The sequence below is a fragment of the Paenibacillus gorillae genome, from assembly GCF_000513275.1.
In the GTDB taxonomy this organism is placed as follows: Bacteria; Bacillota; Bacilli; order Paenibacillales; family Paenibacillaceae; genus Pristimantibacillus; species Pristimantibacillus gorillae.
The window spans coordinates 1-106,960 of record NZ_CBVJ010000014.1 but is presented as its reverse complement, the minus strand read 5'-3'; the positions used below and the strand labels follow the sequence as shown (position 1 = coordinate 106,960).

General features: G+C 49.1%; 97 protein-coding genes, 3 tRNA genes, 2 pseudogenes and 1 other annotated feature. Of the genes and pseudogenes, 13 read left to right on the top strand and 89 right to left on the bottom strand.

From position 1 onward, the window contains the following. Nucleotides 1-33: 33 nt before the first annotated feature. From TY10_RS32420 to TY10_RS01645, 3 genes and pseudogenes are all read right to left on the bottom strand, one after another. Nucleotides 34-126 carry an excalibur calcium-binding domain-containing protein gene (locus tag TY10_RS32420; RefSeq protein WP_238327400.1) on the bottom strand — a complete coding sequence of 31 codons (93 nt, stop codon included), beginning with the start codon at nt 124-126 and terminating at the stop codon, nt 34-36. A gap of 93 nt (nt 127-219) precedes the next feature. Continuing rightward, nucleotides 220-538: pseudogene (locus TY10_RS32415) on the bottom strand (NucA/NucB deoxyribonuclease domain-containing protein); the annotation flags it as partial. 198 nt (nt 539-736) lie between these two features. Then, nucleotides 737-1,216 (bottom strand): DUF5348 domain-containing protein, encoded by a 480-nt coding sequence (locus TY10_RS01645; RefSeq protein ID WP_052350284.1) that lies wholly within the window; start codon nt 1,214-1,216, stop codon nt 737-739. A 151-nt stretch (nt 1,217-1,367) separates the two neighbouring features. Here TY10_RS01645 and TY10_RS01640 point away from each other — a divergent pair, with 151 nt between their 5' ends. From TY10_RS01640 to TY10_RS01620, 5 genes are all read left to right on the top strand, one after another. Continuing rightward, nucleotides 1,368-1,565 carry a hypothetical protein gene (locus TY10_RS01640; RefSeq protein ID WP_042159898.1) on the top strand — a complete coding sequence of 66 codons (198 nt, stop codon included), beginning with the start codon at nt 1,368-1,370 and terminating at the stop codon, nt 1,563-1,565. Between the two features lie 822 nt (nt 1,566-2,387). Beyond that, entirely contained in the window at nt 2,388-3,617 is a 1,230-nt protein-coding gene (locus tag TY10_RS01635; protein WP_042159893.1) for a Kelch repeat-containing protein, read from the top strand. A gap of 113 nt (nt 3,618-3,730) precedes the next feature. Beyond that, nucleotides 3,731-3,889: a hypothetical protein gene (locus TY10_RS01630; RefSeq protein WP_042159891.1), complete on the top strand. Its 159-nt coding sequence runs from the start codon at nt 3,731-3,733 to the stop codon at nt 3,887-3,889. A 173-nt stretch (nt 3,890-4,062) separates the two neighbouring features. After that, nucleotides 4,063-4,353, top strand: coding sequence for a hypothetical protein (locus TY10_RS01625; RefSeq protein WP_042159890.1), 291 nt, complete (start codon nt 4,063-4,065; stop codon nt 4,351-4,353). A gap of 232 nt (nt 4,354-4,585) precedes the next feature. Continuing rightward, on the top strand, nt 4,586-5,536 hold the full coding sequence (locus tag TY10_RS01620; protein ID WP_063510416.1) for an S-layer homology domain-containing protein: 951 nt from the start codon (nt 4,586-4,588) through the stop codon (nt 5,534-5,536). Nucleotides 5,537-5,608: 72 nt separating this feature from the next. On the opposite strand, the pseudogene TY10_RS01615 reads toward TY10_RS01620, so the two are convergent. The 4 genes and pseudogenes from TY10_RS01615 to TY10_RS01600 all read right to left on the bottom strand — a co-directional run bounded on the left by TY10_RS01615 (nt 5,609) and on the right by TY10_RS01600 (nt 8,332). Continuing rightward, nucleotides 5,609-6,275, bottom strand: a pseudogene (locus tag TY10_RS01615) (uracil-DNA glycosylase). Between the two features lie 12 nt (nt 6,276-6,287). Further along, entirely contained in the window at nt 6,288-6,980 is a 693-nt protein-coding gene (gene rnhA / locus TY10_RS01610) for a ribonuclease H (RefSeq protein ID WP_042159887.1), read from the bottom strand. A 141-nt stretch (nt 6,981-7,121) separates the two neighbouring features. Continuing rightward, nucleotides 7,122-7,733, bottom strand: a complete 612-nt coding sequence (locus TY10_RS01605) for a histidine phosphatase family protein (protein WP_042159885.1) — start codon at nt 7,731-7,733, stop codon at nt 7,122-7,124. A gap of 47 nt (nt 7,734-7,780) precedes the next feature. After that, nucleotides 7,781-8,332, bottom strand: coding sequence for a methylated-DNA--[protein]-cysteine S-methyltransferase (locus tag TY10_RS01600; protein ID WP_042159883.1), 552 nt, complete (start codon nt 8,330-8,332; stop codon nt 7,781-7,783). Between the two features lie 296 nt (nt 8,333-8,628). On the opposite strand from TY10_RS01600, the gene TY10_RS01595 reads away from it, so the two are divergent. Then, on the top strand, nt 8,629-9,945 hold the full coding sequence (locus TY10_RS01595; protein ID WP_042159882.1) for a GHKL domain-containing protein: 1,317 nt from the start codon (nt 8,629-8,631) through the stop codon (nt 9,943-9,945). A gap of 59 nt (nt 9,946-10,004) precedes the next feature. On the opposite strand, the gene TY10_RS01590 is transcribed toward TY10_RS01595, so the two are convergent. From TY10_RS01590 to TY10_RS01565, 6 genes are all read right to left on the bottom strand, one after another. Beyond that, nucleotides 10,005-10,307: a hypothetical protein gene (locus TY10_RS01590; RefSeq protein ID WP_052350283.1), complete on the bottom strand. Its 303-nt coding sequence runs from the start codon at nt 10,305-10,307 to the stop codon at nt 10,005-10,007. A 2-nt stretch (nt 10,308-10,309) separates the two neighbouring features. Then, the gene (locus tag TY10_RS01585; protein WP_042159923.1) at nt 10,310-10,513 is read right to left on the bottom strand and encodes a helix-turn-helix transcriptional regulator; all 204 of its coding nucleotides are present in this window, start codon (nt 10,511-10,513) and stop codon (nt 10,310-10,312) included. Between the two features lie 674 nt (nt 10,514-11,187). Beyond that, nucleotides 11,188-12,171, bottom strand: coding sequence for a restriction endonuclease (locus tag TY10_RS01580; protein ID WP_042159880.1), 984 nt, complete (start codon nt 12,169-12,171; stop codon nt 11,188-11,190). Nucleotides 12,172-12,188: 17 nt separating this feature from the next. Next, nucleotides 12,189-14,129 carry a hypothetical protein gene (locus TY10_RS01575; RefSeq protein ID WP_042159878.1) on the bottom strand — a complete coding sequence of 647 codons (1,941 nt, stop codon included), beginning with the start codon at nt 14,127-14,129 and terminating at the stop codon, nt 12,189-12,191. Further along, nucleotides 14,126-14,929 carry a PP2C family serine/threonine-protein phosphatase gene (locus TY10_RS01570; RefSeq protein ID WP_042159876.1) on the bottom strand — a complete coding sequence of 268 codons (804 nt, stop codon included), beginning with the start codon at nt 14,927-14,929 and terminating at the stop codon, nt 14,126-14,128. Before TY10_RS01570 ends, TY10_RS01575 begins: the two co-directional genes overlap by 4 nt. Beyond that, nucleotides 14,930-15,601, bottom strand: a complete 672-nt coding sequence (locus TY10_RS01565) for a vWA domain-containing protein (RefSeq protein WP_042159874.1) — start codon at nt 15,599-15,601, stop codon at nt 14,930-14,932. It lies immediately after the preceding gene. Between the two features lie 435 nt (nt 15,602-16,036). On the opposite strand from TY10_RS01565, the gene TY10_RS01560 reads away from it, so the two are divergent. After that, nucleotides 16,037-16,378 (top strand): YkvA family protein, encoded by a 342-nt coding sequence (locus TY10_RS01560; RefSeq protein ID WP_337588321.1) that lies wholly within the window; start codon nt 16,037-16,039, stop codon nt 16,376-16,378. A gap of 467 nt (nt 16,379-16,845) precedes the next feature. Here the strand turns inward: TY10_RS01560 and TY10_RS01555 are convergent. From TY10_RS01555 to TY10_RS30915, 4 genes are all read right to left on the bottom strand, one after another. Next, a tRNA-Leu gene (locus TY10_RS01555) sits at nt 16,846-16,931 on the bottom strand. A 17-nt stretch (nt 16,932-16,948) separates the two neighbouring features. Next, a tRNA-Ile gene (locus TY10_RS01550) sits at nt 16,949-17,025 on the bottom strand. A gap of 35 nt (nt 17,026-17,060) precedes the next feature. Beyond that, nucleotides 17,061-17,137, bottom strand: a tRNA-Met gene (locus tag TY10_RS01545). A 123-nt stretch (nt 17,138-17,260) separates the two neighbouring features. After that, nucleotides 17,261-17,425, bottom strand: coding sequence for a hypothetical protein (locus tag TY10_RS30915; RefSeq protein ID WP_202903125.1), 165 nt, complete (start codon nt 17,423-17,425; stop codon nt 17,261-17,263). 82 nt (nt 17,426-17,507) lie between these two features. Here TY10_RS30915 and TY10_RS01540 point away from each other — a divergent pair, with 82 nt between their 5' ends. After that, entirely contained in the window at nt 17,508-18,026 is a 519-nt protein-coding gene (locus TY10_RS01540; RefSeq protein WP_238327399.1) for a 2'-5' RNA ligase family protein, read from the top strand. A gap of 94 nt (nt 18,027-18,120) precedes the next feature. Here the strand turns inward: TY10_RS01540 and TY10_RS01535 are convergent, their stop codons facing one another. The 16 genes from TY10_RS01535 to lspA all read right to left on the bottom strand — a co-directional run bounded on the left by TY10_RS01535 (nt 18,121) and on the right by lspA (nt 40,714). Continuing rightward, complete coding sequence (locus TY10_RS01535) at nt 18,121-19,665, bottom strand: ABC transporter substrate-binding protein (RefSeq protein WP_042159872.1); 1,545 nt, start codon at nt 19,663-19,665, stop codon at nt 18,121-18,123. Between the two features lie 6 nt (nt 19,666-19,671). Beyond that, nucleotides 19,672-20,556, bottom strand: coding sequence for an ABC transporter ATP-binding protein (locus tag TY10_RS01530; protein WP_042159870.1), 885 nt, complete (start codon nt 20,554-20,556; stop codon nt 19,672-19,674). A gap of 6 nt (nt 20,557-20,562) precedes the next feature. Then, nucleotides 20,563-23,460, bottom strand: a complete 2,898-nt coding sequence (locus tag TY10_RS01525) for an FtsX-like permease family protein (protein ID WP_042159868.1) — start codon at nt 23,458-23,460, stop codon at nt 20,563-20,565. Between the two features lie 3 nt (nt 23,461-23,463). Further along, a complete protein-coding gene (locus tag TY10_RS01520) occupies nt 23,464-24,549 on the bottom strand; it encodes an efflux RND transporter periplasmic adaptor subunit (RefSeq protein WP_042159866.1) in 1,086 nt (361 codons plus the stop codon). Then, nucleotides 24,515-25,282 (bottom strand): ABC transporter ATP-binding protein, encoded by a 768-nt coding sequence (locus tag TY10_RS01515; RefSeq protein ID WP_155985647.1) that lies wholly within the window; start codon nt 25,280-25,282, stop codon nt 24,515-24,517. Before TY10_RS01515 ends, TY10_RS01520 begins: the two co-directional genes overlap by 35 nt. Nucleotides 25,283-25,457: 175 nt before the next feature. Then, entirely contained in the window at nt 25,458-27,185 is a 1,728-nt protein-coding gene (locus tag TY10_RS28530) for a methyl-accepting chemotaxis protein (protein ID WP_052350282.1), read from the bottom strand. A gap of 183 nt (nt 27,186-27,368) precedes the next feature. Continuing rightward, on the bottom strand, nt 27,369-28,016 hold the full coding sequence (gene pyrE, locus TY10_RS01505) for an orotate phosphoribosyltransferase (RefSeq protein WP_042159864.1): 648 nt from the start codon (nt 28,014-28,016) through the stop codon (nt 27,369-27,371). A gap of 1 nt (nt 28,017) precedes the next feature. Beyond that, a complete protein-coding gene (gene pyrF / locus TY10_RS01500; RefSeq protein WP_042159862.1) occupies nt 28,018-28,743 on the bottom strand; it encodes an orotidine-5'-phosphate decarboxylase in 726 nt (241 codons plus the stop codon). Nucleotides 28,744-28,863: 120 nt separating this feature from the next. After that, complete coding sequence (carB, locus tag TY10_RS01495) at nt 28,864-32,085, bottom strand: carbamoyl-phosphate synthase large subunit (RefSeq protein WP_042159860.1); 3,222 nt, start codon at nt 32,083-32,085, stop codon at nt 28,864-28,866. Beyond that, nucleotides 32,072-33,217, bottom strand: a complete 1,146-nt coding sequence (locus tag TY10_RS01490) for a carbamoyl phosphate synthase small subunit (protein ID WP_042159856.1) — start codon at nt 33,215-33,217, stop codon at nt 32,072-32,074. The genes carB and TY10_RS01490 overlap by 14 nt, the downstream gene beginning before the upstream one ends. Nucleotides 33,218-33,257: 40 nt before the next feature. Beyond that, entirely contained in the window at nt 33,258-34,550 is a 1,293-nt protein-coding gene (locus TY10_RS01485; RefSeq protein ID WP_042159855.1) for a dihydroorotase, read from the bottom strand. A gap of 68 nt (nt 34,551-34,618) precedes the next feature. Continuing rightward, nucleotides 34,619-35,518, bottom strand: a complete 900-nt coding sequence (locus TY10_RS01480) for an aspartate carbamoyltransferase catalytic subunit (RefSeq protein WP_042159853.1) — start codon at nt 35,516-35,518, stop codon at nt 34,619-34,621. Beyond that, the gene (gene pyrR / locus TY10_RS01475) at nt 35,515-36,087 is read right to left on the bottom strand and encodes a bifunctional pyr operon transcriptional regulator/uracil phosphoribosyltransferase PyrR (RefSeq protein ID WP_042159915.1); all 573 of its coding nucleotides are present in this window, start codon (nt 36,085-36,087) and stop codon (nt 35,515-35,517) included. The genes TY10_RS01480 and pyrR overlap by 4 nt, the downstream gene beginning before the upstream one ends. 1,749 nt (nt 36,088-37,836) lie before the next feature. Beyond that, a complete protein-coding gene (locus tag TY10_RS01470) occupies nt 37,837-39,072 on the bottom strand; it encodes an LL-diaminopimelate aminotransferase (RefSeq protein WP_042159851.1) in 1,236 nt (411 codons plus the stop codon). Between the two features lie 147 nt (nt 39,073-39,219). After that, the gene (locus TY10_RS01465) at nt 39,220-40,209 is read right to left on the bottom strand and encodes an RluA family pseudouridine synthase (RefSeq protein ID WP_042159849.1); all 990 of its coding nucleotides are present in this window, start codon (nt 40,207-40,209) and stop codon (nt 39,220-39,222) included. After that, complete coding sequence (lspA, locus tag TY10_RS01460) at nt 40,190-40,714, bottom strand: signal peptidase II (protein ID WP_042159847.1); 525 nt, start codon at nt 40,712-40,714, stop codon at nt 40,190-40,192. Before lspA ends, TY10_RS01465 begins: the two co-directional genes overlap by 20 nt. A gap of 151 nt (nt 40,715-40,865) precedes the next feature. On the opposite strand from lspA, the gene TY10_RS01455 reads away from it, so the two are divergent. Beyond that, nucleotides 40,866-41,588 carry a TraR/DksA C4-type zinc finger protein gene (locus tag TY10_RS01455; RefSeq protein WP_042159845.1) on the top strand — a complete coding sequence of 241 codons (723 nt, stop codon included), beginning with the start codon at nt 40,866-40,868 and terminating at the stop codon, nt 41,586-41,588. A gap of 58 nt (nt 41,589-41,646) precedes the next feature. Here TY10_RS01455 and TY10_RS01450 read toward each other — a convergent pair whose 3' ends face one another. The 37 genes from TY10_RS01450 to TY10_RS01265 form a co-directional block, all read right to left on the bottom strand. Then, entirely contained in the window at nt 41,647-42,012 is a 366-nt protein-coding gene (locus TY10_RS01450; RefSeq protein ID WP_420329370.1) for a DUF5665 domain-containing protein, read from the bottom strand. A 105-nt stretch (nt 42,013-42,117) separates the two neighbouring features. Beyond that, on the bottom strand, nt 42,118-45,210 hold the full coding sequence (gene ileS / locus TY10_RS01445) for an isoleucine--tRNA ligase (RefSeq protein ID WP_042159843.1): 3,093 nt from the start codon (nt 45,208-45,210) through the stop codon (nt 42,118-42,120). Nucleotides 45,211-45,251: 41 nt separating this feature from the next. Beyond that, nucleotides 45,252-45,544: a binding site (T-box leader), on the bottom strand. An 87-nt stretch (nt 45,545-45,631) separates the two neighbouring features. Further along, the gene (locus TY10_RS01440) at nt 45,632-46,141 is read right to left on the bottom strand and encodes a DivIVA domain-containing protein (protein ID WP_042159841.1); all 510 of its coding nucleotides are present in this window, start codon (nt 46,139-46,141) and stop codon (nt 45,632-45,634) included. A 100-nt stretch (nt 46,142-46,241) separates the two neighbouring features. Next, nucleotides 46,242-47,024, bottom strand: coding sequence for a YlmH family RNA-binding protein (locus TY10_RS01435; protein ID WP_042159839.1), 783 nt, complete (start codon nt 47,022-47,024; stop codon nt 46,242-46,244). Nucleotides 47,025-47,042: 18 nt separating this feature from the next. Continuing rightward, on the bottom strand, nt 47,043-47,294 hold the full coding sequence (locus TY10_RS01430) for a YggT family protein (protein ID WP_042159837.1): 252 nt from the start codon (nt 47,292-47,294) through the stop codon (nt 47,043-47,045). A gap of 28 nt (nt 47,295-47,322) precedes the next feature. Continuing rightward, nucleotides 47,323-47,775, bottom strand: coding sequence for a cell division protein SepF (locus TY10_RS01425; RefSeq protein WP_042159835.1), 453 nt, complete (start codon nt 47,773-47,775; stop codon nt 47,323-47,325). A gap of 4 nt (nt 47,776-47,779) precedes the next feature. Further along, nucleotides 47,780-48,493, bottom strand: a complete 714-nt coding sequence (locus tag TY10_RS01420; protein WP_042159911.1) for a YggS family pyridoxal phosphate-dependent enzyme — start codon at nt 48,491-48,493, stop codon at nt 47,780-47,782. 8 nt (nt 48,494-48,501) lie between these two features. Next, a complete protein-coding gene (gene pgeF / locus TY10_RS01415) occupies nt 48,502-49,362 on the bottom strand; it encodes a peptidoglycan editing factor PgeF (RefSeq protein ID WP_042159833.1) in 861 nt (286 codons plus the stop codon). A 32-nt stretch (nt 49,363-49,394) separates the two neighbouring features. Continuing rightward, on the bottom strand, nt 49,395-49,673 hold the full coding sequence (locus TY10_RS01410) for a PRC-barrel domain-containing protein (RefSeq protein WP_042159830.1): 279 nt from the start codon (nt 49,671-49,673) through the stop codon (nt 49,395-49,397). Between the two features lie 145 nt (nt 49,674-49,818). Beyond that, complete coding sequence (locus tag TY10_RS01405) at nt 49,819-50,859, bottom strand: copper amine oxidase N-terminal domain-containing protein (RefSeq protein WP_162160557.1); 1,041 nt, start codon at nt 50,857-50,859, stop codon at nt 49,819-49,821. Nucleotides 50,860-51,053: 194 nt separating this feature from the next. Continuing rightward, nucleotides 51,054-51,836 (bottom strand): RNA polymerase sporulation sigma factor SigG, encoded by a 783-nt coding sequence (sigG, locus tag TY10_RS01400; RefSeq protein WP_042159827.1) that lies wholly within the window; start codon nt 51,834-51,836, stop codon nt 51,054-51,056. 104 nt (nt 51,837-51,940) lie between these two features. Then, nucleotides 51,941-52,663: an RNA polymerase sporulation sigma factor SigE gene (gene sigE / locus TY10_RS01395; RefSeq protein ID WP_042159826.1), complete on the bottom strand. Its 723-nt coding sequence runs from the start codon at nt 52,661-52,663 to the stop codon at nt 51,941-51,943. Nucleotides 52,664-52,712: 49 nt separating this feature from the next. Next, nucleotides 52,713-53,636, bottom strand: a complete 924-nt coding sequence (gene spoIIGA, locus TY10_RS01390; protein WP_042159825.1) for a sigma-E processing peptidase SpoIIGA — start codon at nt 53,634-53,636, stop codon at nt 52,713-52,715. Between the two features lie 937 nt (nt 53,637-54,573). Beyond that, complete coding sequence (ftsZ, locus tag TY10_RS01380; RefSeq protein WP_042159823.1) at nt 54,574-55,704, bottom strand: cell division protein FtsZ; 1,131 nt, start codon at nt 55,702-55,704, stop codon at nt 54,574-54,576. Between the two features lie 15 nt (nt 55,705-55,719). Continuing rightward, nucleotides 55,720-56,961: a cell division protein FtsA gene (gene ftsA, locus TY10_RS01375; RefSeq protein WP_042159821.1), complete on the bottom strand. Its 1,242-nt coding sequence runs from the start codon at nt 56,959-56,961 to the stop codon at nt 55,720-55,722. Nucleotides 56,962-57,202: 241 nt separating this feature from the next. Next, complete coding sequence (locus TY10_RS01370; protein WP_081735062.1) at nt 57,203-57,958, bottom strand: cell division protein FtsQ/DivIB; 756 nt, start codon at nt 57,956-57,958, stop codon at nt 57,203-57,205. Nucleotides 57,959-58,032: 74 nt separating this feature from the next. Then, nucleotides 58,033-59,310 carry a UDP-N-acetylglucosamine 1-carboxyvinyltransferase gene (gene murA / locus TY10_RS01365; RefSeq protein ID WP_042159819.1) on the bottom strand — a complete coding sequence of 426 codons (1,278 nt, stop codon included), beginning with the start codon at nt 59,308-59,310 and terminating at the stop codon, nt 58,033-58,035. A gap of 15 nt (nt 59,311-59,325) precedes the next feature. Then, nucleotides 59,326-60,231 (bottom strand): UDP-N-acetylmuramate dehydrogenase, encoded by a 906-nt coding sequence (gene murB / locus TY10_RS01360; RefSeq protein WP_042159817.1) that lies wholly within the window; start codon nt 60,229-60,231, stop codon nt 59,326-59,328. A gap of 463 nt (nt 60,232-60,694) precedes the next feature. After that, on the bottom strand, nt 60,695-61,792 hold the full coding sequence (spoVE, locus tag TY10_RS01355; RefSeq protein ID WP_042159815.1) for a stage V sporulation protein E: 1,098 nt from the start codon (nt 61,790-61,792) through the stop codon (nt 60,695-60,697). A 46-nt stretch (nt 61,793-61,838) separates the two neighbouring features. Beyond that, nucleotides 61,839-63,269: a UDP-N-acetylmuramoyl-L-alanine--D-glutamate ligase gene (gene murD, locus TY10_RS01350; protein WP_042159813.1), complete on the bottom strand. Its 1,431-nt coding sequence runs from the start codon at nt 63,267-63,269 to the stop codon at nt 61,839-61,841. A 153-nt stretch (nt 63,270-63,422) separates the two neighbouring features. After that, nucleotides 63,423-64,385 (bottom strand): phospho-N-acetylmuramoyl-pentapeptide-transferase, encoded by a 963-nt coding sequence (mraY, locus tag TY10_RS01345; protein WP_042159808.1) that lies wholly within the window; start codon nt 64,383-64,385, stop codon nt 63,423-63,425. 4 nt (nt 64,386-64,389) lie between these two features. Continuing rightward, entirely contained in the window at nt 64,390-65,790 is a 1,401-nt protein-coding gene (locus tag TY10_RS01340) for a UDP-N-acetylmuramoyl-tripeptide--D-alanyl-D-alanine ligase (protein ID WP_042159807.1), read from the bottom strand. Beyond that, nucleotides 65,787-67,274, bottom strand: coding sequence for a UDP-N-acetylmuramoyl-L-alanyl-D-glutamate--2,6-diaminopimelate ligase (locus TY10_RS01335; protein WP_042159806.1), 1,488 nt, complete (start codon nt 67,272-67,274; stop codon nt 65,787-65,789). Before TY10_RS01335 ends, TY10_RS01340 begins: the two co-directional genes overlap by 4 nt. Nucleotides 67,275-67,316: 42 nt before the next feature. Continuing rightward, nucleotides 67,317-69,260, bottom strand: coding sequence for a stage V sporulation protein D (locus TY10_RS01330; protein ID WP_042159804.1), 1,944 nt, complete (start codon nt 69,258-69,260; stop codon nt 67,317-67,319). Nucleotides 69,261-69,354: 94 nt separating this feature from the next. Then, entirely contained in the window at nt 69,355-69,705 is a 351-nt protein-coding gene (locus TY10_RS01325; protein WP_042159802.1) for a hypothetical protein, read from the bottom strand. Nucleotides 69,706-70,227: 522 nt separating this feature from the next. Beyond that, on the bottom strand, nt 70,228-72,456 hold the full coding sequence (locus TY10_RS01320; RefSeq protein WP_238327398.1) for a penicillin-binding transpeptidase domain-containing protein: 2,229 nt from the start codon (nt 72,454-72,456) through the stop codon (nt 70,228-70,230). 54 nt (nt 72,457-72,510) lie between these two features. Further along, complete coding sequence (gene ftsL, locus TY10_RS01315; RefSeq protein WP_052350281.1) at nt 72,511-72,912, bottom strand: cell division protein FtsL; 402 nt, start codon at nt 72,910-72,912, stop codon at nt 72,511-72,513. Nucleotides 72,913-72,929: 17 nt separating this feature from the next. Beyond that, nucleotides 72,930-73,880, bottom strand: a complete 951-nt coding sequence (gene rsmH, locus TY10_RS01310; RefSeq protein ID WP_042159797.1) for a 16S rRNA (cytosine(1402)-N(4))-methyltransferase RsmH — start codon at nt 73,878-73,880, stop codon at nt 72,930-72,932. Between the two features lie 30 nt (nt 73,881-73,910). Continuing rightward, complete coding sequence (gene mraZ, locus TY10_RS01305; RefSeq protein ID WP_042159795.1) at nt 73,911-74,348, bottom strand: division/cell wall cluster transcriptional repressor MraZ; 438 nt, start codon at nt 74,346-74,348, stop codon at nt 73,911-73,913. Nucleotides 74,349-74,502: 154 nt separating this feature from the next. Further along, nucleotides 74,503-75,627 carry a DUF4349 domain-containing protein gene (locus TY10_RS01300; protein WP_052350280.1) on the bottom strand — a complete coding sequence of 375 codons (1,125 nt, stop codon included), beginning with the start codon at nt 75,625-75,627 and terminating at the stop codon, nt 74,503-74,505. 92 nt (nt 75,628-75,719) lie between these two features. Beyond that, on the bottom strand, nt 75,720-76,640 hold the full coding sequence (locus TY10_RS01295; protein WP_042159793.1) for an arginase: 921 nt from the start codon (nt 76,638-76,640) through the stop codon (nt 75,720-75,722). After that, complete coding sequence (locus tag TY10_RS01290; RefSeq protein ID WP_042159791.1) at nt 76,637-77,830, bottom strand: ornithine--oxo-acid transaminase; 1,194 nt, start codon at nt 77,828-77,830, stop codon at nt 76,637-76,639. The genes TY10_RS01295 and TY10_RS01290 overlap by 4 nt, the downstream gene beginning before the upstream one ends. 168 nt (nt 77,831-77,998) lie before the next feature. Then, on the bottom strand, nt 77,999-79,261 hold the full coding sequence (locus TY10_RS01285; RefSeq protein ID WP_042159789.1) for an adenosylhomocysteinase: 1,263 nt from the start codon (nt 79,259-79,261) through the stop codon (nt 77,999-78,001). A gap of 25 nt (nt 79,262-79,286) precedes the next feature. Continuing rightward, on the bottom strand, nt 79,287-80,927 hold the full coding sequence (gene bshC, locus TY10_RS01280) for a bacillithiol biosynthesis cysteine-adding enzyme BshC (protein WP_042159787.1): 1,641 nt from the start codon (nt 80,925-80,927) through the stop codon (nt 79,287-79,289). A 183-nt stretch (nt 80,928-81,110) separates the two neighbouring features. Beyond that, on the bottom strand, nt 81,111-81,506 hold the full coding sequence (locus tag TY10_RS01275) for a DUF3397 domain-containing protein (RefSeq protein WP_042159785.1): 396 nt from the start codon (nt 81,504-81,506) through the stop codon (nt 81,111-81,113). A 19-nt stretch (nt 81,507-81,525) separates the two neighbouring features. Further along, entirely contained in the window at nt 81,526-82,503 is a 978-nt protein-coding gene (locus TY10_RS01270; RefSeq protein WP_042159783.1) for a ketopantoate reductase family protein, read from the bottom strand. Nucleotides 82,504-82,627: 124 nt separating this feature from the next. Next, nucleotides 82,628-83,278, bottom strand: a complete 651-nt coding sequence (locus TY10_RS01265) for an RsfA family transcriptional regulator (protein ID WP_042159781.1) — start codon at nt 83,276-83,278, stop codon at nt 82,628-82,630. Nucleotides 83,279-83,544: 266 nt separating this feature from the next. On the opposite strand from TY10_RS01265, the gene TY10_RS01260 reads away from it, so the two are divergent. Next, nucleotides 83,545-83,781, top strand: coding sequence for a DUF2626 domain-containing protein (locus TY10_RS01260; RefSeq protein ID WP_042159779.1), 237 nt, complete (start codon nt 83,545-83,547; stop codon nt 83,779-83,781). 85 nt (nt 83,782-83,866) lie between these two features. On the opposite strand, the gene TY10_RS01255 is transcribed toward TY10_RS01260, so the two are convergent. Then, on the bottom strand, nt 83,867-85,021 hold the full coding sequence (locus TY10_RS01255; RefSeq protein WP_052350279.1) for a class I SAM-dependent methyltransferase: 1,155 nt from the start codon (nt 85,019-85,021) through the stop codon (nt 83,867-83,869). A 144-nt stretch (nt 85,022-85,165) separates the two neighbouring features. On the opposite strand from TY10_RS01255, the gene TY10_RS01250 reads away from it, so the two are divergent. Beyond that, entirely contained in the window at nt 85,166-86,272 is a 1,107-nt protein-coding gene (locus TY10_RS01250) for a coiled-coil domain-containing protein (RefSeq protein ID WP_052350278.1), read from the top strand. On the opposite strand, the gene TY10_RS01245 is transcribed toward TY10_RS01250, so the two are convergent. Together TY10_RS01245 and TY10_RS01235 are read right to left on the bottom strand one after the other, a co-directional pair. Continuing rightward, on the bottom strand, nt 86,267-87,574 hold the full coding sequence (locus TY10_RS01245; RefSeq protein WP_042159777.1) for an ABC transporter substrate-binding protein: 1,308 nt from the start codon (nt 87,572-87,574) through the stop codon (nt 86,267-86,269). The genes TY10_RS01250 and TY10_RS01245 overlap by 6 nt on opposite strands. A gap of 1,255 nt (nt 87,575-88,829) precedes the next feature. Beyond that, on the bottom strand, nt 88,830-90,161 hold the full coding sequence (locus TY10_RS01235; protein ID WP_042159774.1) for a PhoH family protein: 1,332 nt from the start codon (nt 90,159-90,161) through the stop codon (nt 88,830-88,832). A gap of 113 nt (nt 90,162-90,274) precedes the next feature. Between TY10_RS01235 and TY10_RS01230 the strand changes: the two genes are divergently transcribed. Then, on the top strand, nt 90,275-90,814 hold the full coding sequence (locus TY10_RS01230; protein WP_042159772.1) for a YhcN/YlaJ family sporulation lipoprotein: 540 nt from the start codon (nt 90,275-90,277) through the stop codon (nt 90,812-90,814). A gap of 29 nt (nt 90,815-90,843) precedes the next feature. Here TY10_RS01230 and TY10_RS30185 read toward each other — a convergent pair whose 3' ends face one another. The 7 genes from TY10_RS30185 to TY10_RS01200 form a co-directional block, all read right to left on the bottom strand. Then, the gene (locus tag TY10_RS30185; RefSeq protein WP_155985645.1) at nt 90,844-91,005 is read right to left on the bottom strand and encodes a hypothetical protein; all 162 of its coding nucleotides are present in this window, start codon (nt 91,003-91,005) and stop codon (nt 90,844-90,846) included. A gap of 76 nt (nt 91,006-91,081) precedes the next feature. Continuing rightward, the gene (locus tag TY10_RS01225) at nt 91,082-92,170 is read right to left on the bottom strand and encodes an LCP family protein (protein ID WP_042159770.1); all 1,089 of its coding nucleotides are present in this window, start codon (nt 92,168-92,170) and stop codon (nt 91,082-91,084) included. 16 nt (nt 92,171-92,186) lie between these two features. Continuing rightward, a complete protein-coding gene (locus TY10_RS01220) occupies nt 92,187-92,459 on the bottom strand; it encodes a hypothetical protein (protein ID WP_042159768.1) in 273 nt (90 codons plus the stop codon). Then, nucleotides 92,456-92,767 (bottom strand): YlaH-like family protein, encoded by a 312-nt coding sequence (locus TY10_RS01215; protein ID WP_042159766.1) that lies wholly within the window; start codon nt 92,765-92,767, stop codon nt 92,456-92,458. The genes TY10_RS01220 and TY10_RS01215 overlap by 4 nt, the downstream gene beginning before the upstream one ends. Before the next feature lie 77 nt (nt 92,768-92,844). Beyond that, nucleotides 92,845-94,686: a translational GTPase TypA gene (typA, locus tag TY10_RS01210; protein ID WP_042159764.1), complete on the bottom strand. Its 1,842-nt coding sequence runs from the start codon at nt 94,684-94,686 to the stop codon at nt 92,845-92,847. A 51-nt stretch (nt 94,687-94,737) separates the two neighbouring features. Beyond that, nucleotides 94,738-95,220, bottom strand: a complete 483-nt coding sequence (locus tag TY10_RS01205) for a hypothetical protein (protein ID WP_042159762.1) — start codon at nt 95,218-95,220, stop codon at nt 94,738-94,740. A 171-nt stretch (nt 95,221-95,391) separates the two neighbouring features. After that, nucleotides 95,392-96,048: a TerC family protein gene (locus tag TY10_RS01200; RefSeq protein ID WP_042159761.1), complete on the bottom strand. Its 657-nt coding sequence runs from the start codon at nt 96,046-96,048 to the stop codon at nt 95,392-95,394. 153 nt (nt 96,049-96,201) lie between these two features. Here TY10_RS01200 and TY10_RS01195 point away from each other — a divergent pair, with 153 nt between their 5' ends. Further along, on the top strand, nt 96,202-96,897 hold the full coding sequence (locus TY10_RS01195) for a TerC family protein (protein ID WP_042159759.1): 696 nt from the start codon (nt 96,202-96,204) through the stop codon (nt 96,895-96,897). A gap of 66 nt (nt 96,898-96,963) precedes the next feature. On the opposite strand, the gene thiI is transcribed toward TY10_RS01195, so the two are convergent. From thiI to TY10_RS01150, 9 genes are all read right to left on the bottom strand, one after another. After that, the gene (thiI, locus tag TY10_RS01190; RefSeq protein WP_042159757.1) at nt 96,964-98,184 is read right to left on the bottom strand and encodes a tRNA uracil 4-sulfurtransferase ThiI; all 1,221 of its coding nucleotides are present in this window, start codon (nt 98,182-98,184) and stop codon (nt 96,964-96,966) included. Next, nucleotides 98,171-99,349, bottom strand: coding sequence for a cysteine desulfurase family protein (locus TY10_RS01185; protein ID WP_042159756.1), 1,179 nt, complete (start codon nt 99,347-99,349; stop codon nt 98,171-98,173). The genes thiI and TY10_RS01185 overlap by 14 nt, the downstream gene beginning before the upstream one ends. 110 nt (nt 99,350-99,459) lie before the next feature. Continuing rightward, the gene (locus TY10_RS31950) at nt 99,460-100,122 is read right to left on the bottom strand and encodes a lytic transglycosylase domain-containing protein (RefSeq protein ID WP_042159754.1); all 663 of its coding nucleotides are present in this window, start codon (nt 100,120-100,122) and stop codon (nt 99,460-99,462) included. A gap of 156 nt (nt 100,123-100,278) precedes the next feature. Further along, complete coding sequence (locus TY10_RS01175) at nt 100,279-100,878, bottom strand: nitroreductase family protein (RefSeq protein WP_155985649.1); 600 nt, start codon at nt 100,876-100,878, stop codon at nt 100,279-100,281. A 96-nt stretch (nt 100,879-100,974) separates the two neighbouring features. Next, nucleotides 100,975-102,612: a DUF2339 domain-containing protein gene (locus TY10_RS01170; protein WP_042159750.1), complete on the bottom strand. Its 1,638-nt coding sequence runs from the start codon at nt 102,610-102,612 to the stop codon at nt 100,975-100,977. Next, a complete protein-coding gene (locus TY10_RS01165; RefSeq protein ID WP_042159748.1) occupies nt 102,609-103,277 on the bottom strand; it encodes a YwaF family protein in 669 nt (222 codons plus the stop codon). Before TY10_RS01165 ends, TY10_RS01170 begins: the two co-directional genes overlap by 4 nt. 706 nt (nt 103,278-103,983) lie before the next feature. Next, nucleotides 103,984-104,688, bottom strand: a complete 705-nt coding sequence (locus tag TY10_RS01160; RefSeq protein WP_042159746.1) for a response regulator transcription factor — start codon at nt 104,686-104,688, stop codon at nt 103,984-103,986. Then, the gene (locus TY10_RS01155) at nt 104,681-106,102 is read right to left on the bottom strand and encodes a sensor histidine kinase (protein ID WP_052350277.1); all 1,422 of its coding nucleotides are present in this window, start codon (nt 106,100-106,102) and stop codon (nt 104,681-104,683) included. Before TY10_RS01155 ends, TY10_RS01160 begins: the two co-directional genes overlap by 8 nt. Before the next feature lie 168 nt (nt 106,103-106,270). Continuing rightward, nucleotides 106,271-106,960: DUF6081 family protein (locus TY10_RS01150; RefSeq protein ID WP_063510415.1), on the bottom strand; the 690-nt coding region annotated here is incomplete at its 5' end.

The window sequence follows — 106,960 nt, the reverse complement described above, 5'->3', positions numbered from 1 at the left end:
CATCTGCCTTTTTTAATAGATTCACTCATAAAATCACTCGCATGCAACGCCACCCCCATCTCGATCAAGCTTCGAACTGTATCCTGGTTCACCTTTATGTAAAGGTGCCTTGCCGGCTTCTTTCACCTCACTGCAATTCTTGAAAATTGTAGGAGCAGTGGCCGCAGCTGGTGGAGACTGCTGAATAACCTCTGTTTTTTCTTCATGTGTCTTTCCGCCTTCAATAACAAATAAAACCCTTGTACCGTCGTTGTACTCTTCCAAATGGTTTCCAACCCACGATCCAGCACCTCTGTTATCGGAAGGATCGATGTATTTTATATCCGCGCCAGCTCCACCTTCAGCACACATGGCCATGGGAAATTCGTCACTATCAAAGCCGGATTTCGTAGGAATACCCTCTAATGATTGCTTGCGATTCTCATCAGCTTCAGCTCGCTCAATCGTGCATACAGGGATTCGCCGTTTTCTATTGCTTCCTGAATGTGTGTAGCTGTTTCAGGATACCTTCAACAGGGAAATTAATAATGACATCATAATCATAAGGAGATACTTGAATAGGTGCAGCTTTGAGTATTGGCGCTTCAGTTGCAGAATAACTGACTTTCTTGACTTCAAACCAAACATATGGATTTTCCCCTTCATGAATCCTGTTAGATTTTATAGGAGTTATCAAAGGACAAATTTATGTAAAGGGGAGATGTACGCTCCCTCGAGGCGGGACTCCGCGACGCCATCACGGCGTTTCGTCCGCTTCCGCTGCGGACTCATCAGGCGGTTTATCACCATATTTTCCGTTCACCCGAAGCCCACTTAATTTTAAATCAGGATGGCTTACAATGTAATAGTCATTTCCATTATGTTCGATCCGTGATGAGACCCATACACTTACATTGTCATCATAGACTCGAAGAAATTCGATGCCGTACCCTGAAGTATAAACATAGCCTTGTTTCTTTAATTCGTAGCATCCGGAACTGTTCTTGCTTAATTTACCTTCGGCTATAACTGGAGCGTTCATGATTCTTAGAGTTTCGACAACCTCACTCATTCTTTCACCCATCATAATAAACATATTCAAAGTAAACATTTCATCCGGGTTGTTTCGATCAAAGTACTCCGGCCAATCACCATTTTGCAATGTAGCAATTTTGTCAACTAACCGATTCATACTTGGCAGCAATCTGCCTAATTCACTCTTGATCTCTTCTTCCACCGATCAACACCTCCATTTGAATTCATATCGCCTTGTTTTGAATTCATTATATCGCAAAACGAATTCATAGTCAATACTTTTGAGTTCTATTTATTGATATTTGAACTCATAATCTGATACAATGAATTCAAATAAGGAAAGAGGGGAAAAGATGGCGGAACGTAGAACTGTAGCCAACTTGTACGAGGATACAAGGGAATTACTCAATGAGGTGAAAAGTACTTATGATTTTAAAAGCGATGACCAAGCAATAAAGTATATGTGTAACGTGCTGCTGAAAGACAAAAAGTTTGACATAGTGCGCGACTATATAGAACACAAAAAAGCAAAGCCAGGAACTGGAGAGTAATCATCCAACCCTGACTTTGCTTTTTTAGTTACGTCATTTAGTAACCCTCCCAAATCCCTCAATAAAACCGAAGGATACAGTAGGATATTTGTTGAGAAATTGGTGCGAAATGTTAAATAATGTCTGGAAACATAAGGTCATTTGATTTGTTAAATTGTTCATTAAAAGCTCGTACTATCAAGGGATTGGGGCATCCTAGGCCACGTCGGGAAATGGTGGCCTGAATCTTGACAGGGTAGGGGTCATGGGTTCGATCCCCATCCGTCCTACCATAATAGACATTCCAAACCCTTGTGCAGCAAGGGTTTTTCTTTTGTGTACATTTAAATGATTCAATTAAAATTAGTGACATTGATTCACTTCTATCAATCTTGCAGATCATGCTATAATCCCAAAGAGAGGTGATATCATTGAGCGGTTTCATCATCGTTGTCATTATTTTTGCAGTGTTATTCGGCTTTTTCAAAAAGAAGAAGTGATTTTTTTCTTCAAAACTGAGATCCTCTACCCAACCAAAAATATCCTTCTTATCATTGCCTTCTAAGGCTGGTAGGAATGAAGAATCTTTTCAACGTCCTTTTCATCAAATTCCACCTTTGCCCGCCTCCGGTTTCCGCAGGCGTTTTTGTTTTTTATAAGTCTAAATGATTCCACTTAGAATGATTAAATTCTACTATCTGAAAATCAATATTGATGATTACCTTTTATCATTTATTTTTTATTAATACTTGATTTATCCATTTAAACATAACAAAACCTTAATTATAACGTTTATTTAATTGCATTATCAGTCTATAATCCTTAGTGTTATTTAGTTAAGATATGTATATTACATATAAGGGGCTGATTAGTCTGAAGTTTAATAAATTTATTATTGGATTAGTTGCATTAATTCTAGCAGTTACACTTTTTGCTGAAACTACAAATGCAAGCTCATCTTGGGTATCTAAAGTGAACAAACCACAAGCCGCGTTTGATCTTGGTTCAGCAGTATTTAACGGAAAAATATATACATTCGGGGGAGTAAATAAATCAGCAGTAGAAACTTATGATCCTAGCTCTGATACTTGGGAAACTAAATCGACTATGCCTTACCAGTTTGCTAGAGGTGCTTCAGTTGTTGTCGGATCTAAAGTTTACTTTGTCGGGAATCAATTAACACGTAGTTTAATGTATGATTCATTAACTGACTCATGGCAAATAAAAGCAAGCATGCCGAGCTACCGCTTCTGGTTATCTGCTGCTTCTGCAGGTGGTAAAATCTATGCTTTCGGCGGGACAACGGATACGAGAGATTCGTTGAATTCAGTTGTTATGTATGATCCAGAAACGGATATCTGGGTATCAAAGAATGCAATGCCAACCGTAAGATTTGGATCTAGTGCCATTACGTATAAAGGAAAAATATATGTTATTGGAGGACACAACGGTGCAAATAAAACTAATGTAGTTGAGGTCTATGACCCCGTAACAGATTCGTGGACAACTAAAGCAAATATGCCAACGCCGAGATCACATTTGACTCTTACGTTCTTTGGAAACAAAATTTATGCAATCGGTGGTGCTACCAGAGAAGTTAATAACAATTCTGGATTTACCGATGTTGTAGAAATCTATGACCCAGAAACAGATACATGGGTCACAGGTCCCGCTATGCCAAGCCCAAGAGGACAACATGTAACTGAAGTTGTGGGAAATAACATTTATGTAATCGGGGGATTTCTTAATACTGAATTAAACTCCGTCATAACCCTTGGACTAGGAGAAACTACACCTGACCCTGGTAATCCTAATCCTGAACAGCCGGTAGCCGATCGGGCATTATTAACTATCTATATTTCAGGAGGACAAATTAAGGAATATGATTTAACCATAAATGAACTAAATGATTTTATAGCGTGGTATGATTCTAAAGATGCTGGCAGTGGTTCAGCAAAGTATAAATTCACCAAAACATGGAACAAGGGACCTTTTACAGTCCGTACTGAATATGTAATATTCGATAAGATCCTTTCATTTGATGTAGATGAATATAATGCAACTGAGAAATGACGACCACTAACGTATTAACCAGACAGAACACCTATTCAGTCCAATGAATGAAATCCGCTCTTTTGTAGCATAACTACCTTGTCTTGCCAAACTATGCCTAAGGAGTGTTGAAAATGCGCGAAGGCTTGATACCTGCCGTTCTTGGAACCGTAGTTACAGCTTCTGGTGCTTCATTGCTCAAAAGCAAGTATAAGCTTATTGGAACCGGTATTCTCGGCTTTGGTCTGGCCCATATTGTACTGGGTGCGATTGATTTAGTCGAGCATCGCTAAGCTTGGCAAGATCCCGAGAAGGAGGAGGCGTTCAGCCTCCTTCTTTTTTTTGCGAGCAGTAAACCATGTCGATAAATAATCTAATTTCAGACCCAAATTATGACAAATATTATGTGAGCCTTCTGATACAATAATCTCCATGCTGTCTCAACCATGTATAGGAGAGTGAAAAAATGAAAGTAATAGAGAACGAACATTTCACCAGCGAAACGATCGCGTTTGACGGATTCCATTTTATCGGGTGCACCTTTACGAACTGTGTTATCATCATTACGACTTTAAACTTTGATTTCAATAGATGCTCCTTTTACGATTCCGCGCTTCACGTCAATCCGAAGCTGCCGGTATTTGAAATATCGCACCGCCTGTCCCAGTCCGCTTACGACAGCGACACGACCTGCTTCCGGGACGATTACAAATATCCAAGAACGACTGTTGATCTGCCGGCCGCAACCCTGAACTAATCAAGCTTGACTTCAGACTACAATTATTCAATTTCTGGTTACAAGCCCGCTTCAATGGTAAAATTAAACGGTAACAGCCCGATTTTCGGGACTATGTTACCGTTTTTATTTTTATTATACTTGCTGCAACATTGCAGCCGCCAACCCCGTCAAACTTTATGCTATAGCAAATTCTAGAAGAGATGAGATGATCCCATGAGAAAAAAACCGTTAAATCGTAATAGCGTTGACGATGCTGCTCGTATTCTCTCTAAGTCAATCGGTATGGGCTTTCAGTGATACAAAGAACAATGCAAATGAAACCAAGATCGAAGCACTTCAGAAAAAAGGCATTATCAGCGGAGAAAAAGACGGCAAGTTCAATCCCAATGGCAAGCTGACTTACGCTGCAGGCATTTCGATGATTGTAAAAGGTCTGGGGCTGAACATCGACAACATCCGTTTTATTAAAGCGCCTAAGGTAACCGACCATTTCAAAAATCTCAAAGATGACGCCTGGTACTCTGATGCAGTTATTATCGCCCAATACAATGGACTCGATATCCCTGTCGATGTTAAAGCAGATGACGAAATGACTCGTGAACAATTCGCGCATCATTTGTTTAAAGCGATCATAACGAAAGGCGATTTCGCCTTTATCGAGCTGCACCAAGTATTGAATGATGAGAAGAGCGTCAATGCAGATTACATGGACAGTATTCAAAAGCTGCTCAATCTGAAAATCGCCAGCTTGGATGCGAAACAAAATTTCAATCCGAAAACGGCAATTACTCGTGGAGAAGCAGCAGCTTGGCTGTATGATGCCATACAGTTCGTGCAAAACACGCCTCCGGTAACAGATCCGAAGCCACATGTGGAATACAAGCTAACGACTGAGAAAGTCAATGCCGACATCGCAAAGGTGACCGTCAGCGCACAGCTTCCTCACCCTGGCTATGGACTCAAAATCGTCTCCATCTCCTTTGAAGGAGATCAAGCATTTATTCATATTCAAGTAACAGACCCGGCTCCGGATAAAATGTATCCGCAAGTCGTAACGGAAGCAAAAGTATCGACTTATATCGACGCGAAGCTGAAGCCTGTTCTGTCTACACTGGATCAGCCGATTGATGGTTCTACTGGTTTTCCAATCGAAGAAGGCGGCTCTGCAAGCGGCTCGACCGGTTTCCCTATCTCCGGATAAAACAACAAAGCGCCACTCCTCCTACTATAGGAAGAGCGGCGCTTTTTATTTTTCATATCAAATGATTGTACCTTATTCAATCGTCCAGTTGACTTCCTCGCTGCCAATGGTGCGAAGATGCTCATTAGCTTTAGAGAATGGCTTGCTGCCGAAAAATCCTTTCCTCGCGGCCAGAGGACTCGGATGTACCGTAGCGATAACCGGATGCTTGTCCGTATTTATGAATGATGCCTTATCCTGTGCATGTTTGCCCCATAGAATGAACACTACCGGCCGTTCCCGCTCGTTGAGCAAGGTGATGATCCGGTCCGTAAAGGACTCCCAGCCCGCTTTCTTATGCGAATTAGGCTGTCCCTCTTCTACGGATAGAACGGTATTGAGCAGCAGAACGCCCTGCTTGGCCCAAGAAAGCAGCGAGCCATGCGATGGAATCGGACAACCGATATCGTCATGCAGCTCTTTATAGATGTTGCGAAGCGACGGCGGGATTGCCACCCCTGGCTTAACAGAAAAGCTTAGTCCTTGCGCCTGCCCTTCCCCGTGATACGGATCTTGGCCGAGAATGACTACCTTCGTCTCTGCTAGTGAAGTATATTGCAGCGCTGTAAACAGCTCAGAACGTTCGGGATATACATTGGCCAATGCATAACGCTCATTCAAAAAAGGTCTCCAGCTTCTTATAATAAGGCTGCTCCTGTTCGGTCTTCAGCAGCTCTGCCCAATCATTGTTCAATTCCATGCTGCTCGCCTCCTATTTCCTTCCGAAATCGGCGCGGATTTCTCCCCACTCTTCCGTGTTCCACTTCACGACTTGATTGCTGTACGTATTCGAACGGAGCCAATCCAGCGCCCAGTCCGCAAGCTCCCAGATCCTCTTCGTCGATTCATCACGCGTCAGCGAGGAAGCGACCTTCTTGTTGCGCAGCCATGCTAGTGCGGTTCTGGAGTCGCTGTAGATCGTTTGGCTGCTCCCCTGCTTCTTGAGATAATCCAGCGCGTGAACGACAGCGATGAATTCACCCAGGTTGTTCGTACCATTCGGAATAGGCCCCACATAGAACAAAATATCGCCCGTCTGCGTGTCAACGCCTTTATACTCTACAGGACCCGGATTGCCCCGTGTGCCCACGTCTACGGAGATGCTGTCATAATCGATTTCCAGTGCGGCACGTGGTACAGCTGCAGAGCTTTTGCTTGCCACAGTCGCTGACGGCTTTCCTTTCGCCGCAGACGCGCTGCTGCCCCCCGACTTGCTTGCTGAGCCGCCTTTTCCCCAATAGCCCTTCCAGCCCTCCTTGAACGCCTGATCAGCCTGCGCCTTGGACTCGAACGACTTATATTTCGCATCAGGATAACCGTTGACCTGCTCCTGGCATTCCTTCCACGTTCCGTATACGCCTGTCTTTTTCCCTACCCATACGACATAATATTTGCTTGCTGCCATCACTCACACCCCTTTTTTGCGGCAATAAAAATCCCCCTTCAACGCTCGCCCTGAAGGAGGATATAGTTCATCATTATGTACCCTTGCTCTGATCTCATTATAGCAGACGGGAGAGGGCAGTTCCAGCAATCCTAGATTCAGTCATTGATAATGGCTGATATCTCCGTGCAATACAATCTTCGCCACATTATCGGCAATGTCGATTCGGGAAAGGCTGGTCGGATGAATCTCGGGCGGGCTCCAGAGCTGCGCCATTTCCTTGCCTTCGAAATAAACCATGAGCATCTTAATAATGACGGTATGCGTTACAATAAGGATCGATTGCCCTGCATGATTAGTTAGAATGTCTTGTAACTTATTAATAACTCTAGCTTGCATCCCAGCGTATGTCTCGCTGCTTTCGATTTCAAACATATCAGGGTTGTTCCAGAAATGATCCCATTGCTCCGGGTATTCCGTCTGAACTTCTGACTGCAGCCGCCCCTCCCAAATACCAAATCCCATTTCGATAAAAGCTTCTGAGATTTCGAGAGGAATCTCTCTATCACCGCGTACAATCTGGGCGGTTTGTAATGCTCTCGGACTGGAGCTTGCATAAATCACATCTATAGGGACAGAATCCATTGCACTTCTTAACCATTCCGCTTGCTGCTTGCCAAGATCGGTTAATGGGGAATCTTTGAAACCTTGCATGCGGTGAACGACATTCCATTCCGTCTCTCCGTGCCTAGCTAAGTATAGTTTAGTGTCCATGTCAAAAGCCTCCATCTGTGCTCAATATTCGACACATCCATTATACCTTAAAAAAGGAATCTGGAATAACCGCCGTCCTCCACACCTTGAATGCCTTCCAGATCAAGCAGCTTACGCTTCATCTCCAGTCCGCCGCGGAAGCCTGTCAGCTTCCGGTTTGCACCGATAATCCGATGACAGGGCAAGAGAACTGGAATCGGATTGGCGCCATTGGCCGCCCCAACAGCACGCACTGCCTGCGGCCTGCCGATTGCAGCTGCAATTTCACCATATGTTCTCGTTTCCCCATAAGGCACGCGCCCCAGCTCATTCCACACCTGCTGCTGGAACGATGTGCCGATCAGATCGAGCGGGATATTGGAGATCGCGGGCTGCTCCCCTGCAAAATAAGCCTGCAGCCATTCGCCGATCCCTGTCGCCTTAATCGCATCCGCGTCTTGTCTCGGTTCCGCATCAGGTATTATACGCTGCATCCAGCTTCGAAAATCTTCAAGCCCCTCATGCGGAAAAATGATGCGGCATACTCCGCGTTCAGTAGCCAGCAGCAGCCACTCGCGGCCTTCTATGTTGAGCTTGTCCCACGCCAAAGTTTTTCTCATTATGCGATCGCCTTCCCTGTATGAATCTTGATGTTATTATAGCATGAGGAGGGTTACCGTTCACTTCTTGACAAAGGTCCATATGAGGAAGTAGTATGCTTAGAGCAAATAGGAAAGAATCATAAATTTTTCAAAAACTACAAACAGCATCAAATAAACAAATAGATTGGATAAATACAGAGTTCTAATATGATAAAATACAAATGTATACAAATATTTTAGCTTACATTTTCAAATCCAGTTATTATAATAGTATTTATCGTCAACGTAATTTGTTTTTTACAGAAAGGAAATTTATGTTGAAGCTCAAAGGAATGTATCCCAATAAACGTATCCTTATATTTATACTTATCTCTTTTATCATACTCAGCATTTTAACCAGTTCAAAGATATTAATCTCCTATTACTCAACTGAACAATCAGCACGAATTGCTCTTGCGAAGCAATATCTCGCCATTGCTGAAACAATAGCTAATGGTCTGGACAAAGAAGGTTATCAACAATTCTTATTAACCCAAACTAAAGATGATGAGAATTTCACAAAAACAAAACGATACCTGGAAGAATATCGAAGCCGTATAAATGCGTTATACGTTTACGTTTTATTATTGGATGACAGTGATGTCTCGAAAACAATGGTTGCAGCAGTGCCTAGTGTCCTGCAGGAATTACCTATTGGCGCACCATGTACAGTTCCTGCTGCTCAAGTTTCTCAAGCAAAGAAGGGGCAGAATTATTTTACAAGTATTATTAAAGGAGAACGCGATGAAGCCTATTTCTCAGTCGGTGTACCGTTTTACGATGAGAATGGTGAGATATTAGGTGTTATCGGAATTGATATTGATGCCAAAGACTTAGAGCTAGTCAGCCTTCAGGTTATAAAAAGCAGCGAAATCACCTTTGCCATTGATGTCTTATTTGCAATTGCTCTTATCACGGTTGTTTTCTTTTTAAATAAATGGTACAGACTTCGTTTAAAGCAGGACTTAAAGGATTCAGAAAAAATATTTATTGTAGAGCTTGGTAATATCGTAGCTACCTTAAAATCAAGCAGACATGACTTAATGAACCATTTACAAGTTCTGAACGGTTTAATGCAATTGAAGCTGTATGATAAAACAAGCGACTATTTAAAACAAATTACACTGGATTCAAAAGCGATGGATTTATCATTACAAGTAAAGAACCCCATTCTAATGGTTCTATTCCAGAGCAAGTGGGAGCTGGCTCAATCAAAAAATATACGGATTCAATTTGAGATCGACCAAAGTAATTTTAATCGAATCGAGTCAATGGATCTGGTTAAGATCATCTCCAACCTTTTAGATAATGCTATTGAGGCTGCCGATATCTACGAGGGCTCACAGCCTAAGTTAATTCGTATTATCTGCAAAACGGTTGGTTCAAAGTATACGTTTTCGATTGAAAATCCTACACTGCTTTCTGTAAAGGAGCAAAAGAATTTATTCCAAATTGGATATACAACTAAGGGGAATGGTGACGGGGTACGGGGCAACGGGTTATCGATTATAAAAAGAACCGTTGAAAAATATCATGGTGATATCAATGTCCATTATGAGCAAGAGATCATTTTAATCCAGATTACAATATAAACGAAAACCTCCTGCGACAACTGATCTAGTCAGATACGTCGAAGGAGGTTTTTCAATTTCTAATACCTCTTATTATAGAAAAAGAAAGAGAGACTCCAGCCCCCTAATTGAAGAAATAGAAGGGTACCTAGTGCAGCTGGGACAGAAAGCTTCACGCCTAATGCATATAAAATAAATATAGAATAGATTGATGCTAATGTAATAATCCAGGAACTGCTATGTGACTTCGCTACAATAGCTTTTAAACGTTCATCGATCCCTCTGTTTTTAGCTGCTTTTTTAATTCCCCACCATACACCAATGACCCCACAAAAAGCACCGGCAAGTATACCTGCCAAGCCAACAATCTGATCCATATTCATGACTACTCACTTCCTTCCTCAAAGATAAACACATCTTCAATTGTGCAACGAAATGTTTTAGCAATCTTATATGCTAGTTCCAATGATGGATTGTACCGTCCGCTTTCAATGGAGATGATCGTTTGCCGAGAAACTCCAACTTGCTCAGACAAGTTTTCCTGCGTCCATCCATTTGAAGCCCTTAATTCCTTTAATCGATGCTTCATGCTCTCCCTGCCCTTCATGTAAAGCAACCTTTACGTAAAGGATACTTTACATTGAAATATATGTCAAGGGACCTTTACTTCCACTCCTTTGTTGGAAGCTAATTCTTCAAAATCCTATCTATCCAGAACTGAAATCAAAAAGTTTAACACGGTATAGTTAGTTAAAAATAAAAAAAGCTGCTTCATCATGTACGTCGATCGTAAATGATGAAGCAGCCTTTTCACTATGAATGCCTTCTCAATAACTTGTTAAAATTCTGAAATCCGCCACGATCATCGCGCTTACTTTGGCGTATACTCTCTAACTGCTCGATCGTAACACCCCATCCTGTCATGCAGCAGCTTTTTCACTCTGGTTCATCACATTAGCAACGAAAAGACCTCCTTCGACAACTGAGCTAGTCAGATAAGTCAAAGGAGGTCTTTTACTTTCATTCGATTCCTGTATACTTTATTCAACTACACAGGAATATGTTTTTACTGCAAGTATGTTCATCGTAAAAACCAATAAGTTCAAGGTTTTTTTAGAGGACGGGAATCGAACCGCATAATAACTAGCTCACGACGTTTTGAGGGGTGTTCCGAAGTCACAGGATCTTTTCATAGCCACAGTAGTACCAGATTCAGTGTGCTGGCATTACATTCAAATTCAATACTCCAAATGTAACTGTATTCTATGAAGGAACATATATCCGCTTTAATGGTATTAATGCTTGTTTATCAACTGGCATCTTATCATACCAGTCATTTAACAACTCAACTAAACCTGATAAGTCTACTAACTTGACTCCATTATGTACAGCTGACGTTTTAGCTGCGGATGTAAATCCACCTGTTGATACAAACAAACTGCTAGCTCCATGTGGATTGGCACCCAGAAGCTGTTGAACTTCGGGACCACCACTCGCTGTGTAACGATGTTTCACCTGTACCTTTATGATTGGTTTTTCAAAACCGAAGGCATCTTTATGCGCCAAGATATCAACTCCACCGTCTGGCCCCTTAGGACTGACTGTCACTTGGTATCCCATTGCTTGAAGCAATCCTGCCACTAAGTCCTGCATCTGCCATGGATCAAGGCGATCTACAAGATCCTCAATCATTGTTTTTGATCGTTCAATGAAATCCTGATAATTTACTTCTTCTGTTTCTTCAGGTGTAACATCTATTGGCTGAACAGTTACTCCACCAAGTATATCTAGTAGTTCTTGTCCCCAATCATCAACTCTGAATACGGTCAAGATCCCTCCCAAGGAGTTTTTAGCTCCTTGCGACAGTGAATCCCTAGATACCTTTTTCGACTCCCATGAAACCGAAATAACATTCGGATAATAAGGATCAACTATATCTGGTCGATACTGATGAGTTTGAGTTACTGTTCCTATCAAATACTCTCTCGTTTCTTTTGAATAGGTAATGACTCTGTCATGGATCTCTATTTCACGATAGAACCGCCAAACTTGACCAGCCCACGATAATCGAGTGCCAGGTTTTTCTTCAGCATATACAGAGTGAGACCTATCTATTAGCTTGTCTCTCGATGAAAACTTCTTAGGATCACCTAAATCAGCCCAACCAATAGAAGCTACCTGCTTAAGCTGCCATTTTGGAATCAATTCATTATTATCCCCTGCACGTACCATCCACCATTTGCTCACAGATTACCTCTCCTTAATTAAAGATGCTGTACATTGCAAATACCTTGAGCAAGATCCTTCGCCGCCTGCTCTACTTCGGACCAAAGCGCACTGCGTTTAACCTTTATTTGATTTCCTATTTGCAACAATTGATTAGGTCCAGCTAATAACTCCTGCTCCAACTTTTTTCTCTGAGCAGCAATATCTCGATCTAGATTAACTATATCAGATTGAGGCACCCCTTGTTTGGGGTTGAATAGAAAGCTTCTTTCGATACCGTTCCTCCAATCCATTAGCTTTTTTGTATACGTAGGACCGAATCCTGGCACTTGACGAACAGAATGAGTAGTAATATCTAATGCAGTTTCGATTCCGAAAGCCTCCAAAGTAGCCTTACGACTTTGGCCAATACCGTCGATCCTCGCATCATCTATCCTATAGCGTTGCAAGAAGGAACGAAGTTGTGCTTTCTGCTGATTAAGTCCCAGTTGTTTTAACTTTTCCGCTCTTAACTGACTTAAACTTTCATACTCTTGCTTAGCTTTATCTAGTCTTCCCTTCTTCTGTTTAAACTGCTCATCACTAGCCTCTTTACGCCAACGATTAGAGATATCGTCCCAACGCTGCTGAGCCTCATTCCTCTTTTTAATCCACTCCTGCTTGTTAAGCGAATTGTCAGACCGATAGATAACCGATGTTACTATCCCAGTGACTAACATGGTAATAAACCAAGTATCAGGAAAGGTCAGTAATGTTATGAATCCGATAACCAACGGAATAGCGGTAAGCCCTTTTCGTAGTTTAGACCTTTTAGACTGTTTTAAAAGCAAAGGGTCGGGTGTCACTACTATTGATGATGGAGTTGGCAATACGATCGACGTACCAGGTTCAGAAACACAAAGTATCTGTTTCCATATTCGAGACAAATCAAAGGAGCTTATGGCTTGTGATCTCGTGAAGATCGTAGCATGAAAAAGGACTGCCCCTGTTTTATTTTCAAGCTCGCACCAAGGGCAACTCTTATTCACTTTGGAGAATACATGTCCTTCCTTGTGACTACATTTCTGCAAACTGTTTGAAAGTCCTTCGAGGGCATATATCCATTCTTCAGGCTTAGGACGTGCATTATCTTTGAATCCGTCGATAGAAAACGCTCTCTCAAATAGCCCTGCTAGCTGAAAGGGAATATTCCCCATATTGAGTGTTCCCGGTGGGGGTTGCATCATCTTGGCTTGAGCTGAGTTACTGTAAGCGAACCTATACTCTTTAATTGCCTTTTCAATTGGCATTTCTCCAGGACCTAAGTAGCGTCCGGCAAATGGATGTCTACCCATGAACAACAGAAGAAAAATGAATAGAGCTAACCCAAAGTTATCATGGTTCTGAGTCCTTATTATATCTCTAAAAGAAGTGACTTCTTGTAATTCCGGAGGCTGATACATTGGAATACCGACCTCGCATTTAAAAAGTTTACTAGGAGTGCCAATTTGAAAACTGTCACAATCTAAAAGCGTAACCATTGCTCGATCTGATACATAAAAGTTACCATGGTTTATATCACCAATTACATGCCCATTCTCATGTATAGTTGCAAAAGCTCGTGCCATGTTTGCAGCTGTATGAACAAGAAAAGAGTAGGTTGCATTTGTAAATTCAAGCAATCTCGTCTTTGGTCCATACAGCTTATGGATTTCTTTCCCTATCAGTCTAGGCATAAGAAATCCGATAATTTGACCTTTAGAATCTCTTAATATATCCGTAGGCCAAGTTGTAAACTTAAACAAAGAATCAGACTTCAGATTTACCATTGTTCGGATCTTGTCTTGTTTATCATTGGCTATAGCATGATGATATATTTTAGCAACGGAATTAGGATTTGCCCTTATCGCGAAGACACTTCCCTCTCCACCTTTGCCGAGCTCGCCATCCAGATAAACAACTTTACCTGCTCCATCAATTGCACTAGTTACCACTCTCATTGTCTGGTGTTACTAGAAGGTGTATCTTGCCTTCTCGTTGCCAGTATTAAGCTTTTGTCATCGTCTGTCCTGTTATTAACTTGTTCGGACTCCAGAAAGGCCTTAAGAGAACTCATAAACTTGATGGAATTCGCTTCTGGTTGATCTCGAAGCGCTTGAAAAAAGGGACGAAAAAAGGGACTATGCGCACTTTGGGATTGATAGTGAAGAGCAAGTCTCTGTAACCCATCTGTAAATAGGGCCACTTCAGAACAGACTCTTCCGGCTAGCATACTAAACTCGAGCTTTTCACTAGCGTTAATCTGAGTAGCAAAGAAGGTTGTATTTTCATATTCTCCTTGCTGAGGCCAGAACTGCCAGCTATAGATATCTTCTTCTTCGGGACTATTCGTTACTATCGCCCCATCGCCAATCTGGGCGAATACAGCGCACGAATCATCAATTACCACTGATAGAAAGGTGCAGGCAAACTCCCTAGAAGATAACGACATTGCATCTGCCCTTATCTTTACTTCGTACTGGAAGCGTGAGATCCAGTCCACATAAAACTCGCGATCTAGTCCCTGAATGCGATTACCCGTTTCAAGATAAGCGGTAATCTCATCAAGAAACAGAGAGCAGGCAAGCTCCGAACCAACTTCGGAATGTGTTGCACTACCCGCTCCGTCTGAAACAACAGCTACTAATACTTCATTCCCTTTGTTTGTTCTAATGACTTGGCAAATAGAGAAGTCCTGGCAAGGTTTTTCACTTTTTTCATGGGAAGTGCCTCGTACTGAAGCACTCGCGTATTTCCACACTTAAATCACGCCCCACCCATCAGGAGAAGCAGGGTTCTCAAGTTTAACCTGATCTCCAGGAGTAGAATGAGAGACAGAGCTTAGTGAGTTAGACAACCAGGAAAATAGTTCTCTAAACTTAAGTCCTTTTAATTTCAGCGGGTCTCTGACTGAAATTTGTCTAAGAGTGTTCATATCCGCATCCTCCACGCCTACAGCAAAAAACATAAATGATTTAGATGCTTCGCCTTCCTTTACTAGATCCGCGGCTCGTTGCCAATCATCAGTTGGCGCTCCATCAGTAATCAGAAAAATCCAAGGTCTGTAGTAAGATACTCCATTCTGCTTATATACTTCTTTACGGTACTTTAACATTTCTAGCCCTTGCTCAATTGCGCTTCCCATTGGGGTATTATTATCAGCTACCAACATCGGAGGATAAAATATATCTGGAGTTTGAAAGTCAGCTACAACCTGTACTGGTCCAAAACTTACGATTGCCAATTCCACTCTTTTTGCTGCCATTGCATCGGAAATAAGTTCTTCCTTGAAAGCTACAAGGCCATTGTTAAGCTCATTGATTGGATTTCCACTCATCGAATACGAAGTATCTAGCAACAAAATGCAAGGACACCTGGGTTCTGGATTTTCCGCAAACTCAGCAGCAAAAGGGATTTGATCAAAATTCGACATATGTACAACCTCTCCTCAGTACAAGATGTTTACTCGGTAATAGCCTTATCACGATGCCTAATCTCATTTCTCATTTTCAATAACCGTGCATAGACATAACCTAGCTATATAACTCATAAAAAAACGGTGGAGTGTTATGTAGATTCTATTCAACACAATAGTTTATCAAAGGAAAATTCACGAACAAATAAATGTCTCCTGTGAACCAAACTCTTTATTTTGCAAGTGTCTGTTCGTATAACCCACCAAAGTTTTACTATCCTCTAGCTATTACCTAATTACCTAATTAAGGAACATCCACCATCTCTTATCCTTCGACTTAATGCGACGAATTTCCTGCTATTGAAACAGAAAACCTGTTTTTTATGGGTTTTTAACCTTTTGTCGAAATTATAGTATGATACATAAGTAATAGTTCAAAAAGAGTGTTTTATCATGGTATCTATGAATGATCAGTATTCAGAGGAGTATTTGGGGGAGAAAATCAAGAAGTTCGGTAAGAAAGCAGGGTACAAAATAGTTTACGCAGCCCTATTACTCTTCTTTAGTCTAAAAGATGGGAATGTACCTGCTTGGGCAAAAACGGTTATAAACCGTGCACTAACATACTTCACCAGTCCAGTTAATGCTATTCCAGATATTTTCCCTGTTGCCGGATTTACTGATGATCTTGGAGCGTTATTTGCTGCATTGGGAGTTATACAGTTTATATCAGTGACGACATCAAGCAGAAAGCCAGAACAAAGCTTGTTGAGTGGTTTGGCACAGAATGTCTAGAGGATTTAGAAGATATCGACAGCAAATTAGGTTAAGTATAATTGGGATGGAGTAACCGTCCCAATTTCTTATAATCACATTATAAAATAAAGATAAGATATTTTGAAAACAATACGAGATTAATTAAACAACTCTATCATAGAGCTTCACAAGTCGCATCCACCACTGCACAAACTTTCCTACCTTGCATTCGCTCTTAGATAAACCAACAGAAGCTAGTTCTGTTTGATTATGGCCGAACACCAAAATGAATACAGATAATAGTGTGGCCTTTTCCTTTGTTTCAGCAGCAGTTTTTCACTTCTTTAAATCACATCGCTAACGAAAAAATCCTCCTTTGACAATAAGTCAAAGGAGGTTTTTCATTTTCATTCGAATCCTGTATACTTTATTCAAATACACAGAACTATGTTTTTACTGCAAGTATGTACATCGTAAAAAACCAATAAGTGCAAGGTTTTTTAGTATGCCGAGGACGGGAATCGAACCCGTACGGTGGTCACCCACCGCAGGATTTTAAGTCCTGTGCGTCTGCCAGTTCCGCCACCCCGGCATGGTTGATGTTTCAAATGGTGGGCCCTGAGGGACTCGAACCCCCGACCAATCGGTTATGAGCCGACCGCTCTAACCAACTGAGCTAAGGGCCCTCGTAAAATGTCCGTGCGACATTTAATCGAAAGGTTGGTTGCGGGGGTAGGATTTGAACCTACGACCTTCGGGTTATGAGCCCGACGAGCTACCGAGCTGCTCCACCCCGCGACAGTTCCATTTGGCAAAACATCGTAATGGCGACATCAATTAATATACAACATACGCCATTACATAGTCAAGCATTTTTTTCTCTGCTCAGGAAAATATATAAACAACGCCATTTTTGAAGCTTTACGGCAGGAAACGGACCCCGTATCTTCCCTTACGCGAGCGGAACACTTCGATCTCACTCGGACAATCGTAGCCATATACCCACCAGTCATTCTCCATTCTTCGAACGAGGACGCCTGCCTGAAATTTTGTCTCGTACAGCCTAACCCAATATATCCATCTCACTGTCGTATCCCTCCTTGGTTTTTAGAGTACCCTAATTTAGCAGAATATAAAGATGCTCCCACGGAGCAAAAAGGAGCTGATCATGATGATGCAATTCGGCATTGCTGCATTTCCGTCCAAAGAGGTACAGGATTTCGCCAATGGCTGGCGGATCCGCCATGATCCCAAATACAACGCGATCCCGCCTCACCTGACTCTCCGGGACAAGGAAGAGCTGTCCAAGGAACAATTGAAGGAAGCTGTAGCACACTTGGATACGGTCACTTCCACTTTATCGCCGTTCACAATCCGATTTAATCGAGTGTCCACCTTTTTCCCGGTCAGCAACGTGCTCTATCTGGCGCTGGAGGACCCGCTGCCCGTTCAGCAGCTTCAGCAGGCGATATGTAGCGGACCTCTAGCTATACCCGCTCCTAACTACGTCTACACGCCGCATGTCACGATCGGCCAGCAGATGGAGCCAGGCGAGCTGCATGATCTGTACGGCAACCTCCGTATGTCCGACGTAAGCTTGGAATCGGTAATCGACCGGATACATCTGCTTCATGCGACGGATAACGGCTTCTGGACCGCCTACCAGTCGTTCCAGTTCCGCAGCTGAGTATTTTGGCCTAACAAAAAGAGCAACGCGTACGGGACGTCTAGACGTCCCGTACGCGTTGCTCATTTTCTATTCATACATGCTGAGAATTCGATCAGCCCCCGGCTGCTGCTTTTAAAGCTTCTTCTTCATTAAGGGGCTTTACATCGATCGTGCCGCCTCCATCAGTCACGCCGCCGGTCGGATTGTTCTTCATTTTCTCAAGGACTGCATTGCCCTTCGTTTCCCATTCCTGCAAAGCTTCTTTGACCGTCTTATCGCCTTTGACTACTTGCTGGAACAGCTCATAGCCAGGCTGCTGCGCTTCCCAAATATTAGGCTTCGTACGATACAAAGCTTCTGCATCGTTGGAAGTCGGCGGAACAGGCTTTAGCGTTGTGAATGCGTTAATGTTGTAGTTTGCACCGTTTTTCGGCTTAATGAACTCTTTACGCGATACCAGCTCAGATGTACTGCGTGCTTTCAATTCCGCCCATTCTTTGCTGTTCGTAAATTCGATAAATTTCCAAGCGTCATCCGGATTTTGCGCGTTTTGGTTAATACCCATCAACTGGCTGTAGTAGATGTTTCCGCCGATACCTGGCTTTGTCGCATGTGTAGGAGGCGTAACGACATCCCATTCAAACGACTCAAAGCCTTTGATTTTCGATGCGTTGTTCATTGCACTGTTAATTTCGTTAATGTAGCCGTACTCGCCAATCGTCATGGCTACTTTACCGCTAATAAACAAATCACCGGAAACCGGGTTATAGCCGATATCTCCCGACATCTGTTTTTCATTCATTTTTTGCATATCTTCTTGGGACGGAGAAAGCTTCTCTTTGTACAGACCTGCAACTGTCGACCATGCCATTTCCCAGTCACCAGAATTTACAAGCATTTTCTCGCCCTTGTCATCCCACATTTTCAATTGCAGTGCGGAACCAAAGGTCTGTGCGTCGTAGAAGCCGTCGCCTCCCCAGCGGTTGATCGACAGTCCGAATTTGCGGTCTGCGCCTGTGCCGTTGGCTACCAGACGGGCTTTGGCAATAACATCATCCCATGTCATGTTGTCCGTTGGCGGCTCAACACCTGCGTCAGCAAAAATCTTCTTGTTATAGTAAAGAGCAGAAGCTGAGAAGGTTGGCGTCAATGCGTAAAGATTGTCATCGCCTGCCGCTTTAATGCCATCGATAACAGTAGGAACGTAGTCGCTCAGATCGAATTTCGCTTTCTGAATGAGCGGATCAAGCTGCTTGAGCAGGTTATCCTGCGTCAATCTGCGCAGCATGCTGTAGTCGATTACGACAACGTCTACCGGGTTTTTGCCGGTAAGCATTTCTTTCATTTTCACGTAAGGATCGGGCTGATTGCTTGCACCGCCTTCTGGATTAGGCGTCTCATAGCGTTGTTCGTTCCAGTCAATCGCATTGACAATTTCGAATTCGATGTTTTTATGCGTCATTTCATACATATCCGTGTACTGCTGACGGAAATATTGATCGTTGTCCCCGCTTCCGTACAATACACCAATCCGAAGTACGCGTTTTTCCGCTTCGCTATTCCCTCCGCTTCCGCTGCATGCTGACAGAAGAGCGATTACCATCGTTAGTGTCATGATGATAGCTACCCATTTTCTAACCGCTTTCCCCTTGTTCATATTGACCTATCCCCCCAGTGATTTAGGCGGCGTAATAATGATACGCTCACCGTCAAATTCCATTGTTGCTTTGTCTTTGATGTTGAGTGCCGACAAATATTCTTTCGGCACCTGCAACCGGCCTACACGGTCGACGACGACATAGGCCTCGTGTACGGCCTGCAGCCCTGTACCCGTATGCTCTTCCTCACCTCCACCCGAAGTCATATTCGGATTCCGCTTAATAAATTCCGTACTCGTAAGCCCGTCGCGAATGGCAACGACGCGGTCTACTTTGCCGGCTAACGACAGGTCATGAGTTACGATTACAATCGTAATGCCCATCTCGCGGTTCAGCCTGCGGAAAATGCCCATGATCAGATCGGAGGTTGCCGTGTCGACGGAACCCGTCGGCTCATCGGCAAGCAGCATTTTCGGACGGTTGGACAAGGATATCGCAATGGCCACCCGCTGCTGCTCACCGCCGGAGAGCTGATGCAGCTTGTTATGCATTCTCTCCTTCAGACCGACCCATTCCAGCAGCTGCTTCGCGTAAGGACGGTCCACTTTGCCTGAGAGCATCATCGGCATTTCCACATTTTCCAGAGCCGTTAAATACGGCAATAGATTGCGGGCATTGTTCTGCCAAATGAAGCCGACGGTTTCCCTCTTGTACTTCACAAGCTCTTCATCCGTAATTTTGAGCAAATCCCACGGTCCTACACGTACGGAACCAGCGGAAGGGTGGTCAAGACCACCCAATATGTTCAGGAGAGTTGATTTGCCGCTGCCGCTGTTACCGATAATGGCCATCAGTTCTCCGTCTTCCACCTTCAAGTTCAAGCCTTGCAGAGCGACGACCTCAAGATCGTCCGACTTGTAAATTTTCACTAGACCTTCGCAATCGATCATTGTTGATTACCGCTCCTCTCCCATTTTGACCGCTTGATGCACACGCAGCCTGCGGATATGCAGGAAAAGCAGCATCGCGCCCGTCAGCATCATGAATCCGACGACAGCGTAAAGCTGGTTCGTATCCTTCGAGTCAAAGATGACCCGGAATGGCGGAACGGTATCCGCTACATTCTCCGCTGTCTGCAGAAACGGCAGGAACAGTACGCTCGTTACTTTGCCGATTGCAACGCCAAGCCCGATAGACAGACCCGCCGTAAACAGCTGCTCCAATAGCAGCATGCCAGTCAACTGCTTGCGAGACAGCCCCATCGCCCGCAGTACGCCAAATTGAACGACACGGCCGGACAAATTAAAGAACCAGTAAAGCACATAGCCCATAAGCGTGACGATAACCGAAACGAGGAAACCGAGCGATAGGATACCGAATACGCCGCCACGGGTTGGATGCTTGGATTGGATCGTAAGCTCGGTTCGAACGTCCTTCACGGACGCCAGCTCCAAGCCTTGTTTCTGCAGTGCTGTAATGATCGGAGCAACCTTCGCATCCGGCTTCATCTTCAGCCAGACCTCGTAAGGCATAATCGGAAGCTGATCGTACAGATAGTCCAGATTCGTAATGACAAATGGCGACTGATCCGGGTATTGACTCGGCCAGTATGGCAATATGCCTACGATGACAAAATCAAGCTTCCCTTCCGCAAAGCCTACAGAAATCGGATCGCCCGGCTTCAGCTGATACTTCTCTGCAACCTTGGAAGGAATAAGTGCGGCTTGCTCATACATCCCCAAATAGTTCAAATAATTGTAAGGATGTGTAGGGAATAGATCGTTGCGGAACCAGGCCACCTTGGCAAAATCGACATTATCGATGCCCATGACCGTTCCTTGACCGATGGAACGGCCGGATACGACCACATTGCCTTTCGTCTGAAGCACGCGGGCTGCTGCCTCCACGCCCTCCAGCTTGCGGAACAATTCAAACGGCGGTTCGGTGTATAAAATTTTGCTAGGCGGTGCTTGACCTCCACCGCCGCCGTTACCACCGCCACCTGGGCCGCCTCCGCCGTTTCCGCCTCCACCATTACCTCCGCCGTTTCCTCCGCCACCGCCGCCATTGCCTCCGCTAGGCGGTTTAAATTCAGGCGTACCGTACCAAGACGTCTGGATAATAACATCGGAGCCGTACTTGTAGAGCGTACGTTCCGTAGAGTTCAGATCGATCGTACGTGCAGCCGATGCGTTATACACGCCAAGGCCCAGCGTTAGAATCAGCAGGATCATCAACGGATAATAGCCTTTGGATGAACGGGACAGCTGCGTCAGCGTCAAATAAAGCGGCACTGGCAAAAATTTGCGTCCGAGCCAGTTAAACAGCTTGAGCAGCCATGGAAACAGCCTTAAGCAGAACAATCCGAATGCGAATATCGCAAGCGCCGGCACGAAAAAGAGAAACGGCTGCACATTCAACTGGTCGGTCGTCATTCCGGTCTGGAACGTCAGCATTTGACGCTGATTGAATAGATACCAGCCATAACCTGCTGCACCCATCAGCAAGACGTCCAAGAACCAGCGCTGCCAGAACGGACTGCGGTCCGATCGGGCCAAGTCCCGCTTGTAGCTGACGATTGACGATCTTGCATAGATGATCGCCGGAATGACAGTGGACAATATCGCCAGCAATACTGCTGCGCCGCCTGCAATAATCGCCTCGGTCGAAAAACCGACCGGTATCGATTTGCGGTTGACGAATGACAGGAAGCCATTCGCCGAACCGATGCTTTTGGCCATGTACCAGCCCAGCATCGGACCTATCACCATGGCTACACCGCCTAGAAGCAGGCCCTCCAGCAGATAGATCCATATAATTTGCCTCGTCCCAGCGCCCCGGCTTCGCAGCACGGCGATATCGCTTCGCTGCTTATCGAGCGACTGGCGTGCATTCATCGCGATGAAGTAGAAGACCATCGCAATCATTGGCGCTGCCAGAGTGAACAGCAGCGTCTGCAGCTGCAGGCTTTGCTTCTTGAATTCATTGAGCGTATCGGCGAAGGAAATCTCAACTCTCGTTTCCTTCAGCTTCTGATAGAGCTCAATATTCAACCGCTCCAGTGTACGTCCAAGCGGCGAGAGCTGACTCGTCTTCACATTGGACAAGTCGAAAGCATAGTACCAGCTTGCATTGTGAAGCGGAACGCCCGCTTTCTCGAACAAGGATTTGGTCATCGCTTGCTCGCTGATTTGGAACGTGCTCATCAGCCCTTCAAGCCCTTGATACCAGAACGGGTCAGACTCGTTCAAAGGCTTGATTGCTCCGACGATTTTGACACGAAGCGTCAAGTTAAGCCCGCCGTATATCGGATACTCAAACACATCGCCGACATGGACGTCATTACGGAACATCGCTTCCTCGAACATAACCGTCTCGATTATTCCGTCAGAAGGAGCATCAACAAACCAGCGTCCTTGAGCCACTTCCACTTTATCCTTCAGCCCCGACATCGACATCATCGTCAGCTGTCTGCTTCGGCTTGCATCTACCTTATTAGGGTCCTCGGGAATGACATCCGCACTGCGTATGGAATACGTGCGAACGGCGGTATCGTAAGGAAAGCCAATTTTCCCTGGTACTTCTTCAGTAATAAAGGAGCTGACATCCGTTAAGGCAGCCAGATCCGTCTTCCCTCCTTGAGACTGATACCGCATAAGCAGCGAGCCTGCAGGAAGACCTGCGCTCTTCTGTTGGAGCGACTGGGCGACCACCCGTTTCAAGGCGCCGTCCGCATACATCGGAATACTCGTTGCAAATGCAACAGCCATCGTCAAACCCGCCAGCGTGCTTATTGTCATCCAGCGGGTATTCCACATTTTACGAAATAGAAACCGGAATAACGGTATTCCCATTAGCTATCGACCTACGACTTTCTGCCCTGGCTTCAACCCTGCCACAATTTCAATCTGTGTCGGCGTTTGCTGACCGATCTCCACATCCACCTCGCGTTTGCCTTCCGAATCCACGACCTGTACATAGGTGCGCGGGCCAAGCGTACGAAGCGTTGACGGCGGAATAACGATAACGTTTTCCTTCCTTTTCGTAATGACCGTAATCGATAATGGAGTTCCACGGTTCAGGTTTTTAGGCATATCCTTGATCTCGACGAGCATGAAGTCCTCCGGACGCTCCTGCTCCGGCTGTCCATTCGGATTGCCACCGCCTCCTCCACCGTTACCGCCGTTGTTTTGATCGTCACTCACAATCGGCATTGTTTTTACTGTGCCAGTGAATTTCCCGGCATTATTAATCTCCACAGAGATTGGCATGCCAACGGCGATTTTTGCAAAATCTTCCTTCGACAGCTTTGCTGCAGCCGTCAATTTGCTCGTATCCGCAATAACGATGATCGGATCATAGGCTTTGATCATGTCGCCCTTTTTCACTTTCAGTGTAACGACGGTGCCGCTGAATGGCGCAACGAGCGTTGCTTTGTTGATCTCTTCCGCAAGGTCGGAAATCTTCTGCTTCTTCTCTTCGAACGCGATCATTTTCTCCTCAAACTCGATCGGGTCCATCTCATCCTTCTGGCGAAGCGTATCCTTCATTGCGTTCTCTTCACGCTTGAAGGCCAGACGCTCGTTTCTCAAATCCCGTTGCATCAGATCGACGTCCAGCACGCCAATAACTTTGCCTTTCTCAATCTTGTCGCCAACCTTCACATTAAGCTCCTTCAAATGCTTCTCGCCCAGCGTAAAGAACAGCGTCTCTTCCTGCATAGAGATCAATTTCCCGACCACTTGCACTGTCGATAACAACGTAGTCGTCGTCACTTCGTATTCAGGCTTCTTCGCAATTTGCGGCGGAGCGATAGAAGGCAGCACTTCCTCTTCGCTTTCCTTCGGCAATAGCGAGCAGCCGCTCGTTAGCATAATGGATGCTGATAACATAATAATTGCACTTCGTTTAAATAAACTTCCCGTCCACCATTTCATAGACATGATCGGCAACCTCCAAAATCGTAGGATCGTGTGTAGTCATACATATCGTAACTTGTTCGGTGCGAATAATATTTTGAAAGACTGCCATAATCTGCGCAGACATATTCGTATCCAGTTCCGCCGTCGGTTCATCCGCTAGCAGCAAAGTAGGCTGGTGCGCGATTGCCTTTGCGATCGCAACCCGCTGCTGCTCGCCCCCCGAAAGCTCAAACGGCCGGTGATGCATCCGCTTCTCCAGTCCGACCAGTTCAAGACAGTGAGCAGCACGGTCCTTCCAGAGCGCTCGCGGCGTACCCGCCATTCGAAGCGACAGAATAACGTTCTCCCATGCCGACAGCAGCGGCATAAGCGCGAACGCCTGAAAAATAAAGCCCATTTCCTTGCGACGGACCAGCGTCCGGTCATCGTCGCTCATCTTATGAAAGGGTCTGCCGCCAAACCAGATCTCCCCGGTCGTCGGCGTATCAAGTCCTCCCAGACAGTTGAGCAGCGTTGTTTTGCCTGAGCCGGATCTGCCCCGGAGCATGACAAGCTGATTAGGCCTGAGCTCCATGTTCAGACCCTTCAGCACTTTCAGAGGAGCGCCGCCCGCTTGGAATACGCGTTCTACATTTATAACCTCCAACAGCTTGCCGTTATGTAACTTTTTGTCGGGCGGCTGTACGCTTTGCTCGATTAGCTCTGCTTGCTCCGTCTGCTCCATTTCTGCATTAACCCGCTTCTTGAATAACATGAATTGCTGCCATACCTCCCCTTACCCTTTTCATAATTCTCATCTTACACGATTAGACGCAGGACGAGGTGAAAAAGTTACATCAATATGCAATATCTTCTTCCGTAAAAATAAAAAAACTGAATTCGCCCGTTTTCCTAACGAAACAAGCGAATTCAGCATGCTATGAAAACCTCTATTTTACTTTAAAATGATGAATCGCGCGATTCAGCTCACCAACGATTTCATCAAGATGAACGGCAGCCGATGCAATGTTGTCCATCAGCGCCAGCTGCTCTTCCGTCGCTGCTGCAACGCTCTCCGTACGCTCCAGATTGGAAGCGGCCGACGATGCAGACTGCTCCATCGATGCATTTACTTCCTCGGAGCTTGCCGACATTTGCTGCGTAATCGCCGAGTTCTCCTGCAGCTGCTCTGTCATACTGTCAATGGCTGCCACGATGACTGTCAAACTTTGTTGAAGCTCCGTAACCCTCTCATTCCCGCGATCGACTTCCGTAAGCGTCTGCGACATATAATCCGAAGCGCCGGAAATATCGCTTCTTGTCTCTGCTACCAATTGATGAATACCGTCCGCTGATTCCAGGGAATTTGCTGCCAGCTTGCGGATTTCACCGGCAACGACGGCAAATCCCCGGCCTTGCTCACCCGCGCGAGCTGCTTCAATAGACGCGTTAAGCGACAAAATATTCGTCTGATTCGCGAACACCGTAATATTTTCCGCGATCGAGCCGATTTGCTGAGAACGAATCTGAAGATGGCCGATAACATCCGACAATTGCCCAATGACCTTCTTAACCATGCCCATTTGCTCTACAAGCCGCTCCAGCGCTTCTTGCCCTTGTCCGGCTTCCTCCGAGGTCGACTTGGATTGCTCCGCTGCAGTTGTCGTATTTTCTGCAATCCGCTGAATGCCTATCGTCATTTCTTCAATGGCTTTCGCTGTCTCCTCAGCGCTGCGTGCCTGCACCTCCGTACCGTTCGCAACCTCTTGAATATTGGCCGCAACATGATGCGAGGCAGCTGCCGATTCCTTAGATACAGCATTGAGCTGCTGGGATGAGGTGCTAACATCCTGCGCGTTGGAGCCAATACCGGTAATCAGCTGCTTCATGACTTCGATCATGCGGTCCACTGAACGCGAAATATCGCCAAGCTCATCCTTGTTGTACTTTAAGCTCGTCTCGGCAGTCAGATCACCGTCCGTTACCATCTGCGTCTTTCTCATGACGGTATTCACCGTGCGCATAACCGTCCGAATCGAGAAGAAAATCAGTAAAACCAATACAATAGAAACGAATCCCATACCGGCTAGATTCCCGATTTGAGTCCCCTTAAACTGCTGCTTGCTGCTGTTGATTTGATCTTCTGCATATTGATTCAGCACATTCCCGATTGCATCCAATCCCATACGGGTTTGGGTAAATTGCTCGCGTAATTTCAAGTCTGCCGCTCTATCGTAATCAGACTTAGCTGCTTTCATTATGGATTCCGACCAGGCTGTAAAATCAACGCTAAATTTGTCGGCAATATTGGCAATCGACAAACCTGTCCGTTCGTCCGTCAATTCCATCAATCCATTCGTCTCCATAATTCCCTTTGCAGCAGCCAGCCTTTCTTTGGCTTCTTTAATATTGAGCTCAAGATCTTTATCCCACTTCTCCTTGTCCGCACTGCTGATTTCATCCTCAGTCAAATATTGATAAGCCGACAGCGCTTGATACAAGTCACGATCTGCGTTCAGGACAAGCGTAGTCGTCCGGTTAGATACCTCGTAAACATCTTGAGACATTTTCGTATTCGTCTTTTCCAGTTCTCCTAACAAATATAACCCTGAGAACACATAGAAAAAAAGCGGCAGCACCCCAATTAACGCCAGTCTCCATCTCAAGTTAAATCTCATCCATATTCCGCCCCTTTTTACCATGTCTGAATGAAAGTTCCATGATACTATATCGGCAAATCCACTTGAAAACATCACGAAATAGGATCAATATTTGCAAAAAAACTGTCGAAGAAGACAAAAAAACAGACCTATCAGAGTGAAAGGTCTGTTCGGATGACAGGAAAGGTCTGCAAGTTAATTTTACTTCCCGAATGAATGCGGGTCCTGACGCCAGGATTGAAGCAGTTCAACGTCCCCGCTCTCAACTTTGCCAGCTTCAAGTGCAGCTTGAATCAGCGCCGTGTAGTTCGAAAGCGTCTCAAGCGGCATATTTTCTGCTGCAAAAGCAGCGGCAGCTGATTCGAATTGATACGTAAAGATTGCGAGAACGGCAAGCACTTCTGCTCCAGCTTCACGAACAGCAAGTCCCGCTTTGAGGGAGCTGCCGCCTGTAGAGATCAGATCCTCGATGACGACAACCTTTTGTCCAGGCTGGATCTTGCCCTCGATTTGGTTCTGTTTGCCATGTCCTTTCGCTTTATCGCGAATATAGACCATTGGCAAGTTGAGCTTCTGCGATACCCAAGCCGCATGAGGAATACCTGCCGTCGAAGTTCCCGCAATAACTTCTGCATCGGGATAATTCTCGCGAATAACAGCTGCAAAGCCTTCTGCGATCAAATCGCGGATAGCCGGGTAAGACATCGTCAGCCGATTGTCGCAATAAATGGGCGATTTAATGCCCGAAGTCCAAGTGAACGGCTCGTTCGGACGAAGCGCCACCGCCTCGATCTCCAGCAATTTGGCCGCGATTTGGGCCGGCAGGTTCTTCAATGTCACTTCACTCATCTTAGATCAGCTCCTCAATAATGGATTCTAATGCAGTACGAGGCTCGTCCGCCGCCGTGATTGGACGGCCGATGACCATATAGTCTGTGCCTTGATTCAATGCTTCACGCGGCGTCATAATTCGGGATTGGTCATTAAGCGCTGCTCCGCTTGGACGAATGCCTGGCGTCACCGTCTGGAACGATGCGCCGCAAGCCGCTTTAATCGCTTCGACTTCCATCGGAGAAGCTACGACACCGCTCAATCCTGCCTGCTTCGCAAGCTGGGCGTAGCGAATGACTGCATCTTCTACGGTTCCGGCAATTCCGATCTCATTATTCAACGTCGCCTGGCTCGTACTGGTCAGCTGCGTTACTGCAATGACAGCCGGACGGACTTGTCCGGAAAGAAGAGCAGCATCAACGCCTTCTAAAGCCGCTTCCATCATCGCCGCTCCGCCTGCCGCATGAACGTTGAACATATCGACGCCCAGCTTCGTTACGCTATTCGCGCCGCCTTTGACCGTATTCGGAATGTCATGCATCTTCACATCAAGAAAGACCAAGTAGCCCTTCTTCTTCAGCTCCTCGACAAAGGACGGTCCAGCTGCGTAGAACAGCTGCATGCCTACCTTCATATAGCACGGTATGCCTTGCAGCTCTTGCAGCAGACGCTCAGCCGCAGCAGCATCGGCATAATCGAGAGCAACCATAATTTTTCCGGCTGCTTGCTCACGCGTTAATCCCATCGTTATACGCCCCTTTCGGTTTTTACCCGTAATAAACGGCCATCCGCCGGCTTCGCAAGAGCAGTGCCACATAGGCCCGAACTTGCGAAGCAACAGCGCTGGCCGTGCTTTCACTTGCTATTATTTCGGTTGTACGACTGGCATCGCGCGGGACGAGAAGTTGATCGTCTCCAGCATGCGAAGCAGGGCGCGAACCGTATCGAGTGAGGTCATGCAGACTACGCCGTTCTCTACCGCTTCACGGCGAATCCGGAAGCCGTCGCGCTCCGGCGTTTTGCCTTTGGTCAACGTGTTGACAACAAAGTGTGCTTCGCCTTCACGGATAAGATCGAGAATGTTTGGCGTGCCTTCGCTAAGCTTGTTCACGCGTCTTACGCGCAAGCCTGCCGCTTCAAGCGTATCGGCTGTGCCGCCAGTTGCAATGATTTTGTAGCCCAGATCGTAGAAGCCGCGCAAGAGTTCTGTCGCTTCTTCTTTATCTTTGTCCGCTACTGTAGCGATAATCGCACCAGTCATCGGGATTTTCATACCTGCGCCAATGAGGCCTTTGTACAGCGCTTTGGCGTATTGCTCGTCGCGGCCCATAACTTCGCCAGTCGACTTCATTTCCGGCGTCAGTGTCGGATCGACGCGGCGCAGCTTCGCGAAGGAGAATACCGGCACTTTTACCGATACATAGCTGTCTTCCGGCCACAGGCCGTCCACATAGCCAAGATCAGCAAGCTTAGTACCCAGAATTGCTTTCGTTGCAAGGTTCGCCATCGGTACATTCGTGACCTTGCTCAAGAACGGTACAGTACGGGACGAACGCGGGTTAACCTCGATCACGTATACTTTATCGTTATGAATTACGAATTGGATGTTAACCAAGCCAATGACGTCGAATTCTTTCGCAATCTTCGTCGTAATGTCGATGATTTGGTCTTTAATGTCATCTGACAGCGATTGCGGAGGATATACCGCAATCGAGTCGCCGGAGTGAACGCCTGCGCGCTCGATATGCTCCATGATGCCTGGAATAAGAACTGTTTCACCGTCGCAGATCGCGTCGACTTCCGCCTCTTTGCCCAGCATGTAACGGTCGATCAATACCGGATGCTCTGGATTGATTTTTACCGCGATTTCCATGTAGCTGAGCAGCTCTTCATCGGAGTAGACGATTTCCATAGCACGTCCGCCAAGGACGTACGATGGACGAACGAGTACCGGATAGCCGAGCTTTTGCGCCGTCTCAACCGCTTGGTCAACCGAAGTAACCGTGCTGCCTTCCGGCTGTGCAATGTTCAGCTTGCGAAGCAAAGCTTCGAACTTCTTACGGTCTTCCGCTGCATCGATGCTCTCCAGGCTCGAGCCCAGAATGCGAACGCCTGCTTTAGTCAATGGAGCAGCAAGGTTGATCGCCGTTTGGCCGCCGAACTGAACGATAACGCCAATTGGTTTCTCTTGCTCAATTACGTTCATAACATCCTCAAAGAACAACGGCTCGAAGTAGAGTCGGTCGGATGTGCTGAAGTCAGTCGATACCGTTTCCGGGTTGTTATTGATAATAACCGCTTCGTAGCCTGCGCTCTGAATCGCCCATACCGCGTGAACGGTCGAGTAGTCGAACTCGATGCCTTGGCCGATACGGATCGGACCGGAGCCCAGTACGAGAACTTTCTCTTTATCGGATTGCGTCACTTCGTTCTCAACTTCATAGGTTGAATAGTAGTAAGGCGTAGTCGCTTCGAACTCGGCTGCGCAAGTATCTACCATTTTGTATACCGGCAGAAGGTTCAGCTCTTTACGGAATGCGCGGATATCATGCTCATTCGTGTGGCTGCCGTTCGGGAAGCCTTCGTTGCGGATCTCGGCGATGGAACGGTCCGAGAAACCTCTGCGTTTCGCTTCATACAGCGTGTCGCGAGTCAAGGAAGCTTCGCGGCGGATACGATCCTCGAATTGAATAATCGATTCGATGCGGTCCAGGAACCACCAGTCGATTTTCGTAATATCTTGAATTTCTTGAAGCTTGTAGCCGCGGCGGAAAGCTTCCGCTACGAGGAACATCCGCTCGTCGTCCGGCTTTTCAAGACGAGCTCGCAATACAGCGTCTTCCAGGGAAGAAGCTTCTTTCAGATGCAGACGGTGCGTGCCAATTTCAAGCGAGCGAACGGCTTTGTGAATCGACTCTTCGAACGTACGGCCGATAGCCATAACTTCGCCAGTCGCTTTCATTTGCGTACCGAGCTTGCGATTAGCGTTGACGAACTTGTCGAACGGCCAGCGCGGAATTTTCGATACGATATAGTCTAGGGTTGGTTCAAACATCGCATAAGTTTGACCCGTAACCGGGTTGATGATTTCATCCAGCGTGTAGCCAATTGCGATTTTCGCTGCCATTTTTGCAATCGGATAACCAGTTGCTTTGGAAGCGAGCGCCGACGAGCGGCTTACGCGCGGGTTAACTTCGATAACATAGTATTGGAAGCTGAACGGGTCCAGTGCGAACTGAACGTTGCAGCCGCCTTCGATGTTCAAGGCGCGGATAATTTTGAGCGATGCGGAGCGAAGCATTTGGTACTCGCGGTCCGACAGCGTTTGGGAAGGCGCTACGACGATACTGTCGCCAGTGTGAACGCCAACCGGGTCGAAGTTTTCCATGTTGCAGACAACGATACAGTTGTCGTTCGCATCACGCATAACTTCATATTCAACTTCCTTCATGCCTGCGATCGATTTCTCGATCAGACACTGGTTAATCGGGCTGTAACGAATACCGGAAGCAACCGTTTCAAGCAGCTCTTCTTCGTTCGCGCAAATACCGCCGCCTGTACCGCCCAGAGTGTAGGCCGGACGAACGATGATCGGGTAGCCGATTTCGTTGGCAAAAGTAACCGCATCTTCAACCGTCGTTACGATAACGCTCTCTGGTACTGGTTGTTCAAGCTCGCGCATCAGATCGCGGAACAAGTCACGGTCTTCTGCTTTCTCGATTGCAGTCAGCTGCGTACCGAGCAGCTTCACATTCTCAGCTTCCAGAACGCCTGCGCGCGCCAGTTCAACAGCCATGTTCAGGCCTGTCTGGCCGCCCAGCGTCGGCAGCAAGCCGTCTGGACGCTCTTGGCGAATAATTTGTGATACGAAGTCCAGTGTAATCGGCTCGATGTACACTTTGTCGGCCATGTTCGTATCGGTCATGATTGTAGCCGGGTTGCTGTTGATCAGAACAACCTCATAGCCTTCTTCCTTCAACGCTTGGCAAGCTTGTGTGCCGGCGTAATCGAACTCCGCCGCTTGTCCAATGACAATCGGGCCGGAGCCGATGACGAGAATTTTTTTGAGTTCATTATTTTTGGGCATACTGAAGCTCTCCTTTCAACGTTGCCGCAAGTATAGCTTGACGAGGCTTCTGCGGGTTATTTTGCTTATGTGTGCGGATCATTTCAAGGAATTCATCAAACAAATAGCTGGAGTCGAATGGACCTGGTGCAGCTTCCGGATGGTATTGTACCGTGAATGCCGGATATTTGTTATGTTTCAAGCCTTCAATCGTTTTATCGTTGTTGTTGATATGCGTAACGGACAGGTCCGTATCTTTTATCGACTCTTCCAGAACCGTGTAACCGTGGTTTTGGGAAGTGACATAGCATTTGTTTGTTGCCAATTCTTTAACCGGGTGGTTGCCGCCGCGGTGGCCGAATTTCAAGCGGGTTGTATCAGCGCCGCAAGCAAGTGCGAACAGCTGGTGGCCAAGGCAGATGCCGAAGATCGGATATTCGCCGAGCAGCTCGGAAATCATTTTAACCGCATGCGGAACATCTTTCGGGTCCCCAGGGCCGTTGGACAGCTGAATGCCGTCCGGAGCAAGCTTGCGGATTTCGTCAGCTGTCGTGTCGTGAGGAACAACAACCACGTCGCAGCCGCGTTTTGTCAGCTCGCGCAGGATGCCGCTTTTTGCGCCGAAGTCGACAAGAACGATACGCTCGCCATTGCCAGGGCTCGAGAATACGTGCTTCGTAGATGTACGGGCAACTTGATCCGTCATAAGCTGTGTCAGGCCAAGACGCTCTTGCAGCTCTTCAACACGCTCCGTGCCAGTTGTCAGAATGCCTTTCATCGTGCCGTGCTGGCGAAGAATACGAGTCAGCATACGAGTATCGATGTCGCTAATGCCTGGAATGTTGTACTCCTTCAGCAATTGGCCAAGGGAATATTGAGCGCGCCAGTTGCTTGGCACCGGCTCGTGACGGCGTACAACAAAGCCGTGAATGCTTGGGCTGATCGACTCGAAGTCGTCGCGCGAAATGCCGTAGTTGCCGATAAGCGGGTATGTCATCGTTACGATCTGTCCGCAGTAGGACGGGTCAGAAAGCACCTCTTGGTAGCCTGTAATCCCTGTATTAAACACGACTTCTCCCAACGTTTGCGTTTCTGCGCCGAACGAGAGTCCCGTGAACAACGTTCCGTCTTCCAACAATAATCTTGCTTGCATCCGTATCACTCCTCAGGTCATCTTAATTCTCAGTAATATATCAGTTAGCGGATTCGCTGTACACGACAGCTCCGTTCACAATTGTCGTTACCGGCCAGCCTTGCAGCTTCCAGCCGCCAAATGGCGTGTTGTTGCTCTTCGAAGCGAAAGTCGATGGATCGACTGCCCGCTCGCTGTTCAGATCGATCAGGGTCAGGTCGGCAGGTGCGCCTTGCTCCAGCCGTCCAGTCGGCAGGCGGAATACGCGAGCCGGATCGCTGGTCATCCGTTGAAGAAGGAAGCCCAGCGTCCATTTGCCTGTCAGCACGAACTTCGTATAGAGCAGCGGGAAAGCCGTCTCGAAGCCAACGATGCCGAATGGCGCCAGTTGGATTTCACGTGCTTTCTCTTCCGCGCTATGCGGAGCATGGTCCGTTACGATCATATCGATCGTGCCGTCCTCCAGCGCTTCGATAACGGCCTGCACATCGCGCGGGGTGCGAAGCGGCGGGTTCATTTTCCAGTTCGTATCCAAGCCCGGAATATCTTCGTCCGACAGCACCAGGTGATGCGGGCAAACCTCAGCGGTAATCCGTACGCCAATTGACTTGGCCAGACGGATCAGGCGAACCGATTGCTCCGTGCTTACATGGCAGACATGATAGTGAACGCCTGTCGTTTCCGCAAGCAGTGCATCGCGGCCGACATGAATGGCTTCCGATTCATTCGGAATGCCTTTTAGGCCGTTTTTGCGGGCAAACTCGCCTTCGCTGAAGAAAAGTCCCTCAACGAGCGTATTGTCTTCACAGTGCGCGATGACCGGCATATCCATCGATTGTGCAAGCGTCATTGCATCCTTCATCATTTGCGCGCTTTGTACACCTACGCCATCATCCGTAAAGCCGATTGCGCCAGCTTCTTTCAGCGCTGCAAAGTCGGTAAGTTCACGACCAAGCTGATTTTTCGTAATCGCTGCGTAAGGCAGGACGCGTACAACGCCTTCGTTGGCGTTTTTGTCCAAAATGTATTTCACCGTTTCCGGTGTATCCGTTGAAGGTCTCGTGTTCGGCATGCAGGCGATCGTTGTGAAGCCGCCTTTCGCCGCCGAGCGGGTGCCCGTTGCGATATCCTCTTTATATTCAAAGCCCGGGTCGCGCAAATGCACGTGCATATCGATCAGGCCTGCGGAGAGCAGCTTTCCTGCCGCGTCGATTACTTCAGCAGAACCTGTATCCGGCGTGTTAGCTCCATCTATAATTTCGGCAATTTGTCCAGCTTCCACGCGCACATGCTTGTTCAGCAAGCCGCCAGAAGCTTCGTCCCATACGTTGCCGTTCAGAATCCATAATGTCATTGTTTGTTCCCCCTCCGGTTTTATTCGGTTCACATTCTATCCGTTCGCTTTGTTAGCGGACGTTTTCGTTAGCTTAGTGCCCGTTCGACAACCGCCATCCGGATTGGCACGCCGTTCTCCATTTGCGGAAAAATACGTGATTGCGGGTGCTCGACCAGCTCATCGTCAATTTCTACGCCCCGATTGATTGGAGCCGGGTGCATAATAATGGCATGATCTGCTATTTTGGCTGCCCGCTCTACTGTAAGACCAAAGTGCTCGCGGTAGTTTTCCGCTGAGTTCAGCATACCGTTTTCATGGCGTTCCAGCTGTACACGAAGCATCATGATAACATCCGCTTTCAGCGCTTCTTCCATGGAGACATATGGAGCGTCAAGCTCTTCTGCTCTCATATTGCCCGGTGAGCAGAAGCTGACATTTGCTCCGAATTTCCGAAGTGCATACAGATTGGAGCGCGCCACCCGGCTGTGCAGTACATCGCCGATGATGGTGACGTTCAAACCGTTCAAGCTGCCGAATTGCTTACGCATCGTGTACAGATCAAGCAGCGCCTGTGTAGGATGCTCGTTGTTGCCGTCGCCTGCATTGATGAGCGGCACTTTAATTTTAGTGGCCAGCTCCGCCAGTACGCCGATTGGCTTCAGCCGGATGATGCCGGCGTCGATACCCATCGATTCCAGCGTACGAACCGTATCGTAGATCGATTCGCCCTTCTGCACGCTCGATACGGCGGCCGAGAAGTTCAGCACTTCCGCTCCGAGCCTTTTCTCCGCTACTTCGAACGAGAACCTTGTTCTCGTGCTGTTCTCAAAAAACATATTAGCTGCGAATTTCCCCTGCATGACCGTGTGCACCTTGTTCGGGTGCTGCTCCCAATAAGCGGCGCGGTCCAGAATCGATTCGATTTCATCTTTCCCTAGATCTTTCAAACCGAGCAAACTCCGTTGTTTCAGTTGCGTCAGCGTCATCCGGCTTGCCCCCTCTGATGTATAATCTTTACTTGGTCTTTGCCGTCAAATTCCTTGAGGGATACTGCGATTTGCTCTTGCTTTGATGTAGGAACATTCTTGCCTACAAAATCCGGCCGGATCGGCAGCTCCCGATGTCCTCTGTCCACCAGCACTGCAAGCTGAATGCTTTGCGGTCTTCCGCAATCCATAAGTGCATCCATCGCTGCGCGGATCGTTCTTCCTGTAAAAAGAACATCATCGAACAAAATAATTTTCTTGTCCTGCACACTGAAGTTCAGATCGCCGATTGCGGCTGCAATCTCGATATCGGCCTTTATCCCGGCCGCTGCCGTCTTCCGGTCATCCCGGTAAGAGGTAATGTCCAGATCGCTCACCTCCACCGGCTTGCCTTCGATGTCTCGGATACGTTCAGCGATTCTTCTGGCAAAGTAAATGCCCCTTGTCCGAATGCCGATCAGAACACAGTTGTCTATGCCTTTGTTCTTCTCTACGATCTCGTGAGCAATACGCGTTAGCGCCCTCCGGATCGCCGTTTCATCCATAATGACCAGATGCTCGTCTTCCATATTCGAAAAGCCGCCTCCCGTCCGTTCCATCTTGTGCTGCTGTTCTTCCGTGCTGTTTCCTGTTGCTGTGTGTTTCGTGTCTTGCATTGCGTTGTCGCTAAGGAGGCAGGGCATAAAAAAAACTCCTCGCGATTGACGCAAGGAGCCTGAGATCGACAGAGCACAATAGGCTGAATTTGCCGACAGCCGTCCCTTCTGGACGCGGTTCGACAAAGCCCGTACATGTGCTTGCCCGATCTGTTATTCACGCTACCTTGCCAGCCTCACAGGGCTGAGTTAAAGGTACTGCTATATATCAAAGGAATTATCACATATTCGACAAAAGATGTCAAGGTCATTTGCTCCCATAGACGAAAAAAGAACGTTGGTTAGCTAGAACATTTACACACCGCTCAATATGACTGCTCAACCGTCGCTTTCGCATCTCATTGCAGTATACTTACCACACAACCGCCACTGCCTCACTCATTGCTACATGCTCACTACTCAACCGCCGCTTCCTCATCCCATTGCTACATGCTGACTACTCAACCGCCGCTTTCTCATCCCAGTTGCAGTAACGTCCCCTTACTTCTGCCCAGTTCAAATTAACGAAGCTGCTTCGTTATTTTGCGAACTAATTTTCGCTGTAGCCGTCGGATACGAGCCCCATTCACTCTACAGCGAACATAATTTCGCTACTGGCGAACCTACGTTCACGAATTGCGAAAAGAAGTTCGCTATCCATCCGTAGACAGCTGCCAATGCCTTCCACAGCGAATTTAACTTCTCTATTTAGCGAACCCGCTGCGCTAATCCGTATAATGAACGCTCAAACTGACCTCTCTTTCGCCATTCACGCACTCCATTGCCAGTAAACAGTAAAATCCCCTACCTTTATCGCCCAGTTCAAAATAACGAAGCTGCTTCGTTATTTTGCGAACCAATTTTCGCTGCAGCTGTTGGATACGAGCCCCATTCGCTCTACAGCGAAGAAAATTTCGCTACTGGCGAACCTACGTTCATGGATAGCGAAAAGAAGTTCGCTATCCATCCGTAGACAGCTGCCACAGCCTTCCACAGCGAATCCAACTTCTCTATTTTGCGAACCCGCTTCGCTAATCCGTATACTGACATCTCAAGCTGACTGCCCAACGCCACTTTCGCATCTCATTGCCATTTGCTGAATACTGAAACTGCCGCTCCTCATCTCATTGCTGTGTGCTGACCAATTAATCCACTGCCTAATCCCAGTTGCAAGTAGTATCCCCTACTTCTGCCCAATTCAAATTAACGAAGCTGCTTCGTTAATTTGCGAACCAAATTTCGCTGTAGCTGTCGGATACGAGCCCCATTCACCCCACAGCGAACATAATTTCGCTACTGGTGAACCTGTGTTCACGGATAGCGAAAGGAAGTTCGCTATCCGTCAGCACACAGCCGCCTCAGCCTTCCACAGCGAATCCAACTTCTCTATTGAGCGAACCCGCTTCGCTAATCTAGGTCATCTAATTTGCAACAGCGCAACATGCGACAACATGCTGCCTGCCACCCCAACCAGCAATCAGGTTTAACCGCCTACATGTTGACCCAGGACCCAGCAACGCATGCCACCGCGAAAAGACACCGCGTCCCGAGGACCGGGACGCGCGCTAAGATACGCACGCGTTGCAGTACATTTCCGCACCCCAGCACCACATCCCCCAACTCACGCAAAATAAAAAAAGCTCCGGCAAGGGCTCACCCCTGCCGGAACTCTTATTCATTCGCTTACAGCGAAAGATTGCGGATACGCTCAACCGCTTTTTCCGTATTTTCACGACTGCCGAACGCCGTCAGACGGAAGTAGCCTTGGCCGCTTTGGCCGAAGCCGACGCCCGGCGTGCCTACGATATTCGCTTCCGACAGAAGCTTATCGAAGAATGCCCAGGAATCAAGGCCGTTTGGCGTTTTCAGCCAAATGTAAGGCGCGTTCACGCCGCCGAATACTTCCAGGCCGATCGAAGCGAGGCCTTCGCGGATGATACGGGCATTCGTCATGTAGAAATCGACGAGCGATGCGATTTGCTCTTTGCCCTCAGGCGAGTAAATAGCTGCTGCACCGCGCTGCGTTACATAGGATACGCCATTGAACTTCGTCGTGTGGCGACGGTTCCACAGATCATTGATAAGCACTTCGCCACCGTTCGCATCCAAGCCTTTCAGATCGCGAGGAACAACTGTGTATGCGCAACGAACGCCGGTAAAGCCGGCTGTTTTGGAAAAGCTGCGGAATTCGATTGCAACTTCACGCGCGCCTTCAATCTCATAAATCGAATGCGGCACGTCATCTTCCTGAATGAACGCCTCGTACGCCGAATCGTACAGGATGATGCAGTTGTTCGCCTTCGCATAATCAACCCATTTTTTCAACTCTTCCTTCGACAGCGTCATGCCAGTCGGGTTGTTCGGGTAGCAAAGGTAGATCAGATCGACTTTGCGGTCCGGCAGACTCGGCGTGAAGTTATTTTCGGCAGTACATTCCAGATAAACGATGTTCTCATACCGGTTCGTCTCTTTGTTGAACTTGCCGGAACGGCCAGCCATAACGTTCGTGTCCACGTATACAGGGTATACCGGATCCTGTACGGCTACGATACTGTTCTCGCTGAAAATTTCCTGAATGTTGCCAACGTCGCATTTCGAACCGTCGCTGACGAACACTTCATTCGTTTGGATATCAATGCCGCGAGCTTTGTAATCATTCTCGATAATTGCATTAATCAGGAAATCATAACCTTGCTCCGGGCCGTATCCGCGGAAAGAACCCGGGGATGCCAGCTCATCCACAGCTGCGTGCATCGCTTTCGTAACTGCATCCGGCAAACCGCGCGTTACATCGCCGATACCTAAGCTGATGATTTCAGCATTCGGATTTTCTTGAATAAATTTATTGCGGCGTTTGGCAATTTCGGAGAACAGGTAGCTGCCCTGCAGCTCCAAATAATTATGGTTAATATTCGTCATGAACGTTCACCTATCCTTATTCTTCATTAATCGTCATCCATCTAAGCTTTAGAATAAGAATAATATACTTTCCGGCTCTTAATAATGAAGAATATAACGAAATGTTTGCATTATTGCGCAAGTTCTCGTCTCTAGGATAGATGAAAATTAACGTAATCTCAGCGAATTGAGCACATGCTCCATATCACCTGGAACAGGAGCCTCGAACTCCATGTACTCTCCGGTGCGCGGATGAACGAATCCAATCACTGCAGCATGGAGCGCCTGTCCTTTCAAGGCAACAGTCTTGTTCCTTCCGTATACCGGATCACCGGCAAGCGGATGCCCGATATATTTCATATGAACGCGAATCTGATGCGTGCGGCCCGTCTCCAGTTGGAGCTCCACGAGCGTATAATCATTTAACCGTTCCAGCACGATAAAATGAGTCACCGCATGTTTGCTGTTCCGATCCGTTACGACAAACATTTTCCGGTCCTTCGAATCACGGCCGACAGGTGCATCAATGGTTCCCTGATCATGCTGCAAATTATCATGCACGAGTGCGATATATTTACGGGTGACGGAATGCTCCTTCAATTGTGCTGCCAGTGACAGATGAGCCAGATCGTTTTTGGCAACCATCAACAGCCCCGAAGTATCTTTATCGATACGATGTACGATGCCCGGACGCAGCATCCCATTAATGCCGGACAAGTCCTTGCAATGATGCATCAAAGCATTGACGACTGTGCCCGATGAATGACCAGGTGCAGGGTGAACGACCATCCCCCGCGGCTTGTTAATGACGATAACATCTCCGTCTTCATACACGACATCCAGGGGAATCGGCTCCGCAACGATTTCTGCATCCGCAGGCTCAGGGACACTTATGGCAACTTCATCGCCAGAAGCCAATTTGTAATTGGCCTTTACGACAGCTCCATTGACTGTAACAGCTCCCGACTTGATCCACTCCTGTACTTGTGTACGGGAAATCGCAGGATCATTCACACTTTCCGTTACGAATTTATCAATTCTTTCGCCGGCTTGCTCAGCAGAAGCGGCAAATGCCAGCTGCTCCTCAAGCTCGTCATGCTCCAATTCCAGATCCACTTCTGCTACATTCTCGTTTTCGTTATACAGGTTGCTGCTCATGCTCGTTAGTTTCCTTGTCCTCTCCTTGGCTTGCTTTATCTGATTTTTCATTTTTAGCCGAAATTAGCGTATCAATTAGAATAAGCGCAACACCGACGCAAATGCCCGAGTCCGCTACGTTGAAAATCGGGAACGTATAGCTGCCGAAGTTGAACATCAGAAAATCGACGACCTCTCCATACAGGGCACGATCGAGAAAATTGCCAAGAGCTCCGCCCAGCACAAGCCCAAGTCCCGTTAACAGCCAGACTTTTCCTGAATTCCGGTTCGTATGGGCATACCATATAATCCCCGCGACGATCAAGATCGTAATGACGATGAAGAAAAATCGCTGATCTTGCAAAATGCTAAAAGCAGCTCCGCGGTTCCGATGCGAAGTAATAAGAAAGAAATTGCCGATGACGCTAATTTGATCGTATAGCTCCATCTTGGTCGCCACAATTTTTTTCGTTATGTAGTCGATGGCAAATACGATTACAGCGATCCAATAATAATAAAACCGCATCTTATCCCTCCTAGTTTGTCCCAAGCTATTGTAGCATAACGGCATAGCGCACAGCCAGCCTCTTCCACTCGTTTCCCAATGCTAAGCGTTCATGAAAACAACCGCTATGGCAAAAGCTAATGCCACCTGAGGAAAGGAAGGTGCAGCGTAAATGACGACCTTATCGCAACAACAGCTCGCGCAATTTCGCTCCCGGCTGGAAACGGACAAACACGACATCGAACGCAGGCTGGAGGAGACCGATCATAACGGTCTAGGTTCATCGCTCCGCGACCAGACCGGCGAGCTCTCACCCATTGACAATCATCCGGCCGATATCGGGACCGAGCTATTCGAACGAGGCAAAGATATCGCGCTTGTTGAGCAGGAGGAGCTTCATCTCTCCCGGATAGACGCCGCTTTGCAAGCCATTGAAGACGGGTCTTACGGCATTTGCCGTACTTGTGGCGAGCCCATTCCTACAGAGCGCTTGGAGGCTTTGCCGGACAGTCTCTACTGTATACAACATTCGCCGCGGCAGCAAATTTCAACCGATCGCCCTGTAGAAGAATCACTGCTCGCTCCGCCATTCGGCAGAACGAATCTGGATGAGCATGATTCCTACAACGGCTTTGACGGCGAAGACGCTTGGCAAATCGTCGAGCAATGGGGAAATGCCGATTCTCCGGCCATGTCTGAAAATCCCGATGCTGACGATTATGAACATATCGGAACGGAAGCGGAGGAAAATGACGGCTTTGTCGAGTCGCTCGAAAGCTTCCTGGCTACCGATATTACTGGCAGGGAAGTCTCCGTTGTCCGAAATCGCCAATACCGCAACTATATTGAGAACGGCGAAGGCGATCCTCTTTTAGAAGACAATTTTGAAGACTAAAATTAACGATAGCCAACAAGGCGGCATAGCTCAGCAGCTCCATTATGACTAGGCCGCCTTAATAGGTTTTCCCTTCCAGCTGGATTTGCACGATCCGCACAATATCCGCGATGTAATCCCCGATAATCGGCAAATTAAGCGCCCCCAATATTTGAAGCACATACAGGATCGTCGCTGCAAAAAAAGTAAATCCGATCGCGATGCCGACGCCCCTCGCCGTTCCTGCAAGCACGTTGCGCCAAATGAGCTTGAACGGATGATGCACCAAATCCACGTAATCGGCGATCTGCGATTTTTCCATGTCGATGGCGATTTTATTGAGCAGCTCCTGAACCCGGTTAAGCGAATGTTCAATACCTTCATGCTCAGGTACAGCAGCTTCAATCCCCTTATTACGGCCATTATCGTTCTTTTTCATACTCATGCGGCATTCCCCCTTGGCATATAGAAAGGAAAAACGAGGCCTTACTGGAAGGCACTCGTTTGTTGTTTTCCTTATACTATATCCTTAACCACATTCCCTGTATGCTTAACCGCGGATGAGAATTCCGATTTCTTTCTCACCCAGTTGCACACGCTCCATATCAGAAGCGGATTCGAAGGTTACGCTGTTCAGCAATACATTCTCTTGAAGCACCTCGCCAAACGCATCAAGCGAAGCCCTCAGCTCGCTGTCAACATCGAGTACCAGATTTACGCGTTTCTCGATCGGCAGATCAAGCTTTTTACGCGTGTCCTGAACCGCACGGATCACTTCGCGTACCCAGCCCTCTTGCTCAAGCTCTGGTGTAATATCGGTGTTCAGCGCTGCAGTCACTCCGTTGCCGGAAGCAGATGCGAAGCCTGACTTCGCTTGCTTCTCAACCAGCAGCTCATCAACTGTAATCTCGATAGTCTCACCATCGGCGGAATTGAAGATCAAGCTGCCTCCGTTTACTGCTTCGCGGGTCTGCTCTGAAGCCAGCGATTTCAAATACGCTTGGATTGGACCAACGTTTTTACCGTATTTTTTACCCGCTACTTTCAGATTCAATTTCAGTGTGAAATCAACTAAGCCGCTATCGCTGTTTTGCACGACGATCGATTTGACGTTGATCTCATCTTTAATGATGTCCTCATATTCAGCCAGCTCGAATTCACGATCCAGCGATATGATCAATTCAGACAATGGCTGACGAGTTTTAATGCCCGTCTCGTTGCGGACGCTGCGCGCCAGCTCGACGATTTGCATTGCGCTAGCCATATCCCGCTCTAGTGTCTCATCGATCAATGAAACATCTGCTGCCGGATAATCGGACAGGTGGACGCTTCCGTCTCCGCCCAGATTGCCGTACACTTCTTCCGCAAGCAGCGGCGCGTAAGGCGCAATGACGCGGGAGAGCGTCAACAGCACTTGGCGCAGCGTCTGGTAAGCGGCAAGCTTATCGGCCGTCAAGCCGCTGCCCCAGAAACGATCGCGGGAACGGCGGATGTACCAGTTGCTGAGCTCATCAACGAATGTCTCAATCGCTCTCGCCGGATTCAAGAAGTCGTTAACCTCCAGACCTTTCACGACGGTCTGGATCAGGCTGTTCAGTCTGGATACGATCCAGCGGTCCAGCTTATTGCCGGATTGCGCTTCGGCATGCTCTTCATGGTTGAAGCCGTCGATTGATGCATACAGGGCGTAGAACGCATGCGTATTGACGATCGTATCGATTACTTTCGACTTGGCTTCGCCTACGATGCCGCGCGAGAAGCGCTTGCTGTTCCACGGCGCGCTGTCCGACAAGAGCGCCCAGCGGAACGCATCCGTTCCGTATTCATTGATGATTTCCCAAGGATCGATAACATTGCCTTTGGATTTGGACATTTTTTGCCCGTTCTCATCCAGGATATGTCCGGTCGAGATAACAGCTTTATAGGGAGCTTTGCCGTTGTACAGCGTCGACACAGCCAACAAGCTGAAGAACCAGCCGCGCGTCTGGTCGATGCCTTCGCAGATCATGTCCGCCGGATATTGATCCGCGAACTGCTCCGCGTTCTCGAACGGATAATGCTGCTGTGCAAACGGCATAGAGCCGCTGTCGAACCATACGTCGATAACTTCCGGCGTCCGGGTCATAACTGCACCTTCAGCGAAAGGCGATTTCAATTTGATCTCATCGACATATGGCTTATGCAGCTCGATATCCTCCGGCACTTCGCCGACCGCACGCTCACGCAAGTCTGCAATGCTGCTAGGCGCGTATTCCTTGCCTGTCGCTTCGCACACCCATACATTAAGCGGCGTTCCCCAATAACGGTTCCGGCTGATGTTCCAGTCGATCAGATCCTCAAGGAATTTGCCAAAGCGTCCTTCGCGGATATGGCCCGGGTACCAGTCAACGCCGTTGTTGTTGGCGATCAGCTGATCCTTAACCTTCGTCGTCTCGATGAACCAGCTCTCTGTCGCATAGTAGAGAAGCGGCGATTTGCAGCGCCAGCAGAACGGATAGCTGTGCTCGTAACGCTCTTTGGAGAAGAGCAGCCCGCGCTCGCTAAGCATTTTCACAATGTCAACGTCACAGTCTTTCACGAAACGGCCCGCAAGGTCCGTCACTTCATCGACGTAGCGGCCGGCATTGTTGACAACGCTCAGCATGCTGATGCCGTTCTGACGGGCAACCTTGTAATCGTCCTCGCCGTGTGCCGGCGCAATGTGGACGATACCGGTACCGCTAGTGTCGCTGACGAAATCGCCAGGGATAACAACATGGCCTTTTTCGATTGGCACATAACGGAATGGCGGCTCATAGCTGAGGCCGACCAACTCCGAGCCTTTAACCGTTGAAAGCGTCTCGTAGCCTTCCTTCAGTACGTCGTCAGCCAAGTTTTTCGCCACGATATACACTTCGCCGTCTTTGGAAGCACGGATATATTCCAGCTCCGGATTAACCGCAAGTGCCACGTTCGCAGGCAGCGTCCAAGGCGTCGTCGTCCATGCCAGAATGAACTCCCCGGAATCCTGCAGCTTGAACTTCGCCGTTGCGCTCAGATCCTTCACGTCCTCATAGCCTTGGGCCACTTCATGCGAGCTGAGCGTCGTCTGGCAGCTTGGGCAATACGGACTGACGCGGTGTCCGCGGTACAGCAGCCCTTTGCTGTGAATCGTCGATAACACATGCCATACGCTTTCGATATACTCGTTTTTCAGCGTAATGTACGGATTGTCGAGATCAGTCCAGTAGGCGATCGCTTCAGTCAGCTCACGCCATTGCTTCTCATAGACGAATACGCTGTCTTTGCACTTTTTAATAAATGCTTCAACGCCGTAATTCTCGATCTCCTGTTTGCCGGAGATGCCGAGCTCTTTCTCGACGCCAAGCTCGACTGGCAAGCCATGCGTGTCCCAACCCGCTTTACGGACGACGCGGTAGCCGGACATCGTTTTGTAACGCCCGATAAAGTCTTTGATTACGCGGCCCAGCACGTGACCGATATGCGGAGCGCCGTTAGCCGTTGGCGGCCCCTCATAGAATACATAATTCGGCTTGCCCTTCCGGTTCTCGATCGATTGCTTGAACGTATCATTCTCTTGCCATTGCTTCAACACGCGAAGCTCGCGCGCTCTTGCCTTTTCCTTCACATCTACGCGTTGCATCATCCATACCCCCTGAAAAATAAATAAAGTCCCGTCCCTGTAAAAGGGACGAGACTTGTGCTCGCGATACCACCCTCGTTCCGCGTGCGAATCTGGACATGCTCCAGCCGCTTGCGGCACCTCTGGCGCGAATATAGCCTATTCGCGGTCCTTGTAACGGAGGACAGCCCGTCAGTCCTTATTCCTTGCGCCGCCGTCATTCGAGCAACAACAAGTTTCAGCACTGCTTCTCGGAGATGATTTTCCGCTTGTGTTCGAACGCCGGCTTTCAGCAATTACCAGCTCTCTGAGGGACGAACAGATTAAGCGTACTCGTTCTCGTCAATGAAGTTTCATTCTATTGCAATTGTTAATATTAATATTTATAGCTTATCGCCGAACGGATGTCAAATAACTTTGCATCATTCGGACGTCAGCCTATTTACCCGCGCTGAAGCTGTTCGGTAAATGAAATCTGCGATGCCGGCTGCTGGCTCTCCAGCGTATCCCAGCCGTCCTGGCTGAGGAGCTCAAGCTGAGCTTCCACAAGCGTCCGGAACCTCGCCCGGTAAATCGAAGCCTGCTTCTTCAGCTCTTCGACTTCCAGCGATACTTTACGCGACTTGGCAAGTGATTCGTTAATGATGCGATCGGCGTTTTTCTCCGATTCTTTAATAATCAGCTGCGCTTCCTTCTTCGCGTTGTTGCGGACCTCATCCGCCGCCTCCTGCGCAACAATGATCGTCTTGCTCAATGTTTCTTCGATGTTGGAGAAATGATTGAGCTTCTCCTGCAGGTTGAGCATTTGGTTCTGAAGCTCTTTATTCTCACGGATGATGGACTCGTAATCCTTGATGACCTGATCGAGGAATTCATTAACCTCGTCTTCGTCGTAGCCGCGCAATCTTCGTCCAAATTCCTTGTTATGTATGTCCAATGGCGTCAACGGCATTGGCGCACCTCCTTAACGTATTAGCCGGAAACCGGCTTAAATTCGGATATACTCGATGTGCAAAGGATTCGACAGTTGTTACCAAAATCCTTCAAAGCCGCTAAATAAATTTGCCAATACGAACGCGGATTCTACCCTTTTTCGTCACGCCGTCCGTTTCCAAAACTTTGAAACGGCCAAGCCCTTTGATGGAAACGACGTCCCCCATTCCAAGCTGCTCGGAAGGATTCTCTACCGTCTTCCAATTCACTCTGCATCTGCCCGCGCGGATCGGATCGACGATTTTCGTCCGGCTTATCCGGTGTACATCGCTTGCAATACCGTCCAGCCGCATAGACGCCACTGTAAACGTCATTTCCTGAAGCTCCGGAACGACAGCATGCAATTGTTCCAGCGGAATGACATCCGTCATCACGTTGACACGGTGCACCTGTCTAAGGTGTATATTTAAGTAATCGGCAATTTCATCAAGAATAATAATATGACAAAACGATTCATGCACATGAATGTCGCCAATCCGATCACGTTTAATGCCAAGTCCCAATAAGGCGCCCAAATAATCGCCGTGGTCCAGTCCTTCTAGCGAACCAGAGCCGCCATCTACCTTGAGCACAGATAATCCCGCAGACTCATCCTCCAGATACATATATTCAGGAGCAATGATAGCTCGGCGGCGTTCTGCTTCTGCATAGCCTCCCTCGAACCGGATTTGCACATCCGGATTGCGGTTGGCCAGCGCCTCAATAATGTGAGATTGTCTCGGGTCCAAAAAATCGGTCCGCTTCAGCTCATGCTGCTGGGCGGACCGTTCAATCCATTCCCAAGCCCGGTCGACAAAGCTTTTCTCGTCCGGGTGGAAATGTTCATATATCGTTGGTTTCATGCCAAAGTCATCCTTTGTCTAGAATAAGCCGATAAAAAACTCGATTACAGCAACAATACCCATTGCGATAAACCGCAAAGCGAAAATCGCCACGATAGGGGAAATGTCCAGCATTCCGCCGATAGGAGGAATGAATTTACGGAAAATACCCAAGTACGGCTCTACAACTTTGCCAAGCATTTGGCCGATAAAGCTTTCCCTTGCATTAGGCAACCAGGAGAGCAGTACATATGCGATGATTAAAAACCAGTAAATCGATTGAAGACTCATTATTACGTCAGAAACGGTCAATTCAAGGTCACCTCATTTTATTGTAATCGTTATCCTCCGCCAGCATTTCCGTGATGGTCCCTTGTATCTCTACCGAATCCGGTGTGCACAGAAAAATGTTCGGGCCAAGCTTCGAAATATTCCCGTTAAGCGCGTACACGGTTCCGCTCAAGAAATCAACGATGCGTACGGCCAGATCCATCCGAACGCGTTGCAAATTAACAATGACCGCCCTGCGTGAACGCAAGTGATCGGCAATTTCTTGCGCTTCATCATAGGAACGGGGCTCATTCAGAACGACTCGGACATTTTTCTGAGAATGAATGCTGACGATATTGTTGGTGTTCTTCGTATTTTTACGTGATTCGAAGGGCGAGGTTTCAACCTCCTGCTCTTCTGCATGCGTAACCCGTTCCCGTTCGACGACTTCTTCTTCATCCTGGAGGCCGAGATAATTCATAAACCGGTTAATAACGCTCATCAGATCATCCCTCTTTTCCCACTAGTATTGTACCAAGTCTGATCCATGTTGCCCCTTCCTCAATCGCTACTTCAAAATCATTAGACATGCCCATCGACAGTTCCGTAAGCGGTTGCTCCAGCTCAACTTGCTCGTTCAGCTCGTCCCGTAATTGGCGAAGCGCACGGAAGATTGGCCGTGTCGCTTGCGCTTCCGTCTCATAAGGTGCCATCGTCATTAGACCTACCGGCTGCAAATGCGGATAATTGCGAAGCTCGGTCAGGAAATCCTTCACTTGCTCCGGAGGCAATCCATGCTTGGAATCCTCGCCTGAAATATTGACTTGAATAAAGCACGGCACCTTGATGGCGAGCTGGGCCGCTTGCTTGTTAATCGCCTGCGCGAGTGACAGCCGGTCCAGCGAATGAATATATGTAAATTTGCCGATGACGTCCTTTGCCTTATTCGTTTGCAGCGAGCCGATAAAATGCCATACCGCTTGTCCATTCTGCCCTTCAGCTTCTGGTCCGCTAATCGCTTCCCACTTCCGCTGGGCATCCTGCCAGCGATTCTCGCCAAGATGATGCAGACCAAGCTGGTAAGCTTCCTCGGCCGTCTGCAGCGAGACGTATTTCGTTACCGCAATAACGTGAACATCTTCCCGCTTCCGCCCGCTTCGTTCGCAGGCTTCTTCGATGCGTCTCTCCACTTCTTGCATTCTGTCTGTCAATTGTGTCATATCAACCATCACCTCTCCCGGATACCGATCCAGCTGGCCATCCGGCCGGTGGAGCCGCCTTCCATACGATGGGAAAAAAACTTTTCCCGATTGCATCCCGTGCACCACTTTGACAATTCGATATGAATCGGCAAAATTCCTGCTTTTATCATAATCTGTCGGTTAAATTGTTTCAAGTTTACCATAGCTTTTCCATTTGGCATCCTTTTCATTAAGGATTCATCAGCTTCCTCGGCCGTTCCAGACGCTGCAAAACGGCTGGCAAGCTCGTCTAACCGATCGATCACAATGCCATCCACCTCGTAGCAGCAGTCGTCAATCGACGGGCCGATTGCAGCTCTCACCTGCTCCGGCTTCGTCCCGTAACGGTCAGCCATCGCCTGAACCGTCTTCGCGGCGATCTCCAGCACTGTCCCCTTCCAGCCCGCATGCGCAAGCGCAACCGCTTCATGCTCCGGATCATAGAAATACAGCGGAACGCAATCGGCATAAAAAGAAGCCAGAAGCACGCCCGGCACATCCGTCATTATCGCATCTGTATCAGGGATTGCGGAATCGCGGGAAAGACGGCCCTTGCCCCGGTCTTCCAATCCGATATGCCGTACGTCGCAACCGTGCACCTGTTCGGCACAAGTCCATGCCTCAACCGGCCAATCCAGCACCTCCGTCAGCAGGCTCCGATTGCGGACGACGTCCTCATCGCGGTCATTTACATGAAGCGCTAAGTTGAGCGAAGTCCATGGCGCTCCGCTTACTCCTCCGTCACGGCCCGTAAATCCAGCAGTCAGCCGTTCGTTTTGCTCCAGCCATGGAGACAACAAAAAAAGCGAAGGTCCCTTCGCCGATTGTACAGCTCTAAATGTTTCCATCCGGCACTCACCTCTGATAGCAGTTTACCGTGTTATGAGCGGGCGTGCAAATCTTCTTCTTCAATACGCGGCTTCGTTTCGTCCATACGAACCAGCACAACGTCTGTACCGATCTTGACGATATTGCGCCATGGAATGACGACTTCCGTACCGCCGCTCCCGAACAGCCCCATAAATCTTGTATATTGCGGGATGACGATGGAGTCAATGCGGCCTTGACGCAGATCGAGCTCCAAATCGCTCACCTGCCCTAGTTTTTTACCGTCGACAATATTAATAACATCCTTCGTTTGAAAATCGGATATTTTCATTTCGCTTCACCACTTTTCCAGCGGAGTCGGGTTGAATGGGCGTTTGCCGCCCTCTTCTTTATTTATATGTGGGATTTGCCCAAAATGTCCGATTCTGTTAAAAAAACAAAATCTCCCGCGGGAAGCGGGAGACTTCTCAACAGCTTTATAATTTTTCATAGGTATCAATCTGGTTGGGGTTGCCAGAAGTAAACGTTGTTTTGAACGTCTCCATAAAGGCGAGAGCAATGCGGTCGCGCTCCCCGATAATATGTCCGTTCCCATAGCTGCCTTGAATAAAGACGATGGTATAAATACGTTCATCTGCTTGAATTGTCCAGTATTCATTGTACCGGGCTGTAAAAGCATCATTCCACGAAGTCGATACGACGCTGAATTCCCCTGCAGGCTGCTTCGCAAAACGGCTTTCCTGTACAACCTGGGACGGGTGCAGCTTTGCTACCGTTTGCTCTTGCAACTGCTTGAGCGTTAAGCGGCTGTTGCTGTCACTTACGCTCACTATAAGCAAATATTCACGGTCGCTGGCAAATCCGCTAATAGCAAAACAGCCTTCGCACGTCTCTATTTTCCCTAGGTTTTCGGGTTTAAATCCTGCTGGTGCGGCAATTGACCAGCCCCTGCTGCTGTCTCCGATCCGATATTTGCTATCGGTTACCGGTTTATCGACACCTTTAATACGGACTTCCTTCGTCTTTGCATCATAGGTTACTTTTCCTCCCAATTGCTCGACGATATCCCGGAGCGGTACCATCAGCGAGCCCTTCTTTTCGAGAGGAGCCGCAGACAGCGTGAACGTCCGGATTTTCAATCCATTGTTGGACTCTCCTTTGCGCTCACCCAGCTTGAAGGAAAGCTGCTGCTGCTCGAACAACCGGGTTTTGAGCCAGAAGCTTCGATTTTTCTGATCGTAGCTGTAATCCAATCGGAACATCCGAATCAGGACGTTCACCGGCGCCATCGTCACGCCGTTCTTCTCGTATACGGGCTGTACAGTCATCGTCATGCCATTCACGACCGCAGAGGTGCTCCCCAGCCTCAGTACAGCATCTGAACGCAAGGGCTTATGCAGGCTGCTTTCAACAGTAGTTGCTGCTGCAGCAGCGGCGGTGCCAAACGGAATAGCAAGCGTTAAACATAATGCCATTATGAAGGTCAAATAAGTTCTTTTTGCATACACCTGAATCACTTGCGCCATCCCCTCTCATTCACTTCCATATTTTATATAGTCCAACAATAAATTTCAATAAAAAAAGACGACCCTCAGCTGCTGTGAGGTTCGTCTTTTCGCTTGCTTACGGTGTTTCATCTTCACGACATTGTTTCTAGCTTCCCAGTGTCTTTAGTCTTCATCATGCCTGTTATCTTTGCGCCTATACACCCTTACGTCTTCACATGCTTCTGCATTTGCTGTATCGCTGATTTTTCCAGCCTCGATACTTGAGCTTGCGAAATGCCGATTTCATCGGCCACTTCCATCTGCGTCTTGCCTTCGAAAAACCGCATCGACAAAATCATCTTTTCACGGTCATTGAGCTTGTGCATCGCTTCTCTTAACGCGATTTCTTCAATCCAGGATACATCTTTGTTCTTATCATCGCTAATCTGATCCATTACATAAATAGGATCTCCGCCATCATGATAGATCGGCTCGAATAACGATACCGGGTCTTGAATAGCGTCCAGAGCGAAGACGACATCTTCCTTCGGCACATTCAGCGCCTCTGAAATTTCGAATATCGTCGGTTCGCGGGAATTCTGATTCGTTAAGCTGTCACGCACCTGCAACGCTTTATAAGCAATGTCCCGCAGGCTTCGCGAGACGCGAATCGGGTTATTGTCACGCAAGTAACGGCGGATTTCCCCGATGATCATCGGGACGGCATAGGTGGAGAATTTTACGTTTTGGCTAAGGTCGAAATTATCGATCGCCTTCATAAGTCCGATGCAGCCGACTTGGAATAAATCGTCTACAAATTCTCCCCTATTGTTAAACCGTTGAATAACACTAAGCACAAGCCTTAAGTTGCCGTTAACTAATTTCTCTCTTGCTGCCCACTCGTTTCGGGTTTGCAACGCGGTGAACAACTCCCGCATTTCGGCATTGGTAAGGACAGGCAGTTTCGAAGTATCCACTCCACAGATCTCGACTTTATTTCGGGTCAACGTGATTACCTCCCAAGGAGAAACATTAATGTACATTATCTCCTTGGACCCCTTTTTTATTCCTCCGCTGACAATGCCGCCCTACCCTGCGTCCTGCTTGATTTTTATACCATTTTATTAAATTCCTTGCGCAGACGCTTAATAATTCTTTTTTCCAGGCGGGAAATATAGGACTGGGAAATGCCCAGCAAATCAGCGACATCCTTTTGCGTTTTTTCCTCGCCATCTGCAAGCCCGAAGCGCAGTTCCATAATAATCCGTTCCCTTTCGGACAGCTTATCCAGCGCCTTGTGAAGCAGCTTGCGGTCAACCTGCTCCTCGATATTGCGGTAAATCGTGTCGTTCTCCGTACCGAGCACATCGGACAGCAGAAGCTCGTTACCGTCCCAATCAATATTGAGCGGCTCGTCAAAAGAAACCTCCGTACGCGTCTTGCTGTTACGGCGCAAATACATCAGTATTTCGTTCTCGATACATCGCGATGCATAGGTTGCGAGCTTGATTTTTTTCTCCGGGTCAAACGTATTAACCGCTTTAATAAGGCCAATCGCCCCAATGGAGACGAGGTCCTCGATATGAATGCCGGTATTCTCGAACTTGCGCGCGATGTATACGACCAGACGCAGATTGCGTTCGATCAGCATTGCACGAATCGCTGAGTCACCGGACGGCAGCTTATCCAGCAAATACTCTTCTTCCTCGCGGGTTAAGGGCGGCGGGAGCGCCTCGCTGCCGCCGATATAGTAGATCTGTTCACCTTTTAATCCGAATAAAATCAAAACTCTATAATAATATAACTGCAGGACTAATTTCCATTTGACGAGCATCCGGCCCATCCCTCCCCGGTAAGTTGTAAGTTTCTCATGCAACAATCGATCATTGGTTGTTCTGAACGAGAGTCGGATGGATAATCGCTTGATAAGCACTGTCTGCCGTAAGCTTGCCGCCATCTAAACCAACGAACACCTTCCTGTTGACAAACACCTGTCCTTCCCGCTCGATCCGAACAAAATCCGGCTTCAAAGCGAGCATAAATTGCGACCCGCGGTTTACTCCCCGATAGGGAACGAGCCTCAATCTGTCCTGCCATTCAAACGGCTCCCCGCCTAGTCCTGCTACCAGCCGATCCACCTGCTCTTCCCGGATACATTGCAGCCATGATGGCGGCAGCTGCTCCGACCAGAGCGAGGCCTCCACGACCATAACCGGCGTTCGAGTCAGCGGATCATACAGCTGATTGCCGGTATCGACTAGGCCTATGCATCGCTGCTCCAGCTCATCGATACAGATCGTCACTTCAGCTAGATGAGTTTGCACCAGCTCCCTTTCCCGGCGCTGCGTCAACACGGTGCGGTATATATACAGACCGATACAAAACGCTGCCAACAAGTAAATGAAACCCATTTTTAATTCAACCTGCATACCGCCTTTAATGAAATTGACGGTCCGCCATACCTCGCCCGATCCTTGCATCAACAAATAATGAATGCCGATAATCGCACCAGCTGCTACGAAATTAACCGTATAGAAGGCTGCGATATTTCGTAAAAAATGCTGCAGCGATACGAATCCGAATGCGACCCACACCATCAGCAGCGATACGGACACCTTCACAAGAAGCGTAAAAAGGACCGATAGCTGCGGGTACAGCATCATTACAACGTAACAGGCGCCTATAGCTGACGCGGACAACACCCGCCACGAGCTCGCTCTCATATGGCGCACCCAAGCTGTCGTCAGCAGCAAGCTGCCGTCCACTAGCAGCTCTCGCAAAAACATCACATCGACATAAACAGCCATGGCGTCACCTTCCTGCGGTTCCGGTCACTAGCGGATGGCCAGCGCCCGGAGAGAACGATTGACATCAGTATATTCAAATCCTATTTCAAAGTCTGTCTAATCATGACGAGGTGATAGAACTTTTTTTGTCGATCATCCATATAAAAAACGGCATAGATTAACAGCATCGGCATGAACGCATCCACTCTGATCTGACAGCTTTCTTAATCGATAAGAGATGAGATTACTTCCTTGAGATGTTAAAAAAGAGTCAAAATAATAGCAATATGCCCATCTAAAGCATTTCTACAGATTTGTGCAGGATGGCCATTGCAGTCAGAAAGGGACGTGTTATAGCCGGACTGTGCCAGAGAGACGCTGCGTGTTATGTCGATTGGGAGCGGGAAGGCTGAACGGAGAAAAGTGACAAATAGCAGCTTATCTCAAAATGACTGCTAGTCTTGTGCAAATGCAGCGCAAACTGCAGTGATCAGTCCGCTGCTTGGTGATGTACAAAGCCGCACAAGTTGATATGCTCAGTTGCCGTGTTAATGTGGCATCTAACGGTGTGAAATTACGAGGTTACTTACGAGGAACTCTAACCGGTACATAATTTCTCTATACGCGAAGTTTTTTCTTTATTTTCAGCTCAAAAGCTAGATTTGTGAGTCATAAGATAAGAAAGTTCATACTGGAGGAACTCTATTTCTTAATAGAGATGTACTTATTTGGCGGAATCGAGCTAATTGGAGGTGTATGGCACATGAATAAGGAAAATTCGGCAGTTGTTAGCGAAATTTATGTTCATCCAAGGTTTAATGCGATGGCGACGTTGCGTCCCTCGCTAGCTAACGATGCAAAACAAAAAAAGACGTCTCCCATCCATTCAACAAATGGATGGCAAGACGTCTAATTCTTAGTGTAGAAATCATCTCAGGATGAGACAATTCAATTCTGCCTAGCGGTCGTTGCGAGGGCGATTGCGCAAGAAGGCTGGAATTTCAAGCTGATCGCTCGAAGTATTCGAGCCAAATGGCTTTACGTTGTTCGCAGAAGAAGTCGAAGGCTGTGCACCTGCTTGACGCGATTCTGGCTCCGCTTGCGGAGAAGCCGCACGACGGACTGCCGCAGATGGCTTGTGCTCAAAGCCGGTTGCGATAACCGTTACTTTGATCTCATCCTTCAATTCTTCGTCGATAATAGCACCGAAGATCATATTCACTTCCGGATCGGAAGCCGAAATGACGATTTCAGCCGCTTCATTGACTTCATACAGGGACAGGTTGCTGCCGCCTGTAATATTCATAATGACGCCGCGTGCACCATCGATGGACGTTTCCAGGAGCGGGCTCATGATCGCTTTTTTCGCTGCTTCCGCTGCGCGGTTCTCACCAGTCGCGATACCGATGCCCATCAAGGCGGAGCCGCGCTCCGTCATGATTGTCTTCACGTCGGCAAAGTCGAGGTTGATCAGACCAGGAACTTGAATCAAGTCAGAAATACCCTGTACAGCTTGGCGAAGCACGTTGTCCGCTTCACGGAATGCTTCCAGCATTGGGGTTTTCTTATCGACGATTTCAAGCAAGCGATCATTCGGAATAACGATCAGTGTGTCGACTTTTTCCTTCAACGCTTCAATGCCAAGCTCCGCTTGAGCGGAACGCTTGCGGCCTTCGAAGGTGAACGGACGAGTCACGACACCTACGGTCAAAGCACCGCATTCGCGGGCGATTTCAGCGATAACAGGCGCAGCGCCCGTACCGGTGCCGCCGCCCATACCAGCGGTTACGAACACCATATCCGAGCCCTTCAGCTGGCTGATGACAAGCTCACGGGATTCTTCAGCCGCTTTCTTGCCAACCTCCGGATTTGCACCAGCGCCCAAGCCGCGAGTCAGCTTATCGCCGATTTGCAGCTTATGCTCCGATTTTGCCAGATTCAGCGCTTGAGCATCTGTATTAACCGTTATAAATTCGACGCCTTTGACGCCGTTCTCAATCATTCGATTAACGGCATTGCTTCCGCCGCCGCCAACACCTATTACTTTGATCTGAGCAAGCTGCTCCAAATCCAAATCGAACTCCAACATCATCATTTCCCCCGATCAAATAAATTCGTTAAACATGCTTTTTATCCGTTCGAACATACCGGGTTTGGATGAAGCGGTGGAACCCGTCTTGCTTTTAGTCGTTTTCTTCACTGTACTTGATCCACGTGCTCCCATATATTTCGAGACGTATTGAATCATACCTACCCCGCTGCTGAAAGCCGGGTCGCGAACGCCGATATAATCCGGCAACGCGATGCGAACGGTAGATTCCAATTCGGCCTGTGCCAGCGCAAGCGTGCCTGGCATTGATACCGAGCCGCCTGTCAGAACATAGCCGTTCACTTTATCGCCATAGCCGAGACGGATAACTTCCTGCCGTACCAGCTGGAAAATTTCCTGCATGCGCGGTTCAATAATGCTCGCCAAATCGACCTGGGAAAATTCCTTCTCCAGGTTGCTGCCCATGCGAGTCACTTTGAACTTCACATCCTCAGCTGAATCGCTCACAAATGCACAGCCGTACTTCAGTTTGATCTTCTCCGCTTGATCCGTTTGCGTCCGCAAACCGTAAGCAATGTCGTTCGTCACATATTCGCCGCCAATCGGCAACGTAGCAGTAGCCGCAAGTCCGCCCTGCTCATAGATCGTAATCGTCGTCGATCCTGCACCGATATCTGTCAATACCGTACCGATCGTCTTCTCGTCCTTCGTCAGCGACATGACGCCCGATGCAAGCGACATAAGAATGACACTTTTAATCCGCAGACCGGCCTTTTCCACGCATCTCATTAAATTATGTATGGCCGTTTTTGCACCGGTTACAACGGTCGCTTCCACTTCCAGGCGTACGCCGATCATGCCGCGCGGATCAGAAATGCCTTCAAGTCCGTCGACCAAAAATTGCTTCGGAACCAAATTAATAATCTCTCGCTCAGGTGGCAGCGCGACCACTTTAGCTGCCTGAACGACGCGTTCGATATCTTCTTCGCCTATTTCACGATCCTCATTGGATACGGCAACGACGCCACGATTTGTCTGCAAGCCAATATGATTGCCTTGAATGCCGACATAAACGTCTGATATTTGAATGCCTACCATTCGCTCCGCATGCTCTACCGCATTGCGTATCGATTGAACGGTTTGGTCAATATCTACAATTGCTCCTTTGCGAATACCCTCCGAGTCGGCAGATCCAACTCCAATAATATTAATGGCTCCATTGTTAATCTCGCCAATAATAGCACGAACTTTGGATGTACCGATGTCCAAACTGACGATGATGTCGTTGCTGCTCAACCCGCGGCACCTCCGTTTCAAAAAATAAAATTTAGCCTCAAATAGATGGCCTGGCCTAAACGTCTTTCTACATATTCAACGTAGTTGATATTTTCCCTCTTTTTTCAACAAAATTTTCATAACTCTTATTTTAATGCCCGAAAAGCGCATTCATAGCGCCTCTCGATCCCATTGGTGTCAAGTCTGTCATTAAAATGATTGACAATTAAAATTCTACCATTCTTTGAAGCTATTGAGTAGTCTATTTTTGATTCGTTTCCATATTTTCCTCAGAGCTTCCATCAAACGGAACATACGTGTCCGCTAAAAGCATCGTAATCTTGCCTGGCTCCTGCGTCTCGATGACGGCATTCAATGCCTCGATTTTGCTTTCCAGTACGGAGATCGACGTTACAACCTCAAATTTGGTTCTCGTATAAATTTTGATCCGGTCGGGATACGCCTTGGACGGGTATGGAATAATCTCCGATAAATCGGAAAGCTGCTTGGCCGAAATTTTACCCAGCTGCTTCGTCAAATCCATTCGAAGCGGATCGTCCTTCGCCCAGCCGGAAAGGACAGGCTTGTCCAGCAGCACATCATTGCTGATTGCTGTTACGCTCGTGCCGTTGGACATAATCGCGGTCATGTTTCCTTCCGTACCAATCTCGAACGCGACAACCGGATGCTCTTTAACTGAAATTTTAACAGCCCCTGGAAAACGCTTCTCCACGACTACCTCATCAATCGGTTTCAAGGCGCGAACCCGGTTTTCAATTCTTTCCTTTGAAACGCCGAAAAACGCTTCGCCCACTTCGATGTCTGCCGCTTGCTCGACTTCAGCAACGGTTGCATATTGGGCCCCGGCAACTTCAATCGAAGAAATTTTGCTAATCGAAGAATTGAAGAACAAGACGGCCAAGATGACCACAAATAGTAATAAAAGAACAGACAGCAGCTTTCGGCTGCCTTTTTTCGGGCGTTCCGGTTGTTTCAGCACAGGCATCTGAACACTCACAGCTTGTCCCTTCTTTCCATAAAAACATCCGGTCCCCCAACTTGGCGGGATCCGGTATATGATCGTTTCGAAAACTAGTTCGTAAGATTGTTAGGTACCGGGGAATTCCGGGTAATTCTTGCTCCAAGCCGGGATAGCATAGACTCGATACGGTCATAGCCGCGGTCGATATGATGAACTTGCTCCACGACCGTCTTGCCGTTAGCAGCCAATCCTGCGATGACAAGCGCAGCTCCTGCTCTCAAGTCCGTCGCTTCGACGGTGGCACCATACAACCGGGGGACACCGCGAATAATCGCTGCATTGAGATCCACCCGAATATCAGCGCCCATACGGTTCAACTCGTCGACATGCTTCAGCCTGCCCTCAAAGATCGTCTCCTTCAGGATGCTGACGCCGTCAGCAAGAGTCAACAGCACCATAACTTGAGACTGAAGATCTGTCGGAAATGCAGGATACGGAGAGGTAACGATCCGTTCAACCGCTTTCGGCCTTGAAGCACTGCCGACTTTAATTATATCACCGTCTACGGCGATTTGAACACCTGCGCGCCGAAGCACATGAATTAAGGAAGTCAAATGCGCCGGATTCGTGTTTTGCAGCGTTACCTGACCGCGTGTAGCCGCTGCGGCCACCATGATCGTACCGGCGACGATTCGATCGGGAATAACCTTATACCGGCATGGCTTAAGCGACTGTACCCCTTCGATCGTAATCGTATCTGTGCCGGCCCCGATAATTTTCGCGCCCATCGTGTTCAGAAAACGCTGCAAATCTTGAATTTCCGGCTCTCTCGCAGCGTTGCTGATCGTCGTCCTTCCTTCAGCCAGCACGGCAGCCATCATAATGTTCTCCGTCGCTCCTACGCTTGGGAAGCTCAAATGAATGTCAGCACCGTACAGTTTATCCGCTCTGCAAATAATTCGATTGCCCAATTCCTCAATCTCTGCGCCAAGCGCTTCAAGCCCTTGCAAATGAAGATCGATTTTCCGTTCGCCAATTGCGCAGCCGCCGGGTTGATATACCTGAACTTCTCCGAATCTTGCAAGCAATGGACCCATTAAAAAAATAGAAGATCGCATCTGTCCCATTAACGACTCCGGCACATGAGAGGTATGAGCGGCTTCCGTATCTAATACGACCGTATCCCCACTATGCTCGGCGCGGCATCCTAATTCGCGTAAAATGTTAAGCATGACCTCGATATCCAGCAGCTTAGGCACATGATCAATCGTCGTTGTGCCATCCGCCAGCAGACTGGCTGCCAATATCGGCAAAGCGGCATTTTTCGCTCCTTGGATAACAATGGATCCTGAGAGTGGTTTCCCGCCTTCAATCACCAATTTGTCCAATGTATCACCTCCGAATTACCGCTCACCCACCACCAATACTTCCGGTATTAACGAAACGCCGTACCGGTCCTGAATCGTTACTTGGATATGTGACATGAGGGTGAGAACATCTTCAGCCGTCGCTTGCCCGGTATTGATGATGAAATTCGAATGCAGCTCCGAAACTTCCGCGCCTCCAAAACGAGCACCTTTCAATCCGGCCGCTTCAATCAATCTCGCGGCGTGATCGCCAGTCGGATTGCGGAAAACGCTGCCGCAGCAAGGCAATTGCAGAGGCTGTGTGCGCAGCCGTCTTTCCTTGTGCTCTGCCAGCGCTGCAGAAATTGCCTGCCGGTCTCCTTCGATAAGCTCAAAGGCCGCCTCGAGCACCAGCCCTTTTTTCTCATGCAGAATAGAGTGGCGATAGGCAAACTGCATTTCCTCGCGTTCGTAACGAATAACTTCACCTGTTTCCGTCACAACTTCAGCTGATCTAAAAATACGTGATACATCGGATCCGTGCGCGCCTGCGTTCATGTAGACGGCTCCGCCTACCGTGCCGGGAATGCCCCCTGCAAATTCCAGTCCGCTAAGCCCTTCCTTGCTGGCCATAACGGCAAGCTTGATGAAGGAGTAACCTGCTCCAGCATGAACAAGATTTCCATCAAAGCGCACATAATCGAGTCCGTCACGGGGTTTAATGACAACGCCGCGAATTCCTTTGTCGCTCACCAGCATATTGGAGCCGCGGCCCAGAGAGGTCCACGGGATGCCATGCTTATGAAGCAATCGGATGGCCGACACGAGTTCGTCTTTTTCTGCCGGGATCAGCATCACATCGGCGGGACCGCCGATTTTCCACGTTGTATGTTTGGCCAGCGGCTCGTCGAACAGCAGTTGGCCCAGACCGGCTTCTTCCAGCTCGGCTATAAATGTTTTCATAGGGTCGTACCTCCTTATGCTTCCTTGATGAAGGATGGATTTCGCTGCCGCTTCTGCGGTGAGAAAGCCGCCGAATACGGGCTGCGTATACAGTAACCGGTCCCGAACGGGTGATGGTCACGATTTATAGAGTATCCTATGCCCAGCGCAGCCCGAGTGTGACAGCAGCCCATCCCTTCGCTCCCCTCACGGAAAGCGGTATTCCTTTTCATTTCGTTCATTCTAGCATGATCAACATTATTGGCTCTATAAGTTTCAGCAGCACGGAGCTGCGATTATGCGTAAAGGATGTCTGCGGTTACAAACACAAAATGGGCGTCATGAACGCCCAAGCCGAATGCGCTGCCGCCTGAGGGCGGCAAATCTGCGCAATCCGTATCGAATAAAGCATGAACAAGACTCTACCATTTTATCTGCCATTGAGGCTTATGTCGACCATGGATGTGTATTGCTTCGTATTGCTTCATCTGGAATAGCGTGAAATATTGAGTAAAATGCCTAACGCCGTCAGCAGCAGCGTCAGCGATGAACCGCCGTAGCTCACTAACGGAAGCGTAATGCCCGTTACAGGCATCGCGCCGATAACAACGCCGATATTGATCAGTACCTGCACGCCGACGATGCCAGTAATGCCGACCGCCAGCAAGCTTCCGAACGTATCCGGTGCAGCGATAGCTGTCCGGATGCCCCGCCATACGAGAATGGCGAACAGCGTAATTAACGCCGTACCACCGATAAAACCAAGCTCCTCCGATAGGATGGAGAAAATAAAGTCGGTTTGCGGCTCTGGGAGATAACTAAACTTTTGCCGGCTCATGCCAAGCCCCAGTCCAACCAGTCCTCCTGGTCCAATTGCATATAGGGATTGAATAATTTGATAGCCCTTCCCAAGCGGATCCGACCATGGGTCCAAAAAACCGGTAATCCGGTCCAGCCGATACGGCTCAGCAATAATAAGTCCCACAAGCCCAACAACGCCAATTAGCGCTAGTGAACCCAGGTGACTAATTCGGGCCCCCGCTGTAAAAATAAGCAGCAGTGAAGCGCCGACCATGACAGCGCCCGAGCCAAGATCCGGCTGTAGCATAATTAACCCGAAGGCTAGTCCCATCAAACCAAGCGGCGGAAGCAGTCCTCTCGTGAACAGCGTAATCGTCTGCTGCTTCTCCGCCAGCCATTTGGCCAGAAACAGCACCATCGCGAGCTTCATAAATTCCGAAGGCTGAATACCGAAGGAGCTAATGCCGAGCCAGCTTCGCGCTCCGCCGCGTACGACGCCAATACCGGGTATGAGCACGATGACAAGCAGCACGAAGCAGATGATCAGCGCGAGTTTGCCCCACTTTTTCCAAATTTGATAATTCGCGTTCATCGTAAAAATCAAAGCACCTATGCCTAATAGAGCAAAGATAAATTGACGCTTCACATAGTAGAACTTATCACCGAACTCATGGAAAGCGAGGACGGCGCTCGCGCTGTATACAATCACCAATCCAATGGAGAGAATGAGCGCAATCGAGATTATCATCCAGACGTCCGGGGCGGACCTGCCTTTGGCCATATTCAACACACCTCTTAGCTTGCGTAAGTAGGGACGAGCCCCCTACTTACAAGGTATGCGCCGAATCTTTAAAAATGCGCCCGCGTTGCTCATAGGATTCAAACATATCCCAGCTTGCGCATGCAGGCGACAACAGTACGATATCACCTAACTCAGCAAGCAGGGCTGCTTGCCGTACGGCTTCCCGCAGTGTGGACTCGGCGTCCTCTACAGGTTCGACCATTCGGACACTCTCTAAACCCGCAAGCTCCGCAACAGCCGCAAGCTTCGCTCTCGTCTCGCCAAGGACGACGAGGCCTTTCAGCCGGTCGCGGAACAACGGCAGCAGCTCCATATAATCGGAGCCGCGGTCGAGTCCTCCCGCGATAAGTACAATTGGCGCGCTGAGCGAACCAACGGACATCGTAGTGGCGATCGGATTAGTCGCTTTCGAGTCGTTGTAGTATTTCACGCCATTCACCTCGGCTGCGTACTCCAGACGGTGCTCTACGCCCCTGAAGCCGCGCAGGGCGGCAGCAAGCGCTTGCGGGTCTGAGCCTGCGCTCAGACATGCAGCAATGGCCGCTAAGGCGTTAGCTGCATTGTGACGGCCCGGTATGCCAAGCTCATCCACGGGCAAAATAGCTGTTTCTGTGCCGTCTTCCCGGCGCCATACGATCTCTCTGGCGACAGCAGCGCTCTCTGCGTCTGCATTTTTCGCAAATGGCGGCTCTACGCAAACGCCTTGCTCCAGACGCTCGTATAACGAGAACGGCAGGACGCTTCCCTTCACGCGGGCAGCGATCCCCCGGCATACAGGATCATCCCAGTTCAGCACAGCAACGTCATCGCTGCTCTGATTGGCAAATAGCTTTTCTTTCGATGCTACGTAATCCTCCATGCCGCCATGATAATCCAGGTGAGTCTCCGCAATATTCAGCAGCAGCGCCACTTTCGGACGGAAAGCGCTCGTCCCTTTCAATTGGAAGCTGCTAAGCTCAGCGACGATCCAATCCTCGGCGCTTGCAACGAGGGCCGCTTCACAAAGCGGTGTACCGATATTGCCGGCGATAATCGGATTTGTACCCGCAGCTTTAAGCAGCTCGCCGATCCAAGTCGTCGTAGTTGTCTTGCCGTTAGAGCCGGTAATACCGATAATCGGCGCAGGCGACAGCCAATAGGCGACCTCTACCTCGGTCACGACTTCTACGCCAAGCTCCTCCGCCCGGCGAATCGGATCGGCCGAATAAGGGATGCCCGGATTTTTGACTAGCAGCGCCGTTTGCTCCGTGACAAGATCGTCCGGGTGATAACCGCATAGCACAGAAATGCCCAAAGCAGTCAGTTCATCCGCTTCGGGACATAATTCACGTTCTTTTTTATCGTTGACGACAACGTCCGCTCCGAGGGCATGGAATACCTTTGCAACACTAACGCCGCTTCTGGCTAGGCCCAGTACGACCACCTTGCGGCCCCGGTAAGATTCCGGATGGTTCATAATTCAGCAGCTCCTTTTTGTATGTAGAAAAGCTAAAATGCATACCTTTAACCTCTGCATATTTACATATTGATGATACCTAATAAAAAGCATTAAGGACAACAAAATGTATGTTCGCATTTTGTTGTCCTGCATATGTGTGTGTTGCTGCTGCTAGAATACGCGTGCGAGCGCCAGTCCCACAAGGGCGAATAAAAGTCCAACGGTCCAAAAAACAGATACAACCCGCCATTCGGACCAGCCCGACAGCTCGAAATGATGATGAATCGGACTCATCTTGAAAATCCGCTTGCCGCGGAGCTTGAATGAGCCAACTTGCAGGATTACAGACAGCATCTCCAGTACGAACACGCCGCCGATGACGATAAGCAGCAGCTCCGCTTTGGCAAGAATGGCAACCGCAGCGATGCCTCCGCCTATACCGAGCGAGCCCGCATCCCCCATAAACACCTTCGCCGGATGGGCGTTGAAGACGAGAAAACCGAGCACTGCGCCAATCATTGCAGCGGAGAAAATCGCCGATTCATGCGCCGAAGCCTGAAGCGCAACGAGCGTAAATGCGCCAAAGGCGATAGCGCTCGTCCCCGACAGCAGGCCATCCAGTCCGTCGGTAAAGTTGACCGCGTTGCTCGCGGCGAACATGATGATAACGACGAAAGGATAATAGAACCAGCCCATATCAAAGCCCCAGCCCGTCAATGGTACAGATACGACCGTGCTATGATTCATATTGTACAATTGCGCGCATACGATGATGGAGAATAACAGCTGGCCGAACAGCTTTTGCCGGGCCGTCAAGCCAAGCGACCGTTTAAATACGATTTTAATATAATCGTCTAGAAAGCCGACAAGTCCAAAGCCGATCGAGGCGGTAAGAAGCACCCAAAATTCGGGCGTCTTATCCGAAAATTTCAGAAAAGAAATGAGCAGCGCCAGCATAATGATAATGCCGCCCATCGTAGGCGTTCCGCTTTTTTTCAAATGGCTTTGCGGGCCATCCGTCCTGATTTGCTGTCCGAACTTCATCCGTCTGAGCAGAGGAATGAATAATGGTCCGAGCAGTACTGCTAGCAGGAATGATGCGCCTAATGAAAATAAAATGACCATCATATCCATTTCCTCACCCCACTTCCAAAGTTTGAACGATTTGTTCCATTCTCATGCCCCTGGACCCTTTGACAAGCACCAGGTCGCCCGGCTCCAGCCGGACCTTCAGCCACTCCGCAAGCTCATCTTTATCTGCAAAATGAGCGACAGCATCGTCTCCTAGAGTCGCTTTCGCTCCCTCTGCCGTCCGCTCCGACAGCTTGCCGAGCGTTAGCACGGCATCCGCCTTCTCCGGTGTAACATAGGCGCCGGCTTCATAATGAAGCGACTCCTCTTCCGGCCCCAGCTCCAGCATATCACCAAGCACGATCCATTTCTTCCGGAAGCCTTCCAGCTTCTCTACCAGATCGATAGCAGCCCGTACAGCCGTCGGATTCGCATTATAGGCGTCATTGAGAATCATCGCCCCATTATACGCTCGAACAGGCTGAATGCGCATCCCGGTCAGCGCAAGCCCGGCCAAGCCGGTACGAAGCTGCTCGTTCGATATGCCAAGACGGCGTCCGATTGCAATCGCAGCAAGCGCATTGCTCACATTATGCTGACCCGGCACCGGAATTGTATATGGCACATCGGAAGCTTCCCCTTGACGGATGACCGTGAAGGAGGACGATACGGCACCTATATCAATATTCGCAGCCGACCAGTCATTTGTGTCCTCCAGCCCGAAAGTTTGCAGCTCAAGCCCTTCGGGAAGCTCCATCGTTGCAAGCTCTGCTTTAAGGAGCGGCTCGTCGCCGTTATACAGCAGCAGGCCGCGTGATTGCAGCCCCTGCACAATTTCCAGCTTCGCTTTGGCGATTCCTTCGCGGGAACCAAGCTGAAGCAGGTGGGCATCGCCAATATTCGTAATGATCGCGATATCCGGGCGGGCAATGTTCGTCAGCAGATCGATTTCGCCGAACCCGCTCATCCCCATTTCCAGAACAGCACAATCCGTGTCTTCATCTAATTGAAGAACGGTCAGCGGCAAGCCGATATGATTGTTCAGATTGCCTTCTGTCTTATGAACGCGATATGACGTGCCAAGTGCGGCAGCTACCATATCCTTCGTCGTCGTTTTTCCATTGCTGCCGGTAATGCCAATCACTCGGACGTACAGCTCTTCCCGATAAGAAGAGGCAAGCTGCTGCAGCGCCTTAAGCGTATCCCGCACTTTGAGCAGCGGAGCGTCGGCCAAAGCCTCCGGCACCTCGCGCCCCGATTGCCACATTGCGGCTGCAGCTCCGTCTTTCAATGCCTGCTCCACAAATTCATGCCCGTCAAAATTATCACCAACGAGCGGTATGAACAGCTGTCCAGCTTGAACACGCCGTGAATCGGTCCCAACGCCTTCAATACGGACGTCGGCATCCTTCTTATTCCATTTGGCACCGCACATGCCGGCTATTTGCTCCAAATTTCGATTAATCAATGTAATAATCCCCTTATCGCTTCTTTCGCCACGAGACGATCGTCGAACGCATGTGTTACGCTTCCGATGATTTGATACGTTTCATGACCTTTCCCCGCAATCAATACTACATCGCCTGGGCTTGCCATTTCAACCGCTTTTTCAATTGCCGTGCGGCGGTCGACCTGCAGCTCATAACGGGCTGGAGCCACTTTGTCGGCAATGAGGGCCGCTTCAATATCTTTAAGTATAAGTGCAGGATCTTCGGTTCTCGGATTATCAGAAGTAACTAGGACATAATCGGCGTATTTTGCCGCAATCGAGCCCATAAGCGGACGTTTCGTCTTATCGCGGTCTCCGCCGCAGCCGAACACGCAGATGATGCGCGGCGGAGCAAGCTCCTTAACGGCCCGCAGCACGTTTTCCAAGCCGTCGGGTGTATGCGCATAATCGACGATAACGGCAAAGCTTTGACCCGCCTGCACCGATTCTACCCGCCCTGGCACGCCAGGAACAGCTTCAAGACTCGTCTTCACTTGTTCCAGCGGAACACCTTCTATTAAAGCGGCTGAAATGGCAGCCAGCGCATTGTAGACATTGAACTTGCCGACCATCTGCAGCGTAATATTCGCCTCGCCGCGGAAGGTGCTCACATGAAATGAAGTTCCCTGCGCCGTAATGGAAATGCCAGAGGCACGCACGTCCGCATCATTATCGATGCCGTAAGTAATGACCTCTGCTGCCGTCATTTTGATAAATTCATGGGAAGCCGTATCGTCAATGTTGAGAACCGCAAAGGAACGATCCTGCTCCCGCGCCGGATATTCATTGCCCAGCCGTGAGAAAAAGAGTCCTTTGGCCGCTGCATATTTTTCCATCGTGCCATGATAATCAAGATGATCCTGCGTCAGGTTCGTAAAGACGGCTGTACGGAACCGGCAGCCCTTGACCCGGCCTTGATCCAGCGCATGAGAGGATACCTCGATCGCGCAATGGGTCGTCCCCGCTTCGCGCATATCCGCCAGATAGCGCTGCAGCTGCAGTGCTTCAGGCGTCGTGCCCGACATTGGGATCGACTTCCCCTCATAGCGCATTTCAACTGTACCAATAACGCCCGCGCTTTTACCGTTGTCATTCAATATTTGTTCAATCAAATAGGTTGTCGTCGTTTTGCCATTCGTACCTGTAACACCTATCAAACTAAGCGAGCGGCTGGGATGCCCGTAGAAATGATCAGCCAGGACGGCCATCGCAACCCGGCTGTCCTTGACGATCAGCTGCGGTGCATCGATGTCTAGCTTGCGCTCGACGACGAAAGCAGCAGCACCGCCTTCGAGAGCCTGAGGCGCATAGTCATGTCCGTCGACCGTATGGCCGGGCAGGCAAATAAACAAGTCGCCCTTCTGGACGCTGCGGGAATTTGTCTCTAATCCCGATATTTCGGTATCTCCGGCGCCAACAAGCCGGGACGTTATGAGAAGTTCAGCCAATTCACTTAATAGCATGCTGCATGCCTCCTAGTCATATTGCTTCAACTACCATTATAGTCAATGGGAATGGGATATATCATCCTCATCGCCCAAATAAATCCGTATCGTCGAGCCCCGGTCTACACGCGCTCCCGCGGCCGGTGCCTGACGGATGACGGTATTGCCGGACCCTGCAGATGTCAGGTTGAAATTCATATTCATATCTTCATAGATATCCGACACGGTCTTGCCCACTAGATTCGGCACGGTTACAACCGGCGTCTCGCCTGGCTTGTAGTTGCGGGTAATTTGCTTGTCTCTGGCAGGCACTTGAAGAATCGTCAGCGCATCCTCCATAATGTTGCGAACGATCGGCGCCGCAACGACCCCGCCGAATTGAATGCCCTGCGGATTGTCGACAGCCACATAGACGACGATTTGCGGATCATCCGCCGGTGCAAAGCCGATGAATGACACGATGTGCTCGTTCGGGGAATAACGGCCGTTGACGACTTTTTGCGCCGTACCGGTTTTGCCTCCGACGCGGTAGCCGTCAATAAATGCATTGCGGCCTGTGCCTTTGGCTACAACGCTCTCCAGCGCCTCCCGGACTAGCTTGGACGTCTCCTCAGATATGACTGTACGCACCGCCTCGGGCTCGGTTCGCTCAACCACAGCCCCCGTTTCGGGGTTGATCCAGCCCTTCGTCACATGCGGCTTATAAAGCGTGCCGCCGTTGACCGCTGCCGACACCGCCGTAATCTGCTGAATCGGCGTAACCGATACACCTTGGCCGAATGCTGTAGTTGCCAGCTCGACAGGACCAACTTGATTCATTTTAAACATAATGCCATTCTCTTCGCCATTAATATCGATGCCGGTTTTTGTACCGAATCCGAAGTTTTTAATATAATTGAAAAGCTTGTCTTTGCCAAGCCTTTGACCCAGCGTTACGAAGCCCGGATTGCAAGAATTTTCCACAACCTCAAGGAAGGTCTGGCTGCCGTGACCGCCCTTTTTCCAGCACCGCAATCTCGCACCGCCCACCTCTATTGCGCCCGGATCGAAAAATCTTTCATTTTTCAAATCAACTTTGTTCTCTTCAATAGCTGCGGCCAATGTAATAATTTTGAAAGTCGAACCGGGCTCGTAAGTCATCCAAATCGGCAAATTCCGGTTGTATACTTCCGCAGGCACCTCATTATATTTATCCGGCTCAAAAGTCGGCCGGCTCGCCATACCGAGCACCTCGCCGTTGTTCGGGTCCATTGCAATGGCAATGATATTGTCCGCTTGCAGCTGCGCCATCGCTTGATCGAGCTCGCGCTCCATAACCGACTGAATTTGCTTGTCTATCGTCAGCTGCATCGTCAGCCCTTGTTTCGGCTCAACATATGTATCCGAAGAATTCGGCATTTGACGGCCCTTCGCGTCGGACAAGAAGGAAACATTCCCTTTGATGCCTGTCAGCATATCGTTATATTTCAGTTCTACGCCCGTAAGCCCCTGATTGTCAATACCGGTAAAGCCAAGGACATGCGCAGCTAAGTCTCCAAACGGATAAAAGCGTTTATTATCCTCCGCTACAACAATGCCCGGAATCGCCAGCTCGCGCACCTGCTGCGCTTTTTCCAGCGTCATTTTCCGGCCGCCAGGCTTTAGTTGGACGAGCATCGTTTTTTTCTTGTTCAGCAGCTTTAAGAGATCATCTTCAGTCATATCCAGCAATGGAGCGAGCGTCTTTGCCGCTGCAGGCTTGTCTTTGATCTGCACGGGAATGGCCCATACGGTAGGCGAGCTGACATTGTACGCCAGCTTCGTACCGTTGCGGTCCAAAATCTCGCCCCGCTTGGCCATATAAGGAATATCCCGCCTCCAGGAATTTTCCGCTTTGGAAGCAAGCTGCTCCCCTTCCCATAGCTGTACATATGCCAACCGCAGCACAAGCGCCGCGAAAGCAATAATCCCAACGATCAGCACTGCAAAAAGACGACGTCGCAATGTGACATTCGAAACTTTCATCGCTCTATCCACTCCTCGGACTTATTGTCGCAAAGCGCGCACTGGCGCTCATTCCCAAACTATTCGGGACAAGGGTGCAATAGAACAAGCTTTATCAGCGCTGCGCGAATGCCGGCCCGTTCTGCCGTTCTTGGTTCCATTCAATCGCTGCAGCGATTGATGGAGCGAACCTGCGAAAAGTCAGAACGGGCTCGGCTTTCGCTCCGCTGTTGCTCTTTAAACATAAGGGCAAAGACCCATTTACAAAAGACGAGGTGCTGTTGCGCTGCGCGAATACCGGCCCGCTCTGCCGTTCTTGGTTCCATACAATCGCTGCTGCGATTGATGGAGCGAACCTGCGAAAAGTCAGATCGGGCTCGGCTTTCGCTCCGCTGTTGCTCTTTAAGCATAAGGGCAAAGACCCATTTACAAAAGACGAGGTGCTGTTGCGCTGCGCGAATGCCAAACACCTCAGATCGAGACCAAAGCAACAAATACCGTCACTGTTTATGTAGCCGCAGCAATCCAAATGCAAAAATACATTTTGTTTTGGCGTTTTGCAGCCGAAAAGTCGATCAAAATGCAAATCTGCATGTCGAATTGGTCATTTCAGCCGATTTTGAGCAAATTCGGCCGATCAAAATGCACTTTTACATTTTGAGGCGGAAAAACGCACTTTTTGCGGCTATCAAAATGTATTTTTGCATTTTGGCGGCCGACGGATCGCCCGAGCCCTAGGCGCTACAAACCAATGTTACTCAAGTACATACAATCTTTGTGGCGCAAGGCAGCAGCGGCCGTCCTGCTCACTCCGGCGCATCAAGGTTACATATACCCTTCAATCAGCAGCCGTCATACAGCAGCACAGTTACAATCCCGCTGCGAACTGCCCCGCGCAATCCCAACCATAATCCCAACCGCAACCACAAACAAAGAGAACCCCTGTATTTGTAAATAAACAGGGGGTTCTCGAAAAAGCTGAAGCCGGTTAATCAACTGGCTCATTGGAGGCAGAGTCGGAGCCCTCGCCATCGGAGGTGCCGGTATGATCAGCGTCTCCGCCTGCATCATCAGCGCTGTCGGTCGAACTATCGCCCGGAACGATAATATCGCCGCCCTCAGGCGGCTGCAGCTTGAGACGCAAGTGACGTTCGCCTTTTATCTGCTCCTCCTGCTGAGAGACGACATACCCCTGGCCTTCGACGATCAGGCGGATATTCAGTACGGAAGACACTTCAAGCGCATCCCGGAGCGACAGTCCGGTCAAATCCGGAACTTTCAGCTTGTCCCGCTGCTCCGTAATTAGATAGATTCGCTGCGACGAATTAATAACAGTCCCATTCGCCGGAATTTGCTGCAGGACGGTTGTACCGTTGCCTACAATTTCATAATCGAGATTTTTGGCTTTAAGCAGCGCCTTCGCTTGCACTAGGGTCTGCGATCTCATATCTGGAGCTGTGATCGCGTCTTTCTTCTTCGGCTCGTCCTCTAGCTTAACGCTAGGCGCGATACCGTAGTGACGAAGCGTTTTGGAGACGACCTCTTTGAAAGCAGGAGCCGCAACTGTACCGCCGCCCACGAGGGAGTTGTTCGGCTCGTCGACTACGATATACAGTACGATCTTCGGATCTTCAACCGGCGCATATCCGATAAAAGAAACGACGAATTTTGTTTTGGAATAAACGCCGTTTACAACTTTTTGTGCCGTACCTGTTTTACCCGCCACCCGATATCCTTCAATATAGGCGTTTTTACCCGTACCAATCACTTTGTCAGATACGACCTGCTCCAAGTATTCGCCGACTTTCTTTGACGATTCTGGAGATATGACTTGCCGGACAACCTTCGGCTCAAATTTCTGGGTCGTTTTAGTGGCCGGATCATAAATTTGCTTAATAATTTGCGGCTGCAGCAGCTTGCCGCCATTCGCGACAGCAGCGACAGCAGCAACTTGCTGAATTGCCGTTACTTGTACTGCCCCTTGTCCGAAAGATGCCCGAGCGATGTCACTAGGCCGGTTCAAATTAATATTGACCTTCCCTGATGATTCCCCGCCAAGCGCAATACCAGTCTTCTGACCAAACCCAAAACGATTGATATAGTCGACTAGCTTCTCACCGCCAAGCTGTTCCAGTCCTAGCTTAACGAACGCTACGTTACTGGAGTGTTTCAGTCCGTCCAAGTAGCTGATCGTTCCCCAGCCCACTCTATTAATATCATTAACCGGTTTACTGCGCGGTATGTTTATAGAGCCTGACTTATAAGTCGCGTTTGGATTAAAAAGCCCTTCTTCCACAGCCGCTGCAAGCGTCACGATTTTGAACGTCGAGCCCGGCTCATAAAGCGATTTGATGGAGTGGTTATATGCATTGTCGTAATCACTTTTCCAATAGATATTCGGATTGTACGTCGGCATTTGCGCCATAGCCAAAATTTCCATCGTTTTGGGATCAGCCGCAACCGCCGTTACTGTCTTCGGATGATATTGATCTACGATTCCTTTAAGAGCGTCTTCAAGATAACGTTGAATTTCGGCATCGATCGTCAGCGTAATGTCCTGTCCGTCTTTCGCGGGCTGGTAAGAGATTTCTCCGTTCGCAAGCTCGACCCGCTTGCCGTCTTTCTCGTAAATAATGTTGCCGTCTTGGCCTCTCAGCTTCTCGTCAAGAAAAGCTTCAATTCCGGTCTTAGCCTGGCCTTGCAGATCAATATAGCCTAGAAGCTGCGAAGCCAACATATTTTTCGGATAGTAGCGTTTCGTATCATTCGCAAGATGAATGCCCACATCTTTGTTTTTGACCTCATGCTTTTTGGCCAACTCGTCGCTAAACGCCTTTATTTTATCCGCAAGCTCCTTATCGATCTTCAGCCCTTCCCGGCCGACCGACCGGTAAACAAAATATTCATCGGTTCCTTCCTTCTGGGCGGTAACGAGCTTCAATAGTTCAGCCTCCGGCTTCCCTAATAGAGTATGCAGCCCTTTCGCCACCTCGTCGGCAATATCCAAGCTGTTAATGAGCTTTGGATTTACCGAAACGGTATACGCCAGTGTGTCCATTGCAAGCACCGTACCATCCCGATCCGTAATTGTCCCCCTCTTGGCGTATAGCTTTTCTTCTGTTGACCATCTTGTTTTGGCCATGTCATACCAGAAATCGCCCTTGACGACCTGTACCCAGTAGACTCGGCTTAAAAGAATAACAAAAAGGAGGGTCATTATCCCTCCAAACAGCAATGTCCGTAATCGAATTCGTTTTATCATAGCGGTCACCTAGTTCCGCAAGGCAGACTCGGTATCATCCACACCCGGATTTACCGTAATGCCGGGCGTTTCCGTAATGGTCATGCCCCGCTCCTCTGCCAGCTTGCGAATCCTCTCTTTGTCGGAGAGCATCTCTACCTGCTTGGTCAGCTCTTTCATTTCAATGTTCATCGCTTCGTGTTCGTTAGTCATTTGCTTGATTTCGACACGCATCCCGTAGATTTGAGACTGACGGACCAAGATGAGTCCAAGCACGATAACGAGTACAACGACCGAAAACATATACAACAGCTTTTCCTGAGTCGGAAGCGTCTTGCGCTTGACGACGACGCGCTTTGTTTCGCGGACGGTTTGCCGCTCCTCCGGTTTGCGCTTTGGCTGCATAGCCAAGTTACCGTTAATGTAAGACAATGCGAGAACCCCCTAAATCACAATTTTTCTGCGACACGCAGCTTGGCCGAACGAGCGCGCGGATTTAACTCCAGCTCCTGCTCGCTTGGAACAATCGGCTTGCGGTTCACTAACCGCAGCGTTCCTGTGCCGCCGCATACACACATCGGAAAATCCGGCGGACAAGTGCATTTTTCAATATATTTCGCAAATAATTGCTTGCAAATCCGGTCCTCTAGCGAATGGAACGTAATGACTGACGCCCGGCCCTCAGGGGCAAGACATCTGACGGTTTGCTCCAACGCGGTTTCTTCTGCGCCAAGTTCATCGTTGACCGCGATACGCAGCGCCTGGAATGAACGTTTGGCGGGATGTCCGCCTGTCCGTCTGGCTGCTGCAGGTATGCCGCTCTTGATCAGCTCGGCAAGCTCTCCCGTCGTCTCTACTGGAGCGTTTTCACGCGCCTGTATGATTTTGCGGGCGATTGATCTGGCAAACTTCTCCTCGCCATAATGGCTTAGAATGCGGGAAATTTCACGCTCATCCCAGCTATTGACGATGTCATAAGCTGTTAGAGCGCCCCCTTGATCCATTCGCATATCTAGCGGAGCATCATGGTTGTAACTGAAGCCGCGGTCGGCTTCATCTAGTTGTGGGCTGGATACGCCAAGGTCAAACAATATGCCGTCAACCTGCGGAACGCCGTCTTTCGTCGGCACGCCGCATTCAAGCAGCTTTTCTTCCAAATACCGAAAATTGCTTTTCACCAGCGTTACTTTATCCATATAGGGAGAAAGCTTAACCTTAGCGTTATTCAGCGCCGCGTCATCTTGGTCGAATGCGATCAAACGGCCTCCGTCGCCGAGCCGGGAAGCTATCAATTCACTATGTCCCGCGCCTCCAAGCGTGCAATCCACGTAAATACCGTTTGGCTTGATATTCAAGCCTTTAACCGCTTCTTCCAAAAGAACTGTAATATGCTGAAACACGCGATTTTCCTCCCATTCTTGTTGTCCGTACTAGAAGTTGAAATCGAAATCGACCAATTTCTCGGCAATTTCATTGAACGTCTGCTCGGACTGCTCGTAGTAGCCGTCCCAAGTTTGCTTGCTCCAAATTTCTACGCGGCCGGATACGCCAAGAACCATACAGTCCTTGTCCAGCTTCGCGTATTCGCGCAAATGCGCCGGTAAGTTTACCCTTCCCTGTTTGTCCAGCTCGCATTCCGTTGCCCCCGAGAAGAAGAAACGGGTAAATGCTCGGGCATCCGATTTCATGAGCGGCAGCGTTTTGAGCTTCTGCTCCAGAACACTCCATTCACTGAGCGGATATACAAACAGGCAGTTGTCGAGTCCGCGGGTTGCGATAAAGGAGGCGCCAAGCGATTCCCTAAATTTGGAAGGGATAATAATACGGCCCTTTTCGTCAATGCTATGTTGATATTCACCCATAAACATACGGCCGTCTCCACCCTCTCCCCCAAATCCTCCACTTTGCCCCACTTTTCCCCACTCAGATACAATAGTTCGCCACCTAAAATAAAAATCCTGCTCTATGAGCAGGATTTTAGAATAAAATTTTCACTTATCAACAGCTTAAGCGGGTTTCCGATTATAATTTTTCTTCTTTATCCACAGATTGCTCCTGTATAGGCGCTTCTTGAGGCCGCGAAACGGGTTCGAGATCAGATTGCACAGCCGCAGCTTGTGGACTGTTCCCGCTCCTGCCTCCGTCTTGCTTTCCACCGTTCCCCTCATTTCCATTATAGAAGCTGCCGCTCCGTTTCTTAATTTTGCGGTAAATTGCATACACCGCTCCGCCGATAATGGCGAGAAACACGAGCACCGGAAGCGCGCCGGACAAAAAGATCAGCAAGCCTTCCAGAAACGTCATCACTCCATTAAAGCTTCCCTTTAACGCAGAAGACATCTTCGCGCCTAACCCCGCTGCTGCCACGGAAGCCGCTGCAGAAGAAGGCTGGTACAATCTAAGCTCAATCGTCGAAAAGGCTACATTGCGGTCTAAATAGCGAACCCGCCCTTTAATTTGCTCTATTTCCTCTTGGACAACAGACAGCTGCTGTGAAAATTTAACGAGATCATCCGCCTTTTCTGCCTTATCAATAAAGCCAAGCAGCCGTTCTTCTACAACCTGCTTCGCCTTAAGCCGGGATTCCAGATCAACGTATTCCTCCGTTACATCTGTTGCGCCCAGCTGCCTCTCAAACCGGGTATGCTTAATACCGTCCAGCCGGTCGATAAAGGACATAAAGGAAGATGATGGCACTTTTATCGTATAGGTTGATCCTTTTTCATTATGATATTGACCGTCTTGAAACTGAAGAATGTAACCTCCGCTCTGGTGAATCGCCGTTTGCAGCTCCGTAACAGCATCTTCGTATGCGCTAACTTCCATCGTAAGATCAGCTTTGTAAATGAGCTTCTGGTTAAAAGCCTCCTGCCCGCCCGATTCGCCAATTCCGATATCACCGATGGAGCCGCTCGTTTCCCCCATTGCCGATGAAGCCGCCGATTCCGACTCCGAGAATTTCTTAAGGCCGCTTACTTCTCCATCCTCTGCCGGCGTTTCTTGTTGCACCATGGCCTTTTCATTTCTTAACAACGATTGTGAGCTGGCAGTGCTGCTATCTTTACTTGATGAAGAACACCCGCTTATGACCAATACGACTATAATAATTCCAAGCAGAGCTAGATGCAGCCTATTTAATATACGCATCTGCAAACCCCCTTTAGTTAATAACCTTTAGACGGACGCACCTTCCAAAAGTTGCAACTTTATCTAGGGGCTTCCTGATAGGCAGCACAATATTAACTTGAATGATTGAGAAGCAGCCCCGCAATTAGCGAATGCATCAGCCTGGAGGTCCGTTCACCCTGATCCAGCAGCGGATTCAGCTCTACGAAATCGGCAGACGACAGTAACTCTGAAGCCCCGATTATACGCAAAGCGAGCCGGGCCTCCTGGCTGCTGATCCCGCTTGCAACCGGCGTGCCCGTACCTGGCGCTTCACCAGGATCAACACTGTCGATATCAAAGCTCAGATGAAGCCCGTCAGCATCCTTACAGGCAATGTGCAGCGCCTGCTTTACCGTCTCCTCTATTCCAAGCCTGTCGATATCCGCCTTACTGAAATAAGTCAAGCCTGACTGCTGGATAAAGCGCTCTTCAGCCGGGTCCAAATCTCGAGCACCGAGGAGCACTGCCCGCTTCAGTGCAATCGGCCGGGCAGACTTATGAACATCCTTCATAGTAAGAGTCGTCAATCCGAGCGCCACAGCAAGCGAAATCCCGTGCATATTGCCAGTAAAGCTCGTCGTCTCCGTATTTAAATCCGCATGCGCATCGAACCAGATGATGCCCATCCGTTCATAAGCTGCTGTTAGACCGGCTACCGATCCGATCGCAATGCTGTGGTCACCCCCTATAAATAGCGGAAAATAACCCGAAGCGGCAGCCGCAGCCCCCTCTGCGGCAATCGCTCTGGAGACACTTAGCACTTCAGCCGCATGCTTCATGCCGCCAGCTTTTCCGGCATATGCCGCAGTATCCGGCTTCATGGCTTGCAATAAGGAAGCCACGTCAATCTCCCTCTCGCCGCCAACTCGCAAACCATGCCCCTTCAGCGAACCCGCCAAATCCAGCTCCCCAAGCTTCGCAGGACCATGCTCACTGCCCGGACGACCAGCCCCAAGTCCGAAAGGGACAGATATAAGTGAAAGATCTCTCATGATTGAAACACTTCCTCGATCCGCTCCAGCCCCCAGTCCAGCTCCTCTTGGGAGATCGTAAGCGGTGGAGCAAACCGGATGGTCATATCATGCGTTTCCTTGCACAGTACGCCAATTCGAAACAGCGCCTCGCAATAGGCTCTTGCTTGCACTGTAAGCTGCATGCCAAGCAGCAGCCCTCTGCCGCGCACCTCGATAATGTCTTCATGCCGAATTGCTTCAAGCCTCTGCCGGAAATAAGCGCCTAGCTGCTCCGACCGGGCTGCGAGCCCCTCCTCTTCCAGAACACGTAGAGCAGCAACAGCTACCGCACAAGCGAGCGGATTGCCGCCAAACGTCGAGCCGTGGGAGCCAGGATTGAAGACACCAAGCAGCTCATCATCTGCCGCAACGGCCGATATGGGGATGACTCCGCCGCCTAGCGCTTTACCGACAATATAAGCATCGGGCTGGACATCTTCCCAATCGCAGGCAAATCGCTTACCCGTACGCCCGAAGCCAGTCTGAATCTCATCGGCAATGAATAGAACCTGTTTGCTCTTGCACAAGGCACGGGCATCCCTTAAATAGCCGTCCGGGGGCACGATAACGCCTGCCTCGCCCTGAACCGGCTCTACCAGAAACGCCGCCGTACGATCGTTAATCGCCTGTTCCAGAGCCTCGATATCGCCATAGGGAATCAGCTTAAATCCTGGCGTAAACGGACCAAATCCGTCCCGGTACGGGGCATCGGATGAAAAAGATGTGATCGTAATCGTTCTGCCGTGAAAATTGCCTTCACATACGATAATCTCCGCCGCATCTGCCGGAATTCCCTTCACCCGGTACGCCCAGCGGCGAGCGGCCTTGAGTGCGGTCTCCACCGCTTCCGCTCCGGTATTCATCGCCAGTACTTTGGTTTTGCCCGTATAAGCGGCCAGCTTTTTACTTAGCTGTCCCAGCTCCTCATTGTGAAATGCTCTTGAGGTGAGCGTTACTTTATCCGCCTGCTCCTTCAATGCCTTAATGACGGCCGGATGCCGGTGACCGTGATTCAGCGCGGAGTATGCGCTCAGCATATCCAAATAACGGCGGCCCTCAGGATCTTCTACCCACACACCTTCGGCGCGGGCGATAACGACGGGAAGCGGACTGTAATTACGGGCACCGAACTTATCCATCAAACGTATCGTCTCAACGGAGCTCCTCATTAGAAATCCCTCCTTCTTTTATTGTACGGCTGCCATTGCGCGTCCCATTCCCGTCTTATGTGTTCGACCCTCCGATAAGTGCGCCATTCTCTTCATGTGAAAATGTACGCATACAAAAAAACCGCAAAGCAAGGTTTCCCTTGCCTGCGGTTTCCGGTTTCATTTCAATTAATCTTCTTTCCAGCTGTCCAAATAAGCAACTTGCTCGTCAGTCAGCTTGTCGATCGTGATGCCAAGCGAATCCAGCTTGAAGCTTGCGACTTGATTATCAAGCTCGTAAGGAACGTTAACCACTTGCTTGCCGATCGATGCGTAGCTTTCGTTCACATACTTCAGGCCAAGCGCCTGCAGCGCAAACGTGGTATCCATAATTTCCGCCGGGTGCCCATCGCCTGCTGCCAGGTTAACAAGTCTGCCCTCAGCCAGCACGTAAATGCTTCGGCCGTCCTTCAGCTTGTATTCTTCGATATTGTGGCGAACCTTGCGAATATCCGAAGATAAAGCAGCCAGCTCCGGTTTGTTGAACTCAACGTCAAAATGGCCGGCATTCGACAAGATCGCGCCGTCTCTCATCACTTCGTAATGCTCGCCGCGAATGCAATCACGGTTGCCAGTTACAGTAACGAAGAACTCGCCCACTTTAGCCGCTTCAATCATCGGCAGAACGGTAAAGCCGTCCATGTAGGCTTCTACCGCTTTAATTGCGTCAACCTCAGTTACGACAACGTTGGCTCCGAGCCCTTTAGCCCGCATAGCTACGCCTTTGCCGCACCAGCCGTAGCCGACGACAACGACGGTTTTGCCTGCAACGACGAGGTTCGTCGTACGGTTGATGCCATCAAATACCGATTGCCCTGTACCATAACGGTTATCGAATAAATATTTGCAGAATGCGTCATTGACTGCAACCATCGGAAATTGCAGCGTTCCGTCTTTTTGCATCGCCTTCAGACGAATAATGCCCGTAGTCGTTTCTTCCGCTCCGCCTCTCAGGTTAACCCGAAGATCCGGACGGTCGTTATGCAGAATCGTCGCCAAGTCGCCGCCGTCGTCAATAATAAGATCCGGCTTCGACTCCAGCGCCTTGATGTTCAATTCCTTGAACTCTTGAGGCTCCGGATTGTACTTCGCAAATACCGTAATGCCATCCTCCACAAGCGCTGCACATACATCGTCTTGCGTCGACAGCGGATTGCTGCCTGTAATCGTTACTTCTGCGCCACCAGCTTGAACTACTTTAGCCAGGTAGGCGGTTTTCGCCTCCAAGTGAAGCGAAATCGTTACTTTCAGCCCCTTAAACGGCTGCTCTTTCTCAAACTGCTTGCGAATCCGGTTCAATACCGGCATATGTGCGCTTGCCCAGTCAATTTTCAAATGACCTTCCGGTGCGAGCGCGATATCGCGAATAATGCTGTTTTCCAACGCGGTCATGTCACGGCCTCCCTCATTTATTTCCTTATAAGTATACGATTTGATGTCCGCCCGTGCGCTCATAAGGCACTTCAAGCAGCTTCTCCAGCCAGGTCAGGCCGTAGCGGTTCCAGTAAGACGTCATATTCGACACCCGTTCCTGCGGCTTGCCTGAAGGCCACAAGGACAAAGCGATGCGGTCAAGCTGGCGGATGGACGCTTCATATTGCTTGTTATGCGCATCCTTCGTTTTCGATTCCAAATATTCGATCTGCTCGACGATCTTCTGACGATTCGTCTCTCCCAGCTTAGCCAGACCAGGCTGTACCGATGAAGCAAGCTCCAGCAGCGGGCCATACATATCGTTGAACGACTGTTTGACTGCGGCGAACCGCTCGTCAATGGACAGCTGATCCTGCTCGGTCAGCCAATGCTGCTTCTTCTCGTCAAAACGGGTAGCGACATCCTCGAACGTCAAGCCGTATTTCGCCATGTGCTTGGCTACTGTGCCTTCAACGAGCGTAAACGACATTCTCGGAACGACGATCGGCATTTCCATATCCAAATGGCGGAATGCACCGCCCGTCAATGCCCAGTAGGCAATCTCACCGGGTCCAAGAACCGTTCCGAGCACTGGAAGCAAGTAATCCTGCATAAGCGGTCTCGTCAACACGTTATTGCTAAGCTGGGACGTCTCTTGATCCGCCAATTGCAGCAGTTCTTCTTTCGTCAAGGAAACTTGGCCTTTGCGGTCTTGAAACTTCCCATCCAGTTTATGCAGCAGCGTTCGTTCATTGCCGTTGGCCGCTTGGAAAACGAATAAATTGGCGCTACCCGGCACCACATCTGCCTGCAGCTCGTAGCCGAAGCCCTTCACCTTATCAGCCGCTGCGACATAAGCACGCTCCAGCTCGTCATTCTGCTCAATGAGCCTGCGGAACATTGGCGCCTCAAGCTTGCGGATGGCGGCATCGTCAGCATCAAGCACAACTAGACCTTCTTTACCGAATAAAGTTGTCAGGATACCCGCGAACAAATCGGACAGCGATTGCGAACGCTCTGCCGCTTGCGACAGCTGCTCTAGCATAACCGGCTTGAACTCCGAATGCGGCAGCGACTGCTCCAGCTCAGCAAGCAGTTCCTTCCAAGTGTCTTCATGGATGACCGTACGGCTTACGGACGTTCTTGCCCCTTCTGGACGTTGAACAGACAGCTTGCGCAGCTCCTGCTCTGCCGTTAAGACATACGTATGATTGGCTTCGTCCCAGTCATGATCTTCCCCGGCTATCCAAAATACCGGAACAACGGTTTTGCCAAGCTGCTTAGTCGCCCATCTAGCCGCACCAATGATCGATACCGCTTTATGTACGACCATGAGCGGTCCCGACCAAAGCCCTGCTTGCTGACCGCCGACGATAACCGGGGCTCCTTCTGCAATGGCGTTGATTGAAGCTTGCGCTTCAGGCGCCGTTTGAAACTTCGTATTGTAATCGCGCAGCGCTTCTGCCAGCGCAACCGACTCAACCCGGCTGGAAGCCGTATTCTCAAGACGCTTGGAGCGTCTGGACCAATCTTGCTCTTTCTCCGGATGATAGCCAAATAGCGATTCGATTCTCTCGTCCGATTGCTGTATATACGCCTCTGTTAACGGCTGGGCGCTTGATAAATGGTATACTTCTGTCGACATAGCGCGGCCAGTACCTCCTGAATGATTCATAATATAACGCGTCTTTTCTTTCCACTAACAAATTGATTGTACACAAAGGATATGGGAAACGTCAAAAAGAAATACAGCCTCTCTTCCCGAAAGGCTGTACGCATCGATATATTTTGATTCAGCGCTTGCAGCGGCTTGTAACGGCCTGCGCCGCTATGCAAACAATATTTTATGACCGATAGAAATCAGCATCAAGAGCAGATAGAGTACGCTCATTCCAAAAAAACCAAGCCGCCAAACCGTGCGGAATATCCGCTTCACATCAACGCTGCCCCGTTTCCTGAACTGGGCGTTGCCCAGCAGTCCACCGCCGATCAGCATAAACAAAATGATGCCGTATAAGCCAAATTGGCTGTTGAACAAGTTGTCGAACAAGACCGCTACGCATCCGATCAGCAAAGCCGTCGTAATGTCCATCGCCAGGCGGAACGCCTTCTTGTTGTCTCCCGTTAAAGCACTGTGACCCAAGAAGACCAGGAAGAACGGAATAACCGGTATGACCGCCAAGTATGCATATAAATAGGTAATGCTGCCATAAAGCCATGCCATATCCGTTCACCTCGATTGTTTATGAATTTTCGTTAACTTGCAGTTGGCTGACCAACGTGCAGATGGCGTCATTCAAAGGAGAACGCAATCCGATTCTTGCTGCAATGCGGCTGACGCCGCCATTAATCCATTCGATTTCAGTTTCCCTTCCAGCTCTCACATCCGCGAGCATAGACGACACGTTGCTGGCTGTTGTCTGGCATACACCAAGCACCCTCTGCCACCCGTCACTTTCCATCGACAAGCCGTCGGAAGATAAAATCTCCATCGTTTCCGCATAGAGTGCATACATTAGTCTCTTACGTTGCGGATTCACCGGCAATTCGCCATTCGTCAAGTCATATAAAGCGGTCAGCGGGTTAATGACCGCATTGATTAGCAATTTCTCATAAATGCGGCTATTCATGTCATTCGACAGCGTCGCGCTGAATCCTGCCGATTCCAGCGTTTTTATCCATAAATTTTGGGATTTTTCGCCCTTTTTGTCCGATTCGCTTCCATTTACGCGCATAGGTCCCCAAAAAAGCTGTCCATTCCCGGTATGTATAACGCCTGTCTCCCCAAAACGCTTGGCCCCCTCCGTTGTCACCCCTGCATAGAGTGCAACATGCGGAAGCACTCCGGCAAGCTTCTCCAAATGACCGACGCCATTTTGCAGACATAAAATGCGGGTGCCAGCGCTTACTAACCAACCGAGCCTTAGGAGCAGCTCTTCATCTATGTGGCTCTGCTTAACCGCTAGCACGATCCAATGCTCCTTATCAGGCTGACCGCTTTCAGCTAGAGGCTCCTTCAGATCCGCCAGACAGCGGCTGACTACGCCAACCTGAAAGCCATGGGCGCCTTCCTCCTCTTCTCGATAGCTAATGCCGTCCGCCGTTAATACGGCCGCCTGGCTCTGCGTTCTTGTCCACACGGTGACCGCTGCGCCGGCTGTCGCCAGCCTCGCTGCGAAGAGCAGCCCGATCGCTCCCCCTCCAACCATATCAATCCGCAATCGCCCTCGTCTCCCCTACCTTTTTTTGTATAGCATACCTAATCTGAACGGTCCGGGCAAAAAAGAAAGCGGACCATACAAGGGATTGCCCCTGTACGGTCCGCTTTCTTTACAACATCTCATTCTATTCGATGCGTTCTAAGTTGCCGTTCGCATCCATCTTGAATCTCGGTTTTGCCTCTTCCTCATGCGTCAACACGGTAAGACGGCGAGCGCGGTCCATAATTTGGATTAACGTTTTATAATCGTCATTGACGGCCCGGTAATCCGTTTGTGCACTGTTGACTTCTTTAGACAATCTCTCATTCTCGTCACGAAGACGATACAGCTCGTCGTCCTTCTCTTTCAGTTCCTTCTCGAATGCTTTGATTTGACGGCTGACGTCCTGATAGGTCGATTTGAATTGACGCAAGAAACGAATGACCGAATCAACGGACAATCCTTCCTCTGTCGTCACCGAATCGGAACGGAAACTTTTCTCCTCCGATTCAAACACGGCTATCGATGAGACATGCGGAGTTACGACAATTGCTTGTTTTTTCAAATAGTTCCGTTTCTGGCGCTGCTGCTTTGCAATTTGAATCGCTTCCTCATAACGTTTGCGGACACAGCTGTTCCAACGAAATCCGCATGCTGCGGAAGTCCGTCCGATTCGTTCGCCGACCTCTTCAAACGCTGCTAACTGGGTACTGCCTTCGCGAATATGGCGTAGTGTAACTTCGGCGAGAATAAGATCATCGTCCGGACTCCACGCATCCTGTCTGACTGCTGTCATGCGACCAAAACCTCCTAACGTAAAGGCGCTTACTTTATCTCTATGCCCTTGGTAGAGTTCATAGAATCTATTGGATACTAATTTGTATAACCAAAATTGTTTTCACTCATACATATTGATTCCGTTTATTGTGCAAACTGATGGTGAAAACGGCAAAACACATATAAATAATTAACAAATGATGGCGATTGCTTGTTTACACTGATAACTCCAAACGTTATAATGTACAATAGAAATTCGAGGCTCATGTAAGGGGGGATATTTTCATGGCACGCATGTATCGGGTACTCGGTTTTTGGACTCTTGTGATCGGCCTTATGGCTTTTGCCGGCCACATGACCGAATTCGCGCTTCTTTTCTTCGCCCAAGCGGTTGCTTTCGTATTTTTGGGATATCTGAATTTTACGGAGAGAACGTACATAATCATGTTCTGGGGGTATATGTTCATCTCGTTCATCGGATTTACCTACTGGACCGTTTTCAAAATGGGTATGCCTTTCTAAGCAAACCCCATTACCGCTTACTTTAACAAATGAAAATAAAGGCGCAGCACCCGTTGGTGCCGCGCCTTTTTTCTGTTTGAAAACCTCATTCCTTATCCAAAATAAGCACTTTGAACGTCTCGCTCATCCCGTCGCTCAGCAAAAGCTGGCGTACAGCTCTATTCCGCTTCGCCGTCTCGCTGAACGGATCATTGGATGCGTCATTTTGCAGCAGCTCAAACACCCCGTTGTCAATTAGAAACTGTTTTTGCGTGCCGTAAAATGCTTCCCTCCAGCCCCGCTCTGCCGCTGTTCTACGGACTGATGTATAGGGGACATGTGCCGTTATATCCTGCTCCCCGATACGTCGAAACGGATCATCGGACGCTTGATGTCCGGAGTAGCACAGCAGCGTCCCTTTCATTCGATGCAGCGCCGTATATTCGGACGCTTCATGGCCGTAATCTAATATAATGACCCTGCCCCGATGAATACGCTCATAAAGCGCATCCAGCCATTCTGCAGCGGCCAGATTTAATTCGGTCTGCTGGCCTTCAGCCAGCTTCACGCCGTCCTGCTCCAGCCAGCTTCTCAGCCTGCTGTCCGAGAGCGGCATATAAACATAGTGAAATTCGCCCTTGGGTGAGATAGAAACGCCTAGCTCCATTAGTTCGCCCCGATGCAGCTCTACCCGGTGCACAGGGAAGGCATCCAGCAACTCATTGGCGATGATGAGGACACTTTCGTCTGAATAACCAAGTTTTTCTTGCCGCATCGCCTGATTCGAATCGATAACTTGTAAAGGCTGATGCAGCAATTCCATTGCCATTTCGCTGCAAAGAGCAGATGCTGATTTCCGGTGGCTAGGATGATCCTCAACAATTCCGTATCGTCTCGGCCTTTTCTCTGCCGGTTCTCCCGCCCAGACGTCCAAGAGCTGTCTGGACAGCCTGCCTGTGCCCGCCCCCCATTCCCACACCTCTATAGCATTGCAAGCGGAATAGCGGGCGATAGAAGCCGCCAGACACTCTGCCATTACAGAGCCGATATAGGAGCTTGTATAAAAATCACCCTCGCGGCCAACACGAACATCGCCCGTCCGGTAGTATCCCTCTTCCTCCTCATGAAGACAAAACTCCATATATTGCGCAAAAGAAATACACCGTACCGGCTGTCTGTTGCCTTGAACGTCATAGCTCCATCCCGTCTCGGGCTGTTCGGCAATTCTTTGCGAAATTCGACGCGCTAGCCTGTTCCTCATTCCGGTAAACCTCCTCGAAATAAATGCCGCAACGGCTGAAATGCTTAAACTTTCCAGCTGCTTAAGATATAATAGATGGAAATGCCGCATACAATGATTGCTGTACAGGCCAAGCCATGACAAACGTCAGAGAGGAGGCGGGAAGTGGCTTATTACGCATTTCGCGGCAAAATCGCCCTGATCTTCTTAATGATAGGCTCACTACTGATTCTGCAATTTCCCGTAATGGCCGCCCCTGTTCCTTTCTCCCCGTCGACTAGCGACGAGCAGCTGATGGAGCTGATGGAAAAAAGCTTGTCTATCGTTGAAATCGACAAAGAAATTAATCGAATTCAAGATCAAAAGGCTGCTCTGGAGCAAGATATGAAGCTCAAGAACAAGCGGCTGGGGGAGCAAGAGCTGCTCATCGCCGATAAACGAGAAGCCGCAGGTAGAGTGCTGCGTGCCTACTATATGGGAGAACGTGATCTGCTCATCCGGGCGCTGCTTTCATTCCGGTCTCTGCAAAGCTGGTTGACTTCACTCGATTATATCGAAATTATTTTCAGCCAGGATAAGCTGGCTATTGACAGCTATCTGGATGGTATTCGCCGATTGAAGGATGAGTATGCCGCAATGGATACAAGAAAGTCCGAATTGAGTAAGATGGAGACCCGGCTGCAAACCCAGAGAAACCGGGTGCTTGCACTCGAGAATCAGATTGACGGCCAGCTCGCAGGGCGCTCCGACGCTGATCGTTTAAGGCTGCTGATGAGCGAGTTAACCGACTATTGGGAAACTGCAGGCGTCGAGGAAGTCGAAAACTATTTCCGGGCGCTGTCCAAAGCGATGCAGAAGCTTCCGGGCTGGGTGCAGGATAACAAAAACTACTTAGAGATCAAAGGGTTCAACTACACGCTAAGGGTACCCCAGGAAGCCCTGAACAGCTTTTTGCGTGAGCAAGATGAACGATTCGAACATTTCTCCTTCACATTCAGCGAAGGCAAAATAACGGCACAGGGAACTAAGGACGGCATGGAAATAAGCGTCACCGGTCATTATACCGTTGAAGATGAGCCGCAGAACGGTATTATCTTTCATGTCGATGAATTGCTGTTCAACGGCTTCGCACTGCCAGATACGACCCGCCGATCCCTGGAGGACAAATTCGATCTTGGCTTTTATCCCGGACTCATTATTTCTTTCTTGAAAGCGACTGCCGTAGACATTACAGACGGCGAGCTCGTCGTCAAATTAAAGGTCGCCTTATAGGCCATTTACGGAGGAATTGTGCACCTGCTGCACGGCGCCGATAAAAGCTTCTATATCAATCGCACCAATGGCGTATTGCCGCCACAATGCCTCCCAGCCGGCTTTTCGCTCCTGCCACTCTGGATCGGGTGGCTTGCCGATTGGATCTTCATTCAGGAGCGGCATCCACCAATAAGGCGGAGTCTCTGAGACAGATGAAGTGAAGCTGTTACTCTGATACAAGGAATTGATCGCCGGCAGACGGCCGAATCGTTTATAATTTTGCTGCTGAACGTTGGCGCTCGTCATTTCCGCAACCCATGCAAAAGCGCTTTCTGCTGCACGGCTTCCGGAGGATACAACATAGCTCCGGCTGTCCATCCACACATGCTTCGGCTCGTTATGATCGATAACGAGCTTATTTTGCTGCACTTGCGGCAGCGCCCTATATTCTGACCAGCTTACGACTGCCGACAGCAGATGAAGCGACTCCAGCTCCGAGCCGAGTGTAAGCTTGTTAGATAAACGGAATAAGCCGCCCGGATTTTCCGTCGTGCCCAGCCATCTAAGCCTGTCGTTTCTCGTTTCATTGCCTCCGCGTAAATATGCGGCATCCGCTAGGTTATTCGGTACCCATGCGTCCAGCCAATAGAGCAGCTGATTCAGTCCTCCCGGGTATAGCGCAACCGTCCCTGCCTCTGGATCAGCAGCTCTCACCTGCATCGCAAGCTCCTTGAAGCTATCCCAGTCCTTTGGCGGGTCTTTCAAAGAAGCTTCGGCCAGCATCGATTTATTCCATACGATAATAGACGGATTCGCATCAAGCGGCACTCCCCATAAATAGCTGTTCCACAGCAGCGGGGCGCGCAGCCGGACTGGCTGGTCAGGAGCAGGGTCGCCAGTACCCGTTCCTAGACTGTCTGTCGGCAACAGATAACCTTTGACTGCCAGCTCCTGCACCCACCCGCTATTCATCAGCATTACATCAGGCGCTTCTCCCAGCTGAAGCTGCTCCACCCAAACGTCGTGGGCAACAGCATCTTGCTCGATATTATTAAGCTCTACGTTAATATTCGGATATTTCATCATAAAACGATTGTTTTCCACGCGCAGTCGCTCATACTCTTCAGGGTTCATGGAAACGGTTACAACAATGGATTCCGGGTCCTCCTCCGCATACTCGCGAACCTCCGGCGTCATATCTGACTCGCCTTTTGGATCGGTGACTGCAGAGGGAACGCCCCGATTGACGTCCGGAACGAATAAAAAAACGGATAACAATGCCGCTCCTGCGATAACAAGCAAATATTTCCTTGTAGACACAGTCTTCTTCCTTTCCGGTTCAACCTGACTATTAGATCTATAATAACAATTTTCCCAAATGTTGTCCAAAAACTCTAAATTTGCTCGGCTCCTCGCTTGGGACTATCCTGTCGTTCTTGATCCCAATCACTTCATGCTTGCCGCCGCTCACTGCGCAATTCGGACTATCCTGCCGTTCTTGATCCCAATCACTTCATGCCTGCCGCCGCTCACTGCGCAATTCGGACTATCCTGTCATTCTTGATCCCAATTCTGCCTCCCGCTTGCGCTTGGCAATTGGAAAGGATCTTCAAAAAGTCAGAATAGTCTCGAATCGCTGCACTCGCTTTTGTGAGGAAAGATACAGCATTGGAGAGTAACCACAACAACAAAATGTAAAAGTGCAGGTTAATTCTCGGAAAAAGGGCTGAAAAGTACCTCAAAATGCAAAAGTGCATGTCGAATGGCCAAGAATCGACGTTTTCAAGTATATTCAGCCGATCAAAATGTATTTTTGCATTTTGAAGCGGAAATATGGCTGTTTGGTGCCAATCAAAATGTACTTTTGCATTTTGTTCGTCAATGAGCTGCTCTTGATGCGCGAAAAGGGACGATTATTTAACAAAGCTTCATCAGTTACTTATAACATTGTGCGGAAAGCCCAGACCTGCTTGGAAAGTCAGGGTATTGGTAACCTGCTACCTACAAATCTGCTCAAAGATACTGTCGGCACCTATACAGTACGGCAGCTACGCCAGCGATAGTAACGATTACTGGTAAGTATGAGTTTGATATTTACCGTTCCACGTGCACCTTCCCACGTACGGTGCCATCGCGGCACGGTGCTCGGTCGCACGTCATCCGGTCAAACCGGCTGAAATAATGGATTCGATGTGTTGAGAATTGGGCGTTAGGACGCAAAGGTACCAACAAACGTGAAAAAGTCACTACAGTGTAACTAGAAAGTCTAAAAAGTTAACATGATACTTTATATTGTGGCTGCAGCAAAACTCCGATAGGTTTGCTGTAGCCAGCACCTTGCGAATTAAATCTCAGTTAGTTAAAACAAATGAGTGGAGTACATGGCCTACAGCTAGTTCATACGAATGGATACGGTACGATATGATAGATGATAGCTCACAAGACCTGGCAGGTTATGTAGCGGCACTGGTCTAGCCGCAAGCTGCTTAACGGCCATGCTTAGCCACCATGCCAGCACCCCAGCTTTCACAAACAAAAAAAAGGGCAAGCCAGGAGCGGCTTGCCCGGAGAAAGCTTAGAGCAGGTCGGCGGCGAGCTGGGCTAGCTTGGAGCGCTCGCCTTTTTCGAGCGTCATATGACCGCTCAGCCCTTCCGCTTTGAAGTGCTCCACAATGTGAGTGAGGCCATTGCTGATAGAGTCCAAATACGGATGGTCGATCTGCTCAGGATCGCCCATTAGAACGATTTTACTGCCCTCACCGACCCGAGAGACGATCGTTTTCACTTCATGCTTTGTCAGGTTTTGTGCTTCGTCAATAATAATAAATTGCCCCGGAATCGAGCGTCCCCTTATATAGGTCAATGCTTCTACCTGTATACTGCCAAGGCCCATCAATATTTTATCGATGTCACCCGATTTTTTCGTATCGAATAAATACTCCAAATTATCGTAAATCGGCTGCATCCACGGACGCAGCTTTTCTTCCTTCTCTCCAGGAAGATAGCCGATATCTTTACCCATCGGAACGACGGGTCTTGCGATCAGCAGTTTTTTGTATTTATGCTCATCCTCTACCTTCAGCAGACCCGCTGCAAGCGCAAGCAGCGTCTTGCCCGTGCCGGCCTTGCCGGTAAGTGTTACGAGCGGAACATCATCGTTTAGAAGCAGCTCCAGCGCCATTCTCTGCTGCGCATTGCGAGCCGTGATTCCCCATACGGGATCGTTGCTGAGAAATAACGGTTCCAGCTTGATTCCGTCCGAACTCACCTTCAGTAGAGCGGATTTGGAAGTTCCCATTTCATCGCGTAAAATAATAAATTCATTGGGATTCAGCCTGGAGTTCAATTGCAAGTTCTTGACGGTCAGAAACCGATAGCTGTAAAACTCGTCAATTACCGACGGATGTACGAACAAGGTAGCATAGCCTGCGTAAAAATCGGAAGTCGTTATCGTCCGGTCAGACAAGTAATCCTGTGCCTTCAGCCCAAGCACGTCGGCTTTGATCCGCACGAGCACATCCTTGCTGACCAGCACTACGGTGCTGGCCTCCTCACGCTCCAGCTGCTCCAGATGATAATTGAGCGCTACCGCCAAAATCCGGTTGTCGTTAGACATTTCCCCAAACATCTCTTGCACTCTGACGAAGCTGCGATGGTTGAGCTCTACCTTTAACAAGCCGCCTCCAGGAAGCTGGATGCCTTCATGCAGATGTCCGGCCTCCCGCATTTTATCCAGCAATCGCGATATTGAACGCGCATTTCGTCCTAATTCATCAGCCAGTCTCTTCTTCGAGTCGATCTCCTCTAGAACCACCGCGGGAATGATAATTTCATTATCATCGAAGGCGTAGATCGCTTGCGGATCATGAAGCAGTACGTTGGTATCGAGCACGAATATTTTTTTCATGAGAACCCTCCCGGCGTCGGTCATTCATTAGAAATAGGCATACATAGCCATACATGGCTGCGGGTACACTACGATTGGACAACGATCTGCAACAGGAAAGACGAGGTGGCAAAATGTTAAAAAGGCTAATTACGATTGTCGCGATTATCGCAATAACGGGCGGTTGCAGCACCGTCGCACGAAACGAAACATCACCCTCTCCACAGAATAATCAAAGGGTCAAAGCTCAGCAAACCGCTCCTCAGAAAAAGGAGATTAAAAATCCAGAGCAAGTTGCGCTCCATCTGGAGCAGCTGGCTAAAGGAATCGAAGGCGTCGAAAATGCACATTGCGTCGTATTCGGCAATACGGCTGTTGTGGGCATTGACGTTGACAGCAAGCTGGATCGTTCCAGAGTCGGTACGATCAAATACTCGGTTGCCGAAGCGTTTCACAAGGATCCATACGGTATTGATGCCATCGTCTCCGCAGATATTGATATCGCCCAGCGCCTTAACGAAATGGGAGCCGATATTCGCCGCGGCAAGCCGATCAGAGGCTTCGCGGAAGAGATGGCCGACATTATCGGCCGTATTGTGCCTCAGGTGCCCCGCGAAGTGATCCCGATTGCGCCGGATATGCAGCAGGCTCCTGCGCTAAACAAACATCATTAAAAGACACAAAAAGCCTAGTGAATAAATCACTAGGCTTTCTTCATGGCAGCAAACACTTGTCCAGATGGGACGCTTGCTGCCTCTTTTTTGTTGAAATTGTAAATTGCGGATTTAGGCAAAGCATGCCTAGCTTTCATAATCAGGGCAGCATCGTCAAATGGTTCGTATAATGCAGCTACAGGATCGGTCATCCGCATGACCTCCTTCTGAAAGGAATCAATCTCCACAGCTATATTATATCCATTTTTAAATGGTCAGTCTACGGGGTTATTCAGCCATTTTTGCTTGAAGGGCAGAACGAGCGGCTTCAAGCTTCGCTTGGTCCAAATAAACATAAGGACTGCGCCAGTTCCCTTCAAGCGCGATGAACTGAACGTTCTCGCTGCTGATGCCGAAGTAAGCCCCCATCATATTTTTAATCTCTGATTGCGGCATGTTGATTTTCAAATTGTCGCCAACCGCATCGATAACGGAGCCTAGCTTGGTTAGACCATCTAGAGACTTCATTTTGTCTACAACTTTTGCGACAACCTGGCTTTCCCGTTTGTTGCGATCGAAGTCGCTGGACATATTCTTGCCATCCTTGGACTGCCGGTAACGGACAAAATCAAGCGCCTGTCCACCGTTCAAGTGCTGGAAGCCTTTTTTCAAATTAATGTTCGTTCCGTCATGGGAATCCGACCATTTCATATCCATGTCCACATCGACATCAATACCGCCAAGGGCATCAACAACGTCGGTAAAGCCTTTAAAATTTATGATGGCTGTATACTTGGTTTCAATACCGAAAAACTTGCCCAGCATTTCACTGATTGCCCGCTTTGCATCGGCTTCCGCCAACACTTTGGCATCCTTCGTCTTCTTTCCGCTTTTCGTTTCTTTATCCAGAGCCTGTCTGTAAAAAGCGTTGTAATGCCCGTTCGCTTTGCGATCTGCATAGCCATCCAGCTTCAACAGAGAATCCCGGGGAATCGAAACGACAACTGCAGATTTCGTACTTGGATTAAAAGCAGCAACCATCATGACGTCAGTATTCATGCCACCGGCATTTGCTCTCGTATCGATGCCAAGCAAAGCCATGCTGACGGATTTGTTCTTGACCGATTCCGAGACAGGGATTGGCGTGGCATCCGGATCATCCGTACCGATCTGTTTGATCGCCTGATCGGCTCGTATACCCAAATAAACAAGAAAACCGCCAATCAACACGACAATTACTAAAATAACAAGAAGCACCGTTTTAGTGGCAAAACGCTTCTTCTTTGGCTTCCGCTTGGACGCCTTGGCAGGCGTGTTGGATGGAACCGGCTTACGAGCTCCTCCTCTAGGAGGCAGCTGAGTTGAACCTTGCGACATCGTGTTCACCTTCAAATCAATTGTATTTCGGATTGGAGCGAATGTCGGATAGAAGCTGCTCCGCTGACTCTCTTGGATAGAGCTGCAGCTTGGAACGGCCTTCCCGTACATATTTGACATGCACCATCGTCTCATCCGTCTTCAAGAGAAACAGCTCGGTAACACCGTGATCCTCCGTCAAAATTTGCACGAAGAAATCACGTGTTTCCTTAGCTGCGTTATCATCTGGCCGCCCGTCCGCGACAATCTGAATTTGAAGCCAATTGAACAAAGCGTCCTCGAACCTCATTTGCCCGGCTCTGCTTCCTTTACATCACCGCCGGATTGGCGTTTTTTAATCTGATCGTAAAGTTGGCGCCCGCGCAGCATGAGCATCATGATGACGGCAATGCCCATGCATTGAATGATCGGCAGCTTATCGATTTGTAGAATCATCAGTACAAATGCGCCGATAACCATGACCACATAGACTAAAATCTCTTTTAGAATCGGCAGCTTTGCGTTGTTCGCGCGAAAAACCTTATTGAAGATGTAGATCGTAAATCCAAGGATCAGGAAATACGAGATGACCGGATGCTCGCTCAGCCATTGCTGCATCCCTCAAACCTCCCCAAGCGCAAACGTTCGCCGTTCATTAAACGGCGATACGTTTCGTTTTGAAATATAGGTAAGTGTTAAACGCCAGCTTGCGATGTTTTGCGGTGCTTCTCGGCACGTTCGCGTTCGCTTTTGTTCAAGATCTTTTTGCGGAGACGAATCGACTTCGGCGTAATTTCGCAATACTCGTCATCATTCAAATACTCCAGCGCTTGCTCCAGGGAGAACAGACGCGGTGTTTTCAGCTTAACCGTATCGTCTTTACCTGCGGAGCGAATGTTGTTCAGTTGTTTCTCTTTGCAGATGTTTACGATGATGTCATTCTCGCGCGTGTGCTCGCCAACAATCATACCTTCGTAAATTTCTGTACCTGGCTCAACGAACTGAATGCCACGGTCTTCTACACCCATCATGCCGTAGAAAGTAGAGTTGCCATTCTCGCTCGATACAAGCACGCCTTGGTGACGTCCGCCAACATTAGTGCCGACGAGTGGACCATAGCTGTCAAATGCGCTGTTCATGATGCCATAGCCGCGAGTCATCGTCAAGAACGATGTGCGGTACCCGATCAAGCCGCGTGCCGGCATAACGAATTCCAGACGAACTTGGCCGTTGCCGTTGTTGATCATGTTGACCATTTCGGCTTTGCGTGTGCCAAGGCTCTCCATAACAGAGCCCATGCTGTCTTCTGGAACGTCGATCATCAAACGCTCGTACGGCTCGCTTTTCACGCCGTCGATATCCTTGATTATAACTTCAGGCTTAGATACTTGCAGCTCAAAGCCTTCACGACGCATATTCTCGATCAGAATACTGAGATGAAGCTCGCCGCGGCCCGATACGACAAAAGCATCTGGGCTGTCCGTTTCGTCTACGCGAAGCGCAACGTCTGTTTCCAGCTCTTTAAAGAGACGCTCGCGCAGCTTGCGGGATGTAACCCACTTGCCTTCGCGGCCTGCGAACGGACTGTTGTTGACGAGGAATGTCATTTGCAGTGTCGGCTCATCGATTTTTAGTACTGGCAGCGCTTCTGGGTTTGCAAAGTCGGCAATCGTCTCACCGATGTTGATTTCGCGAATACCTGCAATGGCAACGATATCGCCAGCGCCGGCTTCTTCGATTTCAATCTTTTTCAAGCCTTGGAAACCAAACAGTTTCTCGATCCGAGCTTGCTTGGTTTTACCTTCGCGGTCGATAACGGCTACGGTTTGGCCTTGCTTCACAACGCCGCGGTTAACTCGGCCAACGGCAATCCGGCCCATATACTCGTTATAGTCAAGCAGCGTAACCAAGAATTGGAATGGTGCATTTACTTCTTCAGTTGGAGCAGGAATGTGGCTTGTAATCGTCTCGTACAAAGCCTTCATGTTGGAATCCTGCTGCTCCGGATCAAGACTGGATGTGCCCATCAGCGCGGATGCGTAAACAACCGGGAATTCCAGTTGGTTGTCGTTGGCACCTAGCTCAATGAACAGATCAAGCACTTCGTCGATGACTTCAGAAGGGCGTGCGTTCGGACGGTCGATTTTATTGACGACAACAATCGGCGTTAAGTTGCTCTCAAGTGCTTTGCGCAATACGAATTTCGTTTGCGGCATGCAGCCCTCGAATGCGTCAACGACGAGCAATACACCGTCAACCATCTTCATAATCCGTTCCACTTCACCGCCGAAATCGGCGTGTCCTGGCGTATCTACGATGTTAATCAAATAATCATTGTACGTAATGGCTGTGTTCTTAGCCAAAATCGTGATGCCGCGTTCACGCTCCAGATCATTGGAATCCATCGCGCGCTCTTGTACCGTTTCATGATCCCGGTATGTGCCCGATTGTTGCAGCAGTTTGTCGACGAGCGTCGTTTTACCATGGTCAACGTGCGCGATAATCGCGATATTACGTATGTTGTCTCTTGCGTGCATAACTTGTAACCACTCCATTTGTCTAATTTGTTCTTGCTTTCTTTCTACTTGTTACCAACGATTTCGTCTGCCGAACAACATCCAGCTTCCCGCACCGATCAGTACGATGGCAATCGCATAAATGCCCCAGCTCCATAACAGCACCAGTGCTAAAAATACGGCAGAGGAAGCGGCAAGCGCAATAGACGCCGTAAGAATAACCCGTTCTTTCGTAGAGCTGAGCAAATAATATTCGTAGAGGCCGACGGCAATACCAAAGATGAACAGCGGCCACAAATATTTAAGGGAATTCCATCCGAAAATATTGCAAACGATGAACAGCACAGCATAGACGATCAAGATACCTCCCGGTACGAGTACAGCCGCCGGAAACAATCTGCCGAAATAAAAAACATGCAGCAAAATGCCGGGAATGAGAACGAGCAGCGGCCAAAAAATTGCCCCCAAAAAGCTGAATACACCAAGTTTGCCCAGTAAAATAACGACCCCAGCCAGCAAAACTAGAATTCCAGCGGAATATTTGTTATTAGGCATTCGCTTTCCGCTCCTTACAACGTCTATCGCAAACGATGACGAAAGACGACAGTTTTTATCTTTTCTAGTTTAATGGAAGTGTGATGAAAATGCCAGCGGGAACAGAAGGAACCGCATAAAAAAAATACCGTTCACTCGGTGCATTTGTGAACGGCATGTGAACATTTTCTTTTATCGCCTTCTCATTAGCAGCCCGATTACGATCACTAACGGGATGCAAAACAGTGGTATCGCTTGTGCTGCCATCATACTGCCGTGAAAAAGAATGTCGTCCATGCCGGGATCATTTACCAGCATTCCTCCTGCCGCATAACCAAGCAAAGCTGATCCGATATAGATGAGTGATGGAACCCGTTGCAGCAGTTTTCCTAAAATGTGGCTGCCCCAAATGATCATAGGTATGCTTAGCGCAATGCCGAGCAAAATAAGTACAGGCTTCCCGTCCGCCACAGCTGCAATAGCTAGTACATTATCCAGGCTCATGATGAAATCGGCGGCGACAATCGTTTGAATCGCTTGACTAAGCGATTTCGGCTTTTTCATCGTATGAATTTCGCCGCCGCTGCCTGCGTCAACGAGCAGCTTGACCGCAATATAGAGCAGCAGCGCCGCTCCAACCGCCTGCAAATAAGGTGTTTGCAGAAGAGAGATAGCAGCCAGTGTAAGGATGCAGCGCAATCCTACAGCAGCCAGCGCCCCCCACCATACCGCCTTTTTCCGCTGATGAGGGGGTAAATGCTGACTGGCCATTGCGATGACGACAGCATTGTCTCCGCTAAGAAGCAAATTGATGAGTACAATTTCAATAAATGTAATGAGGTTATCCAACGTCGATCAACTCCTCCCTTACAACCTGTATGTCCAAGCTGCCGGGAATATGTCCTACAAAAATATTTTGAATCCATCTGAGAAGTCATCCGTACTATACCTTTGACTTCCAGTAAGTACATGCACGGGATAGAGAGGAGGGACAAGCAAAATATGGATTTATCATCAATGGAGTTTTGGTTGGCTCTGCTCAACATCGTCTTTATCGATCTCATCCTAGCGGGCGATAACGCGATTGTTATTGGCATGGCGGCGAGAAACCTGCCGTCGCATCTGCAGAAAAAAGCAGTACTCTGGGGCACGGCCGGAGCGATCGGCATTCGGATCATAGCTACCGTTATCGTTGTGCAGCTGCTCGACTTGCCTTGGCTGCATCTGGTCGGCGGTTTGCTGCTGCTTTGGATCGCCTATAAGCTTCTCGTTCAGAACGATAATCATGGCGACATCAAAGCGGGTAATACACTTTGGCAATCAATTCAGACGATTATTATTGCCGATGCGGCTATGGGTATCGACAACGTCATTGCGGTTGCCGGCGCATCTCACGGCAGCATGCTGCTCGTTATATTGGGTCTGTTGATCAGCGTACCTGTCATCGTATGGGGCAGCACATTGTTCATCAAGCTCATTAACAAGTACACCTGGATTATTTATGTAGGCGGAGGCGTTCTCGCTTATACCGCAGCCAAGATGATTACAGGCGAGAAAGTATTCAGTGCTTTCTTCAAAGAAAATGCCTACTATTATTGGGGATTCATCGTTGTAGTTGTTGCCGTCATCATTGCGGCAGGATTGCTCATGAACCGCCGCAAAAGCATGCAACATCAACAAAGCAGAGAATCCCATTAAGGGATCTCTGCTCCACAGTGCCGGAGATTATCAATCTCCGGCTATTTTTTTATTGTAAATGTAAGCTTAGAACCAACGATCCTCTCCTGCGTCTTCCGATTGAGCCGGAGCATCAGGCGTTAACGTCATTATCTCCGTGCCTTCCACGGCCTCAGCGATCAATTGATCCAGCTCTTTAATTGAAGCCTCCGTATATTCTACAACTCTCAAATTCGGATTCGTGCTTGGCGACTTCGGTAAAAATAAGGTACAGCAATCCTCATACGGTAAAATCGATGTTTCAAACGTTCCAATTCTGACCGCTTCGTTAATAATCTCCTGCTTGTCCATCATAATAAGCGGCTTGATCAAAGGCAGATCGGTAGCCCGCCCAATAACATTCATGCTGCCCAGCGTCTGGCTAGCAACCTGTCCAAGGCTTTCACCCGTTACAATGCCATGAGCGCCGTTCTTAGCCGCAAGCTCCTCGGTAATACGCAGCATCGCTCTTCTCATTAATGTAATGATCAGATTATCCTGCTTGGCTGCCGCAAGCCTAGTCTGAACCTCAGTAAACGGCACCAGATGAAGCTTGAACGGCGCACCGGCATAGTAGCTGAGACGGCGAGCAAGATCAATAACCTTCTCCTTCGCCTTCTCGCTCGTGAACGGATAGCTGTGGAAATGTACCGCTTCAAGCTCCAGCCCTTTACGCATCGCCATCCAGCCAGCTACGGGGCTGTCGATACCGCCGGATAACAAGAGCAGCGCCTTGCCGTTCGAGCCAAACGGAAAACCTCCCGCTGCCATTTCGACTTTTACGAAAATGTAGGTCGCTTCCTCCTGAACGTCAACCCGAAGCTCAACCTCGGGATTGCGAACGTCCACTTTCAATTCCGGCATTGCCGGAAGCACATAAGAGCCTACAAGATGATTCATTTCCTGCGATGAATGCGGATAGGCTTTCCAGCCCCGCTTCGCTGTCACTTTAAACGTTTTGGGCGGTGTATCCAGTGATTTCATGAGCATGAGCGAAGCTTCACGGATTTTTTCCAGGTCGTTCTCCACGCTTAGAACCGGACTGAAGGACGCGATGCCGAAAATATCTTTAATCCGGGCGGCAATCGGCTCATAGCTTTCGCCGTTTAAGCTGATCGTCAGCCGTCCGTATGTTTTAAAGTAAGTTAAGGCTTCGAATGGACGAAGCGAGCGCTTTAGCTGTTGAAGCAGCCTTTTCTCAAACTGGGAGCGATTGCGCCCTTTCATTATTAGATCGCCGTAACGAATCAGTATTTTATCGTAATTCATGTGTTGTCGTTATACCCCTTTCAAGCGGTTTAAGCTTGTCTACCATCTGTCTAAGCGCTTCGCCAAGTGTCTCCACGTCGCGCTCCGTATGCTCATCACCAAAGCTGATCCGAATGCCTCCGCTTGCCTGCGGCAAGGCGGCCCCCATCGCCAGCAGCACGCGGCTCGGTTTGCTGTCCTTGGAAGAACAAGCCGACTTGGTGGAGGCGATGATCTGCTGTTCCTCCAATAAATGAACGATAACTTCGGGTTTCATGCCGGGATAAGAAAAATGTACAATATGCGGCGCCATCTCCTGCGGATCTTCACTGCCGTTCATACGCAGCTCAGGAATGGCATTCACGATCTCCACGAGTTGACCTCGCAGCTTCTCCATTCGCTCCTTCCGCTCTTGCGCCGATTGTATGGATAAACGGAACGCCTTTGCAGATGCGACAATGCCCGGCACATTTTGCGTACCGGCACGGAAGCCGCGTTCCTGAGCGCCGCCAGTCAGCAGCGGATACAGTTGAATGCCCTCGCGCACATATAGTATGCCTACGCCCTTCGGACCTCTGACTTTATGAGCAGAACCGCTAAGCAAATCAATGCCCCAGTTCTTCAATACAACAGGAAGCTTGCCGATGCTTTGCACGGCATCGACATGGAAGATCGTTCGCGGATAGCTAGACTTGAGCATTCTTCCGATTGCCTCAATCGGCTGGACTGCACCCGTCTCGTTGTTGACGTGCATGACGCTGACAAGAATCGTCTCATCCGTCATCGCCTGCCGAAGCTGTTCCACGTCTACATGACCGGTTTGGCTGACAGGCAAATAGGTTACCTTAAAGCCTTCCCGTTCCAGCTGTCTGAACGTATCGTATACCGAAGCATGTTCGATTTGCGTTGTTATAAGATGATTGCCTCTTGTCCGATATTGCTTGGCGATTCCTTTAATAGCTGTATTGTTGCTTTCCGTCCCCCCGGATGTAAACACCCATTCCTCCGGCTTCACAGCAAACAGCTCCCCAAGCAGCGCCCGCGAGCGGCCGATAAGCTTATCGGCTTCCGCCCCCGCCCGGTGAATAGAAGACGGATTCGCATAATGGACTTTCATCACTTCCGCCAAAGTATCGATCACTTCCGGATAAGGAGGCGTTGAAGCGCAATGGTCGAAATAGAGCATGACTTTCCACACTTCTTTCCTTTATACTTCTAAAAATAAAAAGATCAACGAAGGAAAGCCGCTGCGGCTCTCTATCGTGATCCATTATCCGTGTAGCTGGATGAATCTCATTAATAAGTCGCTTGCTGCACCTTCGTTACATAACGCTGCGTTTCTTCCGGCAGCTTGTTCAGATTGGCAGCCAGCTCAGCATCTGTTGAAATACCCAGACGGTCGACCCGTCCAGGTCCGGCGTTGTAAGCAGCAAGCGCCACTTGTTCGTTGCCGTTGTATTTGCGCAGCAGATAGGATAAATATTTAGTGCCGCCATCGATATTTTGAGCAGGGTCAAGGGAATCGGTTACGCCCAGCGAACGTGCCGTCGCATCCATCAGCTGCATAAGGCCTTTTGCTCCGGCAGATGAGACCGCATCCGCTTTAAATCCCGACTCTGTGCGGATAACACCTCTGATCAATGCAGGATCAACGCCGTATTTAGCAGCAGCAGCAGCAATTAAGCCTTCATATTGCCCGTTGCCCGGAGCGGGTTCGGCACTCGCTGAGCGAAGCACAGGCGGTAAGCCTGCTAAAGCAGCGAGCGGATTGGCGGCAAGCTCTGCAGCAAGCTCTGGATCTATTGATGATGATTGATATTGGGATAAGACCGTCTCGAATAAGGAAGGAGCTCCGCTTTCGTCTTTCGCGTTAAGCGTATTGCCTGCCGACTGCGGGTCCAGACTTGGCCTGATTTGCTGTTGAATGATTTGTGTCATCGTACGCGGATCGATACTCATCTCGTCCTCCTGGCTGCTTCATAATTCAGGTTCTATAGGATGTATCGGTTTTTATTGTACATGTTTTTACAACATACGGCTAGTCCGCATAAAAAAAGAGACCATCCTCGCTGCGGATTGGAGCGCTGCGGGATGGTCTCGTCATTGGTATTTCGATTATTTATGCACTTTAACCCGTTCCTCGATCGGTTTGAACTCCTTGTCACCAGGCTGTGCAGTTGGTTTGCCGAAAGGCATTTGGGCGAGGAGCAGCCATGAATCCGGAACGTTCCACGTCTTTTTCACTTCCGCATCGATCAACGGGTTATAGTGCTGCAGCGAAGCGCCGAAGCCTTCACTCTCAAGCAGCGTCCATACGACATGCTGCAGCATGCCGGAAGATTGCATCGACCACTTTGGAAAGTTGTCGGCATAAGAGGGGAATTGCTTCTGCAGCCCTTCTACGACCGTATTGTCTTCGAAAAACAACACGGTACCGTAGCCATTCTTAAATGAGCCCAGCCTCTCTGCCGTCGAGCTGAACTGGTCGGCGGGCACGATAGCGCGCAGTGCCTCTGTTGTAATATCCCACAGCTTGTTATGGCTGTCTCCCAGCAAGACAAGCACATTGGCGCTTTGCGAGTTGAAGGCAGAAGGGGTATATTTTACCGCATCGCTAATAAGTGCAACAGTTTTCTCATCCGGCAGCACCTGCTCCTTGCTGATACCATAATAAGTGCGTCTTGATTTTACAGCCTCCAAATAAGCATTCGATATCGCATTCGTCATTATGCAGCCTCCCCTAGGTAAATACGCGAACAGACGCGTTTCGCAGTTAGAATCCCCAGAAGCATGAGCGGTATGAATGACGGATTAAGGAAGCTGATTCGGGTCTGGATTGGGATTGGGATTTGAGTTGTGGTTCTGGCTCTGATGTTGCTTCTGTTTCTGTGCCTCCCCTTCTCCCCACTTGTTGTTAATCCACGAAATCGCAAACGAAATGACGCCAAGCAGCAGTAATACGACAACTTTATAAAGGCTTTCTTTACCACTCAAATCCATAAAGATCGCTTTGACGGCCACGAGAAGAAGAACAGCGGAACCGAACCACCGGAACCAGGATTCTCTCCGATAAGCGCCCCAGAGGAATAGCAGCAGCGCATAGACACCCCATGTCACTGTTAGCGTAAGCTTCATATAAATACCGGACGATCCGTTAAAGTATTCCGTAAAAATATTTTCGATTTGACGCGTGAGCAGACCTCCAATAATGAGATGCGACAATGTGGCATATATGTTGGCCAACAGCCGGTTCGATCCTGCTTTCAAGCCCGACATGTTCATGCTGGTAGCATAGTAGAAGCCGATCGCCGCAAGCAGCATCCAAGCAACAGCACCCCAGTTCAAGAAAGGAATGTACACACCAAACCATTCACCCCGCGGCGTGCTCCAAGTCACGATATACCAGTAAAAGCCTACGATTATCCAGATTGCTACGGAAATGAGATTGGCTGCAAGCCATTTGTTAATACGTCCGAGCACAAGGAGTACGATACTAATGATGCTCCAGACAAAAACGTTGACCAGCGGCTTAATCTCCATGCCATTGCCCGCCTGATTCAGAGCCAGCAGGAAAAGCAGAAGGCCTACCGTCCAATAGACGGAAACAGCGGCATCCACCTTATGCACAAGACGGTTAACGACGAATCCGGACAGCATGAAGACCAGACCGATGAAGATGAGCGGATAAGCGTAATGAAGATCGTTTTTCCAGATCAGCAGCGCCCAGAATCCGAACAGCACGCCGTTTGCCACACTGAGGTACAGATTAAGACCGTCGAAGCTAAGCTTGTTTTTCCATGAGGATACAAGAAAAGCGATTTGATAGAACAGGAAAGCGGCAAGCGCATAACGGATCGGCATGCTCCAAAACCCGTCCAGTAAAGGATTGAATTGAAAGAAATAAACGGTGTACAGCAGCCAGCTGCCGGCAAATGCAGCCGTCCGAAGCTCTGTCCAGCCCTTAACGATGCTGAGGTAGAGAAACGCGCAATTAATGACAAGAAGGTAGACAAACAATGCGAATACTTGGTCGGTTTCTGGTCTCATCGTAAGCGGTGACAGCAAGCCTCCCAGTAAAGCGATGTTCATTAGCAGCCTAGAATCGAACCGGTATGCATACACAGCTGCCGCAATTGTAATGACCGACATGCCAAGAAGAACCGTCATTGAATCCCATAACCCGTAGAAAATGCCGGAGAACGATACCGTCATGTACAGCAGAGAAGCGCCTAGGCCCATGACGATTTGGCTAACGATCGGCCGATGCTGCAACCGGAACCCTGCGATGGCAAGACCTGTTCCGAACAGAAGGCCAAGCCCGATTTTCATCGAATCGTTAATCCAGCCTCTATCGATCGTGTACTTAAACAGTGTAATGCAGGCGATCAGGACAAACAGCGCACCCAAGAGCGACGTTCCATGCTTTTTAATCAGCGTTCCGTAATTCATATTTCATTCCTCCTATTTGTTGACCATTCCATGATTTTCATTAAACCGAGCAATATTAGAATTAACGCGATTACGACAAGCTCCAGCTGCAGCAAATACCAGGGCCAAGGGCCAAGCAGATCCAGTAACGAAGCCGTATCGGGCTTACGCGCCAAAAACATAAAGTTCGTAGTGCCTGTTGCGGTATTGGTGATGGCTGCCGGGACAGCCAGCAAGTGCAGCCATACATATGCTCTGACCGCTGATTTAAGACTTGGCCGGTAACGCTCCACTGCTGCCCAGAACAGACAGGCTGCAATAATGCCAATATGAGCGGCGTAAAAATGAAAGTAGCGGAAATGCGGGAAGTTGTAATCCAGGTTAGGTGTCAGCAGCGCTTGCAAGGCGCCCAATATGCCGAGAAAGAACACGACATCGCCCAATTTGGCGTTTCGGCTAATGAGCAGTACGGCTGAAAATAACACCATCATGCTGCAGAGTTGAAACGGAAGCGCATGCACGCCCCAAGTGCCCCCCAGCACATACCAGCTCTGAAAAGACAGCTCACAGGCCACAAGCAATGCCGCGAGCGTACATCGGACTGCTTTGTTGGTTCCCGGCTTTCGAAGCGGCTGCCGCAATAGTATAATTGCTGCCGCGACAACTAAGGTTACTAACCACACCATAGTGAATTCCTCGCTTTTCGAATTACTTTGATAGCTTCATTTTTATGGAAAAAGGGCAAAAAAAATAGTACCAACTTTAGTTGGTACCTGGTCAGCAGACCTTCCTGATCCGCGCCGATTCTCGCTTCCTCTATAGTTATCCTAAGTTACCTACTGTAATTTCGGCCATCCTCTTCGCATTTGAAAACGCGCAGAATTGTGCCTAACTTCTTGCACTCGCATTCCACAAAGGAACAAAATGCAAAAGTACATTTTGTTTTGCCTTATGTGGCCCAAAACCGCCCTCAAAATGTAAAAATACATTTAAAAATTTTGAAATCCGGTTTATTAGCGCTAATTGGGTCGATCAACCTGCACTTTTGCATTTTGATGCGATAAATCGCCAATTTCGCAGCAAACAACCTGTATTTTTACATTTTGACTCATTCTCAGCCGCCACTCATCCTCATCTGCCATGACTACAGATGTTTAGTGCTCGATTGATTAGTACGGACCACTAGGGGAACGTGACGCTATTCTGCAACAGCTATCTCAAGAACTTTAAATAGTGTATGGTCCAAAGTAGTGTGTGGTTCAACGTGGGTGAGCGGAGCGTTTTTAGTTCAGGATGACTTTGCGCAGATTCGACCCATTTGTCATCGCGAACGCGATAGAAAAATGGGAATCAAGTACGGCAGCATGAACCAAAACGCGCAGCGACCCCGGTCTACACGCTACCCTCATCGTTATCACGCTTAAACAACCCCATAGCCTTCGCTTCGCGGGCAGCTTCCTTGGAGCCGCTAAACTGCAGCTTCTTCAGCACGTTGTTAATATGGTTTTTAACCGTACGGACAGAAACAACAAGCTTGTCAGCAATCTGCGTTTGCGTGTAACCCTCATCAATCAGCTCTAGAAGCTGTAACTCAGCAGGCGTGATACGGTCGCTCATTTTCTTGGCTTCAAACTCTCGCTCCAGCTTTTTCAGCCGGCGGAATTCTTCCCGCATTTGCTCGGCGGCCGCAGCACTTATCGTCGACTGCCGTTTTGCTGCGCCCCGGATCACATCCGGCAGCGTTTCAAATTCGGACTTGATCTGATAATCGATAGCCCCCGCTTGAAAAGAACGTAAAATGAGTTCCTTTTCCTCCATTGAAGTCAGCATAATGACACGCGCTCCGGTTGAGAGAGCAACGGCTTCGGCCAATCGAACACCTTCCGGCTGGCCTTGCAGCATAATGTCCATCAGAACGACATCCGGCGGTGCCAAGCCCTCTTCGAGCGCCTGTTCGACCTCTTCTGGCGTACTGGCGGTAAACACGAGTGAAAATCCCGGCTGTCCGCCCAAATAAGCGGTTAATCCGCGCAGCCAATCTTTATCGTCCTCCACGATCCATATTCGGATCGGCTCTATGCCTTGCCCGTTATCCATTTGCTTCCCTCCCTTCAATAACCGGCGCTTCGGCTTCCGGCTCTATTCTCACCGCACGCACCGCATTTTTTCTAAATACGAGATTCACTGACGTCCCCTCACCCCGCCGGCTGGCGATTTGCAAGGTGCCGCCATGCTTGCGCATAACGTTATAGGCATAGGGCAGGCCGAGGCCAAAGTTGGCTCCGTCACCGCTTTTTGTCGTAAAAAACGGCTCCAGCGCCTTTACCGCCTGTGCTTTTCCCATGCCGGGACCCGTATCCGCGATCCGAATCCATAGCTCCCGTTTCGTTTCCTTAAGCTGAACAACAAGCTCGCCGTCGCCCTTCATCGCTTCCAGCGCATTGGAGATTAAATTAGACATGGATTCCCCAACCTGCGCAGGATCGATCGTCACTCTCCAATCTACCTCCGGCAGTTCAAGCCGCAACCTGATGCTGCCGAGCATCGGCTTAAAGGATTCGATTGTCTTTTCGATAAACGTATTAAGATCGACAGCAGTCGTTCGCAGCTGCAAATCCTCCGTCCGCCGGTGAACCCGGCCAATCATTTCCTGGATGTGGCGCGATGTATGTAAGACCGTCTCGACGTCTGCAAGCAGCTCCGTTTGCCCTGTCTCGATGGCATAGGCTTTCATTTTTTCGCCGAACAGCCTCATTTTCCCGACGTCGTTTTTGATCGCATGATTGAGGATGGCCGTGCCTGATGTCACTGCCCGAAGCGTCGTATCCAGCCTCCGCCGCTCGATCAGAATTCGGACACCCATAAAGCCGTAAGTGAACATCCCAATCAGGAACACGGCTACACCGATACTTACGAACCAAGTATTGTACACCCACATGCGCAGCATGCCAAAGCTAGGCAGCACATAGCTCATCGTCATGCTAAGCAGCACGGTCGGAAGCACCGCGAGGCATACTATGGCATGCTTGCGCGCTTGCGAAGCCAGTCCATTGCGTTTTAACAGTACATTGACCGTCCCGAACAGCATATACGGAACCGCCCACCACACAACAATTTTATAGGTAACCGGATACAGCTCGTTATAGCCTGGGGTGAACAGCAGACATAAGGCAATCGGCACAAACAGCAGCAGAGGAAGCGTAAGGCCAAGTCTCGTCAACGGCTTAATCGGACGATAAGCAAGCGAGAACAACAGAAACGTATAAGGCAAGCCATAGTAGGAGGTCAGCGAGGAAGCAGCCTGCATCATATACAGCATTTGCACGGCTGTTTCGCTGGAGGAAGAAACTGCCTCCACATGCGGAATAATCGTACCGTCAATAACTGCGGCCAAAGCGCCTGCACCGCCTGTAAATGCAACCCCGCTCAGCCGCCGGTTGATCGCCGATCTCGAATCGGATAAAAGCAATATTAATGCAACGCCCCATAGCGCGATCAACACGAAAAGCATCGGTGCAGCTCCTTTTTATTCATCTAGGTATCTTTAACCATAGCGTTGATCGGATTGGGTCGTCAACCCTATGTCTACATTCATTTGGCGAAAAAAAACGGACCCGCGTTGTTAAAGCCTTCGCGAGTCCATTTGCCGTCAATAATTTCCTGGGTAATTATTCGTTAATTATTCGGTTACAGTAATTGTAATGGGCGAATACTCTCCAATTACAGTCTGCCCATGAATCGACACGCTGCCCTCTGGCGTCAGGTCCTTCTCCGTCATAATGCCCAAAGCAACAGTGAACTGATTGAATTTAACCGGCACGCCTTTTTCCCTGCGCACTTCCCGGCCGTTGACGAAAAACACAATTTCATCTTCTGCCCGATTATAAGTGATCTTGTACGTATTAAACTCTCTAGCGTTGAAATCTTCTGCTTCTTTAAAAATGCAAAAAAAGCGGGTCTTGTCCGATTCCGGCACAGGAACGCCCGGGAAAGGCAGCACAGCATAGACACTTGCGTATTTATCATTACCAGCAAAGAAATCCAGCGCTCCGCCAGTTGTGAAGTCGAGCAGATTTAATGAGACATAACCGTCGTATAGATCTCCTGGCACCGTGTTTTGCGAACGGGCACGAATTTGCAATTCAAAGCTGATCTCGCCATTCTCCGGCACTTCGACCGGTTTCGCCGAGTAGTACATATGCTTCGCATTATCAAGAATTTGAACTCCATCATGCTTACGGCTCAACGGCGCTCTTACATAAAGAATGCCGTTCCTTACGATAACGACCGCATCAGGCTCGCGATATTGCCAGAACGAGCCGTCAGGAAGCGGGAAACCGCCGATCGTCCATACTTTACCTTCATCCAG

Excerpts from the sequence above, each read along its gene's own strand:
- TY10_RS30185 (WP_155985645.1), bottom strand. The coding sequence starts at position 91,005 with ATGACCGATCCTGTAGCTGCATTATACGAACCATTTGACGATGCTGCC.
- TY10_RS01275 (WP_042159785.1), bottom strand. The coding sequence starts at position 81,506 with ATGGCATGGCTTTATGGCAGCATTACCTATTTATATGCATACTTGGCG.
- TY10_RS01410 (WP_042159830.1), bottom strand. The coding sequence starts at position 49,673 with ATGAAAATATCCGATTTTCAAACGAAGGATGTTATTAATATTGTCGAC.
- TY10_RS01220 (WP_042159768.1), bottom strand. The coding sequence starts at position 92,459 with ATGAGGTTCGAGGACGCTTTGTTCAATTGGCTTCAAATTCAGATTGTC.
- TY10_RS01420 (WP_042159911.1), bottom strand. The coding sequence starts at position 48,493 with ATGACACAATTGACAGACAGAATGCAAGAAGTGGAGAGACGCATCGAA.
- pyrR (WP_042159915.1), bottom strand. The coding sequence starts at position 36,087 with ATGGAAGACGAGCATCTGGTCATTATGGATGAAACGGCGATCCGGAGG.
- TY10_RS01600 (WP_042159883.1), bottom strand. The coding sequence starts at position 8,332 with ATGAGAAAAACTTTGGCGTGGGACAAGCTCAACATAGAAGGCCGCGAG.
- TY10_RS01215 (WP_042159766.1), bottom strand. The coding sequence starts at position 92,767 with ATGCAGCAATGGCTGAGCGAGCATCCGGTCATCTCGTATTTCCTGATC.
- TY10_RS01620 (WP_063510416.1), top strand. The coding sequence starts at position 4,586 with ATGCTGCTCGTATTCTCTCTAAGTCAATCGGTATGGGCTTTCAGTGAT.
- TY10_RS01640 (WP_042159898.1), top strand. The coding sequence starts at position 1,368 with ATGGCGGAACGTAGAACTGTAGCCAACTTGTACGAGGATACAAGGGAA.
- TY10_RS01585 (WP_042159923.1), bottom strand. The coding sequence starts at position 10,513 with ATGAAGCATCGATTAAAGGAATTAAGGGCTTCAAATGGATGGACGCAG.
- TY10_RS01160 (WP_042159746.1), bottom strand. The coding sequence starts at position 104,688 with ATGGATAACGGGCAAGGCATAGAGCCGATCCGAATATGGATCGTGGAG.
- TY10_RS01265 (WP_042159781.1), bottom strand. The coding sequence starts at position 83,278 with ATGACAGCAGTCAGACAGGATGCGTGGAGTCCGGACGATGATCTTATT.
- murB (WP_042159817.1), bottom strand. The coding sequence starts at position 60,231 with ATGAAAACATTTATAGCCGAGCTGGAAGAAGCCGGTCTGGGCCAACTG.
- TY10_RS01540 (WP_238327399.1), top strand. The coding sequence starts at position 17,508 with ATGATGATGCAATTCGGCATTGCTGCATTTCCGTCCAAAGAGGTACAG.
- TY10_RS01535 (WP_042159872.1), bottom strand. The coding sequence starts at position 19,665 with ATGAACAAGGGGAAAGCGGTTAGAAAATGGGTAGCTATCATCATGACA.
- TY10_RS01525 (WP_042159868.1), bottom strand. The coding sequence starts at position 23,460 with ATGGGAATACCGTTATTCCGGTTTCTATTTCGTAAAATGTGGAATACC.
- TY10_RS01635 (WP_042159893.1), top strand. The coding sequence starts at position 2,388 with ATGTATATTACATATAAGGGGCTGATTAGTCTGAAGTTTAATAAATTT.
- pyrE (WP_042159864.1), bottom strand. The coding sequence starts at position 28,016 with ATGAGTGAAGTGACATTGAAGAACCTGCCGGCCCAAATCGCGGCCAAA.
- sigE (WP_042159826.1), bottom strand. The coding sequence starts at position 52,663 with ATGCTCGTCAAATGGAAATTAGTCCTGCAGTTATATTATTATAGAGTT.
- TY10_RS01255 (WP_052350279.1), bottom strand. The coding sequence starts at position 85,021 with ATGAGGAACAGGCTAGCGCGTCGAATTTCGCAAAGAATTGCCGAACAG.
- TY10_RS01185 (WP_042159756.1), bottom strand. The coding sequence starts at position 99,349 with ATGCTCTATTTCGACCATTGCGCTTCAACGCCTCCTTATCCGGAAGTG.
- murD (WP_042159813.1), bottom strand. The coding sequence starts at position 63,269 with ATGAACCATCCGGAATCTTACCGGGGCCGCAAGGTGGTCGTACTGGGC.
- TY10_RS31950 (WP_042159754.1), bottom strand. The coding sequence starts at position 100,122 with ATGAGTATCGATCCGCGTACGATGACACAAATCATTCAACAGCAAATC.
- TY10_RS28530 (WP_052350282.1), bottom strand. The coding sequence starts at position 27,185 with ATGAGATTTAACTTGAGATGGAGACTGGCGTTAATTGGGGTGCTGCCG.
- lspA (WP_042159847.1), bottom strand. The coding sequence starts at position 40,714 with ATGCGGTTTTATTATTATTGGATCGCTGTAATCGTATTTGCCATCGAC.
- TY10_RS01465 (WP_042159849.1), bottom strand. The coding sequence starts at position 40,209 with ATGAGCAGCAACCTGTATAACGAAAACGAGAATGTAGCAGAAGTGGAT.
- rnhA (WP_042159887.1), bottom strand. The coding sequence starts at position 6,980 with ATGGCAGCAAGCAAATATTATGTCGTATGGGTAGGGAAAAAGACAGGC.
- TY10_RS01155 (WP_052350277.1), bottom strand. The coding sequence starts at position 106,102 with ATGCTTTTCGTGTTGATCGCGCTATGGGGCGTTGCATTAATATTGCTT.
- TY10_RS01560 (WP_337588321.1), top strand. The coding sequence starts at position 16,037 with ATGGTATCTATGAATGATCAGTATTCAGAGGAGTATTTGGGGGAGAAA.
- TY10_RS01205 (WP_042159762.1), bottom strand. The coding sequence starts at position 95,220 with ATGCCTAATAACAAATATTCCGCTGGAATTCTAGTTTTGCTGGCTGGG.
- TY10_RS01595 (WP_042159882.1), top strand. The coding sequence starts at position 8,629 with ATGTTGAAGCTCAAAGGAATGTATCCCAATAAACGTATCCTTATATTT.
- TY10_RS01480 (WP_042159853.1), bottom strand. The coding sequence starts at position 35,518 with ATGACGCTGACGCAACTGAAACAACGGAGTTTGCTCGGTTTGAAAGAT.
- TY10_RS01605 (WP_042159885.1), bottom strand. The coding sequence starts at position 7,733 with ATGGACACTAAACTATACTTAGCTAGGCACGGAGAGACGGAATGGAAT.
- bshC (WP_042159787.1), bottom strand. The coding sequence starts at position 80,927 with ATGTCGACAGAAGTATACCATTTATCAAGCGCCCAGCCGTTAACAGAG.
- TY10_RS01425 (WP_042159835.1), bottom strand. The coding sequence starts at position 47,775 with ATGAGCGTTATTAACCGGTTTATGAATTATCTCGGCCTCCAGGATGAA.
- TY10_RS01165 (WP_042159748.1), bottom strand. The coding sequence starts at position 103,277 with ATGGTGTGGTTAGTAACCTTAGTTGTCGCGGCAGCAATTATACTATTG.
- TY10_RS01470 (WP_042159851.1), bottom strand. The coding sequence starts at position 39,072 with ATGACGAATATTAACCATAATTATTTGGAGCTGCAGGGCAGCTACCTG.
- TY10_RS01330 (WP_042159804.1), bottom strand. The coding sequence starts at position 69,260 with ATGAAAGTTTCGAATGTCACATTGCGACGTCGTCTTTTTGCAGTGCTG.
- TY10_RS01300 (WP_052350280.1), bottom strand. The coding sequence starts at position 75,627 with ATGCGTATATTAAATAGGCTGCATCTAGCTCTGCTTGGAATTATTATA.
- TY10_RS01590 (WP_052350283.1), bottom strand. The coding sequence starts at position 10,307 with ATGAATATGGATCAGATTGTTGGCTTGGCAGGTATACTTGCCGGTGCT.
- TY10_RS01290 (WP_042159791.1), bottom strand. The coding sequence starts at position 77,830 with ATGAGGAGCTCCGTTGAGACGATACGTTTGATGGATAAGTTCGGTGCC.
- TY10_RS01575 (WP_042159878.1), bottom strand. The coding sequence starts at position 14,129 with ATGAGAGTGGTAACTAGTGCAATTGATGGAGCAGGTAAAGTTGTTTAT.
- TY10_RS01260 (WP_042159779.1), top strand. The coding sequence starts at position 83,545 with ATGGCACGCATGTATCGGGTACTCGGTTTTTGGACTCTTGTGATCGGC.
- TY10_RS01455 (WP_042159845.1), top strand. The coding sequence starts at position 40,866 with ATGACGACCTTATCGCAACAACAGCTCGCGCAATTTCGCTCCCGGCTG.
- TY10_RS01490 (WP_042159856.1), bottom strand. The coding sequence starts at position 33,217 with ATGCAAGCAAGATTATTGTTGGAAGACGGAACGTTGTTCACGGGACTC.
- TY10_RS01225 (WP_042159770.1), bottom strand. The coding sequence starts at position 92,170 with ATGTCGCAAGGTTCAACTCAGCTGCCTCCTAGAGGAGGAGCTCGTAAG.
- TY10_RS01530 (WP_042159870.1), bottom strand. The coding sequence starts at position 20,556 with ATGATCGATTGCGAAGGTCTAGTGAAAATTTACAAGTCGGACGATCTT.
- TY10_RS01320 (WP_238327398.1), bottom strand. The coding sequence starts at position 72,456 with ATGACCCTCCTTTTTGTTATTCTTTTAAGCCGAGTCTACTGGGTACAG.
- ileS (WP_042159843.1), bottom strand. The coding sequence starts at position 45,210 with ATGCAACGCGTAGATGTGAAGGAAAAGGCAAGAGCGCGCGAGCTTCGC.
- spoIIGA (WP_042159825.1), bottom strand. The coding sequence starts at position 53,636 with ATGGCTGTTTATGTCGATGTGATGTTTTTGCGAGAGCTGCTAGTGGAC.
- typA (WP_042159764.1), bottom strand. The coding sequence starts at position 94,686 with ATGCACGCAAGAGACAACATACGTAATATCGCGATTATCGCGCACGTT.
- TY10_RS01625 (WP_042159890.1), top strand. The coding sequence starts at position 4,063 with ATGAAAGTAATAGAGAACGAACATTTCACCAGCGAAACGATCGCGTTT.
- mraY (WP_042159808.1), bottom strand. The coding sequence starts at position 64,385 with ATGGATATGATGGTCATTTTATTTTCATTAGGCGCATCATTCCTGCTA.
- TY10_RS01195 (WP_042159759.1), top strand. The coding sequence starts at position 96,202 with ATGGATTTATCATCAATGGAGTTTTGGTTGGCTCTGCTCAACATCGTC.
- TY10_RS01520 (WP_042159866.1), bottom strand. The coding sequence starts at position 24,549 with ATGTCTATGAAATGGTGGACGGGAAGTTTATTTAAACGAAGTGCAATT.
- TY10_RS01515 (WP_155985647.1), bottom strand. The coding sequence starts at position 25,282 with ATGTTATTCAAGAAGCGGGTTAATGCAGAAATGGAGCAGACGGAGCAA.
- pyrF (WP_042159862.1), bottom strand. The coding sequence starts at position 28,743 with ATGGGATTAACGCGTGAGCAAGCAGCCGGAAAAATTATGGTTGCTCTC.
- ftsZ (WP_042159823.1), bottom strand. The coding sequence starts at position 55,704 with ATGTTGGAGTTCGATTTGGATTTGGAGCAGCTTGCTCAGATCAAAGTA.
- TY10_RS01230 (WP_042159772.1), top strand. The coding sequence starts at position 90,275 with ATGTTAAAAAGGCTAATTACGATTGTCGCGATTATCGCAATAACGGGC.
- carB (WP_042159860.1), bottom strand. The coding sequence starts at position 32,085 with ATGCCCAAAAATAATGAACTCAAAAAAATTCTCGTCATCGGCTCCGGC.
- TY10_RS01450 (WP_420329370.1), bottom strand. The coding sequence starts at position 42,012 with ATGAGTATGAAAAAGAACGATAATGGCCGTAATAAGGGGATTGAAGCT.
- TY10_RS01485 (WP_042159855.1), bottom strand. The coding sequence starts at position 34,550 with ATGACATTATGGATTCTGAACGGCAACGTATGGGACGAAGCTTCTGGC.
- spoVE (WP_042159815.1), bottom strand. The coding sequence starts at position 61,792 with ATGGCCAAAGGCAGGTCCGCCCCGGACGTCTGGATGATAATCTCGATT.
- TY10_RS01235 (WP_042159774.1), bottom strand. The coding sequence starts at position 90,161 with ATGAAAAAAATATTCGTGCTCGATACCAACGTACTGCTTCATGATCCG.
- TY10_RS01435 (WP_042159839.1), bottom strand. The coding sequence starts at position 47,024 with ATGAAACCAACGATATATGAACATTTCCACCCGGACGAGAAAAGCTTT.
- TY10_RS01335 (WP_042159806.1), bottom strand. The coding sequence starts at position 67,274 with ATGCTATTAAGTGAATTGGCTGAACTTCTCATAACGTCCCGGCTTGTT.
- mraZ (WP_042159795.1), bottom strand. The coding sequence starts at position 74,348 with ATGTTTATGGGTGAATATCAACATAGCATTGACGAAAAGGGCCGTATT.
- TY10_RS01565 (WP_042159874.1), bottom strand. The coding sequence starts at position 15,601 with ATGTCGAATTTTGATCAAATCCCTTTTGCTGCTGAGTTTGCGGAAAAT.
- TY10_RS01430 (WP_042159837.1), bottom strand. The coding sequence starts at position 47,294 with ATGAGTCTTCAATCGATTTACTGGTTTTTAATCATCGCATATGTACTG.
- TY10_RS01295 (WP_042159793.1), bottom strand. The coding sequence starts at position 76,640 with ATGAGAGATCTTTCACTTATATCTGTCCCTTTCGGACTTGGGGCTGGT.
- TY10_RS01440 (WP_042159841.1), bottom strand. The coding sequence starts at position 46,141 with ATGCCGTTGACGCCATTGGACATACATAACAAGGAATTTGGACGAAGA.
- TY10_RS01170 (WP_042159750.1), bottom strand. The coding sequence starts at position 102,612 with ATGAATTACGGAACGCTGATTAAAAAGCATGGAACGTCGCTCTTGGGT.
- thiI (WP_042159757.1), bottom strand. The coding sequence starts at position 98,184 with ATGAATTACGATAAAATACTGATTCGTTACGGCGATCTAATAATGAAA.
- pgeF (WP_042159833.1), bottom strand. The coding sequence starts at position 49,362 with ATGGAAACATTTAGAGCTGTACAATCGGCGAAGGGACCTTCGCTTTTT.
- TY10_RS01285 (WP_042159789.1), bottom strand. The coding sequence starts at position 79,261 with ATGACCGCGTTGGAAAACAGCATTATTCGCGATATCGCGCTCGCACCG.
- TY10_RS01630 (WP_042159891.1), top strand. The coding sequence starts at position 3,731 with ATGCGCGAAGGCTTGATACCTGCCGTTCTTGGAACCGTAGTTACAGCT.